The organism is Pseudomonas syringae (genome assembly GCF_023278085.1).
GTDB classification, from domain to species: Bacteria; Pseudomonadota; Gammaproteobacteria; order Pseudomonadales; family Pseudomonadaceae; genus Aquipseudomonas; species Aquipseudomonas syringae_Q.
Genome location: NZ_CP066265.1, coordinates 3,582,658 through 3,696,109, shown reverse-complemented (window position 1 = coordinate 3,696,109; position 113,452 = coordinate 3,582,658). Strand labels below are relative to the sequence as shown.

Genomic DNA, 113,452 nt, shown 5'->3' with positions numbered 1-113,452 from the left:
ATTACCGGCTATGGCGTGGTGCGCGACACCGGGCGTGGCTGCGTCTACGTTGCGTCGGGGTGTATTCGCACCGGTAGCGGCGAGCTGCATGAGCGTCTGCAGATTGTCTATCGTGGTGTCAGAGAGGTCATCAAGACCTACGGTCCCGTCACCATGGGCATCGAAAAGGTTTTCATGGCACGCAACGCTGATTCTGCGTTGAAGCTAGGGCAGGCCAGAGGTGCGGCGATCGTGGCCGGTGCCGAAGAGGCGCTGGAAATCGCCGAGTACACGGCGACGCAGGTCAAGCAGGCGGTGGCAGGAACCGGCGGCGCGAATAAAGACCAGGTGATGATGATGGTCATGCATTTGCTCAAATTGACCCAGAAACCGCAGATCGACGCATCCGATGCGCTCGCCATTGCACTGTGCCACGCGCATACGCGCTCCAGTCTGATTCCCCACGGGTTGGGAACTGCGCGCAGTCGCGGTGGGCGGTTGCGGCTCTGATGGCATCATTTTTACGCATATTTTTACTTGCAGGTCGGGCGGTTGCTGTGATGTCTGTATCCAGCTTCTTTGCGCAAGCGATCGGCAATACGAAAGGATTTGCAACGTGATTGGACGTTTACGCGGGTTTCTGGCTGAAAAACAGCCTCCGCATCTGGTTTTGGACGTCAACGGGGTCGGCTATGAGCTGGAAGTACCGATGACGACGCTGTATCGGCTGCCGCATGTCGGCGAGCCCGTGACGCTGCACACCCATCTGGTGGTCCGCGAGGATGCGCACCTGCTGTATGGCTTTTATGAAAAACGTGAGCGCGAGCTGTTTCGCGAGCTGATCCGTCTCAACGGAGTCGGACCAAAGCTGGCGCTGGCGTTGATGTCCGGCCTTGAAGTCGATGAGCTGGTGCGTTGTGTTCAGGCACAGGATACGTCGGCATTGACCCGCATTCCTGGCGTTGGCAAGAAGACTGCCGAGCGTCTGCTGGTCGAGCTCAAGGACCGGTTCAAGGCCTGGGAGTCATTGCCAGGAACCTTCGCGCTGGTTTCCAATGGTCCGAACCAGCCCGAGCCAGTGGCGTCGGCCGAGTCGGATGCGGTGAGCGCGCTTATTTCGCTGGGCTACAAGCCTCAGGAGGCCAGCAAGGCAGTCTCCGCGATCAAGGAAAAAGACTTGAGCAGTGCAGATCTGATTCGTCGTGCGTTGAAGGGGATGGGTTAAGTGATAGAAGCCGACCGCCTGATAACCGCCGCTGGTGGCCGTGATCGCGATGAGCAGATGGACCGTGCCATCCGGCCCCTGAGCCTGGCGGACTACATAGGTCAGCCTACCGTGCGCGAGCAGATGGAGTTGTTTATCCAGGCTGCCCGGGGCCGCAACGAGGCGCTGGACCATACGCTGATATTCGGCCCGCCCGGCCTGGGTAAAACCACGCTTGCCAACATCATTGCCCAGGAAATGGGCGTGTCGATCAAAAGCACCTCAGGCCCGGTGCTTGAGCGGCCGGGTGACCTGGCCGCCATCCTGACCAATCTTGAGCCCAACGATGTGCTGTTCATCGACGAGATTCATCGCCTGTCACCGATTGTCGAAGAAGTGCTTTATCCGGCGATGGAAGACTTTCAGCTCGACATCATGATCGGCGAAGGTCCCGCAGCGCGCTCCATCAAGCTCGATCTGCCGCCATTCACGCTGGTGGGGGCGACCACTCGCGCCGGCATGCTGACCAATCCGCTGCGTGACCGCTTCGGCATCGTGCAGCGTCTCGAGTTCTACAACATTGCTGATCTGTCGACGATCGTGTCGCGCTCGGCAGGCATTCTCGGCCTGGTCATCGAGCCGAAGGGCGCTTTCGAGATCGCCAGGCGTGCGCGTGGTACGCCGCGTATTGCCAATCGTTTGCTGCGTCGCGTACGGGATTTCGCCGAAGTGCGTGGCAATGGGCAGATTACCCGTGAGACGGCTGACAAGGCGCTGAATCTGCTGGATGTCGATGAGCACGGCTTCGATCACCAGGATCGACGCCTGCTGCTGACCATGATCGAGAAGTTCGACGGCGGCCCGGTGGGTGTCGACAGCCTGGCGGCGGCCATCAGCGAAGAGCGTCACACAATTGAAGACGTGCTGGAGCCCTATTTGATCCAGCAAGGCTATATCATGCGCACACCCCGCGGGCGCGTGGTCACCCGTCATGCGTATCTGCATTTCGGGTTGAACATTCCCGCGAGAATGGGTGAGATGCCGGCGGCGGGTGATTTTGTCGATGATCCTGCGGATTTATAGCAATGGTTTGCAATTTATTCCTGCCTGGCGTGGTCACATTGCCAGTCTTGCAGCCGATACCGGTAAACAAGTGGCAAAACGTTGAAAAACAGTTGCCTGACCCGATTGGCAACCTGAGGAGTAAGCACTAGAGTATGCGCGCGCAAAACGGGGTTCAGTCGTTCGCACATCGCTGTCGCGTTTATTACGAGGACACCGATGCTGGCGGCATCGTCTACTACGTCAATTATCTGAAATTCATGGAGCGGGCTCGTACCGAGCGGCTACGGGATCTGGGCTTTGCCCAGTCCGAACTGGCGCAGGAAAACCTTTTATTTGTCGTGCACTCCAGTGAGGCGCGTTATCACAAGCCGGCGCGGCTGGATGACGAGCTGCTTGTCAGTGCAGAAGTAACCGAATTGAATCGCGTCAGCCTGCGTTTTACACAGCAGATCAGGCGGGCGTCAGATGCAACACTGCTCTGCGAAGGGCAGTTCCTGGTGGCGTGTGTACGCGCCGATAGTTTTAAACCCCGGGCCATTCCCGAAGCTTTGCGAGCGGCCTTTGCCGACCAGAGCGGCGCGGGCATACATTCAGAGCAGGAGATAAAGCGTGGAAGCTAACGTCGTCGACCATTCCTCCATGTGGAGTTTGGTCAGCAATGCCAGCATTGTTGTTCAGTTGGTAATGCTGATTCTGGTGGCCGCTTCGGTCACCTCGTGGATCGTGATTTTTCAGCGCAGCAACATGCTGCGTGCAGGTCGGCGTGCACTGGACAGCTTTGAAGAGCGCTTCTGGTCCGGTATCGACTTGTCGAAACTGTACCGTCAGGCAGGCAGCAACCCTGATCCGGACTCGGGCGTCGAACAGATCTTCCGCGCCGGTTTCAAGGAGTTCTCCCGTCTGCGTCAGCAGTCCGGCGTCGATCCTGATGCGGTTATGGAAGGTGTGGCGCGCGCCATGCGTGTTGCGATTTCCCGCGAGGAAGAAAAGCTCGAAGCCGGTCTGCCTTACCTGGCAACTGTAGGTTCCACCAGCCCTTATGTGGGCCTGTTCGGTACTGTATGGGGGATCATGAACTCCTTCCGCGGTCTCGCAACTGCCCAGCAGGCAACGCTGGCCACTGTAGCGCCGGGTATCGCCGAAGCACTGATTGCAACGGCCATCGGCCTGTTTGCAGCCATCCCGGCCGTTATTGCCTACAACCGTTTCGCCGCGCGCAGTGAGACCTTGATCAGCCGTTACTACACGTTTGCTGACGAGTTCCAGGCCATCCTGCACCGTAAAGTGCATACCAGCGAAGAGTGAGCAGGTAATCCCCCATGGCTTTAATCGCTCGAGATCGTCGCAGGAAACGCAAGCCGGTTGCCGAAATGAACGTAGTGCCTTACATCGACGTGATGTTGGTGTTGCTCGTGATTTTCATGGTGACGGCTCCCATGATCAACCAGGGCGTGAAGGTCGACTTGCCCAAGGTCTCCAGCGAGGCTTTGCCGCAGGACAACAACAATCAGGTCCTGACCATTTCGATCAAGGCTGACAAGACCTATTACTGGAACCTTGGCAGCGAAGTCGATACCGACAAGCAGATGGACAAGGCAATGACCCTGCCGCAACTGACTGCGGCGGTGACCAAAATCGTCGCTGCCGGTCGTGACGCAGGCAAGCAGACGCAGGTCTTCATTCGTGGTGACAAGACCGTCGATTACGGCTCGGTCATGGGCACGATGGGCGGACTGCAGAAAGCCGGGGTCGGGAATGTTGGCTTGATTACCGAGGCACCCTGATGCAGCCGATTCGAGAGCCGTCCGCCTCGGAAAGCTACTTCTGGCCCAGTGTCTGGGCCGTGGCATTGCATATCCTGATTTTCGGCATGCTGTTCGTCAGTTTTGCCATGACTCCGGATCTGCCCGAAGCCAAGCCTATCGTTCAGGCAACGCTCTATCAGCTCAAATCCAAGAGCCAGGCCACAACCCAGACCAACCAGAAGATTGCCGGTGAGGCGAAGAAAACTGCTGCGCGACAGACTGAAGTCGAACAGCTGGAGCAGAAAAAGATCGAGCAGCTTAAACAGGAAGCTGTAAAAGCTGCGGAACAAAAGAAAGAAGAGTCGGCTCAAAAAGCCGAAGAGCAAAAAGCCGCCGACGAAGCCAAAAAGTCCGAGCAGAAAGCAGAGGAGGCCAAAAAGGCTGACGATGCCAAGAAAGCCGACGAGGCCAAGAAGGTCGCTGATGCCAAAAAGGTTGAAGAAAAACAGCTGGCTGACATAGCCAAGAAAAAGGCTGAAGACGAGGCCAAGAAAAAGCCGAGGAAGACGCCAAGAAAGCTGCTGCCGAGGAAGCCAAGAAACAGGCTGCTGATGAGGCCAAGAAAAAGGCCGCAGAAGACGCCAAGAAAAAGGCTGCCGAGGACGCGAAGAAAAAAGCCGCTGCCGATTCCGCCAAAAAGGCGCAGGAAGCAGCTCGTAAATCTGCTGAAGACAAGAAGGCGCAGGCACTGGCCGATTTGCTGTCCGACAAACCGGAGCGGCAACAGGCTCTGGCAGACGAGCGGGGCGATGAAACGGCAGGCAGTTTCGATGACCTGATTCGTGTTCGGGCGTCCGAGGGCTGGAGTCGTCCACCGTCGGCACGTAACAACATGTCGGTAACGTTGCAGATAGGGATGTTGCCGGACGGTACGATTGCTTCCGTATCGATTGCCAAGTCCAGTGGTGACGGGCCGTTTGACAGCTCTGCAGTTGCAGCGGTGAAGAACATTGGACGTTTGACAGAAATGCAGGGTCTGAAGCCGGCTGACTTCGCTCCCTATCGTTCATTCAAGATGACATTCACACCTGGAGATCTAGCCTTGTGATCAACCTTTTTCGAGGACTGCTGGTCGTTCTCTGTTTCGCATCCGGAATGGTTGCGGCAGAAGAAAAGAACATTCTGGTCACCAGCGGCAGTGACCGCGCTGCTCCAATCGCAGTTGTGCCATTCGGTTGGCAGGGCGGCAGTGTATTGCCGGAAGACATGGCGGAGATCGTGAGCAACGACCTGCGCAACTCCGGTTATTACGCGCCGATTCCAAAACAGAACATGATCAGCTTGCCGACCCAGGCCAGCGAAGTCATTTTCCGTGACTGGAAAGCGCTGGGTGCCCAGTACGTCATGGTCGGCAACATCACGCCTGCCGGCGGACGTCTGCAGATTCAGTACGCATTGTTCAACGTGGCTACCGAGCAGCAAGTACTGACCGGCAATGTTTCCGGTACTAACGATCAGCTGCGCGACATGGCGCATTACATTGCCGACCAGTCGTTCGAGAAACTCACCGGTATCAAGGGTGCGTTCTCGACCCGCATGCTGTACGTGACCGCCGAGCGTTTCTCGGAGAGCAATACGCGTTACACCTTGCAGCGTTCGGATTACGACGGTGCTCGTGCGGTAACCCTGTTGCAATCCCGTGAGCCGATTCTGTCGCCGCGTTTCGCACCGGATGGCAAGCGCATCGCCTACGTATCGTTCGAACAAAGGCGTCCGCGCATCTTCGTTCAGCATATCGATACCGGCCGCCGTGAGCAGATCACCAACTTCGAAGGCCTGAACGGCGCACCTGCGTGGTCCCCGGACGGCAGCAAGCTGGCGTTCGTTCTGTCCAAGGATGGCAACCCGGAAATCTACGTGATGAATCTGGCTTCGCGTCAGTTGAGCCGCGTCACCAACGATTCTTCTATTGATACAGAACCTTTCTTCGGCAAGGACGGGTCTACGCTATACTTCACGTCGGACCGTGGCGGCAAGCCACAGATCTACAAGACGAACATCAATGGCGGCGGTGCCGAACGTGTTACGTTCGTGGGTAACTACAATGCCAACCCGAAATTGTCAGCCGATGAAAAGACGCTGGTAATGATTCACCGGCAGGACGGCTTCACGAATTTCAAGGTCGCAGTGCAGGATTTGGCCCGCGGTAGCGTAAAAATCCTCACAGATAGCAACCTTGACGAGTCGCCTACTGTTGCGCCCAACGGCACCATGGTAATCTACGCCACCCGCCAGCAGGGCCGGGGAGTCTTGATGCTCGTGTCCATTAACGGACGCGTAAGGCTCCCGCTTCCTACCGCTCAAGGCGAAGTCAGAGAACCTTCCTGGTCCCCTTACCTGAACTGACGCGGCGCTACACGATTTGCTTAACACACTGGGGTTCATTAGGAGTTTCAAGATGGAAATGCTGAAGTTTGGTAAATTTGCTGCGCTGGCTCTGGCCATGGCTGTAGCTGTAGGTTGCTCGTCCAAAGGCGGCGACAATGCCGGTGCAGGCGGTGCTGCTGTTGATCCTAACGCTGGTTACGGCGCCAACTCGGGTGCTGTTGACGGCTCCCTGAGCGAAGAAGCTGCTCTGCGCGCAATCACCACCTTCTACTTCGAATACGACAGTTCGGACCTGAAGCCAGAAGCCATGCGCTCCCTGGACGTGCACGCCAAAGACCTGAAAGCTAACGGCGCTCGCGTTGTTCTGGAAGGCAACACCGACGAACGTGGTACTCGCGAGTACAACATGGCACTGGGCGAGCGTCGTGCGAAAGCCGTTCAACGCTACCTGGTTCTGCAAGGTGTTTCCCCAGCTCAGCTGGAACTGGTTTCCTACGGCGAAGAGCGTCCAGTTGCTACCGGCAACGACGAGCAGTCCTGGGCTCAAAACCGTCGCGTCGAACTGCGTAAGTAATTTGACATGCGAACGTGCCGACGTGCTCTAACCGTTTTGGCCCTCGCCCTTCCGCTTTCAGCGTTGGGTGCGGCACCTGTGGTCGATAACAATTCTGGCTCTGGCAGCAGCAGTTATCCGCCAGCGGGTTATGGCACGTCCGGCGCCTATGCCGGGGGAGGGGTTACGGCCCCTGCCTCGGCACAAGGTCAGCTGTTCATGCAGTTGCAGCAGATGCAAGATGAAATCGCGCGTTTGCGCGGTGTTGTCGAGGTCCAGCAGAACGATATCCAGCGCATGAAACAGGAAGCTCTGGAGCGTTATCAGGAACTCGATCAACGTATAGCCAGTGGCGCTGCCGCTCCGGCTACCAATAATTCACAACCTTCTGGTGGCGCAATCGACGCCAGTGGGGCGCCTTCCGCATCTGCGGCTCAGGCACCGGCAGCAGGCACCGAGCCTCCTGATCCGGCGAAGGAAAAGCTGTACTACGAGGCTGCCTTCGATTTGATCAAGGCGAAGGATTTCGACAAGGCCAGTCAGGCTTTCACCGCTTTCCTGCGCAAATACCCGAACAGTTCGTATGCGGGCAATGCCCAATACTGGCTGGGCGAAGTGAATCTGGCCAAGGGCGACCTTCAAGGTGCCGGTCAGGCGTTCGCCAAAGTCAGTCAGCAATACCCGAAACATGCCAAAGTGCCTGATTCGTTGTACAAGCTGGCAGACGTAGAGCGCCGTCTTGGTCATACCGACAAGGTTAAAGGCATATTACAGCAGGTTGTGGCCCAGTATCCGGGTACTTCCGCTGCACAATTGGCGCAACGAGACCTTCAGCGCCTTTGATGTCTTGACCCGCTATTCAAGAAAGCCGCGCCAGTCGCGGCTTTTTTCGTTAGAATCTCGCACCCGAAATTCCGGTACACCCTACGCTTTTCCGGATTCTGCGATTGCAGGGTCCTTTGAAGTGCCTGACGGAGGCGGACGGCCTGTTTAGCTGTTACGCCCGTGGCTGATATGCAAGAAACATTACGCATCACCGAAATCTTTCACTCGCTGCAGGGTGAAACACGCACGGCTGGCCTGCCCACCGTATTTGTCCGCCTGACCGGCTGCCCCTTGCGCTGTCAGTACTGCGACAGTGCCTACGCGTTCAGCGGCGGCACCATTCAGACGCTGGACGACATCGTCGGGCAAGTGGCGTCCTATCGGCCTCGCTATGTCTGCGTGACCGGTGGCGAGCCGCTTGCTCAGCCCAATGCTATTCCATTGCTCAAGCGTCTCTGCGATGCGGGCTATGAGGTATCCCTGGAAACCAGTGGCGCACTGGATATCTCCGCAGTGGACCCGCGTGTCAGCCGCGTCGTCGACCTCAAGACCCCAGGGTCAAAAGAAGTCACGCGCAATCGTTACGAGAATATGGAACTGCTGACGCCGAACGACCAGGTCAAGTTTGTGATTTGCTCGCGCGAGGATTATGACTGGGCCGTTTCCAAACTGATTCAGTACGGCCTTGACCGGCGCGCGGGTGAGGTTCTGTTTTCGGCCAGCCATCACGAGCTTAAAGGTCGTGACCTGGCAGACTGGATCGTGGCTGATAACCTGCCGGTGCGCTTGCAGATGCAGTTACATAAAATTCTTTGGGATGACGAGCCGGGACGCTGATATGAGTGAATTGACCATGACCGAAAAAAGAGCCGTGATTCTGTTGTCCGGTGGCCTGGATTCCGCAACCGTAGTTGCCATGGCGCGTGCCGAAGGCTACGCCTGCTACACCATGAGCTTCGATTATGGCCAGCGTCATCGTGCCGAGCTAGACGCTGCTGCGCGCGTCGCTCGCGACTTGGGGGCAGTCGAGCACAAGGTTATTGGCCTGGACCTCAACGGCATAGGCGGCTCGGCTTTGACTGACAGCTCCATTGCCGTACCTGAATCGCCATCCGAAGGCATTCCGGTGACCTACGTCCCGGCGCGCAATACCGTGTTCCTGTCCTTGGCGTTGGGCTGGGCCGAGGTGCTTGGCGCCCGGGATATCTTCATTGGCGTCAATGCGGTGGATTATTCGGGTTACCCGGACTGCCGTCCCGAGTTCGTCGAATCGTTCGAGCGCATGGCCAATCTGGCCACCAAGGCTGGCGTAGAAGGGCAGGGGTTTACCATCAGGGCTCCGTTGCAGAATCTGAGCAAGTCCGACATCGTCAAGGCGGGTGCGGCCTTGGGGGTTGATTATTCTCTTACTGTTTCCTGCTATCAGGCCGACGATCAGGGCCGGGCGTGTGGCAAATGCGACAGCTGCCGCCTGCGTGCAGAGGGTTTTGTCGGTGCCGGTATGACGGACCCGACACGTTATTTTTAAAGTTTTTAAAAAAAGGTGTTGAATAACTGATAGAAATCAGTAATATACGCGCCACGCAACAGAGGGTCGTTAGCTCAGTTGGTAGAGCAGTTGGCTTTTAACCAATTGGTCGTAGGTTCGAATCCCACACGACCCACCATTTCGAAAATCTGGAAGGCCCATGAAAATGAGGATTTCCAGGTTTTTTTTTGCGTTCGATTTCTTGAGCGCTTTGCCGCTGTGCCAGCAACACGTCCATGGCTACTGCCTGCGTCGGTTTGGGGTTGGTTAAGGTGCTGGCTGTGGCCGTAGTGTAGAATCGCCGACGTGTGCTCACGACGCCGATACCGCAGGTTTTGACGAATTGCACCACCGACCGCTGGCCCTGGCCAGTTGAGCGAAAGTTTTCAAAGGGCCTCTATGACAACCACGGTATCGCGTTATTTATTCTGTTTGCTGGTGGCAGGATTCACGCTCCATGTAAGCGGAATGCTTTTTATAACGGACGGCAGCAGAGGCACGACCATCTCGAATCTGACGCTGTTTCTTCCGGCGCTGGTTCTGCTGCTGATCGGTCGTGAGTGGCGAGATCCTCTTTTCAGTCGACAGTACCTGCCTGTACTGCTGCTGCTCGTGTTTACGGTGCTGGTTGCGCTGCTGAACAAGGGCTCGGTCATCAAAGGCGCTGAGCAGTTCAAGACCGCGCTTTACATCCTGTTATACCTGGGCGCCATCCATTGGATGGTGAGTCGCGATGTGATGGAAAAGGTCCTGAACCTGTTGTTCGTGATCGCTGCGATCGCTGCCTTCGCGAGCATCGCGTATCACCTGATAACCGTCGACTCCCACTATTTGCTGAGCGGCGATCGTCTATTCAAACTGGGTTACAAAAATTACGCCGACTTTCAAAACCCCATCGTTGCAGCTCTGTTCTACGGAGTCTTCGGTGTATACGGTTTTCACCAACTGCTCACCAAGCGCTACAGCCGTACAGTGACGCTGGTGTATTGCCTCTGCGTGTTTTCGCTCTCGCTTTACATGTATTGCACGCTGTCCCGAGGCGTTTGGCTGGGGTACGTAGCAGCGATCAGTGCGTCTGTGATGCTGCACAATGACGCACGCTCCAGGAAGTGGCTGGCGGTTACTGCGGGCGTTCTGGTTGTGGCTATCACGCTGCTTTCGCCGGTACTGCTCGAACAGAAAGTTCGCGGGCTCAGCCTCAGGGACGTCATCTGGAGCGAGTGGTTATCGCGCCTGGGTGATTTCTGGTTGTTCGGAGCGGGTGCCGGCAAGAGCTTCGATATCTGTATCGAAAACGTGCAGTGCTTCAAGCAGGCTCACAACCTGTACCTGCAATTCTTTTACGAGTACGGAATCGCCGGTGCAATTCTTCTGCTGGTCATGATAGGCACGGTGTTCAATCGCTCTCTCAAGCGCTCTCTGTGGGCGTCGCCACTCGGTACTGCAGGCTTTCCGTTATTCCTGTTCGCGTTGCTGACGGCCATGTTTGATTACCACACCGTGATGAATCGTCCTGGTGTGTACTGGCTGGTATTCTGGTTGCCTGTTGGCCTGATTCTGTCGACCGGTTCACGTGTGCATGCAAACCGCCTGGAGAAAACCAAGGCATGATCAGCCTCCTCAGGCAGGCCATGCGCTTTTGGCATATCGAAATTCTGGGCGGTCTGGACAGGTCGTTCAGCTGGAAGCGTCTGTACCTGAAGTGCAGGCGCAGCAATCGTTCCAGTTACCTGTTCTGGTTTCGGCTTGCTTATGTGCTCAATACGTCCAGAAGTAAATTCTTGCGACGTCGAGCCAAGCTGTTGAATGAAAAAATCAGTCGCACGTACAACGTCGAAATCATGCTGGGTGCCGAAATTGGTGAAGGGCTGTGGATTGCTCACCTGAGCGGCATCGTTATCACGTGTTATGCGGTTATCGGCAAGGACTTCAGAATCTGGCAAGGATGCACCATCGGTGTAAAAGGCAATGCCGAGACAGTGCGTCTGATCATTGGTGATGGCGTTAGGGTTCAGGCGCACGCCTGCATCATTTCCGACGATATTCAGCTTGGCGATAACGTGGTGGTCGGGGCCTGCAGCTTTGTCAATAAAAGCATCCCCTCCAATACGGTCTTTTATAACCGACGCATCAGTGAGTCCGTCCCGTATGACGAAAGTCTATTGGGGCGTTTGCAGAAGTAGCGTGCTGATGCCCGCGATGGAGGGGTTGGCTAAAAAAGTTTTTAGTCTTCCTGGCGAATTGGAAACCTCCGCTGTTGCCCGCTTATTTGTTGCCTGTCTTTCGGGTGTAAACTTGTTTTTCGCGCTTTGGCGCCCTCAGGTTCCGTGAATATGACGCAGATTTCCGAACGCTTTCTGGTGCAGGCGCACCTTGATGCCAAGCAGCCCAAAGTGTTGAGCGCAGCAGAGCAGGCGCACTTGCGCGCCGAAATTGCGACCGAGCTGAAGAAGCAGGACGCTGTCATGGTCGCTCACTACTATTGCGACCCCGTGATTCAGGCGCTGGCTGAAGAAACCGGCGGTTGTGTGGCGGATTCTCTGGAAATGGCACGCTTCAGCAACAGTCATTCGGCCAGCACCGTATTGGTGGCCGGCGTGCGCTTCATGGGTGAGACGGCCAAGATTCTCAACCCTGAAAAACGTGTGTTCATGCCGACCCTCGAAGCGACGTGTTCGCTGGATGTGGGTTGCCCGGTCGATGAGTTTTCCGCGTTTTGCGATCAGCACCCGGAACGCACTGTGGTGGTCTACGCCAATACGTCGGCTGCGGTAAAAGCGCGCGCAGACTGGGTGGTGACCTCGGGCTGTGCGCTGGAAATCGTCGAGAGCCTGATGGATAACGGCGAGAAAATCATCTGGGCACCGGACAAACATCTGGGCCGCTATATCCAGCGTGAAACCGGTGCCGACATGCTGTTGTGGGACGGTGCCTGCATTGTTCACGAGGAATTCAAGTCCAAGCAACTGGCGGACATGAAGGCGCTGTACCCCGAGGCGGCAATCCTGGTTCACCCTGAGTCGCCCGAAGCGGTCATCGAGCTGGCTGACGTCGTCGGTTCTACCAGTCAGATGATTGCCGCAACCCAGCGCTTGCCCAATAAAACGTTCATTGTCGCGACGGATCGGGGCATTTTTTACAAGATGCAGCAGTTGTGCCCGGACAAGATCTTCATTGAGGCGCCTACCGCTGGCAACGGCGCCGCGTGCCGCAGTTGCGCACACTGCCCGTGGATGGCGATGAACACGCTTGAGCGCACCTTGCAGTGTCTGAGAGAGGGCAGCAACGAGATCTTCGTTGATCCTGCACTTATCCCAAACGCAGTACGGCCGTTGCAGCGCATGCTCGACTTCACTCAGGCAGCACGCCTGCGCCAGGCAGGCAACGCCTGAGGGTCGATGATCAGTTCATCATGTCCTTGACCATGCGTTCCTGCTCGATCAAATCCTTCTGCCGGGCATCAATGCGCGACGCCAACTGAAAGTTGTTGGCGGCGCGACGTTTGGCGAAGTCCAGCTGCTGGATCGCCTGACGAAAATCGCCAACCAGCGCAAAGTACTCGGCGCGGGCCTGATGCAGGCCGATCGTGTTGCCATTCAGGCCACGGGTTTCCGCCACGACGTACCAGATGTCCGGATCGTCCGGGCGCGTCTTCAGCAGTGCTTCAAGGCTTTTCTCCGCTTCGGCGGTACGGTTCTGTTTGAGCAGCACGTCGATACGCACATCGTTGAGCGGGTAATTGGCCGGGTACAGCGTCAGCATGCGATCGACCCGCTGCTGGGCATCTGCCAGCCGGTTGTTGGTGATGTCCAGATCAATCTGCGTCAGGTTGTAAGTGATGTCATTGGGAGATTTTTCAAGCAGCGGCTTGAGGCCTTCTCTCGCTTCATTAAGCTGTCCGCCTTTGATCTGCGCGATGGCCAGCCCGTAACGCGCAGCATCGGAATTCGGGTTTTCAACCAGTTGGGCGCGGAAGCGCTTGGCGGCGATGCCCGGGGTTTCCTCATAGATCAGCGCGACGCGAGCGCGCATCAGTTGATACAGCAGGCTGTCTTCCTTGCCGCCTGGCTTGGCCTGTTCGGCACGGTTGCGGGTGTCGGCGATTCGCGATTCGCTGACCGGGTGAGTCAGCAGAAATTCCGGAGGCCTGGCGTCAAAGCGATACTGGCGCATGAGGCGCTCGAACATCGTTGGCATGTTGCGTGGGTCGTAGCCGGCCTTTTCCAGGTTGAGGATGCCGATGCGGTCTGCTTCCTGCTCATTCTGGCGCGAGAAGCGGCGCTGTTCCTGAATGGCGGCGGCCTGTGAACCGGCAATGGCGGCGATCCCGGCGTCACCGGCGCCTGCCGCGGCCATGACGATGCCGGCCAGCATAGCGGCCATGACCGGCACCTGCATTCGTTGCTGAGCTTCTATGCCCCTGGCGAAGTGGCGCTGTGACAAGTGCGCCAGCTCGTGGGCCAGCACCGAGGCGTATTCACCTTCGGTCTGGGCGTTGAGAAACAGGCCGCCATTGACGCCGATGATTCCGCCCGGCGCGGCAAAGGCGTTGAGCTGCGGGCTGTTGATCAGGATGAATTCAAGTCGGCGGTCCTGCACCTGACTGGTTTCAGCCAGCCGATAGACCGTGGTTTCTACGTAGTCCTTGAGTTGCGGGTCCGACAGTTGGCCCACCTGGCCGCGCAGCAGTCCCAGCCACGCACGGCCAAGGCGATGCTCCTGTTCCGGGGAGACAATTGAAGAGCTGGCGTCGCCAAGTGATGGCAAGTCATCAGCCATGCCATGCGTTGCGAACAGGCAGGCGAGGGTGAGCAGTGTGGGGCGCAAAAAATTCATGCACGAAGCTCTGGTCAGAAGAACCTGTACTGTAGCTGGCTGAATGGCGTGCTGACCAGAGTGAGGTATTCTTGCCGACCTGTTTGGCGAGCCTTTTCGGACCTGATTTGTGATGCTGCTTTGTAATTCAATGTGTCTGCCTGGAGAGAAACAATGTCTGACGCTGTAGCGCGCCCCGACACATGTGACGCTGAACTGGATGCCAGCGGTCTCAATTGTCCGTTGCCCTTGCTGAAAGCCAAGATGGAACTCAATCGTCTGGCCAGCGGCGCAGTGCTGAAAGTGATCGCCACCGACGCTGGTTCGCAGCGTGATTTTCGAACCTTTGCCAGGCTTGCCGGGCATGAGCTTTTACATGAAGAAGTCGACGCGGGCGTTTATCGCTTCTGGCTTCGCAAGGCTTGATCCGCCGGCGCTATTTTTCCGAAAAGGAAGTTTGATGTTCAACGTGCTTCGCAACTGGATGCAACGCTATTTCTCTGACGAAGAGGCAGTGGTACTCGCGGTCTTGCTGGTTTTGGCGTTCACTCTGGTTCTGACTCTGGGCGGAATGCTCGCCCCGGTTCTGGCCGGGCTGGTCCTGGCGTTTCTGATGCATGGCCTGGTCAGTCTTCTGGAGCGTCTGCGGATGCCGGAGATGGCCGCTGTCGGCGTGGTGTTCACGTTATTCATCGGCGTACTGCTGGTATTCCTGCTGGTGCTGGTGCCGCTGCTCTGGCATCAGATGATCACGCTGTTCAACGAACTGCCGGGCATGTTTGCCAAGTGGCAGTCGGTGTTGCTGCTGCTGCCGGAGCGCTACCCGCATCTGGTGTCCGACGAGCAGGTTCTGCTGGCCATCGAAGTGGCGCGGGGCGAAGTCGGAAAAGTCGGCCAGCTGGCGCTGACGTTCTCGCTTTCCAGCCTGCCGGTGCTGGTCAACCTGATGATCTATCTGGTGCTGGTGCCGATTCTGGTGTTCTTCTTCCTCAAGGATAGGCACATGATTCGTCGCTGGGCGCGGGGCTACCTGCCACGCGAGCGGGCACTGCTCAATCGTGTGGCTGATGAGATGAAGCGCCAGATTGCCAATTACATCCGTGGCAAGGTCATCGAAATCTTTATCTGCGGTGGCGTGACCTACGTCGCCTTCGTCGCGCTCGGTCTCAATTACGCCGCGTTGCTGGCGATGCTGGTGGGCATATCGGTGGTCGTGCCGTACGTCGGCGCAGTGGTGGTGACCGTGCCGGTGGCGCTGATCGGCCTGTTTCAGTGGGGCTGGGGTGATCAATTCATCTATCTGATGATCGCCCACGGCATCATTCAGGCGCTGGATGGTAACGTTCTGGTGCCGCTGCTGTTTTCCGAAGCCGTCAATCTGCACCCGGTCGCGATCATCTGCGCCGTGCTGTTGTTCGGAGGGTTGTGGGGCTTCTGGGGGATCTTCTTTGCGATTCCGCTGGCGACCCTGTTCAAAGCCGTACTCGACGCCTGGCCGCGCAATGAGCCCCCGGTAGCGCCTCTGCTTTGAAGTTGCGCTGCGGCGCCTTGCGCGCCGCAGCGGTGATCCGGCCGATCAGCCTTTGTTGAGGGCTTCGGCCTGAGCCAGCACCTCGGCGACATGGCCCGGCACCTTCACGCCACGCCATTCCTGGCGCAATACGCCTTCCTTGTCGATCAGGAAGGTGCTGCGGTCAACGCCCAGGTATTCCTTGCCGTAGAGCTTCTTGAGCTTGATCACGTCGAAGAGCTGGCACACGGCTTCGTCCTTGTCCGAAATCAGCTCGAACGGGAAGGACTGCTTGGCCTTGAAATTCTCGTGCGTCTTCAGGCTGTCGCGAGAAACACCCAGCACGACGGTATTGGCTGCCTGAAAACTGGCGATGTGATCACGAAAGTCCTGGCCCTGAGTCGTGCAGCCGGGCGTGTTGTCTTTCGGATAGAAATAAATCACCACCTGCTGACCCTTCAGTGCAGACAGATCGATCGTCTGCCCGCTGGTCGCGGGTGCCTGAAAGTCGGGAACCGGTTGATCTACTGTAACGGTCATGGGGACTCCTTACATTGGGGCTTGTGGGCGCCAGGGTTCGATCAGTGCGTCCAGATTCAGCGCGTCGGCGAAATCGAGAAACTGATCGCGCAGCCAGCTGATTTGCGTGCCGGCCGGCAGCGTGACAGTGAACGTGGCGTTGAGCATCGTGCCACCGGTCTGTGGCGCCTGGTACGTATCGCAGATCAGGTTTTCCAGCTCGACGTTATGGTCGATGAAGAACTGGCACAGCTCATTGATGATGTCCGGGCGGTAGGCCGAACTCACGTAAGCCACGTAGGGCAGGGCCTCCGGACGGCTTTCCAGCGTGGCGCTGCGCACGACGCTGGTCGTGAACGCATGCTTCTTGGAAAGCCCCGGCAAGCCGGTTTCAAGACGTGCCAGAGCGTCCCAGCTACCGGAGACCTGAAGGATCAGCGCGCTGCACTCGCCATGGCGAGTCAGGCGCGAGGTCACTACCGAGCAACGGTTTTCATGGCTGGCACGGCACAGGACGTTGGTCAGCTCCATGGGGTTGGCGCCAAGGGCACTGATGACAAGGAATTGTTCGCGAACTGTGGGGGTGGACGACATGCAGCATTCCTAGACGATGAGCGGTCGGTACTTTTTCGGACCTGCGGGGCTGTTTCGACAATCGGTGTCGCGAACTATCGATCCGGGTCCCGGAGCGCCTGACCTGCATGGACATGCCATGAGCAGGCTGGAGTGCACAGGAACGGGGCTTCTGGCGACAAATTCGACCGATTGAGCGAGGTGCGCAGATGACCAGTACCGATCAAAGGACGAAGGGTAGCGAAAACCATCGCTGAGGGGAATGCTCAGAGCGTGGTACTTCGCTTGTACAAGGCTGATAGCGCCAGTACCATTACCGCTCTCTTTTTCCGGCAGGAGCGGTTGCATGATTGCGGGCAGTATGGTGGCACTGGTCACACCAATGGATGCACAAGGTCGTCTGGACTGGGACAGCCTGAGCAAACTGGTTGACTTCCACTTGCAAGAGGGCACCAACGCCATTGTTGCCGTCGGCACCACCGGTGAATCGGCGACGCTGGATGTGAACGAACACATCGAAGTCATCCGCCGTGTGGTCGCTCAGGTTGCAGGTCGTATCCCGGTCATCGCCGGCACAGGCGCCAATTCGACGCGCGAAGCGGTCGAACTGACCACCAACGCCAAGACTGCTGGCGCTGATGCGTGCCTGCTGGTAACGCCTTATTACAACAAGCCGACCCAGGAAGGCCTGTTCCAGCATTTCAGCCACATCGCCAATGCCGTCGACATCCCGCAGATCCTCTACAATGTGCCAGGCCGTACAGCCTGCGACATGTTGCCGGAGACCGTTGCGCGTCTGTCGACCGTAAAAAACATCATCGGTATCAAGGAAGCCACTGGTAACCTGCAGCGCGCCAAGGACATCTTGGCCAGCGTCAGCAGCGATTTTCTGGTGTACTCCGGTGACGACGCCACAGCTGTCGAATTGATGCTGCTGGGCGGCAAGGGCAATATCTCCGTCACCGCCAACGTTGCACCGCGCGCCATGAGCGAGCTGTGTGCGGCCGCCATGCGTGGCGATGCCGCGACTGCACGGGCGATCCACGAGACGCTCATGCCGCTCAATAACACCCTGTTCATCGAATCCAACCCTATCCCCGTGAAATGGGCTTTGCATGAAATGGGTCTGATGCCAGACGGTATCCGTCTGCCGCTGACCTGGCTCAGCCAGGCCTGTCACGAACCGCTGCGTCAGGCCATGCGCCAGTCCGGCGTCCTGGTTTAATTGAGGAAGTATCACGCAATGAAGCGATTGGCCGGACTTTCCGCACTTGCTCTTATCATCTCCAGCACCAGCGGTTGCGGTTGGCTCTGGGGCGAAGATGGTTACTTCCGTGATCGCGGCAGCGATTACCTTCAAGCCACCCAGACCCCACCGATGCAGTTGCCTGCTGACGTCACTGGCGTCAAGCGTATGGACCCGTTGTTGCCGATCCCGCGCAACGTGGCTGACAGTACGCAGAAAGAGGGCGAATACACGGTCCCTCGTCCGCAGCCGCTGGCCACGACTTCCGAGTCGAGCGATTTCAGTCTGCAGAAGAGCGGCGACGCACGCTGGATCCTGGCGCAGCGCCAACCTGCCGAAGTCTGGCCGGTGGCTCACCAGTATTTTGAAGACAACGGTTTCCGCATCGCTGAAGAGCGTCCGCAGACTGGCGAATTCAGTTCTTCCTGGCAGCGTCTTGATGAGCTGTCCGCCTCGGTTTCCAAGCGTCTGAGTGCCGCTGGCGTGGCCGCCGATGCCGAAACCCGCGTGCGGGTGCGTATCGAACCCGGCGTGCAGCGCAATACCAGTGAAGTCTACGTGGTCAGTGTCGAGCGTCCTGCCGGCAGCACTGCCGACGTGGCGTTCCCGAACCGCACCACCAACCTGGGCCTTGACGCTGCACTGACTGACGATCTGCTCGCCAGCATGGGCCGTAACGCTGAAAAAGGCGGATCGGTGTCCCTGTTGGCCGCGCGTGACTACGATACCCCAAGCCGCGTCGCGCTCAGCGAAGACGGCAGCGGCAACCCGGTATTGAATCTGGGTGCCGATCTGGACCGTGCATGGTCGAGCGTCGGCCGTGCGCTGGATCAGGGCGACTGGCGTGTAGAAGACATCAACCGCAGCCTGGGCCTGTACTACATCAACCTGGCCGAGAAGGCGAAAACGCCTGATAACGAGCCTGGTTTCTTTGGTCGCATGTTTGGCAGCAAGTCCAGCAAGGAAGAGATCGATGCCCGCGCCGAGCGCTATCAGGTTCGCCTGAGCAAGGTGGGTGACAACGTTCAAGTGACCGTCGAGAAGAACATCAATACCGTCGCGCCAGCAGATATTGCTCGCCGGGTGTTGAGTGTCATTCAAGACAACCTGGGTTAAGTGCGTTTCGCAGTGCTCGGCAGCGGCAGTCGTGGCAACGGCACGCTGGTCGCAAGCAACGATACGTACGTACTGGTCGACTGCGGTTTCTCCCTGCGGGAAACCGAGCGACGCCTGGCTCGTCTGGGCGTCGCGGCCAGCCAGTTGAGCGCCATTCTGGTGACCCACGAGCATGCGGATCATGTGCATGGCGTGGGATTGCTGTCGCGGCGCTACGATGTGCCGGTCTACCTCAGCAGTGGCACCTTGCGCGGGATGCGCAAGCCGGTCGAAGCGGCGGGGTTGTTGGCGGGCGGGGAGAGTGTGCAGATCGGATCACTGGACATCGATGTGGTGTCCGTTGCTCACGATGCACTTGAGCCGACGCAGTTTGTCTTCAACGACGGCAAGCGCAAATTCGGCCTGCTGACTGATCTGGGCTCTTACTGTTCCAACGTGCTGCAGCGTTATCAGGGTCTGGATGCCTTGATGATCGAGGCCAACCATTGTCGCGACATGCTTGCCCGAGGTCAGTACCCGGTCTTCCTCAAGCAGCGCGTCGGTTGTGAAACAGGGCATTTGAACAATCATCAGGCTGCCAGCCTGGTGAGCGAACTGGGATGGCAGGACCTTCAGCACCTGGTGCTGGCGCATCTCAGCAGCAAGAACAACCTGCCGCATCTGGCCCGACAATGTTTTGTCGACACCCTCGGATGCGACCCGGACTGGCTGCAACTGGCCGACCAAGATTCAGGGCTTGACTGGCGACATATCGCCTAGCCCAACTACTTAGCAAGCGGAGCCCATCATGGAAAAACGTGAAGAACTCTACCGCGGCAAAGCCAAATCGGTTTACAAGACCGACGACGCTGACCGCTTGATCCTGCTGTTCCGCAACGACACCTCAGCGTTCGACGGCAAGCGCATCGAACAGCTCGACCGCAAAGGCATGGTGAACAACAAGTTCAACGCCTTCATCATGCAGAAACTCGAAGAGGCGGGCGTTCCGACCCAATTCGACAAGCTGCTGGGCGACAACGAGTGCCTGGTCAAGAAACTGGACATGATCCCGGTCGAGTGCGTCGTGCGTAACTACGCCGCTGGCAGCCTGGTCAAGCGTCTGGGCATCGAAGAAGGTACCAGGCTCAATCCGTACACCTTCGAACTGTTCCTCAAGGACGACGCCAAGGGCGACCCGTTCATCAACGAATCCCACGTTGTGGCATTCGGTTGGGGCACCGCCGAGCAACTGGTGCGCATGAAAGAGTTGTCGATCAAGGTCAACGAAGTCCTGACCAAACTGTTCGACGACGCCGGCCTGCTGCTGGTCGACTTCAAACTGGAGTTCGGCGTATTCCACGGTGAAATCGTCCTCGGCGACGAATTCAGCCCGGACGGCTGCCGTCTTTGGGACAAAGATACCCGCAAGAAAATGGACAAGGACCGCTTCCGCCAGGGTCTGGGCGATGTCATCGAAGCTTACGAAGAAGTCGCAAACCGTCTGGGCGTGCCGCTGTAAGCGGAAAAAACACGCAAGCGCTTGATAGCACGAAAAAAATCAGCGGAAGGGCTTCGCCTTCTGCGCTGATGCTGTTATCATTCGCGCCGTTGGAGAGATGCCAGAGTGGCCGAATGGGACGGATTCGAAATCCGTTGTACCTTCACCGGTACCTAGGGTTCGAATCCCTATCTCTCCGCCATTATTTATCCTCAAAGCCCCGCAATGCGGGGCTTTTTGGTTTCCAGGATTTGATGATCCTCAGCTCAGTCACTCACTTCTATCCTGGGAGGCGACTTTCACTGTGAGGCCAGCCGAGGCAACGCTCGAACGCGGCGCCCCGGCCAGTGGGTCAAGCGCGGTAAGGCGCGTAGTCGATGTAGCCGTGCGCATCGCCACCGTAGTAGCTGTCACGGTCCGGGGTGGTCAGCGGCCAGCCGTTTTTCAGCCGGGCGACCAGGTCGGGGTTGCCGATGAAGGGCTGGCCAAACGCAGCCAGGTCGATCAGGTTTTCCTCCAGCAATGCATCAGCGCGTTCGCGGGTCATGTCGCCGGCGAGGATCAGCGCGGTGTCGCCCAGTTCGGCCTTGCAGTGCTTGAGCAGTTTGCGTAGTGCCTGCTCCTGTGCCGCCGAGCTTTCTTCGGCCATGAAGAAGTGCGTCTGGTCCATGACGTGTACGTAGGCGATGCCGCGTTCGCGCATGCCTGCACACAGCGCCGAGTAGGTTTCGTCGATCTCTGGGTAGAGCGGCATGTCGAACAGCTGGCCATAGGGCGAGATGCGGATACCAACGCGGTCGGCACCGATTCTGGCGCAGGCGGCATCGACCACTTCGAAGACGAAGCGCAGGCGGTCTTGCAGGTTGCTCGCGCCGTACTGATCGGTGCGGTCATTGACCAGCGGGTTGATGAATTGCTCCAGCAGGTAACCATTAGCGCCGTGAATTTCCACGCCGTCGAAACCGGCGTCCACTGCATTCTGCGCGGCTTGGGCGAAATCCTCGACGACTCGCGCCACTTCTTCGGTGGTCAGCGGGCGCGGCACGGAGGTGGGCACGAAGCCGGGTTCGCCGTCTTCGCCATAGCCGAACGCTACTGCGCCCTGGGCTTGTTTGGTGGTGGCGCTGACCGGTGCTTTGCCGTCGATCTGGATCGAGGTGTGGGACACCCGGCCAACGTGCCAGATCTGCGCGAACATGCGACCGCCGACGCTGTGGACCGAGTCGGTCACCAGCTTCCAGCCCTGGATCTGCTCCGGGGTGTATATGCCTGGGTTGAACAGGTAGCCCTGGCCTTCGCGCGAGATCGGCGTGCCTTCCGAAACGATCAAGCCTGCGGTGGCACGCTGGGTGTAGTGCAGAGCAATCTGTTCGGTGGCAATGTCCTGGGGCGCGCGCGAGCGGGTCATGGGCGCCATGACCACGCGATTGCTGAGGGTCGTGTTGCCGAGTTTGAATTCGTTGAACAGCGTCAAGGCAATCTCTCCTGTGAATAGGGAATCAAAAGGGCAATGAAGACGGCGGCCTTGGGGAAGGCCGCTGTCAGCGGATTACTGGCGACGCATCATCAGCAGCGCAACGATCACGGCCAACGCGGCAATCAGGGTAGCGATGACGCCAATCGAGGCGATGCCGAAGTGGCCGATACCGACGCCACCGATAATGGCGCCCAGGCCGATGCCTGCATTGGCGGCAGAAATGTTCATGGTCGCGGCCAGCGCCTGAGCCTGCGCTCCGGCCTGCATGACCCGCACCTGGCAGACCACGAACAGCGCGGTGTAACCGATACCCCACGCCATCAGCGCGACGATCAACCAGATGTGATAAGGCGCCAGTGGTACCGCCGCAACCATGCCTGCCCCGGCAAGGACCAGGAACACCACCGTCGCGAGGAGAGGCTTGCGGTCCACCATGCTACCGCCCAGGTGATTACCGACCATACCGATCGCACCGAAGCCCATTAGCCACCAGCCAACCTGCCCTGCCGGGATGTTGCCCAGACGTTCAAGGATGTCTGCCAGATAGGTGTAGGCAGTGAAGAGCGCGGTGAAGGTCAGAATCGACAGCAGCAAGTGAGCCAGGAAACGCGGTTGGCGCAGGATCGCTGTTTGCTTCTGATCAGGATGCGACCCGGCGGATACCGGCAGCTTCGGCATCACCAGATGCATCAGCACGCCGATGAAAAAGGAAGTCCCGGCCAGGATCCAGAAGCTCCCGCGCCAGCCGACCGAATCGGCAGCCAAGGTGCCCAGTGGTACGCCGAACACCAGCGCGGCGGTGATGCCCAGGTATACGCGGCCTACCGCCTTGCCCGATTGGCCAGGGCTTGCCAATTGTCCGGCAGTTTCACTGGCGGTACCCCAGAACACCGGCAGGGCCAAGGCCGGGATGAAGCGCGCCAGCGCCAGCACCCAGATGTTGGTGGAGACCGCCGCCAGCACATTGGAGGCGGCAAACACCATAAGAATCAGGGTGAAGAGCTTTTTGCGTTCAACGTGGGCCAGCTTGGCTGTGAGCACAGGCCCGAACAGCATGACAGTGAAGGCGAACAGGGTGACGACCTGTCCAGCAAGAGCAATCGAAATGTTCAGATCACGGGACAAGGCCGGTAGAAGGCCGACGATCAGAAACTCAGTGGTCACGATAATAAAAGCCGCGATCGCCATGATCAGGATTGATAGCCCTGAGCGTGAGGTATCGGCCGGTGCCAGTGCGGCGCTGGCCGTGGATGAGGACTGCATGATGCTTAACTCCAAACAGGTTTTGGCATAGTCTATTGGAGAAATGGTGTTTTATTTTGGCCGGTTTCTATCAAGTGAATGGAATGAAATTCAATAATCGGAGTGCCTATGTTTTCGTCTGAACGCCTCAAGGGTATCGATGTGTTTGTCATCGTCGCCGACATGGGCAGCTTCACGGCCGCAGCTGAACGGTTGAACCTGACCAACTCGGCGATCAGCAAGAGCATTGCGCGATTGGAGGGGCGTCTGCGCACCCGGCTGTTTGAGCGCACTACGCGTCGGTTGTCGCTCACCGAAGCAGGGGAAACCTTCTACCGTACCTGCACAACGGTCCTTTCGGATCTGGAGGAAGTCGAGATTGCGCTGACTTCAATCCACACCGAGCCGCAGGGCAAGGTGCGCATTGATTTGCCTGCTTCGTATGGACGTTTACATGTCCTGCCGTTGATTCTTGATTTCATGAAGCAGCACCCGAGGTTGCAGCCTCATGTGTCTTTTTCCGATCGGTACGTCGACCCGGTGCACGAGGGCATCGATATTGTCGTCAGGATCGGCGGTTCAGATGCCTGGCCTGCCTCCATAGGTCACCAGTTTTTTGGAACACAGAAGCTGATTTTCTGCGCGGCGCCCGAGTATGTGAAGCAACATGGCGAGCCCAAAACGGTGTCAGACCTCGATGCCCACCAGTGTATCGGCTATGGGCAAAATGACGGGATGGCCATCCCTTGGTATTTCAAGGGCCGCCAACCCGGGGATAGGGAGCGCAGGATCATGCATCCGCACATTGCCGTGGGAGACGGAGAAGGTGAGGTGATGGCGGTGTTGGCAGGGCTCGGCATCGCTCAGCTACCGACTTGGCTGGCTCAGGTGCATCTGAATAGCGGCAGGCTGGTGGAGGTGCTGCCGGATCACGCTACCGAAGGCCTTCCCATGAATCTTGTCTGGCTTCGAAGCCGCGAGGCGCTGCCAAAAGTCAGTGCTCTGGTTGCCTACCTGGGAGCCAATCTCACGCCTGCCGGGCGTGTTGATCGCAGCTTGAATAATCTTTGAATCGAGATGACGAACCCGGTGACAAAAGCCTCGCGCAACGACGCAGCTGAGAGTGCCCAGAAGCCTCAGCCTGGTGTTATGGAAAACTCGGGGAGAATGTGCTCCTGGAGTTCATCGATCACCTCCAGAGATGGGCGCCGCGTGGGCTTGAGGTTCAATGCAACATGATTGATTCCGGCTTCGCGTTGCCGAGACAAGAAGTCTTTCAGCGCCTGTCGACCGCCCCGTAGCACTCGCCCCGTTTGTAGTGGCGCGTCAGGATTGGCGTCGAGGTCGAACATTGCGCCGTAGCCGAAAGGGACAAATCCCCTGGAAGCGGTTGCTTCACGCCAATGCGGTACAGCCTCCGGCATGCGTAGCGCGTCTCCGTGCCAGATCCAGGCATCTACATTTGCCGCAAGCCACTCCAGGCTCTGTCCGGCACGACCGATGGCAATGATAGGGACCCGTTGAGCTGCGGGTTTTGGCACCAGATCGATATCGCCCCGCAGCTGGCCGAAATGCTCTGTCTTCAGGCGCGGAAATGACTCTGAAAGCAGCGTTTTGACCAGCGTTACCGCTTCCTGATAGCGTTGAGCCCGGCTCGCAAAGTCGACGCCGAAAGCCGGGTACTCTGTTGCCCGGTCACCCGAAGCCATGCCAGCGAGAAAGCGGCCTCCCAAGAGTTGGTCCGCCGTAGCGATCTGCTTGGCGGTGATCACTGGCTCTCGCAACGGGCTGACGATGCCTGCGGTGCCGACGGCGATTCTAGTAGTGAGCGCCGCCAGCCAGCCAGCGTAGACCATCGGATCAAGGACCTGGCCGGTGTCGCCAAATGACGGATCGTAAAACGGCACATCCCGCAGCCAAAGCGCCGCAGCATCGCTCTGATCGAGGCGCTGTACTATCTCGGCCTGGTCTTCCAGGCTAGGAAAAGGGCCGTCAGGATAGCCTCGCGCGGGCGAGATGAATCCGATGGTCAACTGATCAGGCTGGAATGTACAGCTGAACGCCGTATGGTTCTCTAGGCCGAGCGATTGATTTTTCTGAATCATCCCTTTTACTCCGTTTCGGAAATAGATCGCTCGATTCTATAGGTGACCTCCAGGCTGATCTCAGATCTTTTGGATCAGTAATGGTGAAAAAAAATCACGAGTATGGTCTCTCCAGCACTGACTGCAACGGCGTTGATCGCGCGTTCTCCCATGAAGCACTGAGTCATCTGGCAGGGCGCTCGCCTCTAACGTAAGGACGGCGAAACCATGGGGCTCTTTGCCCGACTCCATCGCCCCGTCGAAAACTAATCAGCCCCCTCGGTTTCGCTTTCCCCCGATCTGATCTATACCTTGGGTTCAACGTTTTGTGAGGCGAGGAGCTATCTGATGTCGGACGTAGATCAAGTGCAAAAGTCGCAACCTTCCCCCAGTCAGAGCCACGATGACGTGATCGCCCAGTTCAAGTGGCAGGGCAAGCAGATCGACTGGCTGCTGCAATGGCTGGTCAAGTTCGTAGCCAATACCAAGGTCGAGATGGGCGTGACGCTGTCGGTGGGCGGGAATCTGGTTTCCGGGCACCTTATTTCCCATGACACGTATTTCGAGCAATTGGCCGAGGATATGTCTGCGCCGTTCAGTCAGTTCAGCAACGGCACCGATGCATCCATGAAGGAAATGATCCTTTCTTTCAAGCCGGGCGAGTCGTCGGAAGACACGCCTGCATTCCACTTCATTCACTTGAAGGACTGCCGGACCTATTCCACGGACGGCAATCCGATCTGTGACGCGGGCGTTTTGTGGCGCGGCAGGATCTCTGCCGTTGATGGTTTCACCATTGGCCTCATTGCCGAAAAGCCGGACGCATCCTGACGGCTCCGGGCCCTGGCGATGGTCGGGGCTTTTCTCTCTCAACCTGATGGCGCCTTCCAGCCAGCGATGACGATTCGCCGGCTGCTTAAGCGCGTCTGCGTCATTGTCGCGGCCCTGCGTTGCGTGACAAGTTGCGTGACAAATTGTCGCAACCGATCTTCAGGCGAGTAATATGTGCTCCCTGACCTTACCCGCCGAATGGTTTCGGCATGGCCTGATTGAGAACTGGCTACCAGAAAAAACAATAAGAAATGAGCCAGGCTGCCCGCCTCGGTCGACGTACAGAATCAATGAGTAGACGAAAAAGGCGATTAGAGAAAATGACCAAGACTTCGCGACCTTTATACATTTCCTACGCAGGCCCATCGCTGCTGGAAATGCCCCTGCTGAACAAGGGCAGTGCCTTTACCCCGCAAGAGCGGGTCGAATTCAATCTGATCGGGCTGCTGCCGCAGAACGTCGAGACCATCGAAGAGCAAGTCACCCGGGTCTACAGCCAGTACAAACAGTGCGCGAGCGACCTGGACAAGCATATTTACCTGCGTTCGATTCAGGACAACAACGAGACGCTGTTTTTCCGATTGCTGGATTCGCACCTCGACGAGATGCTGCCGATCATCTACACCCCGACGGTGGGGCAGGCGTGTCAGGAGTTTTCCAAGATCTATCGCACCCATCGCGGCCTGTTCATTTCCTACCCTGAGCGCGACCGCATTGACGACATTCTGCGCAGTGCTACCAAGGACCGGATCAAGATTATTGTCGTGACCGACAGCGAGCGAATTCTCGGCCTGGGCGATCAGGGCATCGGCGGTATGGGTATCCCGATCGGCAAGCTGTCGCTGTATACCGCCTGTGGCGGGATCAGCCCGGCCTACACCTTGCCCATCGTGCTGGATGTCGGCACCAACAACCGCGAACTGTTGGACGACCCGATGTACATGGGCTGGCGTCATGAGCGGGTAACCGGCAAGGAATACGAAGACTTTATCGCGCTGTTCATTGATGCGGTGCAGCGTCGCTGGCCGGATGTGCTGTTGCAGTTCGAAGATTTCGCCCAGTCCAACGCCATGCCGCTGCTTGAAAAGTATCGCGACGAGCTGTGCTGCTTCAACGATGACATTCAGGGCACCGCTTCGGTGGCCGTGGGTACGTTGCTGGCGGCCTGCAAGGCCAAGAATGAAACCCTCGGCCAGCAGAAGGTTGTATTTGTCGGTGCGGGCTCGGCAGGTTGCGGGATCGCCGAACACATTATTGCGGCGATGCGCATCGAAGGGCTGAGCGAAAGCGAAGCGCGCCAGCGTATTTTCATGGTTGATCGCTTCGGCCTGTTGACCGAAGGCATGGACAATTTGTTGGACTTCCAGCGGCGTCTGGCGCAGAAAACGGCTGACGTATCTGGCTGGATCGCGGGCGACGAGGTATTCCCGCAGTTGCTCGATGTGGTGAGCCATGCCGGGGCGACGGTGTTGATCGGCGTGTCCGGCCAGCGTGGTCTGTTCACCGAGCAGGTCATTCGCGAAATGCACAAGCATTGCGCCAAACCGCTGGTCATGCCGTTGTCGAACCCGACCTCCAAGGTCGAGGCCACGCCGGAGGAAATTCTGCGCTGGACTGACGGCAATGCACTGGTCGCGACCGGAAGCCCGTTTGCGCCGGTCGAGATCAATGGTCGTATCGTACACATCGCCCAGTGCAACAACTCCTACATCTTCCCCGGTATCGGCTTGGGTGTGGTGGCTTGCAAGGCAACGCGCATCACTGACCGCATGCTCATGGCAGCGTCCAATGCGCTGGCTGAATGTTCGCCGATGGTTACCGGGCAGGGTGACGCGGTGCTGCCGCCGCTCAAGGAAATCCAGCAGGTCAGTCGCAAGATCGCGTTGGCGGTTGCCAGGGAAGCCCAGTCAGAAGGGCTGGCACTGGAAACGTCGGACGAAGCACTGCAGGCGGCCATCGAGCGTAATTTCTGGTTGCCGCACTATCGCACCTATCGCCGTCGTTCGGTTTGATCGTCGCGGTCAGGCTGATCCGGTCTGCTCGACTGCAACGTTGATCAAGATGCCTTCGCACGCTGGCTGCGAAGGCATTCCTGCCGCGAAGTTCATGGGTTTTACAATCCTGTTTCCTTCACTGTGAAATAAGCTTCATTCAACCCAACGGTCATATGTTTTTCACATAAAATTGATGGCGCGCTGCCTACAGTGCCCGCCATCGGGGAGTTGCCTGGCTCCTGTTGCACCCGATGAATACCAACTTGATAAGCAGATCACAATGCCGACACCCAGAGCACTACGTCCAGAAGTTGTAACCCTGTTTGCCAGTGGCTTTCTGTTGCTGGGTTTCAATATCAACATGTGGCAACATCTTTTCGCAATTACCAGCGTTGATGCCAAAGGCGTTGCCATGCGCTTTGCCTTCGGGTTGATGGTGTTTTGTGTATTCAATATATTCTTGACGCTGTTGGCGTTTCAGCGTGTGTTTAAACCCGTGATGATCTTTCTGTTTATGGTCAGCGCAGGGGTTGTTTATTTCATGACGGAATACGGTGTCATGATTGATGCGGGCATGTTTCGTAACTTTGCCGAAACCAATGCGACCGAAGTTCAAGGTTTACTGTCCTTGAAACTGGTCTTGTATATCGCGTTATTGGGTCTGCTGCCGTCGCTGATACTGTGGAAGACCCCGATCAGTTATCGTCGCTGGCACCGCGAGCTGTTCAGCAAGCTGGTGGTTGGCGTAGTCTGTTGCGCTGCGATCGGCGGGGCGGCGATGGCCAATTATCAGGGCTTGTCATCGTTGTTTCGCAATCACCATGAGTTGCGTCTGATGGTCGTACCGAGCAATTATATCGGCGCTTCTGTGGAGTATCTGCGTGAGCAGGTCGTCTCCGCTCAGCGTCCATTCGTCAAGATTGGCGAGGACGCCAAGCGCTCCCCTGACTGGGCCTCACACACCCGCAAGTCGCTGACCGTGCTGGTGGTCGGCGAAAGTGCCCGTGCTGAAAACTTCGGGATACTCGGCTATGGCCGTGACACCACGCCCAACCTGAACAAGGAGAGCGGGTTGGTGGCGTTTACCGATGTTTATTCCTGTGGCACCGAAACCGCAGTGTCGGTGCCTTGCATGTTTTCCAGCATGGGCCGCAAGGACTACAACGCAAGCGTGGCGCGTAATCAGGAAGGCTTGCTGGATGTGTTGCAGCGCGCAGGCATAGATGTCATCTGGCGCGACAATCAGTCCGGCTGCAAGGGCACCTGTGACCGGGTGAAGTTCCAGGATGTCAGCGACCTCAAGGACCCGCTGTTGTGCAACAGTCACGAGTGCCGGGACGAGATTCTGTTGCAGGGCTTGCAGAACTTTATCGACAGTCTGGATAAAGATACCGTTCTGGTGTTGCACCAGATGGGCAGTCACGGGCCGGAATACTTCAAGCGCTATCCCAAGGAATTTGAAAAGTTTACGCCAGTGTGTGAAAGCAACGCGCTGAACAATTGCAGTCGGGACACTATCGTCAATGCGTATGACAATACGCTGCTGTATACCGATCATGTGCTGTCGAGCCTGATCGATCTGTTGCGCAAGAACCAGGACAACGTCGATACCGCCATGGTGTATTTGTCGGACCACGGTGAATCACTCGGCGAGTACAACCTGTTCCTGCACGGTACGCCTTATGTTCTGGCCCCTGATCAGCAAAAGCATGTGCCCATGATGATCTGGCTGTCCGACACGTATCAGAAGTCCTTCTCAGTCACCCCTGACTGTCTGGCAAAGCAGCGCAATGCGCCGTTGAGCCAGGACAATCTTTTTCACTCGATGCTGGGTCTGTTGAAGGTCGACACCAAGGTTTATAACCCGAGCCTGGACATGTTCGCGACGTGCCGCAGTGGGGCGGGCAAAGCTGACTAGGTCACGCTCGCGCCACACATGTCCTCCTTTCAGCCTGTCATTTGCATGAAGATCGGCCAGACGTGGACGACAGACGCGCGATAACCTTCAATGACGATATATACTGCGCGCCATTGTTCAAGGGAGAGCCGTGTGGCCATCGATATTCACTGGATTCGCGACGACGACAGCCTCGCCCTGCATTGCGCACAATGGCAGTCGCTGTCTTTTGTCGCGCTCGACACCGAGTTCATGCGGGTCGACACCTTCTACCCGATAGCCGCGTTACTGCAGATTGGCGACGGTAAAAGCGCCTGGCTGATTGATCCACTGCTGATCAACGACTGGCGACCCCTGTCTGCGTTGCTTGAAAACCCCGACGTCATCAAAGTGGTTCATGCGTGCAGCGAAGACCTCGAAGTCCTGCTGCGCCTGACCGGCAGCCTGCCGGTTCCGCTGTTTGATACCCAATTGGCAGCCGCTTACCTGAACCTCGGGTTTTCCATGGGCTATTCGCGTCTGGTGCAGGAAGTGCTCAGCATCGACCTGCCCAAGGGCGAGACCCGTTCCGACTGGCTGCAACGTCCGTTGTCGGAGACGCAGATCAGCTACGCCGCCGAAGATGCGGTGCACCTTGCCGAGCTGTTCGCGATCCTGCGCCCGCGTCTGTCCGATGACAAATACGCCTGGCTGCTGGATGACGGCGCGGAACTGGTTGCCAACCTGCGCCGTGAAGTTGACCCGTACGAGGTCTACCGCGACGCCAAACTGGCCTGGAAGCTGTCCCGCGCCCAGTTGGCGGTACTGCGCGAGCTGTGCGCGTGGCGTGAGCGTGAGGCTCGTGCCCGCAACCTGCCGCGTAACCGCATTGTGCGTGAACATTCGCTCTGGCCGCTGGCCAAGACCCAGCCGGATAACCTCGGTGCGCTGGCGCGGATCGAAGACATGCACCCACGTACCGTGCGGCATGACGGCGAGTTTCTGCTGGAGCTGATCAAGACGGCGAGCAGCCTGCCGCCGGAAGCGTGGCCGCCTGCGCTGCCCGAGCCACTCCCGGTCGACGCCGCCGGTTCGATCAAACGCCTGCGCGCGATTGGCCAGCAGTACGCCGAGAAAATGGACATGGCGCCCGAGCTGATGCTGCGCAAGAAGACCCTCGAAGCGCTGCTCAAAAGCGGCTACCCCGACGGTCCTTATCAATTACCCGATTCGTTGCGTGGCTGGCGTCGCGAATTGATGGGTCAGGCGCTGCTCGATAGCCTGGCTACCCCCGGAGAACAGTCTTGAAGCGTATCTGCTCGATTTATCGCAGCCCGAAGAAAAGCGAGATGTACCTCTACGTGCTGAAGAGCGATGTTCTCAAGCGTGTACCGCCAGAACTGCTGGTGGCGTTCGGCAAGCCGGTGCATGCCTTTGATCTGGTGCTGAGCCCCGAGCGGGCGCTGGCGCGCGAAGACATCAATCTGGTGCTGGAGAACCTCGACAGCCAGGGCTATCACTTGCAGATGCCTCCGGCCGAAGACGAGTACATCGAGCACTTGCCCGAAGAACTGCTGCGCCGTAACGACCCCATGTGATCGTTGCTGTTGTTGTAGATCGTGTTGTAAAGCGGCCCACATCGGTTGTGGGTCGCCTGTCCCGTTTTTAAGGTTTTTGAAACATGCGCGTTCTGATTGCCGAGCACGATTACCCCGTTTATACCCAATTGTTGCGCAAGGCTGCGCCCGGGCTGGAAGTCTTCAGCAGCGGTGACTCCGCCGAGCTCTCGCGGATGGCCAACGACTGCCCGGTCTGGCTGGGACAGCCGGACCTGATGGCCAATCTATTGCGCCAGGGACACAAGCCGCAGTGGTTGCAATCCACCTGGGCCGGGATCAACCCGCTATTGATGGGCGGTCTGTCGCGGGATTATCGCCTGACCCGGGCCGTGGGCATTTTCGGTCAGGTCATGGCTGAATTCGTTTTGACCTACATGCTCGGTCACGAGCGTGAGGTGCTGGCGCGCTTGATGAGTCAGGTCGAGCGCAAGTGGGACAACCGCACCGGGCAAAGCCTTGCGGGCCGCAAAGCGTTGATCGTGGGGGCCGGTGATATCGGCCAGCGCGTTGCCGAGTTCCTCGTGCCGTTCGGCGTACAGGTTTACGGGGTGGCGTCTACCGCGCGGACCCAGCAGCCGTTCATTGAAGTGGCTGCGCTGTCGGACATCGAACGTCTGCTCGGCGAAATGGACTACGTCATCAACCTGCTGCCCAACACCCCGGACACTCACGACCTGTACGACGCGAAGCTGTTCGCCGCTTTCAAGCCGACGGCGCTGTTCATCAACGTCGGGCGCGGCGTAGCGGTGGTGGATGCGGATCTGGTCGAAGCCTTAAGGGTAGGGCATCTGGCGGGCGCGGTGATTGACGTCTGTCGCCAGGAGCCGTTGCCACAGCGGCACCCGTTCTGGACGGCATACGGTCTGCTGCTGACCGGTCACAGTTCGGCACCGACATCTCCGGTCGCCATGACCGAGCTGTTCGTGCATAACCTGAACGCGTTTCAGGCCGGAGAAGCCTTGCGCGGAGAAGTGGATTTCTCGCGCGGCTATTGAGCCTGTTGTGAGCGAGCCGACACATCACGCGTCGGCTCGCGGTCTTCTACCGCAGAAAAAATCAGTTACAGCGAAAAATCACCCTCAGCCGCAAGTTCTGCCAGCGGTTTGCGCGGGCTAGGTACTTCGCGACCTTGCAGGTAATCCGGCAGCGTCGACTTGTCGCCCAGTTTGCCTATCGCCACGGCGGCATGCAGTGCGTAGCCCTCTGGAATATTCAGCTCCTTGCGGGTCAGATCCTGATCGAAACCGGCCATGCCGTGGGTGTGCCAGCCGCTCAGACTGGCCTGCAATGCCAGATAACCCCATGCCGATCCGGTGTCGAACGTGTGCCACAAGGCCGGGCCTTCTTCTGTTGCGCCGGGTGCGGTGAAGGTGGTCTTGGAAATGACGATCACCAATGCCGCAGCATGCTGTGCCCAGCTACGGTTGAACTCGTTCAACAGACCCAGATAACGCTCCCAGTTTGGTGTGTCGCGACGCGCATACAGAAACCGCCAGGGTTGCGAGTTATAGGCGGACGGCGCCCAGCGTGCGGCTTCGAAGAAGCTCAGCAGGGTTTCCTGATCAATGCTTTCGCCACTGAAGGCACGGGGCGACCAGCGTTCGGTGAATTGCGGGTCGATAGGGTGGTCGGCGATGCGAGGGTTTGTGCTCATGAAAAATCCTTGAAAGCGAAGGTGGAAAACGAGCGTGGCTGGATGGGCCGTGGTCGGCAGGCATCGACTGAACGCATCGGGAAACGCGTTAACGCTACTGTTTTGCTTTCCGGCTGACAAGTCCCGGCTACCGACAGTCGCAAAGGCTTGGCCCGCACCCTTTGTGCCTCTAGACTGGCGGCCTTTTCATTATCGATACCGTTGTCCGAACCATGGCCGCTACCGTTGAACCCTTCTGGATTCGCAAGACCCTCGACCAGCTCAATACCGAGGAGTGGGAGTCGTTGTGCGATGGCTGCGGTTTGTGTTGCCTGCAAAAGCTGGAAGACGAGGAAGATAACAGCGTCTATTACACGCGTATTGCCTGCAAGCTGCTGGACCTGACGACGTGTCAGTGTTCCGATTATCCGAACCGTCGCGCGTCAGTGCCGGACTGCATTCAGCTGACGCCGGGTCAGGCTGACGAATTCAAATGGCTTCCGCCGACCTGCGGTTATCGTCTGGTGAGCGAGGGCAAGGACTTGCCGCACTGGCATCATCTGGTGTGTGGTGATCGCACAGCCGTGCATCGCGAACGTATCTCCCAGTCCGGCCGTATGCTCAGTGAGAACACGGTGGCCGAAGACGACTGGGAGGATTACCTGATATTTCGCGCAGGTTGAACGTTTAGACGACCGGCTTGGGCTCGGTCAGCGCTTCTACGCCTTTGGCAACGGTATCCTTGACGGCGTTTTCTGCGTCGTCCTTGAGGTTGCTCAACTCGGCACCGGCACGTTCGATGGTCGAACGGGCGCTTTGCAGGTCGCTACGGCCTTTTTCCATCAGGCTTTTGGCCGAGCAATGACCGCTGATGCCGCGAGCCAGCGCTGCGCCGCCGATGGCCAACTGGATCAGACCCAGGAAGCCGCCACGACGGACGCCTTTGCCCATCAGCAGTACGCCGCCTGCCAGTGAGCCGATACGCTCCCAGCCTTGAACGTTTTGACGAGGGTTTTGCTGAAGCAGTTCAGGTGTGTCGATGCGTTCGATGATCGGTGTGTCGCGCATGATGGCTCTCCATGAGGCGGTAGGTCGAAGGTAGTCTTTTCGATTCAGAGAAACTGACTACCCACGAACAACACAGGTTCAATGCTTTTGTGTTAGCGGTCGTTCAACGGATCAGTTTTTTCGCGGCCGAACTGCGGGCCTGAACGGGTATTGATCCCCTTTGCCATGCGGTCGTAGAGCACGACGTTGACCGTGGCCGCCAGATTCATGCAACCCTCGGTGGGGATGTAGACCACGTCTTCGCACCAGTCGCGGGTCTCTTGATCCAGCGAACCGTCTTCCGGGCCGAAGATGTACAAGGCCCGATCAGGGTGGGTGTACTCAGGCAGAGCGCGGGCACCTTCCACCAGCTCCACGGCAACCGGAATGCAGCCCAGCGGCAGGATGCTCTTGAGGTCTTCGATGCCGATCAGCGGAATGTCCTGATGGATTTTCTTGGTGTCGGTAATGAAGTCCCGCGCTCGCTCATAGCGTTTACCGGTATAGAACACCGACGCCACGCCATAGCAGCCTGCCGCGCGCATGACGGAGCCGACGTTTTCCGGGGACTTGGGATTGTAAAGACCGATGCAGGCGTACCGTTTGTTGGCCACGGGGAGGGTGCTCTGGAGAAAACCGGGGATTATACGGCAGGCCTACAGCAATGCCATTTGCATTTCCGATGCCTAGGCTCTGTACGTAAAGTGGCTGCGCTCGGTGATGCTGCGTTAAAAACAGGCTCGGAATGCTCATTTACAACACGTAGACTCCGCTTCCTCGCCTGTTTTTGCCTTGCCTGACCTTCGCTCGCCGACTTTTCGTACAGAACCTAGAACCACATCCGCAAACCGACCACCAGCCGCGCCTCGGCAACATCGTCGCCTTCTTCGCGAGCATAGTCAGCGGTCTTGCCGTAGGACCGGTCCCAGGTCACGCCCACGTAGGGAGCAAACTGCGGGGTGATTTCATAGCGCAGTCGCAGGCCGAATTCGCTGGTAGACAGGCCTGAGCCATTGCCGCGTTGCGGGTCATTTTTGCCGTAGAAATTCAGCTCTGCGGTGGGCTGCAGCACCAGATTGTTGGTCAGCAACAGGTCGTAGTCGGCTTCGAGGCGCGCAGAGGTCTGCCCGGCTTCGCCAATGAATGCCGTGGCTTCGATATCAAGGTCCGAAATCGCCTGCCCCTGAAGGCCGAAAGCCGCCCAGGTTTGCGGCGCGCCAGGTTTGAAGTCCTGGCGTGCCCCAGCGACCACATCCCACGACGGGCTGATGGCATGGCCCCACAACGCCTGTATTTCCGCCTCTTCGGTCTTGCCATTGGTCCGCTCGCCTTCGGAGCGCAGCACCAGCCGGTCGATATCGCCGCCAATCCAGCCGGACAGGTCCCAGGCCAGCGCGCTGCCGTCGTTTGCGTTCTGCCATTCCAGCTTGTCGGCCAGAAAGTAACTGTTGATGGCGCTGTCGTGAACCTGATGCCCGTTATGGCTGGTGTACACCGCAGCCCGGTCTGTATCGGTTATGGGCGGAATCGGTGTGCGGCTCTGCACTGGCGTGTCGTTGCTGTCAGCGGCGTCCATCGGCATCGAGTGGCTGCCGTGATCCATGCCCTCCATGCCCTCCATTCCGGCTGCCAGCGTCGCAGCCCAAGGCGTCATGGCCAGGCTTGCGCCCAATAGCAGGGCTGGCAGGCGCAGCGAGTTGGGCGATCCGTTCAACTGTAAGGTCCTCATTCTTGCACCCGCACTTCGCGAAACATGCCCATTTCCATGTGATACAGCATATGGCAGTGATACGCCCAACGGCCCAAGGCATCGGCAGTGACGCGGTAGCTGCGGCGCGATCCCGGTGGCATGTCGATGGTGTGTTTGCGTACCAGGAACTGGCCATGCTCGTCCTCGAGATCGCTCCACATGCCGTGCAGATGAATCGGGTGGGTCATCATCGTGTCGTTGACCAGCACGATGCGCACCCGCTCGCCGTATTTGAGCGTGACAGGTTCGGCGTCGGAAAACTTCACGCCGTTGAACGACCAGGCGAATTTTTCCATGTGTCCGGTCAGGTGCAGCTCGATGGTGCGGCCGGGCTCGCGGCCGTCGGGGTCCTGGAACGTACTGCGCAGGTCGGCGTAGGTCAGGACTCTACGCCCGTTGTCCCTGAGACCGATGCCCGGATCGTTGAGCTTTGGCGAGGTGCTCATGGCCTGCATGTCGACCAGCGGATTGTTGTTTTCGCTTTCCGGGTGCGACTGCATGGCAGGCATTGTCTGCATCGGCATCTTGCTGTGGTCCATGCCCGGCATTGAGTCATGGCTCATGTTGCCGTGGTCCATGGCCGCCATGCCGATATCCTCCATGCTCAGCAGTGGGCGCGGGTCGAGAGGCGGGATGACGGCTTGCAAACCCGGTTTGCTGGTCAGGGTGCCGCGGGCGTAGCCGGTGCGGTCCATTGACTGGGCGAACAGCGTGTAAGCGCCGTCAGCCGGCTCGACGATGACATCGAAGGTCTCTGCAACCGCAATGCGCAGCTCATCGACGACGACTGGCCTGACGTGCAAGCCGTCGCTGGCGACCACGGTCATTTTCAGGCCGGGGATGCGCACGTCGAAATAGGTCATCGATGAGCCGTTGATAAGGCGCAGACGGATGCGTTCGCCGGGTTTGAACAGCCCGGTCCAGTTCATGTTCGGCGCCTGGCCATTCATCAGGTAGGTGTAGGTCGCGCCGCTGACATCTGCCAGGTCGGTCGGGTCCATCCCCATCTGCGCCCACATCGTGCGCTCGGAGGTGGTCGCGCTCCAGCCTTTCTCGCTGACGTCGTTGATGAAATCGCCGACGGTGCGCTGGTTATTGTTGTAGTAGTCCGACTGCTTCTTGAGCTTTTTCATCACCCGCGCCGGGTCTTCGTCGGTCCAGTCGCTGAGCATGACCACGTGTTCGCGCTCGTAGCCGAACGGCTCCGGCTCTTTGGCGTCGATCACCAGCGGCCCGTAGACCCCGGATTGCTCCTGAAAGCCCGAATGGCTGTGATACCAGTACGTACCGTTCTGTTTGACCTTGAAGCGGTAGACGTACAGGCCGTCAGGCGCAATGCCGTCAAAACTCAGCCCCGGAACACCGTCCATGTTGGCGGGCAGGATGATGCCGTGCCAGTGAATGGAAGTGGTTTCGTCGAGACGGTTTTTTACCCTCAGGGTGACCGTGTCGCCTTCTTTCCAGCGCAGCAGAGGGCCAAGGACGCCGCCATTGATGGTCTTCGCGGTTCTGGCGCTCCCGGTGATATTGACCTTTGTTTCGCCGATGGTCAGATCGAACTCCGTGCCGGACAGTTCGTCAGGCTGGCCCGGATTCGGAAGTGCCCAGGCCGGACTGCGCCACAGCCCCAGCCCACCGAGGACGCCGCTGGCGGCAAGCCCTTTCACAAAGGTTCGTCTTGATGTTCGGGTGGGCATGGCGAGGTATCCGGTCAGGCTTGGCGGGCTAAAGGGTGGGTGGACAGGCGGGGCGGGAGACGCCGTTGTGCGGAGCGCTCCCGTTATTGCAGCCCGAAGGTGGGCTCACTCATCCTTCTTCATCAACCCGGCCAGTGCGGCGAACGGGTTGTGGGTGGCCTTGGCGGTTTTCGGTGTGCTCAGCGAGCCGTCGGCGAAGTATTGCTGGTCGGTGTAACGCGAATGCTCGTTATCGTGGCAATACAGGCACAGCAACTCCCAGTTGGAGCCATCCTGCGGGTTGTTGTCGTGATTGTGATCGCGGTGGTGCACGGTCAGTTCGCTGAGGCGTTTGCCGGCGAATTCACGCGCGCAACGGCCACACACATGTGGATACATGCGCAGCGCTTTGTCGCGGTAACCCATTTCGCGGTCGCGCTGGGCGTCGGCGAGGATGCGGTCCAGCTTGGCAGTATGGGAAGGAGGGTTGGCCGTGCTCATGGTGTCACCTGTGCGTGTGCGCATTGAAAGCGGAATGTCGGCAAGTTTAGCGCCTGATCGGCAATCTCACACCTGCTGGGAAAGTAATTGGCCGTCGACCATGCGCAAGCGCTTGGACAACGAGATGGCCAGCGCTCGAATGATCTTGGCGGCAATCTTTGGCGCGTCGTCAAGCATCTTGTCCAGTGAGTCGCGGCCCAGTATCAACAGCTGGCAACTGGTCGACGCAATGCAACTGGCCGAGCGGCGTTCGCCATCCAGCACTGCCATTTCGCCAAACGCACGGCCGCGGCGCAACACCGCGATTTCCACCTGTTGTCCGTCACCAGCGAGCTTCTGCACAGAGACGGTGCCCTGATGGATGATGCACATGAACGTCCCGGCATCGCCTTCAGCAAAGATGGTTTCGCCCTTTTCGATGTCGGTAATGCTGAAATACCCGGCCACGGTGAAGAAATCGCCGGGCAACAGGGTGTCGAACAGGCCGCAATCCAGCAGCATGTCGCGAATGGCGTTGTTCAGGTTGGACAGTGGTTCTGACATGTTCGGTCTGGTAATCCTGACGAAGGGGCAACTCCGCTGCCCCCAATCCTAGTAAGACAGGTGATTCACACCAAGTTCATTCGGGAATCTGCAATACCTTGAAGATAAACCCGTACTCCAGCGCAACGTCACGCAAGCCCTGATAGCGACCGCTCATGCCGCCATGACCCGCGCCCAGTTCGGTTTTGAGCAGCAGCAGATTGTCATCGGTCTTGCGCTCGCGCAATCGGGCGACCCATTTGGCGGCTTCCCAGTACTGCACACGGCTATCGTTGTAACCGGCGATGACCAGCATGGCCGGGTAGGCCTGAGCGCTGACATTTTCATAGGGCGCGTAGGCCTTGATGCGCGCGTAGACTTCAGGTTCCTGCGGGTTGCCCCATTCATCGTATTCGGTGACGGTCAGCGGCAGATCCGGGTCGAGCATGGTGTTCAGCACGTCCACGAACGGCACTTCGGCAATCGCCGCCTTGAACAGGTCGGGGCGCTGATTGAGTACGGCACCGATCAACAGGCCGCCGGCGCTGCCGCCGCTGATCACCAGTTGTTCGGCACGGGTCAGCCCTTGAGCGATCAAGTGTTCAGCGCAGGCAATGAAATCGCCGAAGGTGTTCTGCTTGTGCTCCTGTTTGCCGTTGCGATACCAGGCCTCGCCCAGTTCGCCGCCGCCACGCACATGAGCAATGGCAAACGCCACGCCACGGTCCAGCAGGCTCAGGCGCGCGTGGGAAAACCACGGATCAAGGCTCTCACCGTAAGCGCCATAGCCATACAGGTACAGCGGGGTGGCTTTGCCGACCAGTTCGCGCTTGACCACCAGGCTGATCGGCACCTGAGTGCCATCGCTGGCGGTGGCCCACAGGCGCTGGCTGACGTAGGCATCGGCGTCAAAGGTGCCCAAGACCGGGGTTTCCTTGAGCACCACTTGCTCGCCGGTCGCCAGGGTGAGCTGCCGTACCTGTGCCGGACGGTTCAGCGACTGGTAGCGCAGACGAATCCTGTCGCTGTCGAACTCAAGCGTGTCCTGGACATACAGGCTGTAGGCTGCGTCCGGCAGTTGCACGCGATAGGTCGGCAGAGCGTGTGGGCGTACTTCGATCACCGGCAGGCCGCCTTCGCGCAGGCTCAGGCTGATGCCTTTGGCGTTGAGGCTGACGCCTTCGAGCATCACCCGCTCGTCGTGCGCCACCAGCGTCTGCCAGTCATCGCGAACCGGCACGCCGTCGGCCTGTTCCGGCGCGTGATACAGCGCAAAGTTGATGCCACTCTGGTTGCTGCGGATGAACCAGCTCCAGACCCCGTCGAGCAGGCCGTGATCCGGATAGTATTCATGGCCTTCCACGCGCGGCGCCAGGCAGGTGAAGGCCTGCTCGGGATGATCAGCATTCAGCACCCAGGCTTCGCTGGTGGTTTTGCTGTTGAGCAGAATGACCAATTGGCGTTCGGAGCTGGTGCGGAAACAATGCAGAAAGAAGCGACCGTCCGGCTCGTCGAACACCAGCGTTGCCGAGGCGTCGCCCAGCGTGTAGCGGTGCAGCTTGCCTGGACGATGGGTGTCGTCCAGCTCACCGAAAAACAGCGTCCGGCTGTCGTTGGCCCAGGTCATGCTGCCGTCGCAGTCTTCAAACGGCAGGCTGCTGACCTGGCCGCTGCTCAGTTCCTTGACGAACAGCCGATAAACCTCATCGCCGCTGGTGTCCAGGCTGTAGGCCAGACGCTGGTGGTCAGGGCTGATGCTGAACGCGCCCAGCGAGAAGAAGCCGCCGTTGGCCATCGCGTTAGGGTCCAGCAGCAGTTCTTCGCGGCTTTCGTCCACGGTGTTGGAATCGTCGGCCGGACGCGGGCAGCGGTAATGCCGGGCGTATTCGTCGCCTTCGGTGGTGCGGGTGTAATAAAGGTACGGACCCCAAGGGGAGGGCAGCGACAGGTCGGTTTCCAGAATACGGCTTTTGATCTCCTGAAACAGACGTTCGCGCAGATCGGTCTGATCCGCCAATTGCTGTTCTTGCCAGGCGTTTTCGGCCTTGAGGTAGTCGAGCACCTCGTCGGTGTCGCGATTCTGCAGCCAGGCATAAGGATCGGAGCCATCGGCCTTGCGAGCCATGGGGGCGCTGGAGGTTGCATTCGAAAAGGACATGCTGGGCTCTCTATAAAGGCATCAATAACGGAAATATCGGTACACGCTGAACTGATTACTGAAGCGAGGCAAGCCGCGTCAGGCAAAAGCCGTTATCATAAGCGCCTCTTTACCTGCCTTACCACGGACGTCATGACCGAAAACGACTATCTGATCGCCTGGAGCGTCTACGCCTTCGCCGCATTGGGTTGCCTGCTGGTGTGGTTCCTCATGACCCGCTGGATGTGGCGCTATCTCAAGGAGCCGTTGCTGGTCGCCGTCGCGGTGCTGCTGTTCACGCCGACCATGGTCGATCCCGCCAAGGATGCGATGGCGCCGGCCATTGCAATCACCGCGCTGGACCTGATGTTCAAGGTCGGCAGCAATGTCTGGGCGGCGTTATCGGATCTGGCCATGTACGGCATGTTCGCCTTCTGTGCGTACCTGCTGTTTGTGCTGATCCGCTGGCCGATCGAGCGCAGCCGCAAGGCTCGTCAGCCGCAGCCGGTCGCTCAGCCCGCCGAAACAGACCCTGCCGACGAGCCGTTTGCCGAGGATGACTCGTTCGCGCGCCGATCCGCTGCACCCCTTCCTCCGGCCAGAGGCACGCGGGTAGAACCGCGGTTGTAGGCTCTGTATGAAAAGTCGGCGAGCGAAGGTCAGGCAAGGCAAAAACAGGCAAGGAAGCGGAGTCTGCTGGTTGTAAATGAGCATTCCGCGCCTGTTTTTAACGCAGCATCACCGAGCGCAGCCACTTTACGTGCAGAGCCTAGATTCCGCTTCGCTGGCAGCGCTGTTGCATTCGGCGCCTGAACCGCCGCAAACGTCTTGAAGCGAGAACCCGAGCATGTGTGAACTACTGGGCATGAGTGCCAATGTGCCGACCGATATCGTTTTCAGCTTTACCGGGCTGATGCAGCGGGGCGGCCGTACCGGCCCGCATCGCGATGGCTGGGGCATCGCGTTCTACGAAGGCCGGGGTCTGCGCCTGTTTCAGGACCCGGCGGCCAGCAGCGAGTCGGAAGTCGCGCAACTGGTGCAGCGTTACCCCATCAAAAGCGAAGTCGTGATTGGCCATATTCGTCAGGCCAATGTGGGCAAGGTCTGCCTGTCCAACACCCATCCTTTTGTGCGTGAGCTGTGGGGGCGCAACTGGTGCTTTGCACACAATGGCCAACTGGCTGACTTCGCACCGGGTGTCTCGTTCTACCGACCGGTGGGCGATACCGACAGCGAAGCGGCATTCTGTGACGTGCTCAATCGTGTCCGCGAAGCATTCCCGGAGCCGGTCGAGATCGAAGAATTGCTGCCCTCGCTGATCCAGGCCTGTACCGAATACCGCAGTAAAGGCGTGTTCAATTGCCTGTTAAGCGATGGCGACTGGCTGTTCTGCTTTTGCAGTACCAAACTGGCGCACATAACCCGCCGCGCCCCTTTTGGTCCGGCCAGGCTCAAGGATGTCGACGTGATCGTCGATTTCCAGGCCGAGACCACGCCGCACGATGTGGTGACAGTCATTGCAACCGAACCGTTGACCGAGAACGAAAACTGGAACCGCTACGAGCCGGGCCAGTGGAGCCTCTGGCGCAAAGGCGAGTGCGTGGTGCAGGGATCGGTTGAGACACCAGCACAGTAGTGGTGTCTACCCAGACACACCGGATAAACGGAAAAGAGGGATATTGATGCTGCGAAGTTATCTGCGATTAGTGCTGTTCACCCTGGGTCTGCTGTTCGGAGTACAGATTCCGGGCTTCATCAGTGATTACAGCAAACGTGTCGAAGCGCATCTGATTGAGGCGCAACAGGCCGTCAAGGGTTACACCGCCACGGCGCAGCAGTTCTTCAAAGGCGATATACAGGCGCTGATTCAGCACTATCGCGACAGTGAAGACCCTGTTTTTCGAACCGATGCAGACAACATCGATACCTTGATGAGCCGTACTCACATTCTTGAGCGCCAATGGCTCGGGCTTCAAGGGCCGTGGTATTCCAAAGCTATTTTTGTTGCCACTTCTGCCGATCCGGACATTCGTCGCGAAACGTACAACGGCTATACGTGGCAAGTGCTGCTGGCCCCTGAAGTGATCGCCTGGGGCATCATCACCGCATTGTTGCTGGCGCTGGTGATCGAGAGTTTGATGCTCTTGCTCGGCTGGGTGGTCACTGGCGGACGGCGCAAACCGCAACTCGCCAGGGACCGCCACTGACTGCAGGCACACACGACTCAATGGCAGTCGAAGTGTCCTTACTTCGCCAGGTAACGCATGCCTTCCTCCAGCCCGCGCAGGGTCAGCGGGTACATCTGGCCTTCAATCAGGTCGCGGACGATATGCATGGACGTGGTGTAGTCCCAGGCATCCTTGGGGTAGGGGTTGATCCAGATGAGCTTCTTGAACTTGGCCATGAAGCGCTGCATCCATACGTAACCCGCTTCTTCGTTCCAGTGCTCGACGCTGCCGCCGGGCTGGGTAATCTCGTAAGGCGCCATTGAGGCGTCGCCAATGAAGATCACTTTGTAGTCGGCGCCGTATTTGTGCAGCAGGTCCTGAGTAGAGGTTCTCTCCGAGCCACGGCGCAGGTTGTTCTTCCACACGGATTCATAAATGAAGTTGTGGAAGTAGAAATATTCCATGTGCTTGAACTCGGTCTTGCAGGCCGAGAACAATTCCTCGCAAATCTTGACGTGTGCGTCCATCGAGCCGCCGATGTCGAACAGCAGTAACAGTTTGATGGTGTTGCGTCGCTCAGGGCGCATCTGAATATTCAGCAGGCCGGCGTCGCGCGCGGTGTGGTCGATGGTGCCGTCGATATCCAGTTCGTCTGCTGCACCCTGGCGGGCGAATTTGCGCAAGCGACGCAGCGCCACCTTGATGTTGCGCGTGCCCAGTTCAACCTGATCGTCCAGGTTCTTGTACTCGCGCTGATCCCAGACCTTGACCGCCTTGCCCTTGCGTTCGCCTGCATCACCCACCCGGATGCCTTCCGGGTTATAGCCGCCCGAGCCGAACGGGCTGGTGCCACCGGTGCCGATCCATTTGTTGCCACCGGCATGCCGTTCTTTCTGCTCTTCAAGACGCTTCTTGAATTCCTCGATGAGCTTGTCTAGGCCGCCCAGCGACTGGATCTGCGCGCGTTCCTCATCGCTTAGTGAACGCTCGAACTCCTTGCGCAGCCAGTCTTCCGGGATCAGCGCCTGCAAGTGATCGTCAAGCTTTTCCAGACCGTTGAAGTAGGCACCGAAGGCCCTGTCGAACTTGTCGAAATGACGCTCGTCCTTGACCAGAATCGTGCGCGCCAGAAAGTAGAACTCATCAATGTCGGCAAAGATCACCCGCTGTTTCAGGGCGTTGATCAGGTCCAGCAGTTCACGCAGGGACACCGGCACCTTGGCCGCACGCATTTCGTTGAACAGGTTGAGCAGCATGGCTGTCGCCCTTTTACGTAACAGGGTGGATAGAGGCGATCAACGATTGCCGCGACGGCTCATGAATGCCAGCCGTTCGAGCAGGTGCACGTCCTGCTCGTTCTTGACCAGCGCCCCGGCCAGTGGCGGGATCGCCTTGGTCGGATCGCGCTCGCGCAGTACGGCTTCACCGATATTGTCGGCCATCAGCAGCTTCAGCCAGTCGACCAGTTCGGACGTCGAAGGCTTCTTCTTCAGGCCGGGCACTTTGCGCACGTCGAAGAACACGTCCAGCGCTTCGCTGACCAGGTCTTTCTTGATGTCCGGATAATGCACGTCGACGATGCGTTGCAGGGTGGCGCGGTCCGGAAAGGCGATGTAGTGAAAGAAGCAGCGGCGCAGGAAAGCGTCAGGGAGTTCTTTTTCGTTATTGGAGGTAATGATGATGATCGGCCGCTTTTTGGCCTTGATCGTTTCATCAATCTCGTAAACGTAGAACTCCATCTTGTCGAGTTCCTGCAACAGGTCGTTGGGGAACTCAATATCGGCCTTGTCGATCTCGTCGATCAGCAGAATCACACGCTCCTCGGACTCGAACGCTTCCCAGAGCTTGCCTTTTTTCAGGTAATTACGCACATCGTGAACCTTGTCGACGCCCAGCTGCGAGTCACGCAGACGACTGACTGCGTCGTACTCATAAAGACCCTGATGCGCTTTGGTCGTGGACTTGATATGCCAGGTAATCAGCCGTGCGCCGAAAGACTCGGCCAGTTGCTCGGCCAGCATGGTCTTGCCGGTGCCGGGTTCACCCTTGACCAGCAGCGGACGCTCCAGCGTGATCGCCGCATTGACCGCCAGTTTCAAATCATCGGTGGCGACGTACGCCGGAGTGCCTTCGAACTTCATCAATCAATCCTCTCGCATGGCTGCGCATGGCCTGACGGCACGCACGCCGTGATGTGGGCAAGCAATGCCGGACTATAACGTGGCGGCCTGATGGCTGTGAACGCAGACGCCTCATTCAGTTCTTGAATGGTGCGTCACGCTGTGACCGGGTCAAAATTGTAACGCTTCGCTCGGGCACACGTGGGGGACGATGGTCGGAGTGTCGAATGGCCTGAGCTGATATCCAGAGCGTGGCTGATACGGTGTATTTCAGCGCTTGGGCCACGCGGCCACCGATGAAAACGCGTGGGTTTTCATCGGATGGCGCGGCTGAAAAACTATCAGGAACCCTTGCTGCTCTCATACCGCGCATTGAACGCCTGAACAAAGGCATTGCGCAGGATCTGCAAAAAGGCCTGGAAGCCGCTGATGTCCTGTTGATGAACATTGCCACTGAGTTCGACACGAGTTGCGAACTGGTTCTCGCGCTGATTTTTCAGGACGGTTTCGCTGGTGCCTACCAGCGCTTCCCAGACCGAGCGGAAGATGCCTTTGTCCTTGTTTTCGACATCTTGCTGCCAGTTGAAGACATCCACATTGCGCAGCAACGGTTTGATGTAGCCGCTCAGCTGGCCCTTGTTGGCCTGCGCCTCGATGACGATGTCGCCGTCACCGGCGTTGAAGTCGAACTTGCCGTAAGCCGACGAGAAATCATTGAGTTTTTTGAGCTGGATGCCGGTGGCGCGCAGGCGGAAGTCGAAATCTTCAAAATTGCTGAACGGATCGAATTTGGCAGTACTTTCCAGGTTGGCGTGGCTCAGCAGGCGCGCCTTGCCTTTGAACTCGGCATCGCGGTTGCCCTCGACGTCCACCACGTTGGTCAGGTTGTAGAAACTGGCATTGACCTGATCGGCGTCGATTTTTACTTTGGGCGTCGAACTGAAGTTATTGAAGGTGATGCGTCCGTTGTTGATCCGCACTTCGTTGAGGGTAATCGGCAACAGCTTGTTCATCTGCGTGCGCCAGTCGGTGCCCTGACCGGTCTGCGACGCTTGCTTGTTGTTGCCGCCGTCGACGAAGTTGATCTGCGGGTCAGTGAACAAGGCTTCTGCCACCACGGCATGGTCGTTCCACAGCGAATTCCAGCTGACCGCCAGTTCGATCATCGGTGCGTCGACGAAGGGCACCGGGACCTTGCCGTCGACCTTGACGATCTTCAGCCCCTTGATCCGATAGGCGCCGCGCCACAGTGCCAGGTCCACATCAGTGATCTGGCCTCGGTAGTCGCCCATGTCGGCGAGTTTGTCGTTGAGATAGTCGCGTACCAGATAAGGCAGGGCGATATTGATGGCAATCAGCAGCACGACCAGAGCGGCCAGCGTCCATAGCGGCCAGCTGTAGCGACGTTTCATGACATGAGTCTCCTGTTTCATTGAAAGGATTGACTGCGCGCGCGCTGATCCGTTCGCTCAGACTGGACGCCCATCGACTGGGGGCATAGGCTTTGTTTTTTAACCGATGTGCAAGGACACCATCATGAGCCGTATCTACGCAGATAACGCCCATTCCATCGGCAATACGCCCCTGGTGCAGATCAACCGTCTCGCGCCGCGTGGTGTCACGATTCTGGCCAAGATCGAAGGGCGTAATCCGGGCTATTCCGTCAAGTGCCGTATCGGCGCCAACATGATCTGGGATGCCGAAAGCAGCGGCAGGCTCAAGCCTGGCATGACCATCGTCGAACCCACCTCCGGCAACACCGGGATCGGTCTGGCCTTCGTGGCCGCCGCCCGAGGTTACAAGCTGGTGCTTACCATGCCCGCTTCCATGAGCATAGAGCGTCGCAAGGTGCTCAAGGCGCTGGGTGCGGAATTGGTGCTCACCGAGCCTGCCAAGGGGATGAAGGGTGCGATTGCCCAAGCCGAAGAGTTGCTGGCCGGCGACCCCGAAACGTATTTCATGCCCGCGCAGTTCGAGAACCCGGCCAACCCGGCTATTCATGAAAAGACCACTGGCCCGGAAATCTGGGCCGACACCGACGGTACGATTGACGTGTTGGTGGCAGGTGTCGGCACCGGCGGCACTATCACCGGTATTTCCCGCTATATCAAGAACACTGCTGGCAAGCCGATTCTGTCGGTCGCCGTCGAGCCTGACAGTTCGCCGATCATCACTCAGGCGATGGCCGGCGAAGTGATCACCCCCAGCCCGCACAAGATCCAGGGCATCGGCGCAGGCTTCATCCCGAAAAACCTCGACCTTTCAATGGTTGACCGGGTAGAGCGTGTCACCGATGACGAGTCCAAGGCCATGGCCCGGCGCCTGATGCAGGAGGAGGGCATTCTCTGCGGTATCTCCTGCGGCGCGGCAATGGCTGCCGCCGTCCGTCTGGCCGAGAAACCCGAGATGCAGGGCAAGACCATCGTGGTCATCCTGCCTGACTCCGGCGAGCGTTACCTGTCGAGCATGCTGTTCAGCGATCTGTTCACCGATCAGGAGCTGTCGCAGTAACACATCTTAGCGAGTGCGCACTTCATGCGGGCAGCGCAAGGGTTTATGATGGCCAGCTTGCCAGGCACCGGGCAATTATCGTTGTCCGCCGGTGCCTGTAGTCCTTCATTCAGATCATGCATTACGACTGCCCGCGTGACGTTCGGCGTTATTCGCCCGCTTCAAGGAGAGCTTCATGACCCTTTCATTTGTTGCCAAGGCATTGATCCTGATGCTGTTCCTCGGCAGCACGCTGTACGTTCACTTGCGCGGGCGGGCTCGATTGCCCCTGTTGCGGCAGTTCGTCAATCACTCGGCATTGTTCGCGCCGTACAACGCATTGATGTACCTGTTTTCCCGCGTGCCGTCCGAACCGTACCTGGATCGCAGCAAGTTTCCCGAACTGGACATTCTCAAGGACAACTGGGAAACCATTCGCGACGAAGCCATGCACCTGTTCGACGAGGGCTACATCCGGGCGGCCGAGAAGAACAACGACGCCGGTTTCGGTTCGTTCTTCAAGAAGGGCTGGAAGCGTTTCTACCTGAAATGGTACGACAAGGCCTTGCCGTCCGCCGAAGCGCTGTGCCCGCAGACCGTTGCACTGGTCAACAGCATTCCCAACGTCAAAGGTGCCATGTTTGCCCTGCTGCCGGGTGACAGCCACCTTAACCCCCACCGCGATCCGTTTGCCGGTTCGCTGCGTTACCACCTGGGCCTGTCGACACCCAACTCCGATGCCTGCCGGATCTTCGTTGATGGCAAGGAGTACGCCTGGCGCGACGGCCAGGACGTCATGTTCGACGAGACGTACGTGCATTGGGTCAAGAATGAAACCACCCAGACCCGGGTGATTCTGTTCTGTGACATCGAGCGGCCGTTGTCCAACCGCTTCATGACGCGCGTTAACCGTAGCGTCAGTGCGTTTCTGGGACGTGCAACGGCACCACAGAATCTGGACGACGAGCGTGTCGGCGGGATCAACCAGGCGTATGCGTTCAGCAAACGCTTCAGCGATACCTTCAGCGGCAAGGTCAAGCAGTTCAAACGTGCCAACCCCAAGGCGTATCGCGTGTTGCGTCCCGTGCTGGCTGTCATGGTGCTGACATTGCTGGGTTACTGGCTGTTCGGCTGATTCGCTGTGGTATCCGGTTGTTCGCCGCAATGGTGAACAGCCGTTGCCTCTTATTCAGTCCAGACTTACATGCCGACTCAACAGTGCTCGCAGTGCCGCAGGCTTTACTGGCTTGGGCAGGTAGTCGAGGCCAGCGGCATGCACCTGGGCAATCAGCTCGGGACGACCATCGGCGCTGATCAGTACGCCCGGTACTGGCTGGCCCAGACGGGTGCGTAGCCAGGCCATCAGTTCAGTGCCGGTTTCGCCCTCATCCAGATGGTAATCCACCAATGCAATCTGCGGGCGTATGCCGTTATTCAGCAGCGCTTCGCACTCCTGACGGTTGCGCGCAGTCCAGACCTGACAACCCCAGCGCGACAACAGACTGCTCATGCCGATCAGGATGCTGTCTTCATTGTCGATGCACAGCACCTGTGTTCCATTCAGCGCCGGGCGGCTGATGTCGGCCTGCGTGGCAGGGATCGGCGCCTGAGCGGCGGCCAGCGGCACGCGCACGCTGAAGACGCTGCCTTTGCCACTCCATGAGCGTACTTGCAATGGGTGTTCGAGAATTCGGCATAAGCCGTCGGCAATGGCCAGTCCCAGCCCCAGACCCTTTGCAGCATGGGTCTTGTGGCTGTCGAGGCGTTTGAATTCCTCGAATATCACCTGGCGCTTGTCTTCCGGAATACCCGGCCCTCGGTCCCATACCTCAAGGCTCAGGCTGTCGCCGGAGCGCCGGACACCCAGCAGAATAGGGCCTTTGGCGTAGCGGAACGCGTTGGTCAGGAAATTTTGCAGCACCCGACGCAGCAGCTTGATATCGCTGTCGATACGCAACGAGCTGCCCCTGACGCGGAATGTCAGACCTTGCTCCTGGGCCAGGGCTTTGAACTCGGCGCCAAGGGTGTCAAACAGCGCATTGAGCGGGAACGGCTGGCAGTCCGGAGTGATCTTGCCGTTTTCCAGCCGGGAAATGTCCAGCAAGTCGCTGATCAGGTCTTCCGCAGAGCGCAACGAGCTGTCCAGGTGCTGGACCAGTTGCTGTGCCTCACCGGAAAGGCCGTCCTGTTGATGGGAAAGGGCCGCAGAAAACAGCCGTGCGGCGTTCAGCGGCTGCATCAGGTCGTGACTGACGGCAGCGAGAAAGCGCGTTTTCGATTCGTTGGCGGCTTCGGCTGTGCCCTTGGCGTCAGTCAGGGCCTGATTGAGTTGCGACAGTTCATGGGTGCGAGCAGCCACGCGTTGTTCCAGGCTTTCGTTGACGCCCTTGAGGGACTGCTCAGCCGCACGGAACTCAGTGATATCAGTGAAGCTCATGACGAACCCGCCGCCCGGCATCGGGTTGCCGATCAACTCGATCACCTGGCCGTTCGGGAACAGCCGTTCCGAGGTGTGAGCGCGGCCCTGGCGCATCCAGTGCAGACGTCGTGCGACGTGCACCTCCGCTTCGCCCGGGCCGCATAGCCCGCGCTCGGCGTTGTAGCGAATGATGTCGGCAATCGGCCGACCGACGCCGATCAGGCCTTCCGGGTAATTGAACAGCTCAAGGTAACGACGATTCCAGGCCACCAGTCGCAACGACTGATCGACCACGCTGATGCCTTGGGTGATGTTCTCGATAGCGCCTTGCAGCAGTGCGCGATTGAATTGCAGGACTTCCGAGGCCTCGTCGGCGATGCGCACCACGTCTTCAAGTTGCATGTCGCGGCCTTCGATAGCCGCCTTGACCACCGCTCGCGTCGACGACGTGCCCAGCACGCCTGCCAGCAGTCGCTCGGTATGGGCAATCCATTCGCTGTCGGCGTTCTGGCTGGGGTTGAAGGCCTTGCCCTGCCTTTCGGCGAAGCGCACGAAGCTCTGGCGGGCGCGGTCTTCACCGACAAAACGCGCCGAAAGACTCAGGAGATCCTCAATCTGCACCGCCAACAGTGGGCGGGTGTAATCGCGCTCCTGCGTTACCTGGCCGATGAAACGGCCCGCTTGCCAGTGCTCTGTCACCCGCGTGCGCGACAGCGTCGATACCCAGGCAAACAACGTGCAATTGCCTGCCATCGACAGCACCACGCCTTGGGTCATGGGCGAGATCGGCAGGTTGAACGGGTTGCTGTGCAGCCATTCCAGCAACGGGAAGGTACTCAACGACCATCCCATGCCGTGGGCTGCGACTGGCAACACCAGGGTGTAGAACCAGATAAAGATCCCGGCTGCGAGCCCGGCAAACACGCCACGACGATTGGCCTGCTTCCAGTACAGCGCGCCGAACATCGCCGGCGCCAGCTGGGTGATGGCGGCAAAGGCGATCTGGCCGATGGTTGCCAGACTGGCCGTCGAGCCAAGCATGCGGTAGCTGACATAGGCCAGCAGCAGGATCATCACGATACTGACGCGCCGAACCGTCAGCATCCAGTGACGAAACGCTTCGAATGGTCGCTCGGTATTCTTGCGACGCAACAGCCAGGGCAGCAGCATGTCGTTGGAAATCATGGTCGACAGCGCCACGCAGGCGACGATCACCATGCCGGTTGCGGCCGATGCGCCGCCAATAAACGCCAGCAGTGCCAGCGACGGGTGAGCATGGGCCAGCGGCAGGCTGATCACGAACGAGTCGGGCAGCATGGAGTCGGGGAGCAGCATTTGGCCGGCCAGTGCAATGGGCACCACAAATAAGGCTGCCAGTGCGAGATAGGCCGGGAATACCCATTTGGCGAGGTTCAGGTCCTGCGGCTCGATGTTTTCCACGACCGTCACGTGAAACTGCCGTGGCAGGCAGACAATCGCCATCATCGCTACACCGGTCTGCACGAACATCGACGGCCAGTTGATCGTGTCTTTCCAGTATTCCTCAAGCCGTGGGGCGAGTTTTGCCTGGTTGAACAAGTCATCGAAACCGTCATACAGGCCGAAGGTGACGAACACGCCGACCGCCATGAACGCGAACAGCTTGACCAGCGCTTCAAAGGCAATGGCCAGGACCATGCCGCGGTGGTGTTCGGTAACGTCCAGATTGCGTGCGCCAAAGACGATGGTGAACAGCGCCAGAATCAGCGAAACCACCAGCGCGGTATCCTGAGCGCGAGTGCCGGTCGAGTCCGCCACCGCACCGATCAGGATGTTCACGCCCAGCACGATGCCTTTCAGTTGCAGTGCGATGTACGGCAGCATGCCGATCAGGCAGATCAGCGCCACCATCACGGCGAGGGATTGCGACTTGCCATAGCGTGCTGCGATGAAGTCGGCGATGGAGGTGATGTTTTCCTGTTTGCTGATCAACACCATCTTCTGCAGCACCCAGGGTGCCAGCACCATCAGCACGATCGGCCCCAGATAGATCGGCAGGAAAGACCAGAGTTGTTCGGCGGCCTGGCCCACAGCCCCGAAAAATGTCCAGCTGGTGCAATAGACCGCCAGTGACAGGCTGTAGACCCAGGCACGCATGGTCGGGCGCAGCGACGCGCTGTAGCGGTCGCCGTAAAAGGCGATGGCGAACATGATGGCCATATAGGACAAGGCAACGGCCGCGATCAGCCCGCTGGACAGCGACATATCAAATTCCACACCGTATCGATAACGCGCAGTCTCGCACGATGCACACGGTTCGTCTTTGTCGACCAAGGTCGAGCGTGGCAGGGTGTCGCAGACTTGTCGCAAGGCCGGGCGCGACAGGGAATCGCGGCAGGTGCGGTGCAAACGGAAATGGCCTATCGACATTCGGCAGACTTACGTCTTCAATGTGCCTCGGATTGGCCACTGCGCCAGTTCTCCCCAGCCTCTCAGGACCATGGACGATGAGCCAACAGTCACAATTCAGCCTGCTCGGGAAACGTCGTTTCCTGCCGTTTTTCATCACGCAGTCCCTCGGGGCGTTCAATGACAATATTTTCAAGCAGTCATTGATCCTCGCCATTCTTTACAAACTGAGCATTGATGGCGATCGCTCGATCTACGTCAATCTGTGTGCCTTGCTGTTTATCCTGCCGTTCTTTCTGTTCTCGGCGCTGGCCGGGCAGTTCGGGGAAAAGTATCCCAAGGACAAGCTGATCCGGATCATCAAGTTTGGCGAGATCGTCATCATGGCGGTGGGAGCTACGGGCTTTCTGTTCAATCATCTGGAATTGATGTTGGCTGCGCTGTTTGCGATGGGCACGCATTCGGCGCTGTTCGGGCCGGTCAAGTATTCGATTTTGCCGCAGCACCTGCGCGAAACCGAGCTGGTCGGTGGCAACGCGCTGGTCGAGATGGGGACGTTTCTGGCGATTCTTGCCGGGACCATCAGCGCCGGGGTGATGATGTCTTCGTCGCACTACGCCTGGATCGTGTCGGCCGCAATCGTGCTGGTAGCCTGCCTCGGTTTCATCGCCAGTTTCGGCATCCCGAGTGCCACCGCCGCTTCGCCGGAAATGAAGCTCAACTGGAATATTTTCACCCAGTCCTGGGCGACCCTGCGCATGGGCCTGGGGCAGACGCCTGCGGTCTCGCGCTCGATTGTCGGCAATTCATGGTTCTGGTTTGTCGGTGCGATTTATCTGACGCAGATCCCGGCCTATGCCAAAGAGTGGATGTACGGCGACGAAACGGTCGTCACGCTGATCCTCACCGTGTTCTCCATCGGTATCGCCTTGGGCTCATTGCTCTGCGAGCGGTTGTCCGGGCACAAGGTCGAGATCGGGCTGGTGCCGTTCGGTTCGATGGGGCTGACCGTTTTTGGCCTGTTGCTGTGGTGGCATTCGGGCGGTTTCCCGCAGAACGTGCAGGCCAATGACTGGCTGGCGGTGCTGTCCTCTGGGCAGGGCTGGCTGGTGCTGTTTGATATTCTGGGCATCGGTGTGTTCGGCGGCTTCTATATCGTGCCGCTGTACGCGCTGATCCAATCGCGCACGCCCGTCAAAGAACGCTCACGCGTGATTGCTGCCAACAACATTCTCAACGCGCTGTTCATGGTGGTCTCGGCGATTGTCTCGATCCTGCTGCTGAGCGTTGCCAAGCTGTCGATTCCGCAGTTATTCCTCGCGGTTTCGCTGATGAACATCGCAGTGAACATCTATATCTTCAAGATCGTCCCCGAATTCACCATGCGCTTCATGATCTGGCTGCTCGGCCATTCCATGTACCGCGTCGAGCACCGCAACCTGAGTCAGATTCCTGATGAGGGCGCAGCGCTGTTGGTCTGCAACCATGTGTCCTTTGTCGACGCGTTGCTGATTGCCGGTGCGGTGAGACGACCGATCCGCTTTGTCATGTACTACAAGATCTACCAGTTGCCGGTGCTCAACTTCATCTTCCGCACCGCCGGGACCATCCCGATTGCCGGGCGTAACGAGGATATGGACATCTACGAGCAATCGTTCAAGCGCATCGCCCGGTACCTCGCGGAAGGCGAACTGGTGTGCATCTTCCCGGAAGGCAAACTGACCACCGACGGCGAAATCAGCGGTTTCAAGAGCGGCATGAGCCGCATCATCCAGGAAACTCCGGTGCCGGTGATCCCGATGGCGTTGCAAGGGCTGTGGGGCAGCTTCTTCAGCCGTGACCCGAGCAAGACCCTGCTTCGTCGCCTGTGGTCACGCGTGGTGCTGGTCGCCGGTTCGCCGATTGCAGCGGATGTGGCAACGCCAGTAGATGTGCGCGAAGAGGTGAAAGCGCTGAGAGGGAAAGTGCAGTAGCGCCGGCGCTCCGTACGACTGACGTGCCAATCACTGCGCATTGGCACGGGGAGCGTGGGCACGATAGATAGTCAAAACAATCTCATGCCTTACACGCAGCCGCTGTCAACGAAGCGCTTTTCAATCACGATGGTACTGACGACGCAGAGTGCGACGTAAGTGACGGCTGAGTCCTGACACTGATCCGGGGGTAGCCTGACAGGACGCCAGGCTAGCCCCGGATCAGTGTCAGGACGAAGGAACCCGACGAAGTCGGGCCGGAAACGGAGCCAGGGGGTTTGGTTACTTTGGCCCCATCAAAGTAACTCGCCGAGGGGCGAAAAGGTGACTTGAGTCGAGCCTCAAACTCACTGACATCGCAGAACCTCTGTGTGACGCAGAGCGTCACGAACTGCATGCCAACGCGGAGCGTTGGCACGATAGTCCTCAGTGTCTGAGCAGGGACTTTGCTCACTTTGGCCCCATCAAAGTAACTCGCCGAGGGGCGAAAAGGTGACTTGAGTCGAGCCTCAAACCCACTGACATCACAGAACCGCAGCGTCACGAACTGCATGCCAACGCGTAGGCACGATAATCATCAGTGTCTGAGCTACGACTTGGACGTATTATCTTCCTCCGGCATCTTCCTGAAATACGTCGACAGCAATGCACCGGAAATATTGTGCCAGACGCTGAACAGCGCACTGGGCACCGCCGCCAGTGGCGAGAAGTGTGCGCTGGCCAGCGCCGCGCCCAGTCCTGAGTTCTGCATGCCGACCTCCAGCGCCAGCGACTTGCGTTGCGCCAGTGGCAGCTTGAAAACCTTGCCGGTGAAATAGCCCAGCAGAAAGCCAAACGTGTTGTGCAGGATGACCACCGCCATGATCAGCAGGCCGGATTCAGCAATTTTCGCCTGGCTGGCGGCGACCACTGCGCAGACGATCATGACGATGCTCACCACCGAAACCAGCGGCAGTACGTCCACGGCATAACTGACTCGCGCGCCCAGCAGGCGTTGTGCAACCACGCCGAGCACAATCGGCAGCATGACCAGTTGCAGGATCGACCAGAACATATCCAGAAAGGACACGGGCAGCCAGGCCGACGCAAGCAGCCAGATCAGGGTCGGAGTCAGCAGCGGGGCGAGCAGGGTGGTGACTGCAGCAATCGCTACCGCCAATGCCAGATCACCCTTGGCCAGCCAGGCCATGACATTCGAGGATGTACCGCTCGGGCAGCAGCCGACCAGTATCACGCCGACGGCGATTTCCGGCGGCAGTTGAAACACCTGGCACAGCAACCACGCCACGCCGGGCATGATGACGAAGTGTGCGATCACGCCCAGCGCAACGCGCCACGGGTTGCGCGCCACTTCTGAAAAATCTTCGAGTTTCAGGGTCAGACCCATGCCGAACATGACCAGCCCCAGCAGCGGTACGATCCAGCTCTTCAAACCGATGAATGCCTGCGGGAACAGAAACGCCAGAATGGCGAACAGCAGCACCCACCAGGCAAAAGTATTACCGACAAACCGACTCAAGGTTGTCAACGCGCGCATGGCCTGTTCCTTATTATTGAATAACCGCTGTGAAATGAATGCGCCGTCAGAAAAGACGGCGCGGTGTTTCAAGCATCAGGGCCTCAGGCCGCGATCGGCGGGTATCAGATACCCTGCGGGATTTCTTCGCCGCCCAGCGCTTCGAACAGCTCTGGCAGGAACTCGCCAAAGGTCAGCATCATCAGCGTGAAGCTGGCGTCCAGCTGACCCAGTGCTTCTTCGCCACCGTCCTGTTCAGCCTGATCCTGCAGCAGGTCTTCGAACTTCAGGCGTTTGACGACCATCTTGTCGTCGAGCACGAAAGACAATTTGTCCTGCCAGGCCAGCGATAGCTGGGTGACCACCTTGCCAGTGTTCAGGTGCAGCTGGATTTCATCGCTGGTCAGGTCCTGACGCTTGCAACGCACGATGCCGCCATCTTCGTGGGTATCGCGCAATTCGCATTCGTCCAGCACGAAGAAGTTGTCGGCCGCTTTCTGGGTCTTGACCCAGTCGGTCATGGTCGCACTCGGCGAAACCTTGACCGTCAGCGGACGCACCGGCAGCGAGCCGATTACTTCACGCAGGGTCGACAGCAGGTCTTCGGCGCGTTTCGGGCTGGAAGCGTTGACCAGAATCAGGCCCTGTTTCGGCGCGATGGCGGCGAACGTCGCGGAGCGGCGGATAAAGGCGCGCGGCAGGAAGGCCTGGATGATCTCATCCTTGAGCTGATCGCGTTCCTTCTTGTAGACCTTGCGCATCTGCTCGGCTTCGATCTCGTCGACCTTTTCCTTGAGCGCGTCGCGTACGACGCTGCCCGGCAGAATACGTTCTTCCTTGCGTGCGGCGATCAGCATGAAGTCCTGGCTGATGTGTACCAATGGAGCGTCTTCGCCCTTGCCGAAAGGCGCGACGAAACCATAGGTGGCCACCTCCTGGCTGGCGCAGGCACGAGCCGGTTTGGTCGCCAGTGCTGTCTCCAGCGCTTCGGCATCAAAAGGCACGTCCTGGGTCAGGCGATAGACAAGCAGGTTTTTGAACCACATGAGGTGAATCTCTCTTTCTATACAAAGGCGGGCATTATTCGCTCCTCAGCCGCTCCGGCCAACCCTGCACAGAGCGTTTGTAAGCCTTTGGAAGGATTATAAAAATTATTTAAAAAAGTGCTTGCCAGACTACAGGTCGCTCCGTAGAATGCGCGCCACACCGAGAGTGAAGGGTGATTAGCTCAGCTGGGAGAGCAGCTGCCTTACAAGCAGCGGGTCGGCGGTTCGATCCCGTCATCACCCACCAAACTCGCTTTTAGTGTTACGCGCAGCGGTAGTTCAGTCGGTTAGAATACCGGCCTGTCACGCCGGGGGTCGCGGGTTCGAGTCCCGTCCGCTGCGCCATATTCAGCTTCAAGGCCCTTGAACTCCTTGAAGCAAACAGAAAGCCCGCCTTGTGCGGGCTTTCTGCTTTCTGTCGTTTGAGAATAGATGGCTTGTCCCAGGGCTGCATGTCTCGTACATCGATTCATAAGCAATCTAAAGTCACGTAGGATTTTTTTCCTGTACCCGTAGGTTATTTCTGTATTTATTGAAATTATAAAATCACTTTCTGTTTAACCCGCTTGGTCCCTTGATTTCTCTTTCATGCTGGTATTAGCTTGTTTTGTTGATTGAGAAAAGACGCCGGTTTCGCTGGCCAAATGCTCAACTACCTCACTTGAAATGATCGCTATCTTACAGCGGTCAATACTGCATTCTTAAATAAAGAGAAAGTTATGAAAAATCGTTTTAAATTGTTTGTGGGAGCCACCGCAATGGCTCTGTCTGCGGGTGCCTTGGCCAAGCCTGTGCTGCATACGGCGACTATTGACCAGCACGGCAATATCGTTGCTCAGTCTTCGCCATGGATCAAGTCCGTAAGCTACTCCAGCCAGAAAGACTATTTCGCGAACTACAAAGTGCTCTTCACTGAAGGCCAGTTCAAAACACCACCTGGTTTTTGCTCGGTATCTTCCATCGATACCAGCGACCATGAACGCCTGTTTTACGGACACGCCAAACTGGGTGGCGCAGCGACGACAGAGAAGGTCAATATATTGGGGCTTATGGTTGGAAAACGCGGCGCGTCGGGCGATTCGTCGATGAGTTTTCAGCTGGCCTGCAGCAATTGATTAATTGAGCCTCGCTTTATGCGAGGCTTTTATAGCGAGTTGCGTTTCCAGGACGGTAATAATGTACATGTCGGGCAACAGGGTGGCTTCAGGAAGTACCTTGGTCTTGCTCTGCCTGCTTGCAGGCTGCGGTCAACCCGAAATCGAACCCTGCGCGGATCGAGGTGATGAATTTTTTACCGAGTCGATCAATCGGTATCTGAGTGCTCACGGTCGCTCTGCAGACGTAAACAGGTTTGCCTATGCCGGGACTGCCCGATATGACGAACATACAAACTGGTGGATGGTCCCCTTTGATCTGGGCGAGCAGCGTTATCTGACGATGCTGAGTTGCGATGGCAAACTGGAACTAAGCGGTCGCCCGTAGATACATCATCTGGCTGCTGACGGTTGATGCCTTATCTACACTCTCACCTGACTGGATAGCATCCTAGGGGATTTGTCTGATCCAAACCGTGGCTACTGCCGTAAACAGTCATTAATTCTCCAACGGAGCTGATCCCGTGATCGATCATCTGGACCATCTGGTGTTGACCACTGCCGACATCGACGCCTGCAAGGATTTCTACGTGCGCATCATGGGCATGACCCCGGAGCGTTTTCGTCAGGGCCGTCTTGCGTTCCGCTTCGGCAATCAGAAAATCAATGTGCATGAGCGTGGCAAGGAGTTTGAGCCCAAGGCTCACTTGCCTGTGCCGGGGGCGCTGGATTTGTGTTTCATCGCCAGTGTTCCACTGGAACAGGTGATTGCACACTTGTACGAGCAGGAGTGGCCGATTGTCGAAGGTCCGGTTGATCGTACCGGGGCGACGGGGCCTATCCGCTCGGTGTATGTACGTGATCCTGATCTGAACCTGATCGAAATTTCCGAGCTGATCGAGGCAGGCGCCTGAGCCATTAACCGTCAGGTCAGGCGCCCGTTTCGAGTTGAGACTGGTTTGACCACAACACTCGGTTGCGGTCATGCGAGTGCATCAGCAGCCTTTGGCAGCAGCCCCGGGTTTTGGCACGAATGCGCTTTTATCGCCAGGCTTGGTGAGGATGTACGCACGTCGCCACGGTTGATCATCAATCAGCTTCCAGCGGTGGCCCGGGCCGGTGGTGTCCTGCGCAAGCAATACTTCTCCAGGATGCAGTACGAAGTTCTCTCCGCCGGTGGTGGAAAACTCCAGGGTACCCGACAGGGTGATCACGTATTGCTCTTCCGGCGCGGCGTGCCAGTCATACGTGGAGTGGGCCGGTGTTTCCTTGAAGTGCAGGGCGCTGACAGCAGTCATTTCCTTCTGGTCAATCGATCCTTCTATGACGTGTGACAGATTGTCCGGGCCCGTGCACAGCCTGAAAGCCTTGATGCCCTCTGTGACAACGATAGGCGGCTTGGCTGCGTAGGCACTGCTGACCGGCAGCACGAACGCTGCTGCGATCGCGGCACAACCCGCAAGCTGACGTGCAGCCGGGATTCTCAAGCCAAAACGATTGTGAGATTGCATAAGCGTTCCTGAGCGCGACGAACTGCGTGGCCCTGATCGCCAGTCGCGATGATCGATGCAGGGTCTGGGCAAATGTGCCCACGCGAGGATCGAATCACATCCTGAAAGCGTTAAAAATTATCTTTAATTTCATGTTGATAGCGGCCCGCTTGTCTTGTGACTGTCATATCTACCTATGTCAGTCAGCGCATCTGACTTCCTTAAGCTCCTGACTCAATCAATCAGGTGTTCAAGGAGTCAAGGATGTACATCAGGAAAATACGCAGCAAACGATCTGTCGATCATTACTCCACGCCCGACATGCCGGCGCTCAGTGCGGCGTTCGATCATCCCGACGATGCGGCACGTTACGTTCACGAACGAATCGGCAGTCGACGTGATCGCGAGTACGGAGGCTTCATACTGATTCGCAAGGACGGCAAGTACGTCGCGACCGAGCCAATGAGTGGCAGTCAGTTCAGCTTCGACCCCAACGAAGTGTTCCCGCGCAACGATCAGGAAGGCTACGTGCTCTACCCGCAGGGACATGACGACTATGCGGTCTATCACTCCCATCCTTCACTTGAGGCCGGGCTGAGCGAGTGGACTGAAAGTGAAAGAGTGATTTATCCGAACAGTTTTTCGGCAGGCGACATCTATGCGGTGATCGATGATCAGGAGATCTGCCCGGCGAGTTATCTTTCCGGGCCTGACGGTTCATTGATCAAATACACCGTGTCCCGTTCTGCGGCCGAGAAAAGGCTGTTCAGGCGCGTTGCCGGTCCGCCCAGCTCGCCGCATGTCAGCACGCTTAGCCAGGTCCACAAGGCGTTGCAAAACCTCACGCTCATGCCCAGTGACGTGGTTCGCCTGCTGGCGGGCGCAGGGAACCTGGAGGTTGTGGTGCCCAGTCGCTTGTGGGGCAGGGCGGGCAAGGTGTCCGCTGACTGGCGACCTTTTCCCGAGCAGGTTGCTCCGGTAGCGCCGAAAGCCATTATCCCTGCGGTTTGCGAGCCGGTATGGCCGCCCAAGGCGCTGAGCCTCAGCGCCGAATTCACCAGTGCCGATGACGCCGCGCGCTATGTACACCGCCGTATCGGTACGCGCATTCATTCGCAGATCATTGGCTTTCTGTTGTTCAATCCGGTCTCGCGCACCCACCGGATCGCCGAGCCGATTCTGGAAGATGGCTACCCGGTATACGCGCCTTGTTCGGTCTTTCATCCAGACGCCTATTATCGGCCTCCTTTGCCTGACGGTTACCGCATCGACGGCCTGTATTTTTCATCTGCCAATCTGGCAGCGGAAGGCGAACCTGACGCGCGGCGTGCATTCTTCGAGCCGGACGATCTGCACAGGATGTTCACGTATCGACACACGCCTGCAAAACGGCCCAACGGGTTGCCGATTCGCTATGGTTTCGAGATGTCGGCGATTTATTTCTCGGCAGCCGATGGTGCGTTGCTCGGATACACGCCCAGCCAGTCCGCTCAGGAAATTCAATTGCTGCAAGGCGTGTCGCGTGTCTACTCAGGCGTCAGGTCCATCCAGGCACAGTTGGCTGACGGGACGATCAGTACCAGCGATTTCATCAGTAGGGTCGCCCGAGCCGGTCACCTGCGCGTGTTACAGACCAGTGAGGGCTGGCCTGATGCAGGGCTGATCAGCCCTGTGTCCTGAACCTGCTTATCGGAATTGCGCGTCGTACAGCTGAGTCACAAACTGAACTGCAACTGAACAATGCAGTGTCGGGCCGGGAAAACCTTTGGATACCTGAACTTATCGCCTTTTTCACTCTCTCATGCCGGTAGCCATTGATCGCGGCGGCCTGATAAGCTCGCGGCTTTACTCGTTTGCCCTTTTGGCGCATGAACAAGGAATTAGCATGAAACAGCAGCATCGGTTGGCAGCGGCGATTGCCCTGGTCGGTCTGGTACTCGCAGGTTGTGATAAACAAGCCAGCACCGTCGAGCTGAAAACCCCGGCACAAAAAGCGTCTTATGGCATCGGTCTGAACATGGGCAAAAGCCTGGCTCAGGAAGGCATGGATGATCTGGATTCCAAGGCTGTAGCCCTGGGTATCGAAGACGCTGTCGGTAAGAAAGATCAGAAACTCAAGGACGAAGAGCTGGTTGAAGCCTTCTCCGCGCTGCAGAAGCGTTCTGAAGAGCGTCTGGCGAAAATGAGCGAAGAAGCTTCGGCAGCCGGCAAGAAATTCCTCGAAGAGAACGGCAAGAAGGATGGCGTGGTCACCACCGCTTCCGGCCTGCAGTATCAGATCATCAAGAAAGCTGACGGCGCTCAGCCAAAGCCGACTGATGTCGTGACTGTTCACTACGAAGGCAAGCTGATCGACGGTAAAGTCTTCGACAGCTCTGTTGAACGCGGTAGCCCGATCGATCTGCCGGTGAGCGGTGTGATTCCGGGTTGGGTTGAAGGCCTGCAACTGATGCACGTAGGCGAGAAGATCAAACTCTTCATCCCTAGTGATCTGGCATACGGCGCGCAGAGCCCGAGCCCGGCGATCCCGGCCAACTCGGTTCTGGTTTTCGATCTGGAACTGCTTGGCATCAAGGACCCGGCGGCTGCGCCAGCGCCTGATGCTGACGAAGAAGAGTCGGCTCCAGCTGCTTCGGCCCCGGCCAAGAAGTAACGCAACACCTGGCTACGAAAAGCGCCCTGTCTCGACAGGGCGTTTTTTTGTCTGGCTTATTTCCCGAACGCTTGCTTATCCGGGCAGTCCCACTATTACGCCTACTATGATGAATACGGCGAAAAAGTTGTCCGACAGTCCGTCAGGATCAGGGCGCTTGCTTTATCGCGGGTGCCAAGTCAACGTTTTTCACGGTATTTTTTTGTGAGTAAAAAACGCCCGATTTAAGTTTGAGCCCGTGAAATCAGGGGGTTCAGGCTTTTAAAGTGCCGCTGTTCACAAGGTTATCCACAACAATTGTGGATAACCTTGTGGTGTCATCTGGAAAGGCCTGCGCTGTCGCTCAACAATATTTTTCTGGACGGGGTTAAACATGAAAGCACCTTGGAATCTGATCCGATACCTGCCCGGCGCGCGACGCCTGTTGGCTGCGGGCCGGTTGCCGGCGCTGTTGTTCGCCGTAGCGCGCAAGGGCAACAGCGAGGGCAGCCGTCTGGGCAAGCTCAAGGACGATCTGCGTTTGCTGCAGGCGCTGTGCCTGGCTTACTGGCGTGGCGAGTACCGGAGCATCAGCCCCAAGGCTATTCTGTCCATCGTTGCCGGCCTGATGTACTTCCTCAGCCCGCTGGACGCAATCCCTGACTGGATTCCGGGGCTGGGCATGCTGGACGACATCGCTGTGCTGGCCTGGGTGACAAAGCACCTGAGCGGCGAGCTGGATGCTTTTCGTGCATGGCGGGCCGAGCAGTCGCCGGAGAAATTGATCATTGTCGAGCAATTGCCAAAGACCCAGGCGCTTCTGGAGAAAGAACAGCGTAAGGTCTGAGTCTCACGGATTGAACACAAGCCGTCGCGTTCCGCTGTTAAGATGCCAGCATCTGCCGTCAGTCTGTTCGGTATGCAGTCTTGTCGTACAAGGGGAGTGTATGGATCTTCAAGTCATCTCTCATGAGGGCGAACCGCAATATGCGGTGCTTCCATGGGATCAGTATCAGGCGCTTCTCAAGGCTGCCGGTCTGGTCACTCAGTCGCGCTCGCATGCGGCGGCGCCGACTTCCGCTTCAGGTTCCGATACAGCATCGAGTGAGCTCCCCGGTTTTGACCGGCTCGGCGCGTTGCGTGAGGCGAAGGGCATCGAACTGGCCGCTTTGGCGCGGACGGTCGGCATCAGCCCGTCCTATCTGGAGTTGATCGAGAACGGCTCTCGCCAACCCGACTCGGCAATCAAGCGCAGCCTTGCATGGGAACTCGGAGTGCCGGGCTGGCGGGTTGAGTCATGAGCGTGCGCATCAGTCGTCAGCATTGGGACGGGCTCTTGAGCGAGCTTGATACGGCTCGCCGCCAGCGTCATCTGCTGACCTATCGTGCGTTGCTTGAGCGTTTGCAGTTTCCCAGCCCTGCCATGCAGACGCTGACCGCAGCCCTTGAGCACCTTGCCGCCCTGGACGCCCGTGCCGAGCAGCCATTGCGCAGTTCACTGGTGATCAGCCAGGGCGCAAGCCGCTTGCCGCGCCCCGGTTTCTTCGAATGCGCCGAGCGGTTGGGACGCTTCTCCGGCCCGTCCGACGGCGTCGCAGCCGCGTCCTGGCACGCCTCGGAAGTGGTTCGGGTGTTCGAACACAGCTACCCGGAAGAAGGAGAGGTGCAGTAGTTCACGAATAGCCGTTGTTCGCACGCGCAGCGTTCAACGCCAAACGAACCCCTTGGGATGCTCGGAAAACGGGCCTGGGACTACCCTGGTTCTCGTTCCCACGCTCCGCGTGATAATGCATTTCGTGACGCTCTGCGTCACATTGCAGCCATGGCGCATCCCCCAACTCATGACAACGTATTGGCACGATAGTCAATCGGATAGTCAATCGGGCTTGTGTATAACGATGCGCAAGGAGCCTTGGGGTAGGTCAACGTACCTGCCCTCAGGCTTCCATCAGCAAATCCACCCGCGTCGAATCGATCACGTGGGTGCTTGAGCCTGCGATGTCCTTGGCGAAGTGTTTGGCTTGCGATGCCAGGTCGGCCAGTTGGCTGGCGTCGAGCAGCGTGCAGCTTTCTTCATGCAGATGCACCACGCCAATCGACAATGACAACAATGGAAACTCCTGACGCTGCCCCTGACGATTGAGGGCGATGAAGCAGCCGGCATCCAGGTGTTCGGCACGGTAAAAGCGTCTGCATTGGTTCTGAAAGTCATCCAGCAGGCTTTTCAGGCGCCGCTCCCAGTCTTCGAAACCCAGCACCATCAAAAAGTCGTCCCCGCCAATGTGCCCGACGAAGTCTCGGCTCGGGTCGATTCGGTCGCTCAGGCACTGAGCGAGGCACAGCAACACTTCGTCGCCACGGGCGTAACCGTAGATGTCGTTGAAGGGCTTGAAGCTGTCGATGTCGACGTAACAGATCATCGACTCGCGGCCCTGTTGTAACAGGCGGGTCAGGCATTGCTGGATCGGCACGTTGCCAGGCAGCAGGGTCAGCGGGTTGGCGTAGCGCGCTTGCTGGATTTTCATCTCGGTGATCAGCTTCAGGACATCGATCACGCGTCCGAGCCCCAGATAAGCGCCGTTCAGGGTGATGATGAAGTCTTCTTCAATGCGCTGGCGGGCGCGGCTGGTCAGCAGGCGGCTGACTTGTTGCAGTGACTGGCTGACCTCCACGGCCAGAAAGTCATCGCTCATCAGGCGGCTGATCGGTTTACGGGCAAACAGCTCGGTGCCGAACGGCTTGAGCAGGGCCTCGGACAGTGAATGCCGATGCACGATGCCGCACGGGCTGGCGTTATCATCCAGCACCGCCAGCGAATTCAGATTGGCCTGTTTACGAAAGGCCTCAAGCACCTCTGCGGTAGGTGTGGACTGACTGACTGAAGGCTGTGGGTTGAGCAGGGCAGAAAGGTCTGCCACTTCCTCGTTCAAGGGCGCGCTGGTAATTTCAACCTTGGGCAGCATGGCGCGGGTGTCGCGGGGCGGACGTTCTTGCGGGCGGGCCAGCAGGTAGCCCTGAACCAGGTCCACACCCATGTCTTTCAGCGTCGCCAGCTCCTCTGGCAGCTCGATGCCTTCGGCGATCACGATCGCTCGTGAAGCCTTGGCCATCTGCAGCATGGAGCCGACGAACTCGCGTTTCACGGCGTCCTGATGAATGCCGTCTATAAAGTGCCGGTCAATCTTCACGTAATCCGGGCGCAGCTCCGACCACAGGCGCAGGCTGGAATAACCGGCCCCCAGATCGTCGAGGGCAATCGAAAAGCCCATGTCGCGATAATGGTGCAGGGCGTTGTACAGCAGGTCGAAGTCGTCGGTCGGCGTTTGCTCGGTCAGTTCGATCACCACATCCTTTGGCGCGATCTGATAGCGGCGCAGCATTTCCAGCGTGCGACCCGGTGGGTGCGATGTTTCGAGCAGCGATTCGGGTGAGACGTTGAGAAACAGCCTGCCGGGCAGTTTCTGCTGACTGAAACGACGGCAGGCGCTGTCACGGCAGCTTAATTCCAGTTCACTCAGGCGCCCGGCGTGACGCGCAATGGCAAACAGATTGAGCGGAGAGTGCAATGCGCTGTTGGAAGGGCCGCGAGTCAGTGCCTCATAACCCAGAATCCGGCGCTCAGCCAGTGAGACGATAGGCTGAAACAGGCTGTGCAAGTCACCACGAGCCAGAATGGAACTCAGCGCGCTCAACTGTTCAGTCACGGTCATGGTCGTCTCGAGGGGTGATAAAAGGTGGCGCAATAAAAAGGGGCTGAACGCTTTCGCGCCAGCCCCGTATTTCACGACAGCTTCATGACTGTTTGATGACGTTGAAGCTAAATGGCCATCAATGAAGTCGTCTTATTTCTTTGCAACCGTAGCGCTCAGCCCCAGATAGTCGATAAGGATGCGCCCGGTCTCTGCCAGATAGGCGTCGTCCTCGGGTTTGGTCTTCTCGTCTTCTACCGGCAGTGCGTCCTCGTCTTCTTTTTTCAGCTCTTTCAGTGGCTCTTCACCCTTGGCCTTGCGGCGAGTGTTTTCCAGAGCGAGCTGCTTGCTTTCGATAGACGCGTGTTCAGCACGGCGGTCAGCTTCATTGAGGCTGACAGTCTTCTCGTTCATCAGCTTCTTGGCCAGCGCGAGGCGGTCTTCGATGAACACGAACTCGGCGTCTTTGGCCGAACGGGCTTCATGACGCGCCTGTAGCTGGGCAAGGAACGGCTTGAACGGATCGATGGCCGGCCTGATCGCCGGTTTGATGCTGTCCCATGGCATGGCCTCGGGCAGCGCGCTCTCGCCAATTTCCTTGGTGTCGATCAACGACGGATAGGTAATGTCCGGTACCACGCCCTGATGCTGGGTGCTCTGTCCGGAAACCCGGTAGAACTTGGCCAGGGTCAGTTTCAGCTCGCCATGATTGAGTGGCTGAATGGTCTGCACGGTGCCTTTGCCGAAGGTCTGGCCACCGATTACCAATGCGCGGTGATAGTCCTGCATGGCCCCGGCAAAAATCTCCGAAGCCGAAGCGGACAGGCGGTTGACCAGCAATGCCATCGGGCCTTTGTAGAACGCGCCTTTGGCTTCGTCTTCCAGCACGTCGACCTTGCCGTCTGCATTACGCACCAGCACGGTCGGGCCTTTGTCGATGAACAGGCTGGTCAGCTCGGTCGCTTCCTGCAACGAACCACCACCGTTGTTGCGCAGATCCAGCACCACGCCGTCGACCTTCTCGGCCTGCAACTCGGTGAGCAGTTTCTTCACGTCACGGGTGGTGCTCTTGTATTCCGGATCACCGGCACGGTAGGCCTTGAAGTCCAGATAGAACGCCGGAATGTCGATGACACCGAGCTTGTAGTCCTTGCCGTCCTGTTTCAGGTGCAGGATCGACTTCTTGGCTGCCTGTTCTTCAAGCTTCACCGCTTCACGGGTGATGGCGACGATCTTGCTGGTCTGGTCGTTCGGTGCATTGCTGGCCGGGATGATCTCCAGGCGTACCACGGAGCCTTTCGGACCGCGGATCAGCTTGACCACTTCGTCCAGACGCCAGCCGATCACGTCGACCATTTCCTTGTCGCCCTGGGCAACGGCCACGATCTTGTCGGCCGGTGCGACCTGTTTGGTCTTGGCTGCCGGGCCTGCCGGAACCAGACGCACGATTTTCACGTTGTCGTTATCGCTCTGCAACACGGCGCCGATGCCTTCCAGCGACAGGCTCATGTTGATGTCGAAGTTTTCCGCGCTGTCAGGTGACAGGTAGTTGGTGTGCGGGTCGTACGACATGGCAAACGTGTTGATATACGCCTGGAAGATATCTTCGGCGCGGGTCTGGTTCAGACGGGCCTGTTGATTCTTGTAGCGCTTGGTCAGGGTTTCCTGAATCTTCGCCGGGTCTTTGCCGGCGATCTTCAAACGCAGGACTTCGTCCTTGATGCGTTTGCGCCACAGTTCGTCGAGCTCGGCAGTGTCCTTGGGCCATGCGGCGTCCTTGCGGTCCACCAGCAGGGTTTCCTTGGTGTTGAAATCGAGCTTGTCGACGCCTTTGCCCAGCTCTGCCAGGGCGAAGTCCAGACGCGCCTTGATGCGGTCAAGATAACGCTTGTAGATGGTGAAACCGGGGTTCAGATCGCCGCTTTTGAGAAAGTCGTCGAACTGGAACTGCCACTTGTCGAATTCGGCAATGTCGCTGGCCATGAAATAGCTGCGCGAGGGGTCCAGTTGCTTGATGTAGCTCTGATAAATAATCGCCGAACGCTTGTCGTCCAGGGGCGGCTTGCTGTAGTGATGTCGCTTGAGCAGCTCAACTACGTTGAGACTGGCAATCACTTCGTCGCGGTCCGGCTGAAGATTATCCCAGCTGTTGGCGGCAAAGGTACTGGCTGACATCGGCAAAACGCTGAGGCCGACAAACAGTGCGAGGGCTGTACCGGGAAATAGTTGCTTCATGCTGATTCGACGCGAGGACAATTGATAACGCATATTAGGCCGTCTGTGAGGTCGCCGGTTCCCTTGGACCCGGCCGCATAATGCAAAAGCCCGGGCAAACAGCCACGGGCTCAGTCTGGACTCACTATGGAGGCACTGTGAAGGCATTGCAAGGCGTTGAAGGTCATGTGGAATGGGTCGAGGAGCCAAGTCCGGCCCTTGATGTGGGACAAGTACGTATCAAAGTTGCTGCGGCGGGTTTGAATCGCGCCGATCTGTTACAGCGCGAAGGCAAGTATCCGCCGCCGCCTGGCGTTACCGCGACACTGGGGCTGGAGTGCTCCGGAGTGATCGCTGAAGTGGGGCCGGGAACGTCCTGGCTGGTCGGCGACCGTGTCTGCGCGCTGCTGGCGGGCGGGGCGATGGCCGAAGAAGTGGTGGTCGATGCCCGGCATGTGTTGCCGGTGCCGGAAGGGCTGTCGCTGCACGAGGCTGCGGCCATTCCCGAGGTGTATGCCACGGCCTGGCTGAACCTGTTTCAGCTGGCGGGTCTGAAGCCCGGTGAAAAAGTCTTGTTGCACGCGGGCGCAAGTGGGGTTGGTTCAGCCGGTATTCAGCTTTGCAAGGCGTTTGGCAACCCGGTCTGGGTCAGTGTCGGCTCGACCGAACGTCTGGCCTATTGCGTCGAACTGGGGGCGCAGGGTGGTGTGGTGCGCAGTGAGAGTCTGGAGGGCCTGAACGATTTCGCACCGTTCAACGTCATTCTCGATCCGGTCGGCGCCGGTTATGCCGAGCTCAACGTCAAGCTGCTTGCACTTGACGGCCGCTGGGTGCTGATCGGTGTCATGAGCGGGCGCGATGCCAAGCTGGATATGGCGCATGTGCTGGGCAAGCGCATCCAGTTGATGGGCTCGACATTGCGCAGTCGCGATGAAACCTTCAAGGCTGATCTGATCCGCGATCTGGGCCAGCATGTCTGGCCGCTGTTCACCGAAGGCCGCCTCAAGCCGCAACTGGCGAAATCCTTCGCCATCAAGGACGCGGAGGCGGCGTTCGCAGAGCTGGCGACCAACAACGTGTCCGGCAAGATCGTGCTGGTCATCGACGAAAGCCTGGTCTGAGGTGTTGGTGCTGCTGGCGTCAACTCCAGCGATGCACCGGCCAGCCAGCTTGCTGCGCATGCTCCAGTAGCACTGCATCAGGGTTGACCACATGAGGGTGGTCAACCTTGAGCAGCAGCGGCAGGTCATTGCGCGAATCCGAATAGAAACTCGCGCCCTCCAGGTTTTCCCCTTCGGCATCCAGCCATTCCATCAGGCGCGTGATCTTGCCTTCCCGGTAAGTCAGCACGCCCACCGTGGCACCGCTGTACACGCCATGCTGCACGTCCAGCTCGATACCCAGCACTTCGTCGATCCCGAGGCGTTCGGCAATCGGCTTGACCAAGTGCACGCCTGAGGCCGAGATCACCAGAATCCGGTCACCTTTGGCACGATGCTGTGCAATGCATTTGCAGGCGTCGCTGTAGATAATCGGCTCGATCACGTCCTCGACCCACGGGCCGACCAGATGATCGATTTCTTCCGGTGTGCGGCCAGCCATGGGTTCCAGGCTGAAGGCCATGAACTCTTCCATCGCCAGTTTGCCCGCACTGTAGGCTTCCATCAGTTCATGGTTGCGCTGCATGAACGACTCGGGATCGACCCAGCCCAGGCGACCCATCTGTTCGCTCCACAAGGTGGCACAGTCGCCGCCGATCAGGGTTTCGTCCAGGTCGAAAATTGCCAGGGGCATGTGTGCTTATCCTCAGTGTTGGTTAAGTTAGCTTCAAGCTTCAAGCTTCAAGCTTCAAGCGAAAGCTCGGCGGTTGCGTCAGTCAAGCGCGCACAGCGCCGAAGGTTCTATGTTCAGCGTTACGCGTCGTCCGTCCGGGTGCAGGTCTTCGGCGCTGCGGTTCAGTACATCAACCACCAGTTCCACGCCACGCGCCTGTATCCGGTAGCGAATCACGTTGCCGAGCAGACTGTGACTGCGTATTTCGCCTTCCAGTTCGCCGGTGAGGCTCAATTGGATCGATTCCGGGCGAATCGCGATGCGACTGGCGATCGGGCGTTGCATCAAGCGTGTGGCGTCGTCGGCTTCCAGCAGGTTGTAGTTACCGATGAAGCCAGCAGCGAATACGTCCACTGGCGCGGTGTAGAGGGTTTCTGCGTCGCCGCTTTGAACAATCCGGCCCTGGTTCATCAGGAAGATGCGGTCTGACATGGTCAGTGCTTCTTCCTGGTCGTGGGTGACGAAGATAGTGGTCAGGCCCAGCTCCCGCTGAATGGCGCGGATCTGTTCGCGCAGGTGTTTGCGAATCCGTGCATCCAGTGCCGACAGCGGCTCATCAAGCAACAGCAGGCGCGGGCGGGTGACCAGCGAGCGGGCGAGGGCCACGCGCTGGCACTGGCCACCGGACAACTGATGCGGATAGCGTTTGGCGAAATCCTGCAGCTCGACCATCTGCAGGATCTCGGCGACGCGCGTGTGGCTTTCATCGTCGCCGATCTTTTGCATGCGCAGGCCGAAGGCGACGTTCTGTTCCACGGTCATGTTGGGAAACAACGCGTAGCTCTGAAACACCATGCCGATATGACGCTTTTGCGGGGTGAGCGGCACCAGATCATTGCCATCAAGCAGGATGCGCCCGCTGTTGACCGGGGTCAGCCCGGCGATGCAGCGCAACAGTGTGGACTTGCCGCAGCCGGACGGCCCCAGCAGGGTGACGAACTCGCCTTTTTTGATGCTGCAATTGATGTCGCTGAACACGACCGTGCTGGCATAGCTTTTCTGCAGGTTTTCAATGCTGACAAAACTCATTTCAGTCTTTGTCCTTGTTCAGTCGATTGGCGGCCCAGGTCAGCACCAGCACGAAGAGGAAGTAGGAAATCACCAGCGCGCTGTTGAAGTGACCGCTGCTGTTGCGCATGTTGTTCAGGTACACCTGCAGGGTTTCATAGCGGGTGCCGACCAGCAGATTGGCGAACACGAACTCGCCGAACAGAAAGGAAAACGACAGCAGCAGGGCGATCATCAGGCCCTTGCGCAGATTCGGCAACACCACCAGAAAGGCTGCCTGCCAGGTGCTGGCGCCCAGTAGTTGCGCTGCGTCCATCAGGTCCGTCAGGTTGATCGCCTGCAGGTTGTTGGTGATCGCGCGGTACATGAAGGGCAGGGCGACGGTGAAATAGCAGCCGATCAGAATCCACGGCGTACCGACCATGGCCATCGGCCCTGAGCCGTAGAGTTGCAACAGCCCCACCGACGACACCACGGGTGGCACGGCAAAGGGCAGCAGGATCAGGATGTTCATCAGCCCGTCGAGGCGCGGGAAGTAGTAATGCACAACGAACAGCAGCGGCAGAATCAGCACCACCGACAGAATCAGTGCGCCGAAGCAGACCAGCAGTGATTGCCCGAACGCCGCCAGAAAGCGTGGATCGCTCCACAGCGCGATGTACCATTTGAAGGTCAGCCCGCTGGGCAGAATGGTCGCCGACCAACTGGTCGCAATCGAGTACAGAAAGGTGCCGGCCAGCGGCAGCAGAAGGATCAGGAACAGCAGGTAGACCACCGTCTTGTGGTAGACCCCGGCAGGCCCTTGTTCAGCGCGAGACATGGTAGCTCCTTTTCAGCAGCCACTGATGGACCACCGTTACCAGCGTCATGAGCCCGACCAGAATCATCGCCAGGGCGCTGGCCATGTTCGGGTCCAGCGTGATGTCACCTGCGACCATCGCTGCAATGCGGATCGGCAGCACGTTGAAGTTGCCGGTGGTCAGGGCGTACACCGTGGCATAGGCCCCCAGCGCATTGGCCAGCAGAATCACGAAGGTGCCGAGCAGCGCCGGGGTCAGCACCGGCAGGCCGATGTAGCGCCAGAACTGATAACTGCTCGCCCCCAACAACGCAGCCGATTCGTTCCAGTCCTCGCGCACAGCATCGAACGCCGGGTACAGCAGCAGCACGCCGAGTGGAATCTGGAAGTAGGTGTAGAGGATGATCAGGCCGGTTTTGGAGTACAGGTTGAAGTCGTCAATGATCCCGGTCTGCTTGAGGATCAGCGTCAGTGCGCCGTTGAAACCCAGCAGGATGATGAAGGCAAACGCCAGCGGAACGCCTGCAAAATTGCTGGTCATGTTGGCGAATGAATTGACGAAATCGCGCAGCCGCGAATCCACTTTGCGCAGCGAATAAGCGCCGAGAATCGATATCAGAATGCCGAACAGGCTCGACCAGAAGCTGATCTCGAGGCTGTACTGGATCGCCTGCCGGTAGAACTTCGAGCTGAACGCCCGGGTGAAGTTTTCCAGGCCCCAACCGGCGTCGCTTTGCAGGCTGTGGATCGCCACCCAGAACAGCGGCGCAATCTGAAACACGATGAAGAACAGCGCAAACGGCACCAGGCACAGCAGGCCCAGCCATTTGCCCCGGGATAGGCTGATCAATTGAGAAGCTCCTGACAGACCGGTTTGTCGTGAGGGATGCCGAGCAGTTCGCAGATCGTGCCGCACAACTCGGTCTGGCGCGGCGCAGCATCGACATTCAGGCTGAATGCATCACCAATGACGAACAGTGGCACTTCGCGCTCTTCTGGCAGCAGGCCGTTGTGCGAGCGATCGTTGTTCATGCCGTGGTCAGCGGTGACCAGCACCTGATAGCCCGCATCCAGCCAGCGTTGCAGGTAGTCAGCCAGAATGATGTCGGCGCTGCGGGCGGTGTTGCGGTATTGCGCGGTGTCGAGGCCGTGCTTGTGCCCGGCGTCGTCGATATTCATGGGGTGGATCAGCAGAAAATTCGGTGCGTGCCTGAGACGCAGGCTTTCAGCGTCGGCGAACAGGTGTGAATCAGGGTAGTGATCAGCCCAGTAAAACAACCCGTGCTGAATCGGCAGGTCGGGTGCGTCGGTGTGGCGATCGCGTGCTGCGTCAAACGGTGTGCGGTTGTACAGCTCGCTGACCCAGCGGTAAGCCGCCGCAGCCGTGCTCAGCCCTGCGTCGCGGGCATAGTGAAATACACTGCGCTGGCTGGACAGGCGTGAGACGTTGTTATGCACGATGCCGCTGTCGATGGGCGCGACACCGGTCAATATGCATTCGTATAAAGGACGCGACAGGGCGGGCAGTTCGCACTCCAGCTTGTAGAGCGCGGCCCGACCGGCAGCATGCCAGGCTTGAAGGTGGCCCATCGCGTGGCGGGCCACTTCGTAATTGAGGCCATCGAGTACGATCAGGATAACGTTGTGTTTCATGGGCGACTCGCTCGGGCGAAAGAGTGCGGGCGAGAGTGACTCGCCCGCTTCATACGACTCCATCCCTGAGTCGTAGTGGCGATCAGTTCATCTCGATGATGACCTGCTCGTTCCACTTCTGCGGCAGGGCCTTGGAGGTCTTCTCCCATGCTTCTGCGTTTTTGATCGGCGTTACATTTTTGTACTGCTCATTCGGCAACAGCTTGGCTTTCACGTCTTCCGGCATGGTGACGTGCTCTGCGCGAATAGGACGCGCATTGCCTTCTGCCAGCCTGATCTGACCCGCATCGCTGAAGGTGTATTCACGCGCCAGTTTGGCGGCGTTCGGGTGTTTGGCGTATTTGTTGATGATGGTGGTGTAGCCGGAAATCACCGAGCCATCCGACGGGATCAGCACCACGTAATCATCTGGCTTGGCCATCTTGGCCCGGTAGCTCAGGCCATTGAAGTCCCAGACCACGCCGACCTCGATCTCGCCTTTTTCGATGGTCTGAATGGTCGGGTTGGCGAGCGACAGGCGCTTTTGTTTGGCCAGATCGGTGAACAGTGCCAGGCCCGGCTCGATATTGCTTTCGTCGCCTTTCATGGCGATGGCGGCTGCCAGCACACCGTTGGCAGCCTGAGCCGCGGTGCTCACGTCGCCAATGGAAACCTTGTACTTGCCGGTTTTCAGGTCAGCCCAGGTTTTAGGTATTTCAGACCCATGCAACAGGTTCTTGTTGACGATGAAGGCAATGGTGCCGGTGTAGGCCAGCGCCCAGTGACCTTCCTTGTCTTTGGCCCAGTCCGGGATCTGCTCCCAGGTGGTGGGCTTGTAAGGCTGGGTCACACCTTTGGCGACGGCAATCGGGCCGAACGCTGCACCGACGTCGCCGATGTCACCACTGGCGTTGTCTTTCTCTGCATCGAACTTGGCAATTTCCTGGGCCGAACTCATGTCGGTGTCCATGTGCTTGAGACCGTACTTGGTTTCCAGGTCTTTCCAGATGCCGCCCCAGTTTGCCCAGTCATCCGGCATGCCAAGGCTATTGACCGCGCCTTCGGCCTTGGCCGCAGCCTCCAGCGTTTTAAGATCTGCGTCCGCAGCCATGGCCAGGGAACTCATTGCCATGGCTGAACCGAGGAGTGATGCCAGCAAAAGATGTTTCATTCGGAGCTCCTGTGCACTTCTTTAGCAGAAGTGTTCATCGCGGATGGTTTGGTCTAGTTCAGCAATACCTGAGCCAAGTTAGGCGTGTTGCATGACATTTTCGTGTCGAGGAGGGCGGAGAATTCCGTTTTCCCCGTGGCCTGGCAGTGCTTCGGGCTAAGCGTAGACCATTGCAAAGTGCCTGCCCGACAAGGGTTTCAGGGCGTTTTCAGCGCCGTTTGGCATGAATTGTGATTAACCATGTCACAGGACGGTCATGTCGCCAGCCTAGGCTTGCAGCGATGGAGTTCACAGTGGGCATGGCACTGACAGGTGCCCCGCAAGAGGGCTGGTCTAGTCCAGACAGGTACGGGAATGCGCGAAGATGTGCCACGAGCGGTAACCACCATCTGCAAGGCTTTGCAGGAACAGATAGAACATGGCCTGTTGCCGCACGGCAGCAAACTGCCTGCCGAACGCAAGCTCAGTGAAGTGTTCGACACCACCCGCATCACCCTGCGTGAGGCCCTCCTGCAAATGGAGGCTCAAGGGCTGATTTATCGCGAGGAGCGGCGCGGCTGGTTCATCTCGCCGCCACGGCTGGCCTACGACCTGATTCGGCGCAGTCATTTTCACGCGATGGTCTGCGCGCAGGGAAGGGTGGCTCACACTCAGCTGCTTTCGGCCCGTCTGCAACCGGCTTCGGCGATGATCTGCGAAATGTTGGAGCTGCCAGCGCTGTCGAGCGTGATCCAGATCTGTCGTGCGCGACGTATCGATCAGCGTCTGGTGCTGTACGTGGAGCACTACCTGAGGCCGGAATTGTTTCCCGGTATCCTCGAACACGATCTGAACCAGTCGCTCACCGAACTCTATGCACGGTGTTATGACCTTCACTACGGTCAGGTGCGCTTCGATATGGTCCCCACCGCGCTGCACGCCGAGGCAGCCGCTGCGCTGAAGGTTTCCCTCGGCAGCCCAGGGCTGCGCATTGCGCGCGTCAATTACGACCGCAAAGACCGGCTGATCGACTGCGATCTGGAGTACTGGCGTCATGACGCGATTCATGTGCGCGCCGAGGTGCATGGCGACTGAGCGCTGGTGCTGAAAACTCTCTTGCCGGGCGCGGCCCGCACGGTCGTTAGTTGCCTGTTTTTTATAAATAAATACTCATTCCGGTTATCTAAGATGCACGAAGTCTACAGCCGGCTTAATAGGCATTGTGTAATAAATACGTTTAATTAACAAAAAAAATTAATGAAAATGTTTCTATTGCCTTTTATGGAGTGGGCGTAGATTAATCCGATTTTGCCCTGATATTTTTCAGAGTAATTATTCTAATTTTCTGTAAAAAATATACGGAAAAGTTAATATTAATTAATATTTTTTAGTTCGCTGTGTTAGGTTTTTAGTGCGGAAGGATGTGCACTAGTTAGTTGGTTTATTTCCTGTGCGTCGTTCCGCTGTGGCGTAAAGGCTGACATGGCGGTTGTCCTGTAAAGCAATGCTTGATAAGTGCAGCTGCTTTTATTTAAAGGATCTATGAGGATGCGGTAATGAATCTAGACAAGGCGTTGGTGCTGCGGACCTGTGCAAATAACATGGCCGATCATTGCGGCCTTATATGGCCCGCTTCCGGGACGGTTGAATCCAAATACTGGCAGTCAACCCGGCGGCACGAGAATGGTCTGGTCGGTCTACTGTGGGGCGCTGGAAGCAGCGCTTTTCTAAGTGTGCATGCCGACGCTCGATGGATTGTCTGTGAAGTCGTCGTTGCAGACATCATTGCTCTGGAAGAGCCGGGAATGGTCAAGTTCCCGCGAGCCGAAGTGGTTCATGTCGGTGACAAGATCAGCGCGTCACACTTCATTTCGGCACGTCAGGCCGACCATGTATCCACACCACCAACGTCACCACCAACGTCATCATCGACATCGACACCAATGCCCACGCCCACGCCTTCGGCAGCAAACGTCACGGTATCTGCTGCCGAACAGTCCAGCCATGAAGTGTTTGATGTGGCGTTGGTCAGCGCGGCTGCCCCCTCAGTAAACACCCTGCCGGTGACGACGCCGCAGACGTTGCAGACCGCCACTTACGGCAGCACGTTGAGTGGCGACAACAACAGCCGGCTCATTGCCGGTTATGGCAGTAACGAGACCGCTGGCAACCACAGTGATCTGATTGCCGGTTATGGAAGTACAGGAACCGCCGGCTCCGACAGCTCGCTGGTAGCAGGCTATGGGAGCACCCAGACTGCCGGAGGGGACAGCGCGCTGACGGCGGGTTACGGCAGTACCCAGACCGCCCGCGAAGGCAGCAACCTGACGGCCGGGTACGGCAGCACCGGCACGGCAGGTTCGGACAGCTCGTTGATCGCCGGTTACGGCAGTACTCAGACTTCTGGCGGGGACAGCTCGCTGACGGCGGGTTATGGCAGCACGCAGACGGCTCAGGAAGGCAGCAATCTGACGGCAGGCTACGGCAGCACCGGCACGGCGGGTTCGGACAGTTCGTTGATCGCGGGTTACGGCAGTACTCAGACTTCCGGAGAAGACAGCTCGCTGACGGCGGGTTATGGCAGTACGCAAACAGCTCAGGAAGGCAGCAATCTGACGGCAGGCTACGGCAGCACCGGCACGGCGGGTTCCGACAGCTCGCTGATCGCCGGTTACGGCAGTACACAAACCTCAGGCGGGGACAGTGCCCTGACCGCAGGCTACGGCAGCACGCAAACAGCTCAGGAAGGCAGCAATCTGACGGCAGGCTACGGCAGCACCGGCACGGCAGGCGCGGACAGCTCGTTGATCGCCGGTTACGGCAGCACGCAGACTTCCGGCAGCGACAGCTCACTGACCGCAGGCTATGGCAGTACCCAGACCGCCCGTGAAGGCAGCACCCTGACGGCCGGGTATGGCAGTACGGGAACGGCGGGCGCTGACAGCTCGCTGATCGCCGGTTACGGCAGCACGCAAACGTCGGGCAGTGAAAGCTCGCTCACGGCAGGTTATGGCAGTACCCAGACCGCACAGCAGGGTAGCGTACTCACGTCAGGCTACGGCAGTACGCAAACGGCCGGGGCTGCCAGTAACCTCACTACCGGCTATGGAAGTACAGGCACCGCGGGTCATGAGAGCTTCATCATCGCGGGGTACGGGAGTACACAGACAGCGGGCCACAAAAGCATCCTGACCGCTGGCTATGGGAGTACTCAGACGGCCAGGGACGGCAGCGACCTGATTGCGGGTTATGGCAGTACTGCAACCGCAGGCTCAAGCAGTTCGCTGATCGCAGGTTATGGCAGCACCCAGACCGCGAGCTACAAAAGCATGCTGACCGCCGGTTATGGCAGTACACAGACGGCCCGAGAACACAGTGACCTTGTTACAGGTTATGGCAGCACTTCAACGGCAGGGTCAAACAGTTCGCTGATTGCCGGATATGGCAGCACTCAAACGGCAGGTTTCAAAAGCATCCTGACCGCCGGTTATGGCAGTACACAGACGGCACAGGAGCGCAGTGACCTGGTTGCAGGCTATGGAAGCACATCGACTGCGGGTTACTCCAGTTCCTTGATCGCCGGCTATGGCAGCACGCAGACGGCGGGTTACGGGAGCACGTTGACGACCGGTTATGGCAGTACGCAAACCGCGCGGGAAAACAGTTCGCTCACCACCGGTTACGGAAGTACCTCCACCGCGGGTTATTCCAGCTCGCTGATCGCGGGTTACGGCAGTACACAGACAGCAGGCTACGAGAGCACGTTGACCGCTGGCTACGGCAGTACGCAAACCGCGCAGGAGCGCAGTGACCTGGTGACAGGTTATGGAAGCACCTCCACCGCCGGTTATGCGAGTTCGTTGATTGCGGGTTATGGCAGCACACAGACGGCAGGTTACGAGAGCACCTTGACCGCCGGTTACGGCAGTACGCAAACCGCACAGGAAAACAGCTCGCTCACCACCGGCTATGGAAGCACTTCGACCGCCGGCTTTGCCAGCTCGCTGATCGCGGGTTATGGCAGTACGCAGACAGCAGGCTATAAAAGTACCCTCACGGCCGGCTACGGCAGTACCCAGACCGCAGAGTACGGTAGCTCACTCACTGCGGGCTACGGCAGCACTGCAACGGCCGGGCAAGATAGCTCGTTGATCGCCGGTTATGGCAGCTCCCTGACCAGTGGAATCAGAAGTTTTCTGACGGCAGGTTATGGCAGTACGCTGATCGCGGGGCTTCGCAGTGTTTTGATCGCCGGTTATGGCAGTAGCCTTACATCGGGCATTCGCAGCACATTGACCGCGGGTTACGGCAGTAACCAGATTGCAAGTTATGGCAGCTCGTTGATTGCAGGCCATGAAAGCATTCAGGTCGCTGGAAATAAAAGCATGCTGATCGCCGGCAAGGGCAGCTCGCAGACAGCAGGTTTTCGCAGCACGTTGATTGCCGGTGCGGGTAGCGTACAGCTGGCAGGTGATCGCAGCAGGTTGATTGCCGGTGCAGACAGTAATCAGACCGCGGGTGACCGCAGCAAACTACTGGCCGGTAATAACAGTTATCTGACCGCCGGCGATAGAAGCAAACTGACCGGCGGGCATGACTGCACCCTGATGGCGGGAGACCAAAGCAGATTGACCGCTGGAAAGAACAGTATCTTGACGGCAGGCGCTCGTAGCAAACTCATTGGCAGTGAAGGCTCGACGCTCTCGGCTGGAGAAGACTCAACGCTGATTTTCAGGCTCTGGGACGGGAAGAGGTACCGGCAACTGGTTGCCAAAACGGGTGAGAACGGTGTTGAAGCCGACATACCGTACTACATGAACGAAGATGACGATATTGTCGATAAACCCGACGAGGACGATGACTGGATAGAGGTCGAGTAGCCAGCTTTATGCGGGCACTCCACTACTGAATCATCGACAGGGTCCGTCGATGCGGTTCGGGACATGAAGTCCCTTTATAAACGAATGACTGTTTAGTGCACGCAGGTGGTTCGGGATGACACAGACAAAAGCATCTTTTTTATCGTTGTAACGGGCACAATTTTTATTTCTTTCAATGGGCCGTTTGCCGGGCATCAGCACCGATACGTGGTGGCGGCAGGCCGCCCTCACGTTGTCGATGATTGTCTCAGCAGTGGCAGCAGCAGTTACGGCAGCTCATGACTGGCATAGAACGCGCCGAGTACTTTGACCAGATGCGCCAGGTCGTGGCTGCCGGCCAGTTCACGAATCGAGTGCATGGCAAACGTCGGCAAACCGATATCGACCGTGCGAATGCCCAGATGGCTGGCGGTGATCGGTCCAATGGTCGAACCGCAGGCCATGTCGCTGCGCACCACAAAGCTCTGCACCGGAACCTCTTCGGCCATGCACAGGTGGCGGAAGAAGCCTGCTGTCTCGCTATTGGTGGCGTAGCGCTGATTGCTGTTGACCTTGATCACTGGCCCGGCATTGAGTTTCGGGCCATGGTTGGCGTCGTGTTTGTCGGCGTAGTTGGGGTGTATGCCGTGTGCGTTGTCGGCGGAGATCATCAGCGACTTCTGAATGGTCCGCACATAATCCTCGCTGCTCGGCAGCAGGCGCCGGACGATCTGCTCCAGCATTGCGCCGTCTGCGCCACAGGTAGAAGACGAGCCGACTTCTTCATGATCAGTGCAGACCAGCAGCGCCGTTTCGTCACTGTTGCTGTTGAGCAACGCTTGCAGCCCGGCAAAGCACGACAGCAGGTTGTCCAGGCGCGCACCGGCGAGGAAGTCGCCATGCAGGCCGACGATGGCCGCGCTTTGGGTGTCGTAGAAGCTCAGTTCGTAATCCAGCACCACATCGGCGTTCAGGCCATGTTCGCGTGCCAGTTGGTCAGTCAGCAGCGCGCGGAAGTCGGCGCGCTCGTCACCGGCCACTTGCGCCAGAATCGGCGGCAGCTCGGTCTGCGGATTGATGGCACGGCCTTCGTTAACCGTGCGATTCAGGTGAATGGCCAGATTGGGAATGACCGCAATCGGTAGTTTGAAGTCGATCAGCTGACTTTCGACCTTGCCGTCGCGGCGGAACGTGACCCGGCCGGCCAGCGACAGATCACGGTCAAACCACGGTGCCAGCAGTGCGCCGCCATAGACTTCGACACCCAGTTGCCAGAAACCCTGACGTTGCAGCTCGGGTTGCGGCTTGACCCGCAGGCACGGGCTGTCGGTGTGCGCGCCGACCATGCGGATACCGCCGGTCAGTGGTGACTGACGGCCCATTCTGAACGCGACGATGGAGGAGTCATTGCGCGTCACGTAGTAACGACCTCCCGTTTCGACGGCCCAGGTATCACGCTCGTCCAGCCGCTGAAACCCGGCAGCTTCAAGGTGTTGCACAAGAGTGGCGGTGGCGTGGAAGGGGGTGGGGGAAGCCTTGAGGAAATCGATGAGGCCTTTGTTCAACTCGTCGCGCATAAATAGCTCCAGACAGCAATGGCGCGAGTTTACCGCATTGGATGATTTGCTGCCTTGGGTTGCGCTTATCGCGATACACAAGCCCGACGCGCGCTCGTGCCAACGCTGTGCGGTGCATGCGTTTCGTGACGCGCTGCGTCACACAGCCGCCGCACAACTTCATGTCTTACGTGTGAGCCGCTGCCACAGAAATGCTTTTCGATCACGGTGGCACAGACGACGCAAATTGCGACGTAAGTGACGGCTGAGTCCTGACACTGATCCGGGGGTAGCCTGGCAGGACGCCAGGCTAGCCGCACCGGGCCATGGATGGCCCGTTGCGGCGACCCCCGGATCAGTGTCAGGACGAAGGAACCCGACGAAGTCGGGCCGGAAACGGAGCCAGGGGGTTTGGTTACTTTGGCCCCATCAAAGTAACTCGCCGAGGGGCGAAAAGGTGACTTGAGTCGGGCGCAAACGCCACTGACATCGCAGAACCGCTTTACGACGCGGAGCGTCAAGAACTGCATGCCAACGCGGAGCATTGGCACGAGAGTCAAGGCGGAGTGCTTTACTTGGGCACGAGCGTCAGTGTGTTGCTCAGCGCCCATCCAGATCAGAAAGGCGCAGCACATTCGAAGGTAAGACGCTCGCCGGTGCCCGGATGCGTGAAGCTCAACATGCTGGCATGCAGGCACAGGCGAGGATAGGCCGCCAGCGCCTCGGGATGGGCGTACAGACCATCGCCCAGCAGCGGATGCCCGATGGACAGCATGTGCACGCGCAGTTGATGCGAGCGACCGGTGATCGGCGTGAGCTCGACGCGGCAGTACGTGTCATGCCGCTCGACCACCTTCCAGAACGTCAGCGCATGTTTGCCGCCTTCGTGGTCCACCACATGGCGCGGCTTGGTCGGCGGGTCGTAGCGCAAGGGCAGGTCGATGCTGCCGCTGTCCAGCGACGGCTGGCCCCAGCACAGTGCGGTGTAGGCTTTTTCGGTTTCGCGGTCATGAAACTGACGCGACAGTTCGCGATGCGTGTCGGCATCACGCGCCAGCAGGATGATCCCGGACGTTTCCCAGTCCAGACGGTGGACAATGCGCGCCTCGGGAAAACCGTTTTCCTGCAGGCGGGTAATCAGGCAATCCTTGTTGTCATCGGCGCGGCCGGGGACGGAAAGCAGCAGGGTAGGCTTATCGATCACCAGAACGGCAGCGTCCTGATGGATGATGCGGATGTTCGACAACGGCATGCAACGGCCTCGAAACGCTAGAAACGCCAACGGCGGTAAAGGCGCAGCTTCCGCAGAAGTGCGCCGATACCGCCGCCAGCGACTGCCGGATCAGCGATCTGGCAGGGTGATATTGAGTTCCAGAATCGAACAGCTGCCCTGGCTTTCCAGAGCGACCTGCACCTGATCAGACTCGATATTGACGTATTTACGGATCACTTCCACCAGTTCTTTCTGCAGGGCAGGAAGGTAGTCCGGGGTACTCCGCTGGCCACGTTCGTGGGCAACGATGATCTGTAGACGCTCTTTCGCTACCGAGGCCGTGCTTTCTTTTTTGCGGTCACGAAAGAAGTCAAAAATATTCATCATTTACCCCCGAACAGACGTTCAAAGAATCCTTTCTTATTCACATCCAGGAAACGGTGCTCAAGTGTCTTGCCCAGCAGGCGGTCGACCGCATCGCTGTAGGCCTGACCGGCATCGCTCTGGTCGTCCAGAATAACCGGCACGCCCTGGTTGGACGCCTTGAGAACCGCCTGGGACTCGGGAATCACGCCCAGCAGGGTCACGGCGAGGATTTCCTTGACGTCTTCCACGCCCAGCATCTCGCCCTTGCTGACGCGCTCAGGATTGTAGCGCGTGAGCAGCAGGTGTTCCTTGATAGGGTCCTGACCCAGTTCGGCGCGACGCGATTTGCTGGCCAGCAGGCCCAGCATGCGGTCGGAGTCACGTACCGATGAAACTTCAGGGTTGGTCACGACAATCGCTTCATCGGCGAAGTACATCGCCAGATGAGCACCGGTCTCGATGCCGGCCGGCGAGTCGCAGACCACGAATTCGAAGGTTTCCTTCAATTCCATGAGGACTTTTTCAACGCCCTCCTTGGTCAGTGCGTCCTTGTCACGTGTCTGGCTGGCGGCCAGGACGAACAGGTTCTCGATCTTCTTGTCCTTGATCAAGGCCTGCTGCAGGTTGGCTTCGCCATTGACCACGTTGACGAAGTCATACACCACACGACGCTCGCAGCCCATGATCAGGTCGAGGTTACGCAGGCCGACGTCGAAGTCGACGATGACTGTCTTGTGGCCACGCAGTGCGAGACCTGTACCGATGGCGGCGCTGGTAGTGGTCTTGCCCACACCACCCTTGCCGGATGTAACTACGAGAATCTTGGCCAAGGTGAATCACCCCTAGATGAAAAGGACGTTTAGTCCCTGAAGAGCATCTCGTGACGCAACGTGGGTCGAAGAATTCTGGAAATCAACAGGCATGGTCCTGGAAAGCTAGCACCCGGCTACTACTTTCAACTCATATACCGACTGAAAAGCAACGCTCTTCAGGATTTCCTACAGCCTTGACGAACTTTTCGCGACGAATCAGAGACACTTTGAAAATTGCGGCAGTATCCGTTAAAGACGAATGATGTTCAACACATCACCGGAAAGGCTTATCTGGACCGGCGAACCCCATAACGGGTCCCGGCGCAGGTCCTCGGAGACCTTGTATTGCCCGGCGATCGAAATCAGCTCGGCGCTGAGTTGCTGGCAGAAGATCCGTGCCCGCGTGTCACCCTTGATACCTGCCAGTGCCCTGCCGCGCATCGGGCCGTACACATGGATGTTTCCATCGGCCAGAAGTTCCGCACCGGGACTCACCGGCGCGACCACGACCAGATCGCCACCCTGGGCGTAGATCTGCTGGCCGCCGCGTACCGGAGCGGTGATCACGCGGGTCGGCTTGATGACGGGTTCAGGCGGTTTTTCCGGGACCTTTTTCGGCGCTTCGGCTTCGACCGGGTCCAGCACGCGCTCGCGGGCGCCGGACGGCGGCAGCACGGGCAGATCGACGGCGATGGCCGCAGCGATGTCTTCGATACGATTGGCACGGATCGCCAGGGTACGCAGGCCGTGCTGGCGGCAGATGCGCACCAGACCGGGCAAATCCACCGGCCCTTCATGGGGCGCGAGCTTGTCGAGCGCGAGAATCAACGGCGTATTGCTGAAGAAATTGGGGGCCTGCGCCACCTTCGCCGCCAGTTGCCTGTCGAGCGCTTCGAGGTTGGCTCGGGTCAGCTCCATCACGGTGATGGCGAGCATGCTGCCCTTGAGCTGAAATACGGGTTCCGGGTTTTGCGATTCAATCTGGCTCATGGTTGATATACACAACAGCTTGTCGCTAAAAGTGCCGAGACTTATAGCGAGAACGCCCGCGAGCCGCAAGCGGGTCGAACCGTTGTAGAATGCGCGGCCTTTGTTCTGACGGAAGCCCAAATGGATCGCCCGCGCTTTAAAGCCAGTTTCCTTCACCCCCGTTTCTGGCCGTTGTGGCTGGGGCTGGGGCTTTTGTGGCTGATTGTCCAGTTGCCGTTTCGGGTCTTGCTGGTCATGGGTCGTGCGCTGGGCGCGATCATGTATCGCGTGGCCACTGATCGAAAAAATATTGCTTCACGCAATCTGGAGCTGTGTTTCCCGCAGTTGTCTGCGGCCGAGCGCAAGCGCCTGCTGAAGGCAAACTTTGCCTCTACGGGCATCGCGTTCTTTGAAATGGCCATGAGCTGGTGGTGGTCCAGAGCGCGACTGGCAAAGCTGGCCCATGTCGAAGGGCTTGAACATTTGCAGCAGGCTCAGCAGAAGGGCGAGGGCGTGATCCTGATGGCGTTGCACTTCACCACGCTGGAAATCGGCGCGGCGCTGCTGGGGCAGCAACACACCATTGACGGCATGTACCGCGAGCATAAGAGCCCGCTGTTCGACTTCATTCAGCGTCGCGGACGCGAGCGTCACAACCTCGACTCACTGGCTGTCGAGCGCGACGATGTGCGGGGCATGCTCAAGTTGCTGCGCGCCGGACGGGCCATCTGGTACGCGCCGGATCAGGACTATGGCGCCAAACAGAGCGTGTTTGTGCCGCTGTTCGGCATTCAGGCCGCGACGGTGACCGCCACCAGCAAGTTCGCCCGGCTGGGCCGTGCGCAAGTGGTGCCGTTCACCCAGCAGCGTCTGGCTGATGGCAGTGGTTATCGGTTGGTGATTCATCCTCCGCTGGAAGATTTTCCGGGTGAAAGCGATGAAGTGGATTGCCTGCGCATCAACCAGTGGGTAGAAAAGGCGGTCAGCGAATGCCCGGAACAATATCTTTGGGCCCATCGACGTTTCAAAAGTCGACCGCCAGGTGAACCGAAGCTATACAGCAAGCATAAATAAAAAGCGTCTTCGATCACTGAGGCCCGTTGTAGATGCCAGAACCTGCTGTTGTGACCCGTGCTGTGAGCAATGATATCGAGCCCGTGACCGGGCTCATTCTCTCCGGTGGCGGCGCGCGTGCCGCCTATCAGGTGGGGGTTCTTGCAGGCATCGCCGACCTGCTGCCTGCCGGTTCGCCCAATCCTTTTCCGGTCATCGTCGGTACATCGGCTGGCGCGATCAATGCCGTGAAACTGGCCAGCGGTGCGTTGCATTTTCGGATTGCCATTCACCAGCTGACCGAGTTCTGGCAGTCATTTCGCAGTCATCAGGTGCTGCGCAGCGACTGGTCGGGGGTGATTAATCAGGCGAGCCGGTTTTTCGGACGCAGCCTGATGGGCTTCGGACGCAATATTCCGGTGGCCTTGCTCAACAGCTCGCCGCTGCGTGACCTGCTCAACGAGCGGCTGGACCTTTCCGGAATCGAAGCCGCTATCAACGCCCACCATCTGCGCGCGGTGGCGGTCACAGCCTTTGGCTACGAGTCGGGGCAATCGGTCACGTTCTACCAAGGCCGGGGCACCATAGAGCCCTGGCTGCGTCATCGGCGTATCGGCCGTCCGACGCAACTGACCGTGGATCACCTGCTGGCCAGTTCGGCCATCCCTTTGCTGTTCGCCCCCGTGATGCTGGATCAGGAGTACTTTGGTGATGGCGCTGTGCGTCAGTCGGCACCGATCAGCCCTGCGCTGCACCTGGGCGCCAACCGTGTGTTGGTGGTGGGCGTCAGCGGCAATCCGCGCGGGCTCAAGACTGAAAGGCCAGCACCGCGCCCGCCGAGCGGCGTTCAGCCTACTCTGGCGCAGATCAGTGGCCACATGCTCAACAGCACGTTCATCGACAACCTGGAAAGCGATATCGAGTTGCTGGAACGGCTGAACACGGCCAGCGCGTTGTTACCTGACGAGCAGATCAGGCAGCCGGGCATGGAGCCGGTAGAAGTGCTGGTGATTTCGCCAAGCCGGCCGCTGGACGAAATCGCCGCCCGTCACCGCCGCGAATTACCCCCTGCGCTGCGCACCTTCTTGCGCGGTCCGGGCGCGACCAAGAGCAGCGGTGCCAGTGTCCTCAGTTATCTGTTGTTCGAGTCGGGCTATTGCAGCGAGTTGATCGAGCTCGGTCGCCACGACGCGATTGCCCAAGGCGCCGAACTGAAGCGGTTCCTGCGCCTGAAGTGATGGCGTGGGGCAGGCAGCCGGGCGTTTCGACAGCTTGACCGGTCAAGCCGTCAAACGATCTTCCCGGAAATCACGAATCGCTTGTTCGATCTCTTCCTTGGTGTTCATCACGAACGGCCCGTACTGGACGATAGGCTCAAGCAGGGGTTTGCCTGCAATCAACAGCACTCGCGCGCCGCCGGTACTGCCGATCCGCAACTCGCCCTGGTCAGACAGCCGCGCCATCTGGCGCATGCCAACCGATTGGCTGCTGCCTTCAATTTCGATGCTGCCTTCATACACATACAGCAACGCGCGGTGGCCTTCGGGCACTTGCGGACTTATGCGGCTGCCAGCTGGCAGATTAAAGTCCAGATACAGCGGCTCGGTGTCCGGGCGCTGCACGGCACCGGCCTGGCGAAGGGTGCCGTCATCGAAATGACCGGCGATCACCACCACCCCGACACCAGACTCTGTGGTCAGGCGAGGAACGTTTTCCGGCTGAATATCCTGATAACTGGCGTCAGCCAGCTTGTTCTTGCCCGGCAGGTTCAGCCACAGCTGGAAGCCACGCATGGTGCCTTCTTCCTGTTCAGGCATCTCGCTGTGGATGATTCCGCGTGCTGCGGTCATCCATTGCACGCCGCCGCTCTGCAACAGGCCGACATTGCCCATGTGGTCTTCATGGCGCATCCGCCCTTCAAGCATGTAGGTCACGGTCTCGAAACCCCGATGCGGATGGGGCGGGAAGCCTGCGATGTAGTCATCGGGCTTGTCCGAGCCGAATTCGTCGAGCATCAGGAACGGGTCGAATTGCTCTACGCCCCGGCCGCCGAACACGCGTGTCAGGCGCACACCTGCGCCGTCCGATGCCGGTTGGCCCGCATGAATGGACAGCACTTTACGAAATTGAGTCATGGAAACAGAGCACTCCTGATCAGGTGACAGTGAGTGTCATGGTAAGCCTGAATTATCGATAAACAGATTCGAATCCCGGGCGGGAATGATCGTATTCATCGATACGTCGAAAAGGCTGTCGAAACAGCCCTGTCAGTTTAGTGAGTGCTGCCTTGCGCAGACATCGCCAGCAGCTGTTTTTCCTGATTCCAGTCAAACGGCTCATCGTTCTGCTCGGCTTCGTAGCGACGTTCTTCCAGCGCCTGATACAGCTCGATCTCATCATCCGGCATGAAATGCAGGCAGTCTCCGGCGAAGAACCACAGCAGGTCGCGAGGCACCAGATGGGCGATCTGCGGGTAACGCTGGATCACCTGACAGAGAATATCCTGACCCAGGTACTGGCTTTCAATCGGGTCCAGCGGCAGTTGTTCGACCAGTTCGTCAAAGCGCTCCATGAACAGCGCATGACTTTCTTCCGGAACCTGCTCGGCCTCGCCCAGCGCGACCAGAATGCTGCGCAGATGGGCCAGCAGGCCCAGTTGGTAGTCGAGAGTGGCGTCGGCCATCGGGTAATCCTCAAATGCAAAAACAGGCGCGAGAGTATAAAGCTCTGCGCGCCTGCTGTGTGGTACGACCTGATGGTTAGCGGATTTTGCCCGCGGTCAGGGTCAGTTCTTCCTTGTCGAAGTCATCCACGTCGATCACCACACGCCGCGCCGCTTCGGCTGCACGCAAGGTCTGCACCTCGTCCGCCTGCAACACACCAATGCGCAATGCCGCGTCGATAGCATGCTCGCCTGCCTCGGGTTTGACCTGGCCACTCTTGAGCGCCACTTGCAGCTTCTTGTGCAGCGGATAAGCAGTGCTCAGCAGATCGACAGCATGTTGCAGGGCGCCAACCGGATCTTCTGCCGATTGCGGGCGATAGCAGCCCGCCAGCAACTCTTCCAGGGTCGGGTCGCCCTTGGCACGCCCCAGCACCTGTGCCACTTCGGCGTCCAGTTTGTCCGAAGGCCCTTTGTGACGGCGGCCGAACGGGAACACCACCGCACGCAGCAATCCGCCGAGTATCCGGTTGGGGAAGTTGCTGAGAATCTCGTCCATCGCGCGTTCCGAGTGCCCCAGGCTTTCTTCCATGGCCCAGCGAAACAGCGGGCTCATGTGGTCCGGCGAGCCGAGATCGTGATAGCGCTTGAGGGCTGCCGACGCCAGGTACATGTGGCTGAGTACATCACCCAGGCGTGCCGACAGCCGTTCACGACGCTTCAGTTCGCCGCCCAGCAGCATCATGCTCAAGTCTGCCAGCATGGCAAAGGCCGCTGCCTGACGGTTCAATGCGCGGAAATAGCCTTGGCTCAGGCTGTTGCCCGGCGCACGTTCAAAGTGCCCGAAGCCGAGGTTGAGAATCAGCGTGCTGGCCGCGTTGCTCACCGCAAAACCGATATGCTTGAGCAGTAAGGTGTCGAACTCGGCCAGTGCCTGTTGTTTGTCTTCGCGTCCAGCCAGCGCCATTTCCTTGAGGACGAGCGGATGGCAACGAATCGCGCCCTGCCCGAAGATCATCAGGTTGCGCGAAAGGATATTGGCGCCTTCAACGGTGATGAAAATCGGCGCGCCTTGCCAGTTGCGGCCCAGATAGTTGTTCGGGCCCATGATGATGCCCTTGCCGCCATGCACGTCCATGGCGTGGCCGATGCATTCGCGGCCGCGTTCGGTCAGGTGATACTTGAGAATCGCCGACAGTACCGAAGGCTTCTCGCCCAGATCGACCGCATTGGCGGTCAACATGCGGGCGCTGTCCATCAGCCAGGCGTTGCCGCCGATCCGTGCCAGCGCTTCCTGAATGCCTTCAAAGGCCGACAACGGCACGTTGAATTGCTCACGCACCTTGGCGTACTGGCCGGTCACCAGACTGGTGTACTTGGCCGCGCCAGTGCCCACCGCAGGCAGCGAGATCGAGCGACCCACCGACAGGCAGTTCATCAGCATCATCCAGCCCTTGCCCAGCATCGGCTGACCACCGATCAGGTAGCTCAGCGGGACGAATACATCCTTGCCCGAGTTGGGGCCGTTCATGAACGCCGCCCCCAGCGGCAGATGACGACGGCCGATTTCGACGCCCGGTGTCTCGGTCGGGATCAGCGCCAGGCTGATGCCCAAGTCCTCTTCCTCGCCGAGCAAGTGCTCAGGGTCGTAAGCCTTGAACGCCAGGCCGAGCAGGGTGGCCACCGGGCCGAGGGTGATGTAGCGTTTTTCCCAGGTCAGGCGCAGGCCGATGACTTCTTCGCCTTGCCACTGGCCCTTGCAGATGATGCCGGTGTCAGGCATCGCGCCCGCATCGGAACCCGCAAGCGGGCCGGTCAGTGCGAAACACGGGATGTCTTCACCGCGAGCCAGACGCGGCAGGTAATGATTACGTTGCTCCTCGGTGCCGTAATGCAGCAGCAATTCGGCAGGGCCGAGTGAGTTGGGGACCATCACGGTGGACGCCAGGTCGCCGCTGCGGGTGGCCAGTTTCATGGCAACCTGAGAGTGGGCGTAGGCCGAGAAGCCCTTGCCGCCGAATTCTTTCGGAATGATCAGGGCGAAGAAGCCGTGCTCTTTCATGTGCGCCCAGGCTTCCGGCGGCAGGTCCATCGCCTGACCGATCTCCCAATCGCTGACCATCGCACAGAGTTCTTCGGTCGGGCCGTCAATAAAGGCCTGCTCTTCTTCAGTCAGCTGGACCTTTGGATAAGCCAGCAGCTTGTCCCAGTCCGGACGACCGCTGAACAGCTCGCCGTCCCACCAGACAGTCCCGGCATCGATCGCGTCGCGCTCGGTTTCCGACATGGGCGGCAACACTTTCTGGAACCAGCTGAACATCGGCGCGCTGAAATGCTTGCGACGCAGATCAGGCTGTATCAACGGTATGAATACCGCCAGCCACAGCAACCAGAATACCGTCAGCAGCCATCCTGGCGCGTGGCTGAAAATGCCCATGGCCAACAGATAAACGGCAACCACACCAAGCGCCGGGAGTGGGTCGGTCCGTCGGTGAGCCAGCCAGGCAATGCCGACGACCAGCACTACAATCCACAACAACAGCATAGGTATTCCTCCGTGATGACAGCCGCCTTGGCAACTACCAGGAAACTGGTCGCCAGGCAGTGTTGAGGCGACATCGATAGTGACCCTTGCTTGACGGAGAAGTTGCCGCAGGATCGGGGTAGACTGGCGTGTGGTTGGTTTCAGGACATTACGGTTCAGCACGCTGTCGTTCAGTGCTCGGCCTGCAGTGAAATGCATCCAGTGAAATAAAGTGTTCAGCGCTACGCGAGGGGAACGCAATGCTCAAGATCTGGGGACGGAAAAATTCCAGCAACGTGCGCAAGGCACTCTGGATTGCCGAGGAAGCCGGGGTGGCGTACGAAACGCAGGATGCCGGTGGCGCATTCGGGCTGGTCGATGAGGCTGCCTACCGGGCGAAGAACCCCAACGGCCGCATTCCGATGATCGAGGACGGTGATTTCGTGCTGTGGGAGTCCAACGCCATCGTGCGTTATCTGGCTGCCCGCTATGCTCCGGATTCCGACCTTTACCCAGCTGACGTACAGGCGCGCGCGCTTGCCGACAAGTGGATGGACTGGACGACGTCGACCATTGCCGGTCCGATCAGCCCGGTATTCTGGGGCGTGGTGCGAACGCCAGCCGACAAGCAGGACTGGATAGCCATTGAGCAGGGCATCAAAACCCTGCACGGTCTGCTGCAGGTCGCCGATGACGCCCTGTCCCGTCAACCCTGGCTGTCCGGCGAGACATTCGGCATGGGCGACATTCCCTTGGGCTGCTTTGCCTACAGCTGGTTTGAAATGCCGATTGAACGTCCGCCATTGCCTCACCTCCAAGCCTGGTATGAGCGACTCAAGGCCCGCCCGGCTTATCGCAAGGCTGTCATGAGCCCGTTGACCTGACTGCGTTCGACTCACGCGCATCCGGGTTGCTTGTCGGGCCCATGTCTGACGCTTGATATGTACTATTAACAGATGTGTCTGTACTTGAACGGCCCGGCCAAGCACCATTGCCTGGCTGGGTCGTTACGGACGACGGCTGTTTCCAGCCAGATCATTTCCTTTTTCCTGATGGGTATTCCTTCCTCTATGTCTTCTGCTCTGTCCATTCGGCAGCTCACCAAAACCTACGGCAACGGTTTCCAGGCCTTGAGTGGCATCGACCTGGACGTGGCTGAAGGTGATTTCTTCGCATTGCTTGGCCCTAACGGCGCCGGCAAATCCACCACCATCGGTATCATCTCGACGCTGGTCAACAAGACCAGCGGAACGGTGAACATCTTCGGCCATGACCTGGATCGCGAGCCTGCTGCGCTCAAACGCTGCATTGGCGTGGTGCCGCAAGAGTTCAACTTCAACCAGTTCGAGAAGACCTTCGACATCGTCGTGACTCAGGCCGGTTACTACGGCATACCGGCGAAAATCGCCAGGGAGCGCGCCGAGCAATACCTGACCCAGCTAGGCCTGTGGGACAAGCGCGATGTGCCTTCACGGTCGCTATCCGGCGGCATGAAGCGGCGTCTGATGATCGCCCGCGCGCTGATTCACGAGCCGCGCCTGCTGATCCTCGATGAGCCCACCGCAGGTGTGGACATCGAACTGCGCCGCTCGATGTGGACCTTTCTCACCGAGCTGAACAGAAAGGGCATCACCATCATTCTGACCACTCACTACCTGGAAGAGGCCGAACAGCTGTGCCGCAACATTGGCATCATCGACCATGGGGTGATTGTGCAGAACACCGGCATGAAGCAATTGCTCGCCACGCTGACCGTCGAGACGTTCGTGCTGGACCTCAAAGAGTCCTGGCAGAGCGCTCCGCAATTGCCCGGTTTTCCCTGCCGTCTGCTGGACAGTCATACCCTGGAAGTCCAGGTCGACAAGAACGTCGGCATCACCGCGTTGTTCAGCCAGTTGGCGTTCCAGAACATCGAAGTGCTGAGCCTGCGTAATAAATCCAATCGCCTTGAGGAGTTGTTTGTGTCTCTGGTTGAGAAAAACCTGGCGAAGGTGGCGGTATGATCGAGCAAAATGGCGAACTGCGGCCCAACCTGATTGCCCTGAAAACCATCGTCTATCGCGAAGTCCATCGCTTCATGCGGATCTGGCCGCAGACGTTGCTGCCGCCAGCCATCACCATGGTGCTGTACTTCGTCATCTTCGGTAACCTGATCGGCCGGCAGATCGGTGACATGGGTGGCTTCACCTACATGCAGTACATCGTGCCGGGCCTGATCATGATGTCGGTGATCACCAACTCCTACGGCAACGTGGTCTCAAGCTTCTTCGGTGCCAAGTTTCAGCATTCCATCGAAGAACTGATGGTCTCGCCGGTCTCGCCGCACACCATCCTCGTCGGTTACACCTTGGGTGGTGTGCTGCGCGGTCTGATGGTGGGTTTCATCGTTACCCTGCTGTCGATGTTCTTCACCGACCTGCAAGTGCATCACCTGGGCGTGACCATCATTGTGGTGGTGCTGACGGCGACGATCTTCTCGCTGCTGGGCTTCATCAACGCTGTGTTTGCGCGCAATTTCGACGATATTTCGATCATCCCGACTTTCGTCCTGACCCCGTTGACCTACCTGGGCGGCGTGTTCTACTCGATCAACCTGTTGCCGCCGTTCTGGCAGACCGTGTCGCTGGCCAACCCGGTGCTGCATATGGTCAACGCCTTCCGCTACGGCATCCTGGGCGTCTCCGACATCAAGATCAGCATCGCCCTGGCGTTCATGATTGTTGCGACCATCGTGCTGTACATCGGCTGCGCAAGGCTGCTGGTGAGTGGACGCGGTATGCGTCAGTAACATATCGGTCTCGACCCGCCAGGCTGGCGGGTCGACTCGTGTTGATCCTCTTCCTTGCAAATGCTGCAACACTTCATCCTTCCTGACGTCCCGATACTGCGCTAATCCTTAAGGCTTTCCGCTTCAAGGAACCCTCATGCGCACAGGGATGATCGCGCTCGCACTGGGGCTTGTTGCCCTGCGTTTTCTGCCGGTATTGCCGCCGACCTGGCTGTTGCTGCTGATGCCGGTCGTGGCATTGATGCTGCTGCCGTTTCGCACTTATCCATTGGCGTTGTTTCTGCTCGGTTTCACCTGGGCGTGCATGTCCGCGCAGTGGGCGCTGCATGACCGTCTGCCGCAGCGGCTGGACGGGCGGACGTTGTGGGTACAGGGCAACGTAGTCGGATTGCCGAGTGTTGCCGAGGGCGTGGTGCGTTTCGAGCTGGAGGACGCCAGCTCACGACGGTCGAAACTGCCTGCGCGCATTCGCCTGGCCTGGTACGGCGGCCCTGAGGTCCGTAGCGGCGAGCGCTGGCGTCTGGCGGTCAAACTCAAGCGTCCGGGCGGGCTGGTCAATCCGGATGCCTTCGATTATCAGGCCTGGCTGCTGGCGCAGCGCATCGGCGCTACCGGGACGGTGGCAGACGGTCAGCGGCTGGCCCCGGCACGTGGGGCCTGGCGCGATGGCGTTCGTCAGCGGTTGTTGGCCGTCGATGCGCAGGGCAGGGAAGGTGGTCTGGCTGCCTTGGTGCTGGGCGATGGCTCTGGATTGTCGCGCACCGACTGGCAGGTGCTGCAAGACACCGGCACGGTGCATCTGCTGGTGATTTCCGGTCAGCACATCGGCCTGCTGGCCGGGGTGGTGTACGCGCTGGTGGCAGGGCTGGCACGTTGGGGGCTGTGGCCGCGCGCCGTGCCGTGGCTTCCCGCCGCTTGCGTGCTGGCGTTTGGCGCAGCCTTGGGTTACGGGCTGCTGGCTGGTTTCGACGTGCCGGTACGGCGCGCCTGTGTGATGGTCGCCATGGTGCTGCTCTGGCGTTTACGCTTTCGGCATCTGGGCGTGGTCTGGCCGTTATTGCTGTCATTCAACACGGTGCTGATCTTTGAACCCTTGGTGACGTTACAACCGGGGTTCTGGTTGTCCTTTGCGGCGGTCGGCATTCTGATTCTGATTTTCAGTGGCCGACTGGGTGCCTGGAGCGGGTGGCAGAGCTGGAGCCGTGCGCAGTGGTTGATCGCCGTAGGCCTGCTGCCGATTCTGCTGGCGCTGAACCTGCCGATCAGCCTCAGTGGTCCGTTTGCCAATCTTATTGCTGTTCCGTGGGTCAGCGTGATCGTTCTGCCGCCTGCACTGATCGGTACCTTGCTGCTGCCCATTCCGGTGTTGGGTGAAGGTCTATTGTGGCTCGCCGGAGGCGCGCTGGAATGGCTGTTCGTGTTCCTCGCCCTGGTCGCAGCAGCGCTGCCCGCCTGGTTACCCAGCGCGGTGCCAGTCTGGGCCTGGGTCTTGAGTCTTTTTGGGGCCTTGCTGTTGTTGCTGCCCAAGGGCGTGCCGATGCGTCCGTTGGGCTGGCCTTTGCTGTTGCTGTGTGTGTTTCCGCCGCTCGAATCGGTGCCGACGGGGCAGGTCGACGTACTGCAACTGGATGTGGGCCAAGGGCTGGCGATTCTCCTGCGTACCCGTCATCACACGCTGTTGTATGACGCCGGGCCGCGTTTCGGTGAGTTCGATATCGGCGAGCGGGTGGTCGTGCCCGCGATTCGCAAGACCGGTGTTCGTCATCTGGATCTGATGCTGATCAGCCACGCCGACGCGGATCATGCCGGTGGTGCGCAGGCGGTTCATCAGGCGTTCCCGGTGACTCGGGTGCTGGGCGGTGAACTGGCCAGGCTCGCCCCGCAGCTCGATGCCGGGCTGTGCGAAAGTGGTGAGCGCTGGGAGTGGGATGGTGTGGTATTCACCACGTGGCGCTGGGAGCAGGCTCCCGATGGGAATGCGGCTTCCTGCATCCTCAGCGTCGATGCCGGTGGCGAGCGTCTGCTGCTGACAGGCGATATCGATGTTCATGCCGAGCGTGCAGCCATCGACAGCGGTTTCGACCTGCGCGCCCACTGGTTGCAGGCGCCCCATCACGGCAGCCGGTCCTCGTCTTCGAAGCCCTTTCTTCAGGCTGTCGCGCCCGTTGGCGTATTGATCTCCCGAGGGCGCAACAATGCCTTCGGGCATCCGCACCCGCGGGTCATGGCGCGTTATCGATGGTTGGGCATCCCGGGTTATGACAGCGCCGAACTGGGCGCCATCCGTCTGCAACTGGGTGCATTCGGCTCGCCCCGGGCAGAACGTGCGCAGCGGCGGTTCTGGCGTGATTGAGCGTGTGGATATCGATCTGAGCGCTCGGCATTCAGCGACCCTATGGTAGAGTGGCGCCAATTTTTCGATGGAGTGATCACTGTGTGGGAACTGGTCAAGTCTGGCGGCTGGATGATGCTGCCGATCATTTTGAGTTCCATCGCCGCTGCCGGCATTATCATCGAGCGTCTGTGGACGCTGCGTGCCAGCCGTATCGCGCCGCCGCATCTATTGGGACAGGCCTGGCAGTGGATTCAGGAAAAGAAGCTCGATAGCGAAAAACTCAAGCAACTGCGCGCCGACTCGCCGCTGGGTGAAATCCTCGCGGCAGGTCTGGCCAACTCCAGACATGGTCGCGAGATCATGAAAGAGTGCATCGAAGAAGCCGCCGCGCGGGTCATTCATGATCTGGAACGCTACCTGAGCGCGCTGGGCTCGATTGCGGCAATGGCACCACTGCTTGGCCTGCTCGGGACAGTATTGGGCATGATCGAGATCTTCGGCTCGTTCAACAGTACTGGCGCGACAGCCAATGCCGGCGTGCTGGCAAGCGGTATTTCCAAGGCGCTCATCTGTACGGCATCGGGCCTGATTGTCGCGATCCCGGCGATCTTCTTTCATCGCTTTCTGCAGGGCCGTGTCGATGAGCTGGTGGTCGGCATGGAGCAGCAGGCCATTCGTCTGGTTGAAGTGGTGCAGGGCGACCGTGATGTCGATCTGATCGACGCCAAGGTTGATCTCAAGTCGCTGGCCAGGGCGGGCGGGAGCAAGAAAAAGTGAAATTTCGCCGCCGCAGACCCCGCGAAAACATCGACATCAATCTGGTTTCCCTGATTGATGTGGTGTTCATCCTGCTGCTGTTCTTCATCGTGACGACCACCTTCACCCGTGAGACCCAGTTGCGCGTGGACCTGCCGCAGGCGGTTACCGGCACGCCGGAGGTGGACGCCGCTGCGAAACATCTGGACATCGCGATCAATGCTGACGGGATCTTTTCCCTGAACAACCAGCTGTTGCCGAAAAACGATCTGGCCACGCTGATCGAGGCCTTGCAGCGTGAGTCGGCGGGCGATACCAGTTTGCCGCTGTCGATCAGCGCCGATGGCAAGACTCCGCATCAGTCGGTCATCACGGCCATGGATGCTGCGGGAAAACTGGGTTTCAGTCATTTGCGCATGACCACTGTCGAGGCCACATCGGCTAACTGATGGCATTTACCGACCGTTTGCTTGATGCCTGGTACAAAGGCCACCCTGCGCTGACGCTTTTGCGTCCGCTGGAAAGCCTCTACCGGCGGGTTGTCGATGGCAAACGCGCGCGTTTTCTGGCCGGGGAGGGTGACATCTATCGCGCTCCGGTGCCGGTGATCGTGGTGGGTAATATCACGATCGGCGGCACCGGCAAGACTCCGCTGATTCTCTGGATGATCGAACACTGTCGTCGACGCGGCTTGCGCGTGGGTGTGGTCAGCCGCGGTTATGGCGCCAGGCCGCCAAGCCTGCCGTGGCGCGTGCTGCCCGGGCAAAGCGCCAGCGAGGCAGGTGACGAGCCTTTGCTCATCGTGCAGCGCTGCGGTGTGCCACTGATGATCGATCCGGATCGCAGCCGCGCCGTTCGGGCCTTGCTCGCGGCCGAGCCGCTGGACCTGATTCTTTCCGACGATGGCTTGCAGCATTATCGCCTGGCTCGCGACTTGGAGCTGGTGCTGATCGATGCCGCTCGCGGTCTGGGCAATCGCCGCTGTTTGCCTGCCGGCCCACTGCGCGAGCCGGTCGAACGTCTGGGCAGTGTCGATGCCTTGCTCTACAACGGAGCCATCGCGGATCGCGCCGATGGCTATGCGTTTACCCTCAAGCCGTCTGCGCTGATCAACCTGCGCAGCGGCGATCGCCAGCCGGTGGAATATTTTCCGCCCGGGCAGGCGCTGCATGCGGTAGCCGGAATCGGCAACCCGCAACGTTTCTTCAATACCCTCGAAGGATTACACTGGCGACCGGTGGCTCACGCGTTTGCCGACCATGCGGTCTACAGTGCTCAGGCGCTGACCTTCAGCCCATCGTTACCCTTGGTCATGACCGAGAAGGATGCGGTGAAATGTCGTGCTTTCGCAGCCGATGACTGGTGGTATCTGGCGGTGGATGCAGTACCCTCCGACGCCTTCGTCGGCTGGTTCGATGAGCAACTGCTACGTCTTTCTCCATGATTGCTTCAGGATCTCCTATGGACACCAAACTACTCGACATCCTCGCTTGCCCTGTCTGCAAGGGACCATTGAAGCTCAGCGCCGACAAGACCGAGCTGATCAGTAAAGGCGCAGGCCTTGCATACCCGGTTCGCGACGGCATTCCGGTCATGCTGGAAACCGAAGCCCGCACTCTGACCACCGACGAGCGACTGGAAAAATGACAGCAGCCTTCACCGTTGTCATCCCTGCGCGTTACGGCTCCAGCCGCTTTCCTGGCAAACCGCTGAAAATCATTGCGGGCAAGCCGATGGTTCAGCTTGTCTGGGAGCAGGCGCGCAAGAGCAGTGCCGAACGTGTGGTGATCGCCACCGACGATGCGCGCATTGTCGAGGCCTGCCAGGCGTTTGGTGCCGAAGTGCTGCTGACCCGCGATGATCATAATTCCGGCACTGACCGTCTGGCCGAAGTGGCCGCGCAATTGGGGCTGGCGGCTGACGCCATCGTGGTCAACGTGCAGGGTGACGAGCCGATGATTCCGCCGGCAGTCATCGATCAGGTGGCGTCCAATCTTGCTGCTCATCCCGAAGCTGGCATGTCGACGCTCGCCGAGCCTATCGATGATGTAGCGATGCTGTTCAATCCGAATATCGTCAAGGTGTCGACGGACATCAACGGCCTGGCCCTGACCTTCAGTCGTGCGCCATTGCCGTGGGCGCGTGACGCGCTGGCCAAAAGCCGCGACGAGTTGCCTGCCGGTGTGCCTTATCGCCGGCATATCGGGATCTACGCCTACCGCGCGGGTTTCCTGCATGACTTCGTTGGCTGGGGGCCTTGCTGGCTGGAAAACACCGAAAGCCTCGAGCAATTGCGTGCGCTGTGGAACGGTGTGCGGATACATGTTGCCGATGCGCTGGAAGCGCCCCCCGGCGGCGTCGACACACCGGAAGACCTTGAGCGCGTAAGACGCCTGCTGGAGGTTTGATGCGACGTGTTCAGGCGAGCGGGCAGGTGAGGCCATGACCTTGCAGATTCGCTCTGCGGTTTCCCTTAAACCGTTCAACACCTTCGGTGTCGAGGTTCAGGCACAGCTGTTTGCCGAAGCGCACAGCGATCAAGACGTTCGCGAAGCGCTGGCTTACTCTGCCGACCATGATGTGCCAATGCTGGTGATTGGTGGTGGCAGCAATCTGCTGTTGAGCGGTGATGTTCCGGCTCTGGTGCTGCGCATGGCCAGTCGCGGTATTCGTACCGTGCGCGAAGACTGTCTGGAATCGATAATAGAAGCTGAAGCGGGTGAGCCCTGGCATCCGTTTGTGCAGGCGTGTCTCGCGCTCGGGTTGGCGGGGCTGGAAAACCTCAGCCTGATCCCGGGCACTGTCGGTGCCGCGCCCATGCAAAACATCGGCGCTTACGGCGTAGAAATCAAGGATGTCTTCCACAGCCTGACGGCGCTGGATCGCGAGACGGGCGAGTTGCGTGAGTTTTCCCTGGAAGACTGTGCGTTTGGCTATCGCGACAGTGTGTTCAAGCACCAGGTCGCGCGCTGGTTGATCCTGCGTGTGCGCTTCCGGCTGACCCGCGAAGCCAATCTGCACCTTGAGTACGGTCCGGTTCGGCAGCGTCTGGATGAACAGGGCATCAAGGCGCCCACTCCGTTTGATGTCAGCCGTGCAATCTGTGCTATTCGCAGCGAAAAACTGCCTGACCCGGCGGTGCTGGGCAATGCGGGCAGTTTCTTCAAGAACCCGGTGATTTCTGCCGATCTGTACGCGACGATCCAGCATGAACACCCCGGTGTGGTCGGCTATCCGCAGGCCGATGGCCGGGTGAAGCTGGCGGCAGGCTGGCTGATTGAGCAGGCTGGCTGGAAAGGCTTTCGAGAGGGCGACGCAGGCGTGCACACGCTTCAATCGCTGGTACTGGTCAACTATGGCCAGGCGACCGGCGCGCAACTGCTGAACCTGGCGCGCCGCATCCAGAGCGACATTGCTGAACGTTTCGGCGTCGAGCTGGAGATGGAGCCCAACCTGTACTGAGGACCAAGGCATGCGGCCGCATGCCTGCCGTTCCCGCAAGAGGTAAGCAGTCAGACATAAAAAAGCCCCGCCTGCTTGCACAGGCGGGGCTTTTTCATGGGCCGGGGTTAGGCGAGGGGGTTATGCTCGGTCTCTTTCTCGGCTTCATGCTGCAACTGAATCACGGAGTCTTCAGTCTTGTGCTCGGAGGCCGGTGAAGGCTGGACCGATTCTGCTTCGGCGGCAACAGGTGCTGCTTCGGCGACTGGAGCGCTGGCAGCAGAGGCTTCCTGCTGACGACGTGCTTCTTCTTCACGCTTGCGGCGACGCACTTCACGTGGATCGTTCGGAGCGCGGCCGGTGCTGCTGACCGCTGGCGCGGAGGGTGCCTCTGCGGCCACTGGCTCTTGCTCTTGCGGGGCAGCGGCCTGTTCTTCAGCGGCGGCCTGAGGCGCGACGTAAGGAGCAGGCTCCTCTTTCACCGCTTCAGGCTCGACGGCGACTGGTTCGGCCGCAGGAGCAGGCACAGGCGTTGGCAGTTCAGATGATTCGGTGGCAGGCACTTCCTCATGGACCGCAGCTTCGACTGGCGCTTCTGGCGTTGGCTCTGGCGTTGGTTTGAACGGCACGACGCGTTCTGCGTGCGGTGCTTCGAACAGCTCGGACTGCGCAGCAATGGCAGGCGCTTCGACAGCTGCCGGCTGAACTTCTACCTCTGGAGCAGGCTGCGCTACTGGAGCATCGTCTGCTACCGGGGCTTCAACGGCAGGCGCTTCAACGGTCGGCTCTGCAGCAACGGGCGCTTCTACGGCCGGTGCTTCAGTCGCTGCTGTTTCAGCTACAGGCGCTTCGGTCGCAGGTGCTTCGGCAACAGGCGTCTGTTGCACAGGTTCTGCGTCCGCAGCGATTGAGGTGCTGTTGGCGCGTTCGGCCTGTTGATGCGCATCGGCTTCAGCGGGTGCGCTGATCACGCTGCTGGCGGCAGAGGCGGCGGCTGTGAAACCCAGGCCGGCCGACAGATCGGCGCTGCCTTCTTCATTAGCGTTCTCTTCGGAGCCTTCGATCACATTGCCGTTGGCATCACGCTGACGCTCGCGGCGGTTGCTGCGACGACGCTGGCCACGGGAGCGGCGGCGAGGGCGATCACCGTCGTTACCGTCGTTGCCATCGTTGATTTCCTGGTTGTCGTCTTGAGTCTGCTCTTCGTTAAGCAGCACTTCCTCTTCTTCGCCCACGACAGCCGCGGCCTGTTCGGCACGTGGTTGACGTTCTTCGCGAGGGGCGCGTGGCTGGCGTTCTTCACGCGGAGCGCGCTCTGGACGTTCTTCACGGGCAAGGCTCACGGCAGGGGCGGCATCCAGCGGCTCACGCAGTTCGCGGACCGGACGGTCTTCGCGAGCTTCACGCGGCTTGCGCTCACGGGAGGTGCGGGCCGGACGCTCTTCGCGCGGCGCCGATTCTTCACGGGCTTCACGCGGTTCACGTACGGCGCGCTCTTCGCGGGGTGCACGTTCTTCACGCGGCGCACGCTCTTCGCGAGGTGCGCGCTCGGCACGTTCTTCGCGTGGAGCACGCTCTTCACGAGGCTTGCGCTCTTCGTCACGACGATTGTTGCGACCCCGGCTCTGTTGGCGACCGTTGCGGCGTTCTTCGTTACGTGCCGGGCGTTGCTCGGCGGCGGGTTTTTCAACCACTACCGGCGCAACAGGCTCTTCCTTGGTCGCGAACAGGCTGACCAGAGACTTCACCAGGCCTTTGAACAGACTTGGCTCATGAACCACCGGGGCTGGAGTTGGAGCAGGCTCTGCGGCTTCAACCGGAACCGGCGCATTGGCGCGTGCCGGGGCGGTCTTGACTGCAGCTTCCTGACGAACCAGGGTGCGGGTCGCAGCAGCCAGCGGGGCAATTTCTTCCACTTCGGCAGCGGCAGCGGCGATTTCGTAGCTGGTCTGGTTGTTGTGCGCTTCCGGGCTGTCATCACGCAGACGTTGAACTTCGAAGTGCGGCGTTTCCAGATGATCGTTCGGCAGGATGATGATGCGGGCGCGAGTACGCAGTTCGATCTTGGTGATCGAGTTGCGCTTTTCGTTGAGCAGGAACGCAGCAACCGGGATCGGCACCTGAGCGCGCACTTCTGCAGTGCGGTCTTTCAGGGCTTCTTCTTCGATCAGGCGCAGGATCGCCAGCGACAGCGATTCCACGTCGCGGATGATGCCGGTGCCATTGCAGCGCGGGCAGACGATGCCGCTGCTCTCGCCCAGCGATGGACGCAGGCGCTGACGGGACATTTCCAGCAGGCCGAAGCGCGAAATGCGACCGACCTGAACGCGGGCGCGGTCGGCTTCCAGGCTTTCGCGGACTTTCTCTTCCACGGCGCGCTGGTTCTTGGCAGGCGTCATGTCGATGAAGTCGATGACGATCAGGCCGCCGATGTCACGCAGACGCAGTTGACGGGCGATTTCCTCAGCCGCTTCAAGGTTGGTCTGCAGGGCGGTTTCTTCGATGTCGCTGCCTTTGGTGGCGCGCGCCGAGTTGATGTCGATGGACACCAGTGCTTCGGTCGGATCGATGACGATGGAGCCACCGGAAGGCAGCTCGACAACGCGCTGGAAAGCGGTTTCGATCTGGCTTTCGATCTGGAAGCGGTTGAACAGCGGAACGCTGTCTTCGTACAGCTTGATCTTGCTGGCGTATTGCGGCATCACCTGGCGGATGAAGGTCAGGGCTTCTTCCTGGGCTTCGATGCTGTCGATCAGGACTTCACCGATGTCCTGGCGCAGGTAGTCGCGGATGGCGCGGATGATGACGTTGCTTTCCTGGTAGATCAGGAAAGGCGCGGAGCGGTCCAGGGACGCTTCCTTGATGGCGGTCCACAGCTGCAGCAGGTAGTCGAGGTCCCACTGCATTTCTTCGCTGCTGCGGCCAAGACCGGCGGTGCGAACGATCAGGCCCATGTCGGCAGGGGCGATCAGGCCGTTCAGGGCTTCGCGCAGCTCATTGCGCTCTTCACCTTCGATACGACGCGAAATGCCACCGGCACGCGGGTTGTTCGGCATCAGGACCAGGTAGCGGCCTGCAAGGCTGATGAAGGTGGTCAGGGCTGCGCCCTTGTTGCCACGTTCTTCTTTCTCGACCTGAACGATGACTTCCTGGCCTTCGCTCAGGACGTCCTTGATGTTGACGCGGCCTTCAGGGGCTTTCTTGAAGTACTCGCGGGAGATTTCCTTGAGGGGCAGAAAACCGTGGCGCTCAGAGCCGAAATCGACAAAGGCAGCCTCAAGGCTGGGTTCGATACGAGTGATCCGGCCTTTGTAGATGTTGGCCTTCTTCTGCTCGCGTGCACCTGATTCGATGTCCAGGTCGTAGAGGCGCTGGCCGTCTACCAGTGCAACACGCAACTCTTCGGGTTGAGTCGCGTTAATCAGCATTCTTTTCATGTAGTACCGTCGGTTTCCGGGCTGCCGGAAACGGCGTTCGGCACACACGACTTCTCACGGTCGGTGTCAGGGCACGTCAGGAGTGGTTGAACACTCCAGTGTCTAGCGAGATCCTCGCCCAGAGGGGGCGGAGGGTCGCGACGACGTTTCCTGCTTGCTGTGGTGGCATAAGACACCCTTTTCAGCAAAAGCTTTGTCAGGAGGAGGAATCGACCATCGGTAGCGGACGAGATGAAGCGTCTAGAACAAGCCTTGTGCTACACAGTCCGATGGTTGTGCGTCTCCACCCTACACGTATCCCTGATAATTCGGGTGCTGCCGCGCGCAGAATCCGCAGCGGGTTGGCATTTACCGCAATCTTCGAAAGGGAAGACTGCGCATCATGGCTTGAGGCGTTGTTCCCGAGACGTTCGCTCGTTGCGTCTGGAAGCGACTGCACTTTGTGAACTGGCCATGAACTGTCCGCACCGACGGCGAGCTGTCTGCTCTGCTGTCGGGCGTGTATCCGGCCTCATGTCACCTGCGCCTGTTACGCTTTCATCGTGCTCCGTTGTCACCGAACGCCCCGTAGGACGGCCTCGCGTCCTCGTGAATTGCGTTGGTCAGGGCCGGTTGTCAACCGTTGGTCCGCTGTCCGGCCGCTTATGGCGGCGTTCGCGACTATATCAGCAATCATTAAGTGCTTCAAATCCATAAAAAATTGTTATGATTTGCGGCATGACGAATATTGCCCCTCCAACCCCCGGCGTCCAGCTGGTTGAGGTTGCGCCGGAACTTGCCGGTCAACGCATCGATAACTTTCTGATCACTTATCTCAAGGGTGTGCCCAAGACCTTGATCTACCGCATTGTGCGCAAAGGCGAAGTGCGTGTGAACAAGGGGCGGACCAAGCCCGAGTATAAGTTGCAGGCAGGCGATATCGTGCGCATTCCCCCTGTGCGGGTGCCCGAGCGTGATGAGCCGGTGCCGGTCGCGCAGGCCCTCTTGCAGCGCCTCGAGGCTGCGATTGTCTACGAAGACAAGGCGCTGATCGTGCTCAACAAGCCCGCGGGTATTGCCGTGCATGGCGGCAGTGGGCTGAGCTTCGGCGTGATCGAAGCGTTTCGCCAGTTGCGTCCGGATGCCAAGGAGCTTGAACTGGTGCATCGCCTCGACCGCGATACCTCCGGGCTGCTGATGATTGCCAAGAAACGCAGCATGTTGCGGCATCTGCATGAGGCCCTGCGTGGCGACGGTGTCGACAAGCGTTACATGGCGCTGGTACGCGGCAACTGGGCTGCTGCACAAAAGCAGGTGCGCGCGCCGTTGCTCAAGAGCAATCTGCGCTCTGGTGAGCGCATGGTCGAGGTCAATGAAGAGGGCAAGGAGGCATTGACCCTTTTCAAGGTGCTGCGTCGTTTCGGCGACTTTGCCACCATGGTCGAGGCCAAACCGGTCACCGGGCGCACGCACCAGATCAGGGTGCATACGCTGCACGCCGGTCATGCCATTGCCGGCGACACCAAATACGGGGACGAGAATTTCAGTCGCGAGATTCGCGACCTGGGCGGCAAGCGTCTGTTTCTGCATGCCTACATGCTGACCGTACCGATGCCTGATGGCAGTAAGCTGAATGTACAAGCGCCCGTCGACGAGATGTGGGCAAAGACAGTGGAGCGTCTGAGTGCAACGTGATTATGATCTGCTGATTTTCGACTGGGACGGCACACTGGCTGACTCGGTCGGGCGAATTATCCAGTCCATGCGCACGGCGGCCATCGAGAGCGGCCTTGAGGTGCGTGACGACTCCGCAATCAAGGACATTATCGGTCTGGGCCTGCCCGAGGCGATCCGGACCCTGTATCCGCAGATCAGCGACAGCCTGTTGATCGAATTCCGGCAGCACTACGCTGGCGCCTACATGGCAATGGATAACGTGCCCTCTCCGCTGTTTGAAGGTGTCGTGGAGTCGATGCAGGCGTTCCGCGAGGACGGTTATCGTCTGGCAGTGGCCACCGGCAAGGCGCGTCGCGGGCTTGATCGGGTGCTGAAAGCCAATGGCTGGGCTGATTATTTCGATATCACCCGGGCTGCCGACGAGACGGCCAGCAAGCCTGATCCGCTGATGCTCAACGAGATCATGGCGCACTGCGGCGTCGCGCCCGAGCGCTCGCTGATGATCGGTGATGCATCGTTCGATCTGTTGATGGCACGCAATGCCGGTATGGATTCTGTGGCGGTGGGGTATGGCGCCCAGCCGCTGGCGTCGTTGCGTCAGTTTGAGCCGCGTCTGGCTATCGAGCATTTTTCCGAGCTGCGTACCTGGTTGAACCGGCGCAGCGTCTAGTTTTCGGTGAGGGTAAAAGAAGCATGTCTGACGAATGGAAAGCGCCCGGTTCGCAAAATGCGGAAGAGGCTATCAATAGCAGGGAAGAAGCTAAAAGCTGGAAGCTTCTTGAAAAAACGCTGCTCGCCAGCGTGCAGGAGCAGCGACGCGCCCGTCGCTGGGGGATCTTCTTCAAGCTGCTGACATTTGTATTTCTGTTTGTGGCTGTGGTCCTGCCGATGCTGGATTTCGAAGGCGGAACGTCGCGCCGCTCCAGTCACACTGCGTTGATCGACGTGCAGGGCGTAATCGCCGACAAGGAATCGGCCAGTGCCGAGAACATTGTCACTGCGCTGCGCAATGCTTTCGAGGATGAAAAGACCAAAGGCGTGATCCTGCGCATCAACAGTCCGGGTGGCAGCCCGGTACAGTCTGGCTATGTGTACGACGAGATTCGTCGTCTGCGTGCCGAGAAGCCGGATATCAAGGTCTATGCAGTGATTACCGATCTCGGGGCGTCGGGCGCTTACTACATCGCCAGTGCGGCCGATCAGATCTATGCCGACAAGGCGAGTCTGGTGGGTTCCATTGGTGTGACGGCGGCCGGTTTCGGCTTTGTCGGCGCGATGGAGAAGCTGGGTGTGGATCGTCGCACCTACACGTCGGGCGAGCACAAGGCATTTCTCGATCCGTTCCAGCCGCAAAAAGCCGACGAGACGCAGTTCTGGCAGGGCGTGCTGGACACGACTCATCGCCAGTTCATCGCCAGCGTCAAGCAAGGCCGTGGCGATCGTCTGAAGGACAAGGATCATCCCGAGTTGTTCTCTGGCCTGATCTGGACCGGTGAGCAGGCGGTCGGGCTGGGTCTGGTTGATGGTCTGGGCAGTGCGAGTTATGTGGCGCGGGATGTGATCAAGGAAAAGAATATCGTCGAATACACCGTCGAAGAGTCGCCTTTTGATCGTTTCTCGAAGAAGCTGGGCACCAGTATTGCCGAGCGGATCGCCATGCTGGTGGGCTTCAATGGCCCTGTGCTGCGCTGATTCAGACGAATAGCGCTGTTGTTCCGAAAGCCCTGATCGTTGCCGGTCAGGGCTTTTTATTGGGCGCCCGGATCAGGGAATGCTGATCCCTTCCTTTATAAGCATGTCCACCAGGCGAATCAGTGGCAACCCGATCAGGCTGGTCGCATCACTGCCTTCTGTGCTGCGAAACAGGCTGACCCCCAATCCCTCGGCTTTGAAGCTGCCAGCGCAGTCGTAGGGCTCTTCAGCGCGCAGGTAACGCTCGATGCTGGCTCGGTCCAGCTCGCGCATGTGCACGGTAAAGGGCACGCAGTCGGTCTGGCATTCGCCTGTCGAGCTGTTGAGCAGTGCCAGGCCGGTCAGAAACGTCACGCTGGCACCACTCGCAGCGCCGAGCTGTTCCAGGGCGCGCTCGAAGGTATGAGGTTTGCCCAGTATCCTGTCGTTGAGGACGGCAACCTGGTCGGAGCCGATGATCAGGTGCTGCGGATAATCGCCTGCCAGCGCCTCGGCTTTCTGTCTGGCAAGGCGCAGTACGAGGTCGCGAGCGGCTTCGTCGGAGCGGTGGCTTTCGTCGATATCCGGGGATTTGCAGGTAAACGGCAGGCGCAGACGGGCAAGCAGTTCGCGGCGGTATGGGGAGCTGGAGGCAAGGAGCAGGGATGGCATGCGGTTCTCCGTTGGCAGAGCAGCGATTCTAATCAGTGGCCTGAGTGACGAACAGCCTGAATTTCCTTTGACATGCCAAGGGGGCATCCCTAGAATGCTGCGCCTATGTTGAATGACCCGATTCCATCTCACGTTGACCCGCGCAAATTGTCTGATCGCGGCACTACCCTTCAGGGTGAAGTGCTGCTGGGCGATTTGAAAAGACTCTGCGACCCGCTTGCCGACACTGTCGGTACGGTGCAGGCGAAATTCGTTTTTGAGCGTGACGAACGCCGCTCTGTGGTTATCCACAGTTCGATAGACGTCCCGGTCAAGATGGTTTGCCAGCGTTGTCTTGAGTTGGTCACCCTGCCGATCCACAGCGAATGCAGTTATGCCGTGGTGAAGGAGGGTGCGAATACCCAGTCGTTACCGAAAGGTTATGACGTGCTGGAACTGGGCGAAGATCCTTTGGATCTGCTGGCATTGATCGAGGAGGAGCTACTGCTCGCCTTGCCCATTGTGCCTGCTCATCATCCTGAAGAATGCCAGCAACCGGCGGGTCTCGATGAGCCCGAACCGAGCGTGGACGAGGTAACGCGGTCCAACCCGTTCAGTGTATTGGCGCAGTTAAAGCGTGACCCAAACGTTTAGGAGTTAATCAATTATGGCTGTTCAGCAGAACAAAAAATCCCGCTCTGCCCGTGACATGCGTCGTTCGCACGATGCTCTTGAGGCAAGCACTCTGTCGGTAGAAAAGACCACTGGTGAAATTCACCTGCGTCACCACGTATCGCCAGAAGGCGTATACCGTGGTCGTAAAGTGATCGACAAGGGCGCTGACGAGTAATTTCTTGTCCGCTCCGATCATCGCGATCGACGCAATGGGCGGGGACTTCGGTCCCCGCAACATTGTTCAGGCTAGTATTGCGTGCCTGATTGCTACTCCCTCGCTTCATTTGGCCCTCGTCGGCCAGGCCTCCCTGATTGAAGAACTGATTGCCAGCCATCGTGGTGTGGATCGCTCGCGTCTGCGTGTTGTCAATTCCAGCGAAGTCATCGCCATGGACGAGCGTCCGTCTCAGGCACTGCGTGGCAAGCCCGAGTCGTCAATGCGGGTGGCCCTTGAGCTGGTAGCAAGCGGGCAGGCCAGCGCGTGTGTCAGTGCGGGCAATACCGGTGCGTTGATGGCGCTCTCCCGGCATGTGCTCAAGACCTTGCCGGGCATTGATCGGCCCGCGATGATCGCGGCCATTCCGACCCGCACAGGCCATTGTCAGTTGCTGGATCTGGGGGCGAATGTCGATTGCAGTGCTGAGGCACTCTATCAATTTGCCGTGATGGGCTCGGTTCTTGCGCAGATTCTCGGGGTTGCCAAGCCCAGGGTTGCCTTGCTCAATGTCGGTACAGAAGACATAAAGGGCAACCAGCAGGTCAAGCTGGCTGCCAGTCTGCTGCAGGCGGCAACGGAGCTGAACTACATCGGTTACGTTGAAGGTGACGGTGTTTACCGGGGTGAGGCCGATGTTGTGGTATGTGACGGATTTGTCGGTAATGTACTGCTCAAGTCGAGCGAGGGGCTGGCGACCATGATTGCCGCCAGAATCGACTCGCTGTTCAATCGTAATCTGCTCAGCAGGGCGATCGGCGCACTGGCCTTGCCATTGCTGAAGCGGCTTCAGACTGATCTGGCTCCCGCACGACATAACGGCGCGAGTCTTTTGGGGTTGCGGGGCGTCGTCGTGAAGAGTCACGGTTCCGCGAGTGTTTCCGGGTTTCAGAGTGCGATTTATCGGGCCATGACCGAAGCCTCTGAAAACCTGCCGCAACGCCTGAATAGTCAGCTCGAAACGAGGTTTCGTGACGACCAAGGTTGAAAATGTGACGCGCCTGACTGGTCAGTCATCCAAACGATCAGTCATGCATGTTTGAATACCCGCGTTCGGCCCGTCCGGACGCCCATTTTGGCGACAATAATTCAGAGGCTTGTCAAATGTCTGCATCCCTCGCATTCGTCTTTCCGGGTCAAGGCTCGCAATCGCTTGGCATGCTTGCCGAGCAAGGCAAGCAGCATCCGTTGATCCTCGATACGTTCGAGCAAGCGTCCGAAGCGCTCGGCTACGACCTCTGGGCGTTGACCCAGAACGGTCCGGCGGAGCTGCTCAACCAGACCGACAAGACCCAGCCTGCAATTCTGACCGCCTCTGTGGCCCTGTGGCACGTATGGCTGGCCGAGGGCGGGGCTATTCCTGCTTTTGTTGCCGGCCACAGCCTGGGTGAATACAGTGCACTGGTTGCGGCACAAAGCCTGAGCCTGGCTGATGCCGTCAAGCTGGTGGAGCGCCGTGGTCAGTTGATGCAGGAAGCCGTGCCAGCCGGCCAGGGTGGCATGGCTGCCATTCTCGGGCTGGAAGATGCCGATGTGATCGCAGCCTGCGCCGAAGCGGCTCAGGGTGAGGTGGTCAGTGCGGTCAATTTCAACTCGCCGGGGCAGGTGGTCATTGCCGGTTCCGCCGAAGCGGTCAAGCGCGCGATGGAGCTGTGCAAGGCCCGTGGTGCAAAGCGCGCACTGCCGTTGCCGGTCAGCGTGCCCTCGCACTGCGAGCTGATGCGCCCGGCTGCCGAGCGCTTCGCCGAGTCCATCGAAGCAATCGAGTGGCAGGCGCCGGAAATTGCGTTGGTGCAAAACGTCAGCGCCCGTGCAGTCAGTGATCTGGCGACGCTCAAGCGCGATCTGCTGGAGCAATTGTATAAGCCGGTACGCTGGGTTGAATCCGTTCAATTTCTGGCAAGCCAGGGTGCAACACAATTGGTGGAATGTGGCCCTGGCAAAGTGCTGGCGGGTCTGAACAAGCGTTGCGCCGAAGGCGTGATGACCTACAACCTTGATACCCCGGATGCCTTTGCCGCCGCACGTGCGGCACTGGCCTGATTAGGAGAAGACTGCATGAGCCTTCAAGGTAAAGTTGCACTGGTAACCGGCGCCAGTCGTGGTATTGGTCAAGCCATTGCCCTGGAACTGGGACGCAATGGTGCTGTTGTCGTGGGTACTGCGACTTCCGAGTCCGGCGCCGAGCGCATCAGCGCGACGTTCAAGGAAAACGGCATTGAAGGCTTTGGCCTGATGCTCGATGTGTGTGACGCCGAGTCGGTCAATTCGGTACTGTCCACCATTCAGGAACGTGTCGGTGCGCCGTTGATTCTGGTCAATAACGCCGGTATCACTCGTGATAACCTGATGATGCGCATGAAAGATGACGAATGGTATGACGTCGTCAACACCAATCTGAACAGCCTTTTCCGTCTTTCGAAAGGTGTTCTGCGGGGCATGACCAAGGCTCGCTGGGGGCGTATCATCAGTATTGGTTCGGTTGTGGGTGCCATGGGCAACGCCGGTCAAGTAAACTATGCTTCCGCGAAAGCCGGGCTGGAAGGTTTCAGCCGGGCTCTGGCCCGAGAAGTGGGTTCGCGTGCAGTGACCGTGAATTCGGTGACGCCGGGTTTCATCGATACTGATATGACGCGTGAGTTGCCAGAGGCTCAGCGTGAGTCCCTGATAACCCAGATTCCCCTGGGCCGTCTGGGGCAGGCTCAAGAGATCGCGAACGTGGTCGCTTTTCTTGCTTCGGAAGGCGCAGGTTACGTTACCGGGGCGACAATTCCCGTTAACGGCGGCATGTACATGAGCTGATGTGACGAACTGTTTCAAAAAAATGTCATACGAGCTGTCTAAAATCCGTTATAAAGCTGCAATCTATGAATGGGCGAAGGTACGGTTGGGCATAAGAGAAGAGCGTTAAGCTTGAAATTCGCAAAACCTCTTCTATACACTTACCCACTGGCCAGATGCCTGAACATTTCCACTAGGAGTTAAAACTAGGTATGAGCACCATCGAAGAGCGCGTCAAGAAAATCGTTGCCGAGCAACTTGGCGTCAAATCAGAAGAGGTTGTCAACACTGCTTCTTTCGTTGAAGACCTGGGCGCTGACTCCTTGGACACCGTAGAGCTGGTAATGGCTCTGGAAGAGGAATTCGAGACCGAAATCCCTGACGAAGAAGCGGAAAAGATCACTACCGTTCAAGCAGCAATCGATTACGTCACCAGCCATCAGGCTTAAGATTTGTAATCGCTGCCTGCTGTCACGGGAAAACCGCACTGCTTTAACCGGCGTGCGGTTTTTTCTTTAAGAAACGCTGTGATTGTTCCGTAAACAAGAGAGAAGGAGAGTCCTGTGTCGCGTAGACGCGTCGTGGTCACCGGGATGGGCATGCTTTCGCCACTGGGCAATGATGTGCACAGCAGTTGGCAAGGTATTCTGGCGGGCCGCAGTGGCATTGGCCTTATCGAGCACACGGACCTGTCAGCCTTCACCACCCGTTTCGGCGGTTCGGTCAAGGGCTTCAACGTCGAAGAGTACCTGGCGCCGAAAGAAGCACGTCGGCTCGATCTCTTTATTCAGTATGGTCTTGCGGCCAGCTTTCAGGCGGTGCGTAACGCCGGCCTTGAAGTCACGGATGCAAACCGCGAGCGCATTGGCGTTGCCATGGGTTCGGGTATCGGTGGTCTGACCAACATCGAAAACAGCAGTCGTCTGCTGCACGAGCAGGGACCGGGACGGATTTCTCCGTTTTTTGTACCGGGCTCGATCATCAACATGATTTCCGGTTTTCTGTCCATCCATCTGGGGGCACAGGGACCTAACTACGCCATCGCGACAGCCTGTACCACGGCAACGCATTGCATTGGTATGGCGGCGCGCAACATTGCCTATGACGAGGCTGACGTGATGATTGCAGGTGGTGCCGAAATGGCAGCCTGTGGTCTCGGTCTTGGCGGCTTTGGCGCAGCGCGGGCGCTGTCTACCCGCAACGACGATCCGGCCCGGGCCAGTCGTCCGTGGGACAAGGGCCGTGACGGCTTCGTCCTGTCCGACGGGGCGGGCGCAATGGTGCTCGAAGAGCTTGAGCACGCCAAGGCGCGTGGCGCGACGATCTACGCCGAACTGGTCGGCTTCGGCATGAGTGGCGATGCTTACCACATGACCTCGCCGCCGGATGACGGTGCCGGTGCCGCACGTTGCATCGTCAATGCGCTGCGCGATGCGAAGGTCAATCCCGAGCAGGTGCAGTACATCAACGCGCATGGCACCTCGACGCTGGCGGGCGATCTGGCTGAAGCCTCGGCCATCAAGTCGGTATTCGGCGATCACGCGTACAAGCTGGCAGTCAGTTCGACCAAGTCGATGACCGGCCACCTGTTGGGGGCTGCGGGCGCAGTCGAAGCGATTTTCAGCGTTCTGGCAATGGTCGATCAGGTCGCTCCGCCGACCATCAACCTGGATGAGCCGAGTGAAGGCTGCGATCTGGACTTCGTACCTCACGAAGCGCGCCGGATGCCGATTGATGTTGTCCTGTCGAACTCATTCGGGTTCGGTGGCACCAATGGCTCGCTGGTGTTCCGTCGGTTCGCCGAGTAATGCCCTGCTGGGTTGATGGCTGCCCCGCAGAGACCTTGTCGGTAAAGGATCGCGGGCTGGCCTACGGTGACGGGCTGTTTGAAACCGTCGCTGTCAGGGCTGGGCAAGCGGTGCTTCTGGAGCGCCACTTGCAGCGCCTTGAGCGTGGCTGTCAGCAGCTGAAGATTGATGTCGACTCTGTGCAGGTTCGAACCGAGATGATCCACTTCGCAGCCGAACTGGGTGACGGGGTCATGAAATTGCTGCTCACCCGTGGCGACAGCCAGCGCGGTTATGCGCCCGCTCCCGATACGCAGCCGCGTCGCATCCTGCAGGGCAGTCCTGCACCCGCTTATCCTGCTTCCCATGCTGATCAGGGCGTTCGTCTGTTCGCCTGCCAGACCCGTCTGGCCGAGCAGCCACTGCTTGCCGGGCTCAAGCATCTGAACCGTCTGGAGCAAGTAGTGGCCCGTTCCGAATGGAGCGACACTGATCACGCCGAAGGGCTGATGTGTGACACTTCCGGTCGTGTGATCGAAGGGGTCTACAGCAATCTGTTTCTGGTCGTACAAGGCCGTCTGCTGACTGCCGACCTCAGTCGATGCGGGGTCGCAGGTGTGATGCGTGCCGAACTGCTGGATCGGGCTGCCACG

Annotated in this window: 106 protein-coding genes, 4 tRNA genes and 1 pseudogene (2 of these 111 running past the window's edge); 72 read left to right on the top strand and 39 right to left on the bottom strand. The window is 58.8% G+C overall.

Annotated features, from left to right (window positions below):
- From ruvC to nadA, 16 genes and pseudogenes are all read left to right on the top strand, one after another.
- Positions 1–489: the 3' portion of a crossover junction endodeoxyribonuclease RuvC gene (ruvC, locus tag I9H07_RS16415; protein WP_024672420.1), read on the top strand. Its footprint begins 36 nt before the window's first position; only the last 489 of its 525 coding nucleotides appear in the window; its start codon lies off the left edge, out of view; the stop codon is at positions 487–489.
- A gap of 106 nt (positions 490–595) precedes the next feature.
- Positions 596–1,204 (top strand): Holliday junction branch migration protein RuvA, encoded by a 609-nt coding sequence (ruvA, locus tag I9H07_RS16410; protein ID WP_024644445.1) that lies wholly within the window; start codon positions 596–598, stop codon positions 1,202–1,204.
- Positions 1,205–2,266, top strand: a complete 1,062-nt coding sequence (gene ruvB / locus I9H07_RS16405) for a Holliday junction branch migration DNA helicase RuvB (protein WP_024672419.1) — start codon at positions 1,205–1,207, stop codon at positions 2,264–2,266.
- 134 nt (positions 2,267–2,400) lie between these two features.
- Positions 2,401–2,868 (top strand): tol-pal system-associated acyl-CoA thioesterase, encoded by a 468-nt coding sequence (gene ybgC, locus I9H07_RS16400; RefSeq protein WP_024672418.1) that lies wholly within the window; start codon positions 2,401–2,403, stop codon positions 2,866–2,868.
- Complete coding sequence (tolQ, locus tag I9H07_RS16395; RefSeq protein WP_002554655.1) at positions 2,858–3,553, top strand: protein TolQ; 696 nt, start codon at positions 2,858–2,860, stop codon at positions 3,551–3,553. The genes ybgC and tolQ overlap by 11 nt, the downstream gene beginning before the upstream one ends.
- 14 nt (positions 3,554–3,567) lie before the next feature.
- Positions 3,568–4,032 (top strand): protein TolR, encoded by a 465-nt coding sequence (gene tolR, locus I9H07_RS16390; RefSeq protein WP_002554654.1) that lies wholly within the window; start codon positions 3,568–3,570, stop codon positions 4,030–4,032.
- Positions 4,032–5,101, top strand: a pseudogene (gene tolA / locus I9H07_RS16385) (cell envelope integrity protein TolA). The gene tolR and the pseudogene tolA overlap by 1 nt, the downstream one beginning before the upstream one ends.
- Positions 5,102–5,148: 47 nt before the next feature.
- Entirely contained in the window at positions 5,149–6,399 is a 1,251-nt protein-coding gene (gene tolB, locus I9H07_RS16380) for a Tol-Pal system beta propeller repeat protein TolB (RefSeq protein ID WP_223862785.1), read from the top strand.
- A gap of 52 nt (positions 6,400–6,451) precedes the next feature.
- Complete coding sequence (pal, locus tag I9H07_RS16375; RefSeq protein WP_003314369.1) at positions 6,452–6,955, top strand: peptidoglycan-associated lipoprotein Pal; 504 nt, start codon at positions 6,452–6,454, stop codon at positions 6,953–6,955.
- Positions 6,956–6,961: 6 nt separating this feature from the next.
- Positions 6,962–7,777, top strand: a complete 816-nt coding sequence (gene ybgF, locus I9H07_RS16370) for a tol-pal system protein YbgF (RefSeq protein WP_058392422.1) — start codon at positions 6,962–6,964, stop codon at positions 7,775–7,777.
- Positions 7,778–7,948: 171 nt separating this feature from the next.
- Positions 7,949–8,596: a 7-carboxy-7-deazaguanine synthase QueE gene (gene queE / locus I9H07_RS16365; RefSeq protein ID WP_024672415.1), complete on the top strand. Its 648-nt coding sequence runs from the start codon at positions 7,949–7,951 to the stop codon at positions 8,594–8,596.
- 16 nt (positions 8,597–8,612) lie between these two features.
- Positions 8,613–9,287, top strand: a complete 675-nt coding sequence (queC, locus tag I9H07_RS16360) for a 7-cyano-7-deazaguanine synthase QueC (protein ID WP_032606120.1) — start codon at positions 8,613–8,615, stop codon at positions 9,285–9,287.
- Positions 9,288–9,350: 63 nt separating this feature from the next.
- Positions 9,351–9,426, top strand: a tRNA-Lys gene (locus tag I9H07_RS16355).
- A gap of 233 nt (positions 9,427–9,659) precedes the next feature.
- Positions 9,660–10,898, top strand: a complete 1,239-nt coding sequence (locus tag I9H07_RS16350) for an O-antigen ligase family protein (RefSeq protein ID WP_248957185.1) — start codon at positions 9,660–9,662, stop codon at positions 10,896–10,898.
- Positions 10,895–11,470 (top strand): serine acetyltransferase, encoded by a 576-nt coding sequence (locus I9H07_RS16345; protein WP_024672412.1) that lies wholly within the window; start codon positions 10,895–10,897, stop codon positions 11,468–11,470. Before I9H07_RS16350 ends, I9H07_RS16345 begins: the two co-directional genes overlap by 4 nt.
- 150 nt (positions 11,471–11,620) lie before the next feature.
- On the top strand, positions 11,621–12,679 hold the full coding sequence (nadA, locus tag I9H07_RS16340; protein ID WP_024672411.1) for a quinolinate synthase NadA: 1,059 nt from the start codon (positions 11,621–11,623) through the stop codon (positions 12,677–12,679).
- A gap of 10 nt (positions 12,680–12,689) precedes the next feature.
- Here nadA and I9H07_RS16335 read toward each other — a convergent pair whose 3' ends face one another.
- A complete protein-coding gene (locus tag I9H07_RS16335) occupies positions 12,690–14,123 on the bottom strand; it encodes a M48 family metalloprotease (protein WP_024672410.1) in 1,434 nt (477 codons plus the stop codon).
- Between the two features lie 153 nt (positions 14,124–14,276).
- Here I9H07_RS16335 and I9H07_RS16330 point away from each other — a divergent pair, with 153 nt between their 5' ends.
- Entirely contained in the window at positions 14,277–14,528 is a 252-nt protein-coding gene (locus tag I9H07_RS16330) for a sulfurtransferase TusA family protein (RefSeq protein ID WP_024672409.1), read from the top strand.
- A 34-nt stretch (positions 14,529–14,562) separates the two neighbouring features.
- Positions 14,563–15,633 carry an AI-2E family transporter gene (locus I9H07_RS16325; RefSeq protein ID WP_024672408.1) on the top strand — a complete coding sequence of 357 codons (1,071 nt, stop codon included), beginning with the start codon at positions 14,563–14,565 and terminating at the stop codon, positions 15,631–15,633.
- Positions 15,634–15,678: 45 nt separating this feature from the next.
- Here I9H07_RS16325 and I9H07_RS16320 read toward each other — a convergent pair whose 3' ends face one another.
- Both I9H07_RS16320 and I9H07_RS16315 read right to left on the bottom strand, forming a co-directional pair.
- Entirely contained in the window at positions 15,679–16,152 is a 474-nt protein-coding gene (locus tag I9H07_RS16320; protein WP_024672407.1) for a peroxiredoxin, read from the bottom strand.
- Positions 16,153–16,161: 9 nt separating this feature from the next.
- Positions 16,162–16,725, bottom strand: a complete 564-nt coding sequence (locus I9H07_RS16315) for a glycine cleavage system protein R (RefSeq protein ID WP_024644464.1) — start codon at positions 16,723–16,725, stop codon at positions 16,162–16,164.
- Between the two features lie 325 nt (positions 16,726–17,050).
- Here I9H07_RS16315 and dapA point away from each other — a divergent pair, with 325 nt between their 5' ends.
- From dapA to I9H07_RS16290, 5 genes are all read left to right on the top strand, one after another.
- Positions 17,051–17,929: a 4-hydroxy-tetrahydrodipicolinate synthase gene (gene dapA, locus I9H07_RS16310; RefSeq protein ID WP_024672406.1), complete on the top strand. Its 879-nt coding sequence runs from the start codon at positions 17,051–17,053 to the stop codon at positions 17,927–17,929.
- 18 nt (positions 17,930–17,947) lie between these two features.
- Positions 17,948–19,066, top strand: a complete 1,119-nt coding sequence (bamC, locus tag I9H07_RS16305; RefSeq protein ID WP_024672405.1) for an outer membrane protein assembly factor BamC — start codon at positions 17,948–17,950, stop codon at positions 19,064–19,066.
- Positions 19,067–19,825, top strand: coding sequence for an MBL fold metallo-hydrolase (locus tag I9H07_RS16300; protein WP_058392426.1), 759 nt, complete (start codon positions 19,067–19,069; stop codon positions 19,823–19,825).
- 28 nt (positions 19,826–19,853) lie between these two features.
- Entirely contained in the window at positions 19,854–20,564 is a 711-nt protein-coding gene (gene purC / locus I9H07_RS16295; RefSeq protein ID WP_002552594.1) for a phosphoribosylaminoimidazolesuccinocarboxamide synthase, read from the top strand.
- 91 nt (positions 20,565–20,655) lie between these two features.
- Positions 20,656–20,745 (top strand) — tRNA-Ser (locus I9H07_RS16290).
- A 150-nt stretch (positions 20,746–20,895) separates the two neighbouring features.
- Here I9H07_RS16290 and I9H07_RS16285 read toward each other — a convergent pair.
- Both I9H07_RS16285 and I9H07_RS16280 read right to left on the bottom strand, forming a co-directional pair.
- A complete protein-coding gene (locus tag I9H07_RS16285) occupies positions 20,896–22,017 on the bottom strand; it encodes an alkene reductase (RefSeq protein WP_024644469.1) in 1,122 nt (373 codons plus the stop codon).
- Positions 22,018–22,092: 75 nt separating this feature from the next.
- Positions 22,093–23,283 (bottom strand): MFS transporter, encoded by a 1,191-nt coding sequence (locus tag I9H07_RS16280; RefSeq protein ID WP_236425573.1) that lies wholly within the window; start codon positions 23,281–23,283, stop codon positions 22,093–22,095.
- 108 nt (positions 23,284–23,391) lie between these two features.
- Here I9H07_RS16280 and I9H07_RS16275 point away from each other — a divergent pair, with 108 nt between their 5' ends.
- Positions 23,392–24,333 carry a LysR family transcriptional regulator gene (locus I9H07_RS16275; protein ID WP_058824089.1) on the top strand — a complete coding sequence of 314 codons (942 nt, stop codon included), beginning with the start codon at positions 23,392–23,394 and terminating at the stop codon, positions 24,331–24,333.
- Positions 24,334–24,398: 65 nt separating this feature from the next.
- On the opposite strand, the gene I9H07_RS16270 is transcribed toward I9H07_RS16275, so the two are convergent.
- The gene (locus I9H07_RS16270; RefSeq protein WP_236425574.1) at positions 24,399–25,367 is read right to left on the bottom strand and encodes an LLM class oxidoreductase; all 969 of its coding nucleotides are present in this window, start codon (positions 25,365–25,367) and stop codon (positions 24,399–24,401) included.
- Positions 25,368–25,694: 327 nt separating this feature from the next.
- On the opposite strand from I9H07_RS16270, the gene gvpU reads away from it, so the two are divergent.
- The 6 genes from gvpU to I9H07_RS16240 all read left to right on the top strand — a co-directional run bounded on the left by gvpU (position 25,695) and on the right by I9H07_RS16240 (position 32,661).
- Positions 25,695–26,177 carry a gas vesicle accessory protein GvpU gene (gvpU, locus tag I9H07_RS16265; protein WP_024672400.1) on the top strand — a complete coding sequence of 161 codons (483 nt, stop codon included), beginning with the start codon at positions 25,695–25,697 and terminating at the stop codon, positions 26,175–26,177.
- A gap of 320 nt (positions 26,178–26,497) precedes the next feature.
- Complete coding sequence (locus I9H07_RS16260) at positions 26,498–28,189, top strand: NAD-dependent malic enzyme (protein ID WP_024672399.1); 1,692 nt, start codon at positions 26,498–26,500, stop codon at positions 28,187–28,189.
- 262 nt (positions 28,190–28,451) lie between these two features.
- Complete coding sequence (locus I9H07_RS16255) at positions 28,452–30,089, top strand: phosphoethanolamine transferase (RefSeq protein WP_058824086.1); 1,638 nt, start codon at positions 28,452–28,454, stop codon at positions 30,087–30,089.
- A 132-nt stretch (positions 30,090–30,221) separates the two neighbouring features.
- Positions 30,222–31,355: a ribonuclease D gene (gene rnd, locus I9H07_RS16250; protein WP_058392431.1), complete on the top strand. Its 1,134-nt coding sequence runs from the start codon at positions 30,222–30,224 to the stop codon at positions 31,353–31,355.
- Positions 31,352–31,645, top strand: a complete 294-nt coding sequence (locus tag I9H07_RS16245) for a YcgL domain-containing protein (RefSeq protein WP_024672396.1) — start codon at positions 31,352–31,354, stop codon at positions 31,643–31,645. Before rnd ends, I9H07_RS16245 begins: the two co-directional genes overlap by 4 nt.
- Positions 31,646–31,728: 83 nt before the next feature.
- Positions 31,729–32,661, top strand: a complete 933-nt coding sequence (locus I9H07_RS16240) for a D-2-hydroxyacid dehydrogenase (protein ID WP_024672395.1) — start codon at positions 31,729–31,731, stop codon at positions 32,659–32,661.
- A 65-nt stretch (positions 32,662–32,726) separates the two neighbouring features.
- On the opposite strand, the gene I9H07_RS16235 is transcribed toward I9H07_RS16240, so the two are convergent.
- Positions 32,727–33,320, bottom strand: coding sequence for a nitroreductase family protein (locus I9H07_RS16235; protein WP_024672394.1), 594 nt, complete (start codon positions 33,318–33,320; stop codon positions 32,727–32,729).
- Between the two features lie 212 nt (positions 33,321–33,532).
- Here I9H07_RS16235 and I9H07_RS16230 point away from each other — a divergent pair, with 212 nt between their 5' ends.
- Positions 33,533–33,982, top strand: a complete 450-nt coding sequence (locus tag I9H07_RS16230; protein WP_024672393.1) for a YcgN family cysteine cluster protein — start codon at positions 33,533–33,535, stop codon at positions 33,980–33,982.
- A gap of 4 nt (positions 33,983–33,986) precedes the next feature.
- Here the strand turns inward: I9H07_RS16230 and I9H07_RS16225 are convergent, their stop codons facing one another.
- The 7 genes from I9H07_RS16225 to I9H07_RS16195 all read right to left on the bottom strand — a co-directional run bounded on the left by I9H07_RS16225 (position 33,987) and on the right by I9H07_RS16195 (position 40,953).
- Positions 33,987–34,367, bottom strand: a complete 381-nt coding sequence (locus I9H07_RS16225) for a YgaP family membrane protein (protein WP_024672392.1) — start codon at positions 34,365–34,367, stop codon at positions 33,987–33,989.
- A 92-nt stretch (positions 34,368–34,459) separates the two neighbouring features.
- Complete coding sequence (locus I9H07_RS16220) at positions 34,460–34,960, bottom strand: RNA methyltransferase (RefSeq protein WP_236425744.1); 501 nt, start codon at positions 34,958–34,960, stop codon at positions 34,460–34,462.
- A gap of 215 nt (positions 34,961–35,175) precedes the next feature.
- The gene (locus tag I9H07_RS16215) at positions 35,176–36,060 is read right to left on the bottom strand and encodes a copper resistance protein B (RefSeq protein WP_236425745.1); all 885 of its coding nucleotides are present in this window, start codon (positions 36,058–36,060) and stop codon (positions 35,176–35,178) included.
- Between the two features lie 11 nt (positions 36,061–36,071).
- A complete protein-coding gene (locus I9H07_RS16210; protein ID WP_236425746.1) occupies positions 36,072–37,793 on the bottom strand; it encodes a copper resistance system multicopper oxidase in 1,722 nt (573 codons plus the stop codon).
- A gap of 105 nt (positions 37,794–37,898) precedes the next feature.
- Complete coding sequence (locus tag I9H07_RS16205) at positions 37,899–38,273, bottom strand: YajD family HNH nuclease (protein ID WP_002552611.1); 375 nt, start codon at positions 38,271–38,273, stop codon at positions 37,899–37,901.
- A 66-nt stretch (positions 38,274–38,339) separates the two neighbouring features.
- Positions 38,340–38,816 (bottom strand): cyclic nucleotide-binding domain-containing protein, encoded by a 477-nt coding sequence (locus tag I9H07_RS16200; RefSeq protein WP_024672388.1) that lies wholly within the window; start codon positions 38,814–38,816, stop codon positions 38,340–38,342.
- A 76-nt stretch (positions 38,817–38,892) separates the two neighbouring features.
- The gene (locus I9H07_RS16195; RefSeq protein ID WP_236425352.1) at positions 38,893–40,953 is read right to left on the bottom strand and encodes a S9 family peptidase; all 2,061 of its coding nucleotides are present in this window, start codon (positions 40,951–40,953) and stop codon (positions 38,893–38,895) included.
- 132 nt (positions 40,954–41,085) lie between these two features.
- On the opposite strand from I9H07_RS16195, the gene I9H07_RS16190 reads away from it, so the two are divergent.
- The 3 genes from I9H07_RS16190 to I9H07_RS16180 all read left to right on the top strand — a co-directional run bounded on the left by I9H07_RS16190 (position 41,086) and on the right by I9H07_RS16180 (position 43,139).
- Positions 41,086–41,562: a hypothetical protein gene (locus I9H07_RS16190; RefSeq protein WP_024672386.1), complete on the top strand. Its 477-nt coding sequence runs from the start codon at positions 41,086–41,088 to the stop codon at positions 41,560–41,562.
- A 217-nt stretch (positions 41,563–41,779) separates the two neighbouring features.
- Positions 41,780–42,568 (top strand): class II glutamine amidotransferase, encoded by a 789-nt coding sequence (locus tag I9H07_RS16185; protein WP_058824083.1) that lies wholly within the window; start codon positions 41,780–41,782, stop codon positions 42,566–42,568.
- A gap of 46 nt (positions 42,569–42,614) precedes the next feature.
- A complete protein-coding gene (locus tag I9H07_RS16180; RefSeq protein WP_058393112.1) occupies positions 42,615–43,139 on the top strand; it encodes a DUF2937 family protein in 525 nt (174 codons plus the stop codon).
- 38 nt (positions 43,140–43,177) lie between these two features.
- Here the strand turns inward: I9H07_RS16180 and I9H07_RS16175 are convergent, their stop codons facing one another.
- The 3 genes from I9H07_RS16175 to I9H07_RS16165 form a co-directional block, all read right to left on the bottom strand.
- Positions 43,178–44,356, bottom strand: coding sequence for a vWA domain-containing protein (locus tag I9H07_RS16175; protein WP_236425351.1), 1,179 nt, complete (start codon positions 44,354–44,356; stop codon positions 43,178–43,180).
- A gap of 39 nt (positions 44,357–44,395) precedes the next feature.
- Positions 44,396–45,241, bottom strand: coding sequence for an AAA family ATPase (locus I9H07_RS16170; RefSeq protein ID WP_024672382.1), 846 nt, complete (start codon positions 45,239–45,241; stop codon positions 44,396–44,398).
- A gap of 320 nt (positions 45,242–45,561) precedes the next feature.
- Positions 45,562–46,632 carry a DUF748 domain-containing protein gene (locus I9H07_RS16165; RefSeq protein ID WP_058393114.1) on the bottom strand — a complete coding sequence of 357 codons (1,071 nt, stop codon included), beginning with the start codon at positions 46,630–46,632 and terminating at the stop codon, positions 45,562–45,564.
- A 124-nt stretch (positions 46,633–46,756) separates the two neighbouring features.
- On the opposite strand from I9H07_RS16165, the gene cysK reads away from it, so the two are divergent.
- Both cysK and I9H07_RS16155 read left to right on the top strand, forming a co-directional pair.
- Positions 46,757–47,731 carry a cysteine synthase A gene (gene cysK, locus I9H07_RS16160; RefSeq protein ID WP_236425350.1) on the top strand — a complete coding sequence of 325 codons (975 nt, stop codon included), beginning with the start codon at positions 46,757–46,759 and terminating at the stop codon, positions 47,729–47,731.
- A 175-nt stretch (positions 47,732–47,906) separates the two neighbouring features.
- Entirely contained in the window at positions 47,907–48,845 is a 939-nt protein-coding gene (locus I9H07_RS16155; protein WP_236425349.1) for an aspartyl/asparaginyl beta-hydroxylase domain-containing protein, read from the top strand.
- Between the two features lie 54 nt (positions 48,846–48,899).
- On the opposite strand, the gene I9H07_RS16150 is transcribed toward I9H07_RS16155, so the two are convergent.
- Positions 48,900–52,373 (bottom strand): hybrid sensor histidine kinase/response regulator, encoded by a 3,474-nt coding sequence (locus tag I9H07_RS16150; protein ID WP_236425348.1) that lies wholly within the window; start codon positions 52,371–52,373, stop codon positions 48,900–48,902.
- Between the two features lie 242 nt (positions 52,374–52,615).
- Here I9H07_RS16150 and I9H07_RS16145 point away from each other — a divergent pair, with 242 nt between their 5' ends.
- Positions 52,616–54,490, top strand: coding sequence for an MFS transporter (locus tag I9H07_RS16145; protein ID WP_058824080.1), 1,875 nt, complete (start codon positions 52,616–52,618; stop codon positions 54,488–54,490).
- A 589-nt stretch (positions 54,491–55,079) separates the two neighbouring features.
- Here I9H07_RS16145 and I9H07_RS16140 read toward each other — a convergent pair.
- A complete protein-coding gene (locus I9H07_RS16140) occupies positions 55,080–56,027 on the bottom strand; it encodes a bile acid:sodium symporter family protein (RefSeq protein ID WP_236425347.1) in 948 nt (315 codons plus the stop codon).
- A gap of 104 nt (positions 56,028–56,131) precedes the next feature.
- Entirely contained in the window at positions 56,132–57,052 is a 921-nt protein-coding gene (gene rdgC, locus I9H07_RS16135) for a recombination-associated protein RdgC (protein WP_024675333.1), read from the bottom strand.
- A gap of 171 nt (positions 57,053–57,223) precedes the next feature.
- Between rdgC and I9H07_RS16130 the strand changes: the two genes are divergently transcribed.
- From I9H07_RS16130 to I9H07_RS16115, 4 genes are all read left to right on the top strand, one after another.
- A tRNA-Val gene (locus tag I9H07_RS16130) sits at positions 57,224–57,299 on the top strand.
- A gap of 21 nt (positions 57,300–57,320) precedes the next feature.
- Positions 57,321–57,397 (top strand) — tRNA-Asp (locus tag I9H07_RS16125).
- Between the two features lie 374 nt (positions 57,398–57,771).
- Complete coding sequence (locus tag I9H07_RS16120; RefSeq protein WP_236425346.1) at positions 57,772–58,167, top strand: hypothetical protein; 396 nt, start codon at positions 57,772–57,774, stop codon at positions 58,165–58,167.
- Between the two features lie 503 nt (positions 58,168–58,670).
- A complete protein-coding gene (locus I9H07_RS16115; RefSeq protein ID WP_024675335.1) occupies positions 58,671–59,060 on the top strand; it encodes a VOC family protein in 390 nt (129 codons plus the stop codon).
- Positions 59,061–59,141: 81 nt separating this feature from the next.
- On the opposite strand, the gene I9H07_RS16110 is transcribed toward I9H07_RS16115, so the two are convergent.
- Positions 59,142–59,657, bottom strand: a complete 516-nt coding sequence (locus I9H07_RS16110; RefSeq protein ID WP_024675336.1) for a hypothetical protein — start codon at positions 59,655–59,657, stop codon at positions 59,142–59,144.
- A gap of 243 nt (positions 59,658–59,900) precedes the next feature.
- Between I9H07_RS16110 and I9H07_RS16105 the strand changes: the two genes are divergently transcribed.
- The 5 genes from I9H07_RS16105 to I9H07_RS16085 all read left to right on the top strand — a co-directional run bounded on the left by I9H07_RS16105 (position 59,901) and on the right by I9H07_RS16085 (position 63,940).
- On the top strand, positions 59,901–61,316 hold the full coding sequence (locus tag I9H07_RS16105; RefSeq protein WP_236425345.1) for a DUF4329 domain-containing protein: 1,416 nt from the start codon (positions 59,901–59,903) through the stop codon (positions 61,314–61,316).
- A 205-nt stretch (positions 61,317–61,521) separates the two neighbouring features.
- Entirely contained in the window at positions 61,522–62,289 is a 768-nt protein-coding gene (locus I9H07_RS16100) for an FKBP-type peptidyl-prolyl cis-trans isomerase (RefSeq protein WP_032606621.1), read from the top strand.
- Between the two features lie 373 nt (positions 62,290–62,662).
- Complete coding sequence (locus I9H07_RS16095; protein WP_024675338.1) at positions 62,663–63,115, top strand: YkvA family protein; 453 nt, start codon at positions 62,663–62,665, stop codon at positions 63,113–63,115.
- Positions 63,116–63,215: 100 nt separating this feature from the next.
- Entirely contained in the window at positions 63,216–63,569 is a 354-nt protein-coding gene (locus tag I9H07_RS16090; RefSeq protein WP_236425562.1) for a helix-turn-helix domain-containing protein, read from the top strand.
- Entirely contained in the window at positions 63,566–63,940 is a 375-nt protein-coding gene (locus tag I9H07_RS16085) for a hypothetical protein (protein WP_024675340.1), read from the top strand. The genes I9H07_RS16090 and I9H07_RS16085 overlap by 4 nt, the downstream gene beginning before the upstream one ends.
- Before the next feature lie 265 nt (positions 63,941–64,205).
- On the opposite strand, the gene I9H07_RS16080 is transcribed toward I9H07_RS16085, so the two are convergent.
- Both I9H07_RS16080 and I9H07_RS16075 read right to left on the bottom strand, forming a co-directional pair.
- On the bottom strand, positions 64,206–65,978 hold the full coding sequence (locus I9H07_RS16080) for a bifunctional diguanylate cyclase/phosphodiesterase (RefSeq protein ID WP_024675341.1): 1,773 nt from the start codon (positions 65,976–65,978) through the stop codon (positions 64,206–64,208).
- A 132-nt stretch (positions 65,979–66,110) separates the two neighbouring features.
- On the bottom strand, positions 66,111–68,192 hold the full coding sequence (locus I9H07_RS16075; RefSeq protein WP_201022794.1) for a carboxy terminal-processing peptidase: 2,082 nt from the start codon (positions 68,190–68,192) through the stop codon (positions 66,111–66,113).
- 137 nt (positions 68,193–68,329) lie between these two features.
- Here I9H07_RS16075 and I9H07_RS16070 point away from each other — a divergent pair, with 137 nt between their 5' ends.
- A complete protein-coding gene (locus I9H07_RS16070) occupies positions 68,330–69,292 on the top strand; it encodes an NAD(P)H-quinone oxidoreductase (protein WP_024675343.1) in 963 nt (320 codons plus the stop codon).
- 19 nt (positions 69,293–69,311) lie between these two features.
- Here the strand turns inward: I9H07_RS16070 and I9H07_RS16065 are convergent, their stop codons facing one another.
- From I9H07_RS16065 to I9H07_RS16040, 6 genes are all read right to left on the bottom strand, one after another.
- On the bottom strand, positions 69,312–69,965 hold the full coding sequence (locus I9H07_RS16065) for an HAD family hydrolase (protein ID WP_024675344.1): 654 nt from the start codon (positions 69,963–69,965) through the stop codon (positions 69,312–69,314).
- A gap of 78 nt (positions 69,966–70,043) precedes the next feature.
- The gene (locus I9H07_RS16060) at positions 70,044–71,033 is read right to left on the bottom strand and encodes an ABC transporter ATP-binding protein (RefSeq protein ID WP_058825009.1); all 990 of its coding nucleotides are present in this window, start codon (positions 71,031–71,033) and stop codon (positions 70,044–70,046) included.
- Position 71,034: 1 nt separating this feature from the next.
- Entirely contained in the window at positions 71,035–71,832 is a 798-nt protein-coding gene (locus I9H07_RS16055) for an ABC transporter permease (RefSeq protein WP_024675346.1), read from the bottom strand.
- Positions 71,819–72,661, bottom strand: coding sequence for an ABC transporter permease (locus I9H07_RS16050; RefSeq protein ID WP_024675347.1), 843 nt, complete (start codon positions 72,659–72,661; stop codon positions 71,819–71,821). The genes I9H07_RS16055 and I9H07_RS16050 overlap by 14 nt, the downstream gene beginning before the upstream one ends.
- Complete coding sequence (locus I9H07_RS16045; RefSeq protein WP_236425561.1) at positions 72,658–73,464, bottom strand: alkaline phosphatase family protein; 807 nt, start codon at positions 73,462–73,464, stop codon at positions 72,658–72,660. Before I9H07_RS16045 ends, I9H07_RS16050 begins: the two co-directional genes overlap by 4 nt.
- An 82-nt stretch (positions 73,465–73,546) precedes the next feature.
- Positions 73,547–74,614: an ABC transporter substrate-binding protein gene (locus I9H07_RS16040; RefSeq protein WP_024675349.1), complete on the bottom strand. Its 1,068-nt coding sequence runs from the start codon at positions 74,612–74,614 to the stop codon at positions 73,547–73,549.
- A gap of 354 nt (positions 74,615–74,968) precedes the next feature.
- On the opposite strand from I9H07_RS16040, the gene I9H07_RS16035 reads away from it, so the two are divergent.
- Positions 74,969–75,688, top strand: a complete 720-nt coding sequence (locus I9H07_RS16035; RefSeq protein ID WP_236425560.1) for a UTRA domain-containing protein — start codon at positions 74,969–74,971, stop codon at positions 75,686–75,688.
- Between the two features lie 848 nt (positions 75,689–76,536).
- Positions 76,537–79,473, top strand: coding sequence for an Ice nucleation protein (locus tag I9H07_RS16030; RefSeq protein WP_432760454.1), 2,937 nt, complete (start codon positions 76,537–76,539; stop codon positions 79,471–79,473).
- A gap of 266 nt (positions 79,474–79,739) precedes the next feature.
- On the opposite strand, the gene I9H07_RS16025 is transcribed toward I9H07_RS16030, so the two are convergent.
- From I9H07_RS16025 to minC, 5 genes are all read right to left on the bottom strand, one after another.
- The gene (locus I9H07_RS16025) at positions 79,740–81,029 is read right to left on the bottom strand and encodes a M18 family aminopeptidase (protein ID WP_058391106.1); all 1,290 of its coding nucleotides are present in this window, start codon (positions 81,027–81,029) and stop codon (positions 79,740–79,742) included.
- Positions 81,030–81,624: 595 nt separating this feature from the next.
- Positions 81,625–82,260, bottom strand: a complete 636-nt coding sequence (locus tag I9H07_RS16020) for an RluA family pseudouridine synthase (RefSeq protein ID WP_024671859.1) — start codon at positions 82,258–82,260, stop codon at positions 81,625–81,627.
- 90 nt (positions 82,261–82,350) lie between these two features.
- A complete protein-coding gene (gene minE / locus I9H07_RS16015; protein ID WP_002552653.1) occupies positions 82,351–82,605 on the bottom strand; it encodes a cell division topological specificity factor MinE in 255 nt (84 codons plus the stop codon).
- Entirely contained in the window at positions 82,605–83,417 is an 813-nt protein-coding gene (minD, locus tag I9H07_RS16010; RefSeq protein WP_024645725.1) for a septum site-determining protein MinD, read from the bottom strand. The genes minE and minD overlap by 1 nt, the downstream gene beginning before the upstream one ends.
- A gap of 231 nt (positions 83,418–83,648) precedes the next feature.
- Positions 83,649–84,389 (bottom strand): septum site-determining protein MinC, encoded by a 741-nt coding sequence (gene minC / locus I9H07_RS16005; protein WP_236425690.1) that lies wholly within the window; start codon positions 84,387–84,389, stop codon positions 83,649–83,651.
- Between the two features lie 120 nt (positions 84,390–84,509).
- On the opposite strand from minC, the gene I9H07_RS16000 reads away from it, so the two are divergent.
- Both I9H07_RS16000 and I9H07_RS15995 read left to right on the top strand, forming a co-directional pair.
- On the top strand, positions 84,510–85,442 hold the full coding sequence (locus tag I9H07_RS16000; protein WP_236425689.1) for a lipid A biosynthesis lauroyl acyltransferase: 933 nt from the start codon (positions 84,510–84,512) through the stop codon (positions 85,440–85,442).
- Positions 85,443–85,474: 32 nt separating this feature from the next.
- Positions 85,475–86,659, top strand: coding sequence for a patatin-like phospholipase family protein (locus I9H07_RS15995; RefSeq protein ID WP_236425688.1), 1,185 nt, complete (start codon positions 85,475–85,477; stop codon positions 86,657–86,659).
- A 42-nt stretch (positions 86,660–86,701) separates the two neighbouring features.
- On the opposite strand, the gene I9H07_RS15990 is transcribed toward I9H07_RS15995, so the two are convergent.
- The 3 genes from I9H07_RS15990 to I9H07_RS15980 form a co-directional block, all read right to left on the bottom strand.
- Positions 86,702–87,556 (bottom strand): pirin family protein, encoded by an 855-nt coding sequence (locus I9H07_RS15990; RefSeq protein ID WP_236425687.1) that lies wholly within the window; start codon positions 87,554–87,556, stop codon positions 86,702–86,704.
- Positions 87,557–87,693: 137 nt separating this feature from the next.
- Positions 87,694–88,104, bottom strand: a complete 411-nt coding sequence (locus I9H07_RS15985; RefSeq protein ID WP_024645720.1) for a PA2817 family protein — start codon at positions 88,102–88,104, stop codon at positions 87,694–87,696.
- Between the two features lie 76 nt (positions 88,105–88,180).
- A complete protein-coding gene (locus I9H07_RS15980) occupies positions 88,181–90,628 on the bottom strand; it encodes an acyl-CoA dehydrogenase (RefSeq protein WP_236425938.1) in 2,448 nt (815 codons plus the stop codon).
- A 239-nt stretch (positions 90,629–90,867) separates the two neighbouring features.
- On the opposite strand from I9H07_RS15980, the gene I9H07_RS15975 reads away from it, so the two are divergent.
- The 10 genes from I9H07_RS15975 to murB all read left to right on the top strand — a co-directional run bounded on the left by I9H07_RS15975 (position 90,868) and on the right by murB (position 99,948).
- Positions 90,868–91,491 carry a glutathione S-transferase gene (locus I9H07_RS15975; RefSeq protein ID WP_058824730.1) on the top strand — a complete coding sequence of 208 codons (624 nt, stop codon included), beginning with the start codon at positions 90,868–90,870 and terminating at the stop codon, positions 91,489–91,491.
- A 186-nt stretch (positions 91,492–91,677) separates the two neighbouring features.
- On the top strand, positions 91,678–92,610 hold the full coding sequence (locus tag I9H07_RS15970; RefSeq protein ID WP_024671866.1) for an ABC transporter ATP-binding protein: 933 nt from the start codon (positions 91,678–91,680) through the stop codon (positions 92,608–92,610).
- The gene (locus I9H07_RS15965) at positions 92,607–93,395 is read left to right on the top strand and encodes an ABC transporter permease (protein WP_058824729.1); all 789 of its coding nucleotides are present in this window, start codon (positions 92,607–92,609) and stop codon (positions 93,393–93,395) included. The genes I9H07_RS15970 and I9H07_RS15965 overlap by 4 nt, the downstream gene beginning before the upstream one ends.
- A 136-nt stretch (positions 93,396–93,531) precedes the next feature.
- Positions 93,532–95,748, top strand: a complete 2,217-nt coding sequence (locus I9H07_RS15960; protein WP_058824728.1) for a DNA internalization-related competence protein ComEC/Rec2 — start codon at positions 93,532–93,534, stop codon at positions 95,746–95,748.
- 42 nt (positions 95,749–95,790) lie between these two features.
- Positions 95,791–96,507 carry a MotA/TolQ/ExbB proton channel family protein gene (locus I9H07_RS15955; RefSeq protein ID WP_063885127.1) on the top strand — a complete coding sequence of 239 codons (717 nt, stop codon included), beginning with the start codon at positions 95,791–95,793 and terminating at the stop codon, positions 96,505–96,507.
- On the top strand, positions 96,504–96,935 hold the full coding sequence (locus I9H07_RS15950; protein ID WP_007253407.1) for an ExbD/TolR family protein: 432 nt from the start codon (positions 96,504–96,506) through the stop codon (positions 96,933–96,935). The genes I9H07_RS15955 and I9H07_RS15950 overlap by 4 nt, the downstream gene beginning before the upstream one ends.
- Entirely contained in the window at positions 96,935–97,930 is a 996-nt protein-coding gene (gene lpxK, locus I9H07_RS15945) for a tetraacyldisaccharide 4'-kinase (protein WP_058824727.1), read from the top strand. The genes I9H07_RS15950 and lpxK overlap by 1 nt, the downstream gene beginning before the upstream one ends.
- Positions 97,931–97,947: 17 nt before the next feature.
- Positions 97,948–98,133 carry a Trm112 family protein gene (locus I9H07_RS15940; protein ID WP_007253405.1) on the top strand — a complete coding sequence of 62 codons (186 nt, stop codon included), beginning with the start codon at positions 97,948–97,950 and terminating at the stop codon, positions 98,131–98,133.
- Positions 98,130–98,894, top strand: coding sequence for a 3-deoxy-manno-octulosonate cytidylyltransferase (gene kdsB / locus I9H07_RS15935; RefSeq protein ID WP_024674363.1), 765 nt, complete (start codon positions 98,130–98,132; stop codon positions 98,892–98,894). Before I9H07_RS15940 ends, kdsB begins: the two co-directional genes overlap by 4 nt.
- 34 nt (positions 98,895–98,928) lie before the next feature.
- Positions 98,929–99,948: a UDP-N-acetylmuramate dehydrogenase gene (murB, locus tag I9H07_RS15930; RefSeq protein ID WP_236424723.1), complete on the top strand. Its 1,020-nt coding sequence runs from the start codon at positions 98,929–98,931 to the stop codon at positions 99,946–99,948.
- Between the two features lie 107 nt (positions 99,949–100,055).
- On the opposite strand, the gene rne is transcribed toward murB, so the two are convergent.
- Positions 100,056–103,364, bottom strand: coding sequence for a ribonuclease E (gene rne / locus I9H07_RS15925; protein WP_432760448.1), 3,309 nt, complete (start codon positions 103,362–103,364; stop codon positions 100,056–100,058).
- A 717-nt stretch (positions 103,365–104,081) separates the two neighbouring features.
- Here rne and rluC point away from each other — a divergent pair.
- The 3 genes from rluC to sppA are packed head-to-tail and all read left to right on the top strand — an operon-like array spanning position 104,082 to position 106,712.
- Positions 104,082–105,038, top strand: coding sequence for a 23S rRNA pseudouridine(955/2504/2580) synthase RluC (rluC, locus tag I9H07_RS15920; RefSeq protein ID WP_024674360.1), 957 nt, complete (start codon positions 104,082–104,084; stop codon positions 105,036–105,038).
- Complete coding sequence (locus I9H07_RS15915) at positions 105,028–105,690, top strand: HAD-IA family hydrolase (protein ID WP_024674359.1); 663 nt, start codon at positions 105,028–105,030, stop codon at positions 105,688–105,690. Before rluC ends, I9H07_RS15915 begins: the two co-directional genes overlap by 11 nt.
- 23 nt (positions 105,691–105,713) lie before the next feature.
- Positions 105,714–106,712, top strand: coding sequence for a signal peptide peptidase SppA (gene sppA / locus I9H07_RS15910; protein ID WP_024674358.1), 999 nt, complete (start codon positions 105,714–105,716; stop codon positions 106,710–106,712).
- Between the two features lie 72 nt (positions 106,713–106,784).
- Here sppA and I9H07_RS15905 read toward each other — a convergent pair whose 3' ends face one another.
- Complete coding sequence (locus tag I9H07_RS15905) at positions 106,785–107,363, bottom strand: Maf family protein (RefSeq protein WP_024674357.1); 579 nt, start codon at positions 107,361–107,363, stop codon at positions 106,785–106,787.
- A gap of 105 nt (positions 107,364–107,468) precedes the next feature.
- Here I9H07_RS15905 and I9H07_RS15900 point away from each other — a divergent pair, with 105 nt between their 5' ends.
- The 8 genes from I9H07_RS15900 to pabC all read left to right on the top strand — a co-directional run.
- Entirely contained in the window at positions 107,469–107,996 is a 528-nt protein-coding gene (locus I9H07_RS15900; protein ID WP_002552687.1) for a YceD family protein, read from the top strand.
- A gap of 13 nt (positions 107,997–108,009) precedes the next feature.
- Positions 108,010–108,192 (top strand): 50S ribosomal protein L32, encoded by a 183-nt coding sequence (gene rpmF, locus I9H07_RS15895; protein WP_002552688.1) that lies wholly within the window; start codon positions 108,010–108,012, stop codon positions 108,190–108,192.
- Between the two features lie 4 nt (positions 108,193–108,196).
- Entirely contained in the window at positions 108,197–109,219 is a 1,023-nt protein-coding gene (gene plsX / locus I9H07_RS15890) for a phosphate acyltransferase PlsX (RefSeq protein WP_236424724.1), read from the top strand.
- A 116-nt stretch (positions 109,220–109,335) separates the two neighbouring features.
- Complete coding sequence (gene fabD, locus I9H07_RS15885) at positions 109,336–110,274, top strand: ACP S-malonyltransferase (RefSeq protein WP_236424726.1); 939 nt, start codon at positions 109,336–109,338, stop codon at positions 110,272–110,274.
- Between the two features lie 15 nt (positions 110,275–110,289).
- Positions 110,290–111,033 carry a 3-oxoacyl-ACP reductase FabG gene (gene fabG / locus I9H07_RS15880; protein ID WP_024674354.1) on the top strand — a complete coding sequence of 248 codons (744 nt, stop codon included), beginning with the start codon at positions 110,290–110,292 and terminating at the stop codon, positions 111,031–111,033.
- Positions 111,034–111,224: 191 nt separating this feature from the next.
- Positions 111,225–111,461: an acyl carrier protein gene (gene acpP / locus I9H07_RS15875; protein WP_002552692.1), complete on the top strand. Its 237-nt coding sequence runs from the start codon at positions 111,225–111,227 to the stop codon at positions 111,459–111,461.
- 114 nt (positions 111,462–111,575) lie between these two features.
- Positions 111,576–112,820 (top strand): beta-ketoacyl-ACP synthase II, encoded by a 1,245-nt coding sequence (gene fabF, locus I9H07_RS15870; protein ID WP_236424727.1) that lies wholly within the window; start codon positions 111,576–111,578, stop codon positions 112,818–112,820.
- On the top strand, positions 112,820–113,452 hold the 5' portion of the coding sequence (gene pabC / locus I9H07_RS15865) for an aminodeoxychorismate lyase (RefSeq protein ID WP_236424729.1). It continues 183 nt past the right edge of the window; only the first 633 of its 816 coding nucleotides appear in the window; the start codon lies at positions 112,820–112,822; its stop codon lies beyond the right edge, outside the window. Before fabF ends, pabC begins: the two co-directional genes overlap by 1 nt.

Excerpts from the sequence above, each read along its gene's own strand:
- ybgF (WP_058392422.1), top strand. The coding sequence starts at position 6,962 with ATGCGAACGTGCCGACGTGCTCTAACCGTTTTGGCCCTCGCCCTTCCG.
- queC (WP_032606120.1), top strand. The coding sequence starts at position 8,613 with ATGACCGAAAAAAGAGCCGTGATTCTGTTGTCCGGTGGCCTGGATTCC.
- I9H07_RS15960 (WP_058824728.1), top strand. The coding sequence starts at position 93,532 with ATGCGCACAGGGATGATCGCGCTCGCACTGGGGCTTGTTGCCCTGCGT.
- I9H07_RS16180 (WP_058393112.1), top strand. The coding sequence starts at position 42,615 with ATGCTGCGAAGTTATCTGCGATTAGTGCTGTTCACCCTGGGTCTGCTG.
- I9H07_RS16345 (WP_024672412.1), top strand. The coding sequence starts at position 10,895 with ATGATCAGCCTCCTCAGGCAGGCCATGCGCTTTTGGCATATCGAAATT.
- I9H07_RS16100 (WP_032606621.1), top strand. The coding sequence starts at position 61,522 with ATGAAACAGCAGCATCGGTTGGCAGCGGCGATTGCCCTGGTCGGTCTG.
- I9H07_RS16065 (WP_024675344.1), bottom strand. The coding sequence starts at position 69,965 with ATGCCCCTGGCAATTTTCGACCTGGACGAAACCCTGATCGGCGGCGAC.
- queE (WP_024672415.1), top strand. The coding sequence starts at position 7,949 with ATGCAAGAAACATTACGCATCACCGAAATCTTTCACTCGCTGCAGGGT.
- murB (WP_236424723.1), top strand. The coding sequence starts at position 98,929 with ATGACCTTGCAGATTCGCTCTGCGGTTTCCCTTAAACCGTTCAACACC.
- I9H07_RS16090 (WP_236425562.1), top strand. The coding sequence starts at position 63,216 with ATGGATCTTCAAGTCATCTCTCATGAGGGCGAACCGCAATATGCGGTG.
- I9H07_RS16185 (WP_058824083.1), top strand. The coding sequence starts at position 41,780 with ATGTGTGAACTACTGGGCATGAGTGCCAATGTGCCGACCGATATCGTT.
- I9H07_RS16105 (WP_236425345.1), top strand. The coding sequence starts at position 59,901 with ATGTACATCAGGAAAATACGCAGCAAACGATCTGTCGATCATTACTCC.
- I9H07_RS15905 (WP_024674357.1), bottom strand. The coding sequence starts at position 107,363 with ATGCCATCCCTGCTCCTTGCCTCCAGCTCCCCATACCGCCGCGAACTG.
- I9H07_RS16150 (WP_236425348.1), bottom strand. The coding sequence starts at position 52,373 with ATGTCGCTGTCCAGCGGGCTGATCGCGGCCGTTGCCTTGTCCTATATG.
- I9H07_RS16080 (WP_024675341.1), bottom strand. The coding sequence starts at position 65,978 with ATGACCGTGACTGAACAGTTGAGCGCGCTGAGTTCCATTCTGGCTCGT.
- I9H07_RS16085 (WP_024675340.1), top strand. The coding sequence starts at position 63,566 with ATGAGCGTGCGCATCAGTCGTCAGCATTGGGACGGGCTCTTGAGCGAG.
- I9H07_RS16020 (WP_024671859.1), bottom strand. The coding sequence starts at position 82,260 with ATGCCGTTGTCGAACATCCGCATCATCCATCAGGACGCTGCCGTTCTG.
- I9H07_RS16225 (WP_024672392.1), bottom strand. The coding sequence starts at position 34,367 with ATGCGCGACACACCGATCATCGAACGCATCGACACACCTGAACTGCTT.
- I9H07_RS15975 (WP_058824730.1), top strand. The coding sequence starts at position 90,868 with ATGCTCAAGATCTGGGGACGGAAAAATTCCAGCAACGTGCGCAAGGCA.
- I9H07_RS16140 (WP_236425347.1), bottom strand. The coding sequence starts at position 56,027 with ATGCGCGCGTTGACAACCTTGAGTCGGTTTGTCGGTAATACTTTTGCC.
- I9H07_RS16145 (WP_058824080.1), top strand. The coding sequence starts at position 52,616 with ATGAGCCAACAGTCACAATTCAGCCTGCTCGGGAAACGTCGTTTCCTG.
- I9H07_RS16270 (WP_236425574.1), bottom strand. The coding sequence starts at position 25,367 with ATGATTCAGAAAAATCAATCGCTCGGCCTAGAGAACCATACGGCGTTC.
- I9H07_RS16230 (WP_024672393.1), top strand. The coding sequence starts at position 33,533 with ATGGCCGCTACCGTTGAACCCTTCTGGATTCGCAAGACCCTCGACCAG.
- I9H07_RS16255 (WP_058824086.1), top strand. The coding sequence starts at position 28,452 with ATGCCGACACCCAGAGCACTACGTCCAGAAGTTGTAACCCTGTTTGCC.
- I9H07_RS16120 (WP_236425346.1), top strand. The coding sequence starts at position 57,772 with ATGAAAAATCGTTTTAAATTGTTTGTGGGAGCCACCGCAATGGCTCTG.
- bamC (WP_024672405.1), top strand. The coding sequence starts at position 17,948 with ATGAAGCGATTGGCCGGACTTTCCGCACTTGCTCTTATCATCTCCAGC.
- I9H07_RS16315 (WP_024644464.1), bottom strand. The coding sequence starts at position 16,725 with ATGTCGTCCACCCCCACAGTTCGCGAACAATTCCTTGTCATCAGTGCC.
- I9H07_RS16190 (WP_024672386.1), top strand. The coding sequence starts at position 41,086 with ATGACCGAAAACGACTATCTGATCGCCTGGAGCGTCTACGCCTTCGCC.
- kdsB (WP_024674363.1), top strand. The coding sequence starts at position 98,130 with ATGACAGCAGCCTTCACCGTTGTCATCCCTGCGCGTTACGGCTCCAGC.
- I9H07_RS15985 (WP_024645720.1), bottom strand. The coding sequence starts at position 88,104 with ATGGCCGACGCCACTCTCGACTACCAACTGGGCCTGCTGGCCCATCTG.
- I9H07_RS15980 (WP_236425938.1), bottom strand. The coding sequence starts at position 90,628 with ATGCTGTTGTTGTGGATTGTAGTGCTGGTCGTCGGCATTGCCTGGCTG.
- I9H07_RS16175 (WP_236425351.1), bottom strand. The coding sequence starts at position 44,356 with ATGCTGCTCAACCTGTTCAACGAAATGCGTGCGGCCAAGGTGCCGGTG.
- rdgC (WP_024675333.1), bottom strand. The coding sequence starts at position 57,052 with ATGTGGTTCAAAAACCTGCTTGTCTATCGCCTGACCCAGGACGTGCCT.
- I9H07_RS15940 (WP_007253405.1), top strand. The coding sequence starts at position 97,948 with ATGGACACCAAACTACTCGACATCCTCGCTTGCCCTGTCTGCAAGGGA.
- fabD (WP_236424726.1), top strand. The coding sequence starts at position 109,336 with ATGTCTGCATCCCTCGCATTCGTCTTTCCGGGTCAAGGCTCGCAATCG.
- I9H07_RS16275 (WP_058824089.1), top strand. The coding sequence starts at position 23,392 with ATGTTTTCGTCTGAACGCCTCAAGGGTATCGATGTGTTTGTCATCGTC.
- I9H07_RS16035 (WP_236425560.1), top strand. The coding sequence starts at position 74,969 with ATGCGCGAAGATGTGCCACGAGCGGTAACCACCATCTGCAAGGCTTTG.
- fabG (WP_024674354.1), top strand. The coding sequence starts at position 110,290 with ATGAGCCTTCAAGGTAAAGTTGCACTGGTAACCGGCGCCAGTCGTGGT.
- I9H07_RS16320 (WP_024672407.1), bottom strand. The coding sequence starts at position 16,152 with ATGACCGTTACAGTAGATCAACCGGTTCCCGACTTTCAGGCACCCGCG.
- purC (WP_002552594.1), top strand. The coding sequence starts at position 19,854 with ATGGAAAAACGTGAAGAACTCTACCGCGGCAAAGCCAAATCGGTTTAC.
- I9H07_RS16155 (WP_236425349.1), top strand. The coding sequence starts at position 47,907 with ATGACCCTTTCATTTGTTGCCAAGGCATTGATCCTGATGCTGTTCCTC.
- ybgC (WP_024672418.1), top strand. The coding sequence starts at position 2,401 with ATGCGCGCGCAAAACGGGGTTCAGTCGTTCGCACATCGCTGTCGCGTT.
- gvpU (WP_024672400.1), top strand. The coding sequence starts at position 25,695 with ATGTCGGACGTAGATCAAGTGCAAAAGTCGCAACCTTCCCCCAGTCAG.
- I9H07_RS16110 (WP_024675336.1), bottom strand. The coding sequence starts at position 59,657 with ATGCAATCTCACAATCGTTTTGGCTTGAGAATCCCGGCTGCACGTCAG.
- I9H07_RS15990 (WP_236425687.1), bottom strand. The coding sequence starts at position 87,556 with ATGACTCAATTTCGTAAAGTGCTGTCCATTCATGCGGGCCAACCGGCA.
- I9H07_RS16330 (WP_024672409.1), top strand. The coding sequence starts at position 14,277 with ATGTCTGACGCTGTAGCGCGCCCCGACACATGTGACGCTGAACTGGAT.
- I9H07_RS16210 (WP_236425746.1), bottom strand. The coding sequence starts at position 37,793 with ATGCCCACCCGAACATCAAGACGAACCTTTGTGAAAGGGCTTGCCGCC.
- I9H07_RS16045 (WP_236425561.1), bottom strand. The coding sequence starts at position 73,464 with ATGAAACACAACGTTATCCTGATCGTACTCGATGGCCTCAATTACGAA.
- sppA (WP_024674358.1), top strand. The coding sequence starts at position 105,714 with ATGTCTGACGAATGGAAAGCGCCCGGTTCGCAAAATGCGGAAGAGGCT.
- minC (WP_236425690.1), bottom strand. The coding sequence starts at position 84,389 with ATGAGCCAGATTGAATCGCAAAACCCGGAACCCGTATTTCAGCTCAAG.
- rne (WP_432760448.1), bottom strand. The coding sequence starts at position 103,364 with ATGAAAAGAATGCTGATTAACGCGACTCAACCCGAAGAGTTGCGTGTT.
- dapA (WP_024672406.1), top strand. The coding sequence starts at position 17,051 with ATGATTGCGGGCAGTATGGTGGCACTGGTCACACCAATGGATGCACAA.
- I9H07_RS16200 (WP_024672388.1), bottom strand. The coding sequence starts at position 38,816 with ATGTCAGAACCACTGTCCAACCTGAACAACGCCATTCGCGACATGCTG.
- I9H07_RS16170 (WP_024672382.1), bottom strand. The coding sequence starts at position 45,241 with ATGAAGTTCGAAGGCACTCCGGCGTACGTCGCCACCGATGATTTGAAA.
- pal (WP_003314369.1), top strand. The coding sequence starts at position 6,452 with ATGGAAATGCTGAAGTTTGGTAAATTTGCTGCGCTGGCTCTGGCCATG.
- acpP (WP_002552692.1), top strand. The coding sequence starts at position 111,225 with ATGAGCACCATCGAAGAGCGCGTCAAGAAAATCGTTGCCGAGCAACTT.
- I9H07_RS16060 (WP_058825009.1), bottom strand. The coding sequence starts at position 71,033 with ATGAGTTTTGTCAGCATTGAAAACCTGCAGAAAAGCTATGCCAGCACG.
- I9H07_RS16260 (WP_024672399.1), top strand. The coding sequence starts at position 26,498 with ATGACCAAGACTTCGCGACCTTTATACATTTCCTACGCAGGCCCATCG.
- I9H07_RS16040 (WP_024675349.1), bottom strand. The coding sequence starts at position 74,614 with ATGAAACATCTTTTGCTGGCATCACTCCTCGGTTCAGCCATGGCAATG.
- I9H07_RS15900 (WP_002552687.1), top strand. The coding sequence starts at position 107,469 with ATGTTGAATGACCCGATTCCATCTCACGTTGACCCGCGCAAATTGTCT.
- I9H07_RS16055 (WP_024675346.1), bottom strand. The coding sequence starts at position 71,832 with ATGTCTCGCGCTGAACAAGGGCCTGCCGGGGTCTACCACAAGACGGTG.
- I9H07_RS16205 (WP_002552611.1), bottom strand. The coding sequence starts at position 38,273 with ATGAGCACGGCCAACCCTCCTTCCCATACTGCCAAGCTGGACCGCATC.
- I9H07_RS16025 (WP_058391106.1), bottom strand. The coding sequence starts at position 81,029 with ATGCGCGACGAGTTGAACAAAGGCCTCATCGATTTCCTCAAGGCTTCC.
- cysK (WP_236425350.1), top strand. The coding sequence starts at position 46,757 with ATGAGCCGTATCTACGCAGATAACGCCCATTCCATCGGCAATACGCCC.
- I9H07_RS16335 (WP_024672410.1), bottom strand. The coding sequence starts at position 14,123 with ATGAATTTTTTGCGCCCCACACTGCTCACCCTCGCCTGCCTGTTCGCA.
- I9H07_RS15970 (WP_024671866.1), top strand. The coding sequence starts at position 91,678 with ATGTCTTCTGCTCTGTCCATTCGGCAGCTCACCAAAACCTACGGCAAC.
- I9H07_RS16235 (WP_024672394.1), bottom strand. The coding sequence starts at position 33,320 with ATGAGCACAAACCCTCGCATCGCCGACCACCCTATCGACCCGCAATTC.
- rpmF (WP_002552688.1), top strand. The coding sequence starts at position 108,010 with ATGGCTGTTCAGCAGAACAAAAAATCCCGCTCTGCCCGTGACATGCGT.
- nadA (WP_024672411.1), top strand. The coding sequence starts at position 11,621 with ATGACGCAGATTTCCGAACGCTTTCTGGTGCAGGCGCACCTTGATGCC.
- I9H07_RS16095 (WP_024675338.1), top strand. The coding sequence starts at position 62,663 with ATGAAAGCACCTTGGAATCTGATCCGATACCTGCCCGGCGCGCGACGC.
- tolR (WP_002554654.1), top strand. The coding sequence starts at position 3,568 with ATGGCTTTAATCGCTCGAGATCGTCGCAGGAAACGCAAGCCGGTTGCC.
- tolB (WP_223862785.1), top strand. The coding sequence starts at position 5,149 with ATGGTTGCGGCAGAAGAAAAGAACATTCTGGTCACCAGCGGCAGTGAC.
- I9H07_RS15995 (WP_236425688.1), top strand. The coding sequence starts at position 85,475 with ATGCCAGAACCTGCTGTTGTGACCCGTGCTGTGAGCAATGATATCGAG.
- rluC (WP_024674360.1), top strand. The coding sequence starts at position 104,082 with ATGACGAATATTGCCCCTCCAACCCCCGGCGTCCAGCTGGTTGAGGTT.
- I9H07_RS16030 (WP_432760454.1), top strand. The coding sequence starts at position 76,537 with ATGCCCACGCCCACGCCTTCGGCAGCAAACGTCACGGTATCTGCTGCC.
- I9H07_RS16325 (WP_024672408.1), top strand. The coding sequence starts at position 14,563 with ATGTTCAACGTGCTTCGCAACTGGATGCAACGCTATTTCTCTGACGAA.
- I9H07_RS15955 (WP_063885127.1), top strand. The coding sequence starts at position 95,791 with ATGGTAGAGTGGCGCCAATTTTTCGATGGAGTGATCACTGTGTGGGAA.
- I9H07_RS16165 (WP_058393114.1), bottom strand. The coding sequence starts at position 46,632 with ATGAAACGTCGCTACAGCTGGCCGCTATGGACGCTGGCCGCTCTGGTC.
- I9H07_RS16280 (WP_236425573.1), bottom strand. The coding sequence starts at position 23,283 with ATGCAGTCCTCATCCACGGCCAGCGCCGCACTGGCACCGGCCGATACC.
- I9H07_RS16240 (WP_024672395.1), top strand. The coding sequence starts at position 31,729 with ATGCGCGTTCTGATTGCCGAGCACGATTACCCCGTTTATACCCAATTG.
- I9H07_RS16195 (WP_236425352.1), bottom strand. The coding sequence starts at position 40,953 with ATGTCCTTTTCGAATGCAACCTCCAGCGCCCCCATGGCTCGCAAGGCC.
- I9H07_RS16075 (WP_201022794.1), bottom strand. The coding sequence starts at position 68,192 with ATGAAGCAACTATTTCCCGGTACAGCCCTCGCACTGTTTGTCGGCCTC.
- I9H07_RS15965 (WP_058824729.1), top strand. The coding sequence starts at position 92,607 with ATGATCGAGCAAAATGGCGAACTGCGGCCCAACCTGATTGCCCTGAAA.
- I9H07_RS16000 (WP_236425689.1), top strand. The coding sequence starts at position 84,510 with ATGGATCGCCCGCGCTTTAAAGCCAGTTTCCTTCACCCCCGTTTCTGG.
- lpxK (WP_058824727.1), top strand. The coding sequence starts at position 96,935 with ATGGCATTTACCGACCGTTTGCTTGATGCCTGGTACAAAGGCCACCCT.
- minE (WP_002552653.1), bottom strand. The coding sequence starts at position 82,605 with ATGAATATTTTTGACTTCTTTCGTGACCGCAAAAAAGAAAGCACGGCC.